At 70.7% G+C, this 115,343-nt stretch carries 95 protein-coding genes (2 of these 95 only partly in view); 61 read left to right on the top strand and 34 right to left on the bottom strand.

Annotation, left to right across the window (positions count from 1 at the left end; genetic code table 11):
- The 3 genes from ACYVGD_RS06890 to ACYVGD_RS06880 all read right to left on the bottom strand — a co-directional run.
- Window positions 1-1,289, bottom strand: the 5' portion of a protein-coding gene (locus ACYVGD_RS06890) for a maltokinase N-terminal cap-like domain-containing protein (RefSeq protein WP_460742343.1). The gene continues 157 nt to the left of window position 1, outside the view; the window shows 1,289 of its 1,446 coding nt (coding positions 1-1,289); the start codon lies at window positions 1,287-1,289; the stop codon falls past the left edge of the window.
- Window positions 1,289-3,019 (bottom strand): maltose alpha-D-glucosyltransferase, encoded by a 1,731-nt coding sequence (treS, locus tag ACYVGD_RS06885; RefSeq protein ID WP_460742483.1) that lies wholly within the window; start codon window positions 3,017-3,019, stop codon window positions 1,289-1,291. The genes ACYVGD_RS06890 and treS overlap by 1 nt, the downstream gene beginning before the upstream one ends.
- A 68-nt stretch (window positions 3,020-3,087) precedes the next feature.
- The gene (locus ACYVGD_RS06880; protein WP_460742481.1) at window positions 3,088-5,163 is read right to left on the bottom strand and encodes an alpha-1,4-glucan--maltose-1-phosphate maltosyltransferase; all 2,076 of its coding nucleotides are present in this window, start codon (window positions 5,161-5,163) and stop codon (window positions 3,088-3,090) included.
- 464 nt (window positions 5,164-5,627) lie between these two features.
- Here ACYVGD_RS06880 and glgP point away from each other — a divergent pair, with 464 nt between their 5' ends.
- Window positions 5,628-8,180 carry an alpha-glucan family phosphorylase gene (gene glgP, locus ACYVGD_RS06875; protein WP_460742342.1) on the top strand — a complete coding sequence of 851 codons (2,553 nt, stop codon included), beginning with the start codon at window positions 5,628-5,630 and terminating at the stop codon, window positions 8,178-8,180.
- Window positions 8,181-8,326: 146 nt separating this feature from the next.
- Window positions 8,327-9,247, top strand: coding sequence for an SDR family oxidoreductase (locus ACYVGD_RS06870; RefSeq protein WP_460742340.1), 921 nt, complete (start codon window positions 8,327-8,329; stop codon window positions 9,245-9,247).
- A gap of 95 nt (window positions 9,248-9,342) precedes the next feature.
- Here the strand turns inward: ACYVGD_RS06870 and arcC are convergent, their stop codons facing one another.
- The 5 genes from arcC to ACYVGD_RS06845 all read right to left on the bottom strand — a co-directional run bounded on the left by arcC (window position 9,343) and on the right by ACYVGD_RS06845 (window position 16,576).
- Window positions 9,343-10,278: a carbamate kinase gene (arcC, locus tag ACYVGD_RS06865; RefSeq protein ID WP_460742339.1), complete on the bottom strand. Its 936-nt coding sequence runs from the start codon at window positions 10,276-10,278 to the stop codon at window positions 9,343-9,345.
- A gap of 14 nt (window positions 10,279-10,292) precedes the next feature.
- Window positions 10,293-11,501: a CaiB/BaiF CoA transferase family protein gene (locus ACYVGD_RS06860; protein ID WP_460742338.1), complete on the bottom strand. Its 1,209-nt coding sequence runs from the start codon at window positions 11,499-11,501 to the stop codon at window positions 10,293-10,295.
- Window positions 11,498-12,334, bottom strand: a complete 837-nt coding sequence (locus ACYVGD_RS06855; RefSeq protein ID WP_460742337.1) for an SDR family oxidoreductase — start codon at window positions 12,332-12,334, stop codon at window positions 11,498-11,500. Before ACYVGD_RS06855 ends, ACYVGD_RS06860 begins: the two co-directional genes overlap by 4 nt.
- Before the next feature lie 103 nt (window positions 12,335-12,437).
- On the bottom strand, window positions 12,438-14,462 hold the full coding sequence (locus tag ACYVGD_RS06850) for a hydantoinase B/oxoprolinase family protein (RefSeq protein ID WP_460742336.1): 2,025 nt from the start codon (window positions 14,460-14,462) through the stop codon (window positions 12,438-12,440).
- The gene (locus ACYVGD_RS06845; RefSeq protein WP_460742334.1) at window positions 14,459-16,576 is read right to left on the bottom strand and encodes a hydantoinase/oxoprolinase family protein; all 2,118 of its coding nucleotides are present in this window, start codon (window positions 16,574-16,576) and stop codon (window positions 14,459-14,461) included. The genes ACYVGD_RS06850 and ACYVGD_RS06845 overlap by 4 nt, the downstream gene beginning before the upstream one ends.
- Window positions 16,577-16,754: 178 nt before the next feature.
- Between ACYVGD_RS06845 and ACYVGD_RS06840 the strand changes: the two genes are divergently transcribed.
- A complete protein-coding gene (locus ACYVGD_RS06840; protein ID WP_460742332.1) occupies window positions 16,755-17,087 on the top strand; it encodes a hypothetical protein in 333 nt (110 codons plus the stop codon).
- Between the two features lie 318 nt (window positions 17,088-17,405).
- On the opposite strand, the gene bar is transcribed toward ACYVGD_RS06840, so the two are convergent.
- From bar to ACYVGD_RS06780, 12 genes are all read right to left on the bottom strand, one after another.
- Window positions 17,406-18,539, bottom strand: a complete 1,134-nt coding sequence (bar, locus tag ACYVGD_RS06835; RefSeq protein ID WP_460742330.1) for a barbiturase — start codon at window positions 18,537-18,539, stop codon at window positions 17,406-17,408.
- A 146-nt stretch (window positions 18,540-18,685) separates the two neighbouring features.
- Entirely contained in the window at window positions 18,686-19,609 is a 924-nt protein-coding gene (locus ACYVGD_RS06830) for an ABC transporter permease (protein ID WP_460742328.1), read from the bottom strand.
- Entirely contained in the window at window positions 19,602-20,654 is a 1,053-nt protein-coding gene (locus ACYVGD_RS06825; RefSeq protein WP_460742326.1) for an ABC transporter permease, read from the bottom strand. The genes ACYVGD_RS06830 and ACYVGD_RS06825 overlap by 8 nt, the downstream gene beginning before the upstream one ends.
- Window positions 20,651-22,246: an ABC transporter ATP-binding protein gene (locus ACYVGD_RS06820; RefSeq protein WP_460742324.1), complete on the bottom strand. Its 1,596-nt coding sequence runs from the start codon at window positions 22,244-22,246 to the stop codon at window positions 20,651-20,653. Before ACYVGD_RS06820 ends, ACYVGD_RS06825 begins: the two co-directional genes overlap by 4 nt.
- Window positions 22,247-22,264: 18 nt before the next feature.
- Window positions 22,265-23,275, bottom strand: a complete 1,011-nt coding sequence (locus ACYVGD_RS06815) for a BMP family protein (protein WP_460742322.1) — start codon at window positions 23,273-23,275, stop codon at window positions 22,265-22,267.
- A 233-nt stretch (window positions 23,276-23,508) separates the two neighbouring features.
- The gene (locus ACYVGD_RS06810) at window positions 23,509-24,432 is read right to left on the bottom strand and encodes a carbon-nitrogen hydrolase family protein (protein WP_460742320.1); all 924 of its coding nucleotides are present in this window, start codon (window positions 24,430-24,432) and stop codon (window positions 23,509-23,511) included.
- The gene (locus ACYVGD_RS06805; RefSeq protein ID WP_460742318.1) at window positions 24,432-25,151 is read right to left on the bottom strand and encodes an SRPBCC family protein; all 720 of its coding nucleotides are present in this window, start codon (window positions 25,149-25,151) and stop codon (window positions 24,432-24,434) included. The genes ACYVGD_RS06810 and ACYVGD_RS06805 overlap by 1 nt, the downstream gene beginning before the upstream one ends.
- Window positions 25,151-27,706: an aerobic carbon-monoxide dehydrogenase large subunit gene (gene cutA / locus ACYVGD_RS06800; RefSeq protein WP_460742316.1), complete on the bottom strand. Its 2,556-nt coding sequence runs from the start codon at window positions 27,704-27,706 to the stop codon at window positions 25,151-25,153. The genes ACYVGD_RS06805 and cutA overlap by 1 nt, the downstream gene beginning before the upstream one ends.
- Complete coding sequence (locus tag ACYVGD_RS06795; RefSeq protein ID WP_460742314.1) at window positions 27,703-28,251, bottom strand: (2Fe-2S)-binding protein; 549 nt, start codon at window positions 28,249-28,251, stop codon at window positions 27,703-27,705. Before ACYVGD_RS06795 ends, cutA begins: the two co-directional genes overlap by 4 nt.
- On the bottom strand, window positions 28,248-29,135 hold the full coding sequence (locus tag ACYVGD_RS06790) for an FAD binding domain-containing protein (RefSeq protein WP_460742312.1): 888 nt from the start codon (window positions 29,133-29,135) through the stop codon (window positions 28,248-28,250). Before ACYVGD_RS06790 ends, ACYVGD_RS06795 begins: the two co-directional genes overlap by 4 nt.
- A 79-nt stretch (window positions 29,136-29,214) precedes the next feature.
- Window positions 29,215-30,690 carry a uracil-xanthine permease family protein gene (locus ACYVGD_RS06785; protein ID WP_460742310.1) on the bottom strand — a complete coding sequence of 492 codons (1,476 nt, stop codon included), beginning with the start codon at window positions 30,688-30,690 and terminating at the stop codon, window positions 29,215-29,217.
- A gap of 207 nt (window positions 30,691-30,897) precedes the next feature.
- Window positions 30,898-32,610, bottom strand: a complete 1,713-nt coding sequence (locus ACYVGD_RS06780; RefSeq protein ID WP_460742308.1) for a PucR family transcriptional regulator — start codon at window positions 32,608-32,610, stop codon at window positions 30,898-30,900.
- A gap of 36 nt (window positions 32,611-32,646) precedes the next feature.
- Between ACYVGD_RS06780 and ACYVGD_RS06775 the strand changes: the two genes are divergently transcribed.
- Genes ACYVGD_RS06775 through ACYVGD_RS06750 form a run of 6 tightly spaced genes read left to right on the top strand, consistent with a single transcriptional unit; the run spans window position 32,647 to window position 40,115 of the window.
- On the top strand, window positions 32,647-33,459 hold the full coding sequence (locus ACYVGD_RS06775) for an oxamate carbamoyltransferase subunit AllH family protein (protein WP_460742306.1): 813 nt from the start codon (window positions 32,647-32,649) through the stop codon (window positions 33,457-33,459).
- The gene (locus ACYVGD_RS06770) at window positions 33,459-34,967 is read left to right on the top strand and encodes an FdrA family protein (protein ID WP_460742304.1); all 1,509 of its coding nucleotides are present in this window, start codon (window positions 33,459-33,461) and stop codon (window positions 34,965-34,967) included. Before ACYVGD_RS06775 ends, ACYVGD_RS06770 begins: the two co-directional genes overlap by 1 nt.
- Entirely contained in the window at window positions 34,967-36,382 is a 1,416-nt protein-coding gene (locus ACYVGD_RS06765; RefSeq protein WP_460742302.1) for a YlbE family protein, read from the top strand. Before ACYVGD_RS06770 ends, ACYVGD_RS06765 begins: the two co-directional genes overlap by 1 nt.
- A 26-nt stretch (window positions 36,383-36,408) precedes the next feature.
- Window positions 36,409-37,899: an NTP transferase domain-containing protein gene (locus ACYVGD_RS06760; RefSeq protein ID WP_460742300.1), complete on the top strand. Its 1,491-nt coding sequence runs from the start codon at window positions 36,409-36,411 to the stop codon at window positions 37,897-37,899.
- A 1-nt stretch (window position 37,900) separates the two neighbouring features.
- Window positions 37,901-39,004, top strand: a complete 1,104-nt coding sequence (locus ACYVGD_RS06755; protein WP_460742298.1) for a vWA domain-containing protein — start codon at window positions 37,901-37,903, stop codon at window positions 39,002-39,004.
- The gene (locus ACYVGD_RS06750; protein ID WP_460742296.1) at window positions 38,997-40,115 is read left to right on the top strand and encodes an XdhC family protein; all 1,119 of its coding nucleotides are present in this window, start codon (window positions 38,997-38,999) and stop codon (window positions 40,113-40,115) included. The genes ACYVGD_RS06755 and ACYVGD_RS06750 overlap by 8 nt, the downstream gene beginning before the upstream one ends.
- Before the next feature lie 25 nt (window positions 40,116-40,140).
- Here the strand turns inward: ACYVGD_RS06750 and ACYVGD_RS06745 are convergent, their stop codons facing one another.
- Window positions 40,141-40,725 carry a winged helix-turn-helix domain-containing protein gene (locus ACYVGD_RS06745; RefSeq protein WP_460742294.1) on the bottom strand — a complete coding sequence of 195 codons (585 nt, stop codon included), beginning with the start codon at window positions 40,723-40,725 and terminating at the stop codon, window positions 40,141-40,143.
- An 81-nt stretch (window positions 40,726-40,806) separates the two neighbouring features.
- Here ACYVGD_RS06745 and ACYVGD_RS06740 point away from each other — a divergent pair, with 81 nt between their 5' ends.
- Both ACYVGD_RS06740 and ACYVGD_RS06735 read left to right on the top strand, forming a co-directional pair.
- On the top strand, window positions 40,807-42,180 hold the full coding sequence (locus ACYVGD_RS06740; protein ID WP_460742292.1) for an SLC13 family permease: 1,374 nt from the start codon (window positions 40,807-40,809) through the stop codon (window positions 42,178-42,180).
- A gap of 17 nt (window positions 42,181-42,197) precedes the next feature.
- Window positions 42,198-45,011, top strand: coding sequence for an arabinosyltransferase domain-containing protein (locus ACYVGD_RS06735; protein WP_460742290.1), 2,814 nt, complete (start codon window positions 42,198-42,200; stop codon window positions 45,009-45,011).
- A 147-nt stretch (window positions 45,012-45,158) separates the two neighbouring features.
- On the opposite strand, the gene glgX is transcribed toward ACYVGD_RS06735, so the two are convergent.
- Entirely contained in the window at window positions 45,159-47,417 is a 2,259-nt protein-coding gene (glgX, locus tag ACYVGD_RS06730) for a glycogen debranching protein GlgX (protein WP_460742288.1), read from the bottom strand.
- Window positions 47,418-47,552: 135 nt separating this feature from the next.
- Between glgX and ACYVGD_RS06725 the strand changes: the two genes are divergently transcribed.
- The 9 genes from ACYVGD_RS06725 to ACYVGD_RS06685 all read left to right on the top strand — a co-directional run bounded on the left by ACYVGD_RS06725 (window position 47,553) and on the right by ACYVGD_RS06685 (window position 56,922).
- Window positions 47,553-48,350 carry an enoyl-CoA hydratase/isomerase family protein gene (locus tag ACYVGD_RS06725; RefSeq protein WP_460742286.1) on the top strand — a complete coding sequence of 266 codons (798 nt, stop codon included), beginning with the start codon at window positions 47,553-47,555 and terminating at the stop codon, window positions 48,348-48,350.
- 106 nt (window positions 48,351-48,456) lie between these two features.
- Window positions 48,457-49,239: an electron transfer flavoprotein subunit beta/FixA family protein gene (locus ACYVGD_RS06720; RefSeq protein ID WP_460742284.1), complete on the top strand. Its 783-nt coding sequence runs from the start codon at window positions 48,457-48,459 to the stop codon at window positions 49,237-49,239.
- 26 nt (window positions 49,240-49,265) lie between these two features.
- On the top strand, window positions 49,266-50,198 hold the full coding sequence (locus ACYVGD_RS06715) for an electron transfer flavoprotein subunit alpha/FixB family protein (RefSeq protein WP_460742282.1): 933 nt from the start codon (window positions 49,266-49,268) through the stop codon (window positions 50,196-50,198).
- Window positions 50,199-50,382: 184 nt separating this feature from the next.
- Window positions 50,383-51,006 carry a pyridoxamine 5'-phosphate oxidase family protein gene (locus ACYVGD_RS06710; protein ID WP_460742281.1) on the top strand — a complete coding sequence of 208 codons (624 nt, stop codon included), beginning with the start codon at window positions 50,383-50,385 and terminating at the stop codon, window positions 51,004-51,006.
- Entirely contained in the window at window positions 51,006-52,154 is a 1,149-nt protein-coding gene (locus ACYVGD_RS06705; RefSeq protein ID WP_460742279.1) for a cysteine desulfurase family protein, read from the top strand. Before ACYVGD_RS06710 ends, ACYVGD_RS06705 begins: the two co-directional genes overlap by 1 nt.
- A 38-nt stretch (window positions 52,155-52,192) precedes the next feature.
- Complete coding sequence (gene mnmA / locus ACYVGD_RS06700; RefSeq protein WP_460742277.1) at window positions 52,193-53,284, top strand: tRNA 2-thiouridine(34) synthase MnmA; 1,092 nt, start codon at window positions 52,193-52,195, stop codon at window positions 53,282-53,284.
- On the top strand, window positions 53,281-54,270 hold the full coding sequence (locus ACYVGD_RS06695) for a uroporphyrinogen decarboxylase/cobalamine-independent methonine synthase family protein (protein WP_460742275.1): 990 nt from the start codon (window positions 53,281-53,283) through the stop codon (window positions 54,268-54,270). The genes mnmA and ACYVGD_RS06695 overlap by 4 nt, the downstream gene beginning before the upstream one ends.
- Before the next feature lie 31 nt (window positions 54,271-54,301).
- Window positions 54,302-56,473: an NAD-dependent DNA ligase LigA gene (gene ligA / locus ACYVGD_RS06690; protein WP_460742479.1), complete on the top strand. Its 2,172-nt coding sequence runs from the start codon at window positions 54,302-54,304 to the stop codon at window positions 56,471-56,473.
- On the top strand, window positions 56,470-56,922 hold the full coding sequence (locus ACYVGD_RS06685; RefSeq protein ID WP_460742273.1) for a hypothetical protein: 453 nt from the start codon (window positions 56,470-56,472) through the stop codon (window positions 56,920-56,922). Before ligA ends, ACYVGD_RS06685 begins: the two co-directional genes overlap by 4 nt.
- A gap of 6 nt (window positions 56,923-56,928) precedes the next feature.
- Here ACYVGD_RS06685 and ACYVGD_RS06680 read toward each other — a convergent pair whose 3' ends face one another.
- Window positions 56,929-57,558, bottom strand: coding sequence for an ACT domain-containing protein (locus tag ACYVGD_RS06680; protein WP_460742271.1), 630 nt, complete (start codon window positions 57,556-57,558; stop codon window positions 56,929-56,931).
- A 130-nt stretch (window positions 57,559-57,688) separates the two neighbouring features.
- On the opposite strand from ACYVGD_RS06680, the gene gatC reads away from it, so the two are divergent.
- Genes gatC through ACYVGD_RS06660 form a run of 4 tightly spaced genes read left to right on the top strand, consistent with a single transcriptional unit; the run spans window position 57,689 to window position 61,884 of the window.
- On the top strand, window positions 57,689-57,985 hold the full coding sequence (gene gatC, locus ACYVGD_RS06675) for an Asp-tRNA(Asn)/Glu-tRNA(Gln) amidotransferase subunit GatC (protein WP_460742269.1): 297 nt from the start codon (window positions 57,689-57,691) through the stop codon (window positions 57,983-57,985).
- Window positions 57,982-59,547: an Asp-tRNA(Asn)/Glu-tRNA(Gln) amidotransferase subunit GatA gene (gatA, locus tag ACYVGD_RS06670; RefSeq protein WP_460742267.1), complete on the top strand. Its 1,566-nt coding sequence runs from the start codon at window positions 57,982-57,984 to the stop codon at window positions 59,545-59,547. The genes gatC and gatA overlap by 4 nt, the downstream gene beginning before the upstream one ends.
- Window positions 59,544-61,040 carry an Asp-tRNA(Asn)/Glu-tRNA(Gln) amidotransferase subunit GatB gene (gatB, locus tag ACYVGD_RS06665; RefSeq protein WP_460742265.1) on the top strand — a complete coding sequence of 499 codons (1,497 nt, stop codon included), beginning with the start codon at window positions 59,544-59,546 and terminating at the stop codon, window positions 61,038-61,040. Before gatA ends, gatB begins: the two co-directional genes overlap by 4 nt.
- Before the next feature lies 1 nt (window position 61,041).
- Complete coding sequence (locus tag ACYVGD_RS06660) at window positions 61,042-61,884, top strand: hypothetical protein (RefSeq protein WP_460742263.1); 843 nt, start codon at window positions 61,042-61,044, stop codon at window positions 61,882-61,884.
- A 7-nt stretch (window positions 61,885-61,891) separates the two neighbouring features.
- On the opposite strand, the gene ACYVGD_RS06655 is transcribed toward ACYVGD_RS06660, so the two are convergent.
- Entirely contained in the window at window positions 61,892-62,551 is a 660-nt protein-coding gene (locus ACYVGD_RS06655) for a TIGR03085 family metal-binding protein (protein WP_460742261.1), read from the bottom strand.
- Between the two features lie 34 nt (window positions 62,552-62,585).
- Here ACYVGD_RS06655 and hisI point away from each other — a divergent pair, with 34 nt between their 5' ends.
- From hisI to ACYVGD_RS06600, 11 genes are all read left to right on the top strand, one after another.
- Window positions 62,586-62,999, top strand: coding sequence for a phosphoribosyl-AMP cyclohydrolase (hisI, locus tag ACYVGD_RS06650; RefSeq protein WP_460742259.1), 414 nt, complete (start codon window positions 62,586-62,588; stop codon window positions 62,997-62,999).
- Window positions 62,996-64,516, top strand: a complete 1,521-nt coding sequence (locus ACYVGD_RS06645; protein WP_460742257.1) for an anthranilate synthase component I — start codon at window positions 62,996-62,998, stop codon at window positions 64,514-64,516. Before hisI ends, ACYVGD_RS06645 begins: the two co-directional genes overlap by 4 nt.
- Window positions 64,509-65,144, top strand: a complete 636-nt coding sequence (locus tag ACYVGD_RS06640) for a Trp biosynthesis-associated membrane protein (RefSeq protein ID WP_460742255.1) — start codon at window positions 64,509-64,511, stop codon at window positions 65,142-65,144. Before ACYVGD_RS06645 ends, ACYVGD_RS06640 begins: the two co-directional genes overlap by 8 nt.
- Window positions 65,145-65,172: 28 nt before the next feature.
- Window positions 65,173-65,421, top strand: a complete 249-nt coding sequence (locus ACYVGD_RS06635) for an HGxxPAAW family protein (RefSeq protein WP_460742253.1) — start codon at window positions 65,173-65,175, stop codon at window positions 65,419-65,421.
- Complete coding sequence (gene trpC, locus ACYVGD_RS06630; RefSeq protein ID WP_460742251.1) at window positions 65,421-66,224, top strand: indole-3-glycerol phosphate synthase TrpC; 804 nt, start codon at window positions 65,421-65,423, stop codon at window positions 66,222-66,224. The genes ACYVGD_RS06635 and trpC overlap by 1 nt, the downstream gene beginning before the upstream one ends.
- A gap of 56 nt (window positions 66,225-66,280) precedes the next feature.
- On the top strand, window positions 66,281-67,600 hold the full coding sequence (gene trpB, locus ACYVGD_RS06625; RefSeq protein ID WP_460742249.1) for a tryptophan synthase subunit beta: 1,320 nt from the start codon (window positions 66,281-66,283) through the stop codon (window positions 67,598-67,600).
- Window positions 67,600-68,412, top strand: a complete 813-nt coding sequence (gene trpA / locus ACYVGD_RS06620) for a tryptophan synthase subunit alpha (protein ID WP_460742247.1) — start codon at window positions 67,600-67,602, stop codon at window positions 68,410-68,412. Before trpB ends, trpA begins: the two co-directional genes overlap by 1 nt.
- A gap of 27 nt (window positions 68,413-68,439) precedes the next feature.
- Entirely contained in the window at window positions 68,440-69,081 is a 642-nt protein-coding gene (locus ACYVGD_RS06615) for an SCO family protein (protein WP_460742245.1), read from the top strand.
- 50 nt (window positions 69,082-69,131) lie between these two features.
- Window positions 69,132-69,932 (top strand): hypothetical protein, encoded by an 801-nt coding sequence (locus ACYVGD_RS06610; RefSeq protein ID WP_460742243.1) that lies wholly within the window; start codon window positions 69,132-69,134, stop codon window positions 69,930-69,932.
- Between the two features lie 154 nt (window positions 69,933-70,086).
- Window positions 70,087-74,610, top strand: coding sequence for a glutamate synthase large subunit (gene gltB / locus ACYVGD_RS06605; RefSeq protein ID WP_460742241.1), 4,524 nt, complete (start codon window positions 70,087-70,089; stop codon window positions 74,608-74,610).
- A 65-nt stretch (window positions 74,611-74,675) separates the two neighbouring features.
- Window positions 74,676-76,145, top strand: a complete 1,470-nt coding sequence (locus ACYVGD_RS06600) for a glutamate synthase subunit beta (protein ID WP_460742239.1) — start codon at window positions 74,676-74,678, stop codon at window positions 76,143-76,145.
- A 166-nt stretch (window positions 76,146-76,311) separates the two neighbouring features.
- Here ACYVGD_RS06600 and ACYVGD_RS06595 read toward each other — a convergent pair whose 3' ends face one another.
- Together ACYVGD_RS06595 and ACYVGD_RS06590 are read right to left on the bottom strand one after the other, a co-directional pair.
- A complete protein-coding gene (locus tag ACYVGD_RS06595) occupies window positions 76,312-77,202 on the bottom strand; it encodes a hypothetical protein (RefSeq protein WP_460742237.1) in 891 nt (296 codons plus the stop codon).
- Window positions 77,199-77,945: a hypothetical protein gene (locus ACYVGD_RS06590; protein ID WP_460742235.1), complete on the bottom strand. Its 747-nt coding sequence runs from the start codon at window positions 77,943-77,945 to the stop codon at window positions 77,199-77,201. The genes ACYVGD_RS06595 and ACYVGD_RS06590 overlap by 4 nt, the downstream gene beginning before the upstream one ends.
- Before the next feature lie 254 nt (window positions 77,946-78,199).
- On the opposite strand from ACYVGD_RS06590, the gene dnaE reads away from it, so the two are divergent.
- Window positions 78,200-81,739 carry a DNA polymerase III subunit alpha gene (dnaE, locus tag ACYVGD_RS06585; RefSeq protein ID WP_460742233.1) on the top strand — a complete coding sequence of 1,180 codons (3,540 nt, stop codon included), beginning with the start codon at window positions 78,200-78,202 and terminating at the stop codon, window positions 81,737-81,739.
- A complete protein-coding gene (locus tag ACYVGD_RS06580; RefSeq protein WP_460742231.1) occupies window positions 81,727-82,401 on the top strand; it encodes a hypothetical protein in 675 nt (224 codons plus the stop codon). The genes dnaE and ACYVGD_RS06580 overlap by 13 nt, the downstream gene beginning before the upstream one ends.
- Window positions 82,402-82,407: 6 nt before the next feature.
- Here the strand turns inward: ACYVGD_RS06580 and ybaK are convergent, their stop codons facing one another.
- Window positions 82,408-82,902, bottom strand: a complete 495-nt coding sequence (ybaK, locus tag ACYVGD_RS06575; protein WP_460742229.1) for a Cys-tRNA(Pro) deacylase — start codon at window positions 82,900-82,902, stop codon at window positions 82,408-82,410.
- Window position 82,903: 1 nt separating this feature from the next.
- Window positions 82,904-83,707, bottom strand: coding sequence for a DUF554 domain-containing protein (locus tag ACYVGD_RS06570; RefSeq protein WP_460742227.1), 804 nt, complete (start codon window positions 83,705-83,707; stop codon window positions 82,904-82,906).
- Window positions 83,708-83,772: 65 nt separating this feature from the next.
- Between ACYVGD_RS06570 and hisD the strand changes: the two genes are divergently transcribed.
- The 6 genes from hisD to ACYVGD_RS06540 all read left to right on the top strand — a co-directional run bounded on the left by hisD (window position 83,773) and on the right by ACYVGD_RS06540 (window position 91,517).
- Window positions 83,773-85,104, top strand: coding sequence for a histidinol dehydrogenase (hisD, locus tag ACYVGD_RS06565; protein WP_460742225.1), 1,332 nt, complete (start codon window positions 83,773-83,775; stop codon window positions 85,102-85,104).
- Window positions 85,101-86,210: a histidinol-phosphate transaminase gene (locus tag ACYVGD_RS06560; protein ID WP_460742223.1), complete on the top strand. Its 1,110-nt coding sequence runs from the start codon at window positions 85,101-85,103 to the stop codon at window positions 86,208-86,210. Before hisD ends, ACYVGD_RS06560 begins: the two co-directional genes overlap by 4 nt.
- Before the next feature lie 2 nt (window positions 86,211-86,212).
- Entirely contained in the window at window positions 86,213-86,845 is a 633-nt protein-coding gene (gene hisB / locus ACYVGD_RS06555; protein WP_460742221.1) for an imidazoleglycerol-phosphate dehydratase HisB, read from the top strand.
- Window positions 86,842-87,465, top strand: a complete 624-nt coding sequence (hisH, locus tag ACYVGD_RS06550; protein ID WP_460742219.1) for an imidazole glycerol phosphate synthase subunit HisH — start codon at window positions 86,842-86,844, stop codon at window positions 87,463-87,465. The genes hisB and hisH overlap by 4 nt, the downstream gene beginning before the upstream one ends.
- 207 nt (window positions 87,466-87,672) lie before the next feature.
- Window positions 87,673-89,388: a hypothetical protein gene (locus tag ACYVGD_RS06545; protein ID WP_460742217.1), complete on the top strand. Its 1,716-nt coding sequence runs from the start codon at window positions 87,673-87,675 to the stop codon at window positions 89,386-89,388.
- Window positions 89,385-91,517, top strand: coding sequence for a hypothetical protein (locus ACYVGD_RS06540; protein ID WP_460742216.1), 2,133 nt, complete (start codon window positions 89,385-89,387; stop codon window positions 91,515-91,517). The genes ACYVGD_RS06545 and ACYVGD_RS06540 overlap by 4 nt, the downstream gene beginning before the upstream one ends.
- 20 nt (window positions 91,518-91,537) lie before the next feature.
- Here ACYVGD_RS06540 and ACYVGD_RS06535 read toward each other — a convergent pair whose 3' ends face one another.
- The 4 genes from ACYVGD_RS06535 to ACYVGD_RS06520 are packed head-to-tail and all read right to left on the bottom strand — an operon-like array spanning window position 91,538 to window position 95,479.
- Window positions 91,538-92,083 (bottom strand): hypothetical protein, encoded by a 546-nt coding sequence (locus ACYVGD_RS06535; protein WP_460742214.1) that lies wholly within the window; start codon window positions 92,081-92,083, stop codon window positions 91,538-91,540.
- Between the two features lie 23 nt (window positions 92,084-92,106).
- Complete coding sequence (locus ACYVGD_RS06530; RefSeq protein WP_460742212.1) at window positions 92,107-93,519, bottom strand: polysialyltransferase family glycosyltransferase; 1,413 nt, start codon at window positions 93,517-93,519, stop codon at window positions 92,107-92,109.
- Window positions 93,516-94,484 carry a glycosyltransferase family 2 protein gene (locus tag ACYVGD_RS06525; protein ID WP_460742210.1) on the bottom strand — a complete coding sequence of 323 codons (969 nt, stop codon included), beginning with the start codon at window positions 94,482-94,484 and terminating at the stop codon, window positions 93,516-93,518. Before ACYVGD_RS06525 ends, ACYVGD_RS06530 begins: the two co-directional genes overlap by 4 nt.
- Complete coding sequence (locus tag ACYVGD_RS06520; protein WP_460742209.1) at window positions 94,481-95,479, bottom strand: glycosyltransferase family 2 protein; 999 nt, start codon at window positions 95,477-95,479, stop codon at window positions 94,481-94,483. The genes ACYVGD_RS06525 and ACYVGD_RS06520 overlap by 4 nt, the downstream gene beginning before the upstream one ends.
- A gap of 90 nt (window positions 95,480-95,569) precedes the next feature.
- Between ACYVGD_RS06520 and ACYVGD_RS06515 the strand changes: the two genes are divergently transcribed.
- The 3 genes from ACYVGD_RS06515 (at window position 95,570) to ACYVGD_RS06505 (ending at window position 98,023) form a co-directional block, all read left to right on the top strand.
- Window positions 95,570-96,508: an N-acetylneuraminate synthase family protein gene (locus ACYVGD_RS06515; RefSeq protein ID WP_460742208.1), complete on the top strand. Its 939-nt coding sequence runs from the start codon at window positions 95,570-95,572 to the stop codon at window positions 96,506-96,508.
- A gap of 3 nt (window positions 96,509-96,511) precedes the next feature.
- Window positions 96,512-97,462 carry a hypothetical protein gene (locus ACYVGD_RS06510; RefSeq protein ID WP_460742207.1) on the top strand — a complete coding sequence of 317 codons (951 nt, stop codon included), beginning with the start codon at window positions 96,512-96,514 and terminating at the stop codon, window positions 97,460-97,462.
- An 81-nt stretch (window positions 97,463-97,543) separates the two neighbouring features.
- Complete coding sequence (locus ACYVGD_RS06505) at window positions 97,544-98,023, top strand: PaaI family thioesterase (RefSeq protein WP_460742206.1); 480 nt, start codon at window positions 97,544-97,546, stop codon at window positions 98,021-98,023.
- Between the two features lie 91 nt (window positions 98,024-98,114).
- On the opposite strand, the gene ACYVGD_RS06500 is transcribed toward ACYVGD_RS06505, so the two are convergent.
- On the bottom strand, window positions 98,115-98,297 hold the full coding sequence (locus ACYVGD_RS06500; protein WP_460742205.1) for a hypothetical protein: 183 nt from the start codon (window positions 98,295-98,297) through the stop codon (window positions 98,115-98,117).
- Between the two features lie 6 nt (window positions 98,298-98,303).
- Between ACYVGD_RS06500 and priA the strand changes: the two genes are divergently transcribed.
- The 13 genes from priA to ACYVGD_RS06435 all read left to right on the top strand — a co-directional run bounded on the left by priA (window position 98,304) and on the right by ACYVGD_RS06435 (window position 113,102).
- Entirely contained in the window at window positions 98,304-99,032 is a 729-nt protein-coding gene (priA, locus tag ACYVGD_RS06495; protein ID WP_460742204.1) for a bifunctional 1-(5-phosphoribosyl)-5-((5-phosphoribosylamino)methylideneamino)imidazole-4-carboxamide isomerase/phosphoribosylanthranilate isomerase PriA, read from the top strand.
- A gap of 65 nt (window positions 99,033-99,097) precedes the next feature.
- Window positions 99,098-101,374, top strand: coding sequence for an HAD-IB family hydrolase (locus ACYVGD_RS06490; protein WP_460742203.1), 2,277 nt, complete (start codon window positions 99,098-99,100; stop codon window positions 101,372-101,374).
- Window positions 101,375-101,415: 41 nt separating this feature from the next.
- Window positions 101,416-102,402 (top strand): GNAT family N-acetyltransferase, encoded by a 987-nt coding sequence (locus tag ACYVGD_RS06485; protein WP_460742202.1) that lies wholly within the window; start codon window positions 101,416-101,418, stop codon window positions 102,400-102,402.
- Between the two features lie 40 nt (window positions 102,403-102,442).
- Window positions 102,443-103,195: a YebC/PmpR family DNA-binding transcriptional regulator gene (locus ACYVGD_RS06480; protein WP_460742201.1), complete on the top strand. Its 753-nt coding sequence runs from the start codon at window positions 102,443-102,445 to the stop codon at window positions 103,193-103,195.
- 85 nt (window positions 103,196-103,280) lie between these two features.
- On the top strand, window positions 103,281-103,901 hold the full coding sequence (gene ruvC, locus ACYVGD_RS06475; RefSeq protein ID WP_460742200.1) for a crossover junction endodeoxyribonuclease RuvC: 621 nt from the start codon (window positions 103,281-103,283) through the stop codon (window positions 103,899-103,901).
- A complete protein-coding gene (gene ruvA, locus ACYVGD_RS06470; protein WP_460742199.1) occupies window positions 103,898-104,506 on the top strand; it encodes a Holliday junction branch migration protein RuvA in 609 nt (202 codons plus the stop codon). The genes ruvC and ruvA overlap by 4 nt, the downstream gene beginning before the upstream one ends.
- A 19-nt stretch (window positions 104,507-104,525) precedes the next feature.
- Window positions 104,526-105,569, top strand: a complete 1,044-nt coding sequence (ruvB, locus tag ACYVGD_RS06465) for a Holliday junction branch migration DNA helicase RuvB (protein ID WP_460742198.1) — start codon at window positions 104,526-104,528, stop codon at window positions 105,567-105,569.
- Between the two features lie 75 nt (window positions 105,570-105,644).
- Window positions 105,645-106,067: a preprotein translocase subunit YajC gene (yajC, locus tag ACYVGD_RS06460; protein ID WP_460742197.1), complete on the top strand. Its 423-nt coding sequence runs from the start codon at window positions 105,645-105,647 to the stop codon at window positions 106,065-106,067.
- Between the two features lie 14 nt (window positions 106,068-106,081).
- Window positions 106,082-107,776 (top strand): protein translocase subunit SecD, encoded by a 1,695-nt coding sequence (secD, locus tag ACYVGD_RS06455; RefSeq protein ID WP_460742196.1) that lies wholly within the window; start codon window positions 106,082-106,084, stop codon window positions 107,774-107,776.
- On the top strand, window positions 107,773-109,005 hold the full coding sequence (secF, locus tag ACYVGD_RS06450; protein ID WP_460742195.1) for a protein translocase subunit SecF: 1,233 nt from the start codon (window positions 107,773-107,775) through the stop codon (window positions 109,003-109,005). The genes secD and secF overlap by 4 nt, the downstream gene beginning before the upstream one ends.
- 4 nt (window positions 109,006-109,009) lie before the next feature.
- Window positions 109,010-109,564, top strand: coding sequence for an adenine phosphoribosyltransferase (locus ACYVGD_RS06445; protein WP_460742194.1), 555 nt, complete (start codon window positions 109,010-109,012; stop codon window positions 109,562-109,564).
- Window positions 109,561-110,700, top strand: a complete 1,140-nt coding sequence (locus ACYVGD_RS06440) for a potassium channel family protein (RefSeq protein WP_460742193.1) — start codon at window positions 109,561-109,563, stop codon at window positions 110,698-110,700. The genes ACYVGD_RS06445 and ACYVGD_RS06440 overlap by 4 nt, the downstream gene beginning before the upstream one ends.
- Window positions 110,701-110,798: 98 nt before the next feature.
- Window positions 110,799-113,102, top strand: a complete 2,304-nt coding sequence (locus ACYVGD_RS06435; RefSeq protein ID WP_460742192.1) for a RelA/SpoT family protein — start codon at window positions 110,799-110,801, stop codon at window positions 113,100-113,102.
- Window positions 113,103-113,190: 88 nt separating this feature from the next.
- On the opposite strand, the gene ACYVGD_RS06430 is transcribed toward ACYVGD_RS06435, so the two are convergent.
- Entirely contained in the window at window positions 113,191-114,435 is a 1,245-nt protein-coding gene (locus tag ACYVGD_RS06430) for a DUF349 domain-containing protein (protein WP_460742191.1), read from the bottom strand.
- A 156-nt stretch (window positions 114,436-114,591) separates the two neighbouring features.
- Between ACYVGD_RS06430 and ACYVGD_RS06425 the strand changes: the two genes are divergently transcribed.
- Window positions 114,592-115,284 carry an MBL fold metallo-hydrolase gene (locus ACYVGD_RS06425; protein WP_460742190.1) on the top strand — a complete coding sequence of 231 codons (693 nt, stop codon included), beginning with the start codon at window positions 114,592-114,594 and terminating at the stop codon, window positions 115,282-115,284.
- A protein-coding gene (gene hisS / locus ACYVGD_RS06420; protein ID WP_460742189.1) for a histidine--tRNA ligase crosses the window boundary here: on the top strand, window positions 115,281-115,343 show its beginning. Its footprint extends 1,314 nt past the window's final position; only the first 63 of its 1,377 coding nucleotides appear in the window; it begins with the start codon at window positions 115,281-115,283; its stop codon lies off the right edge, out of view. Before ACYVGD_RS06425 ends, hisS begins: the two co-directional genes overlap by 4 nt.

The raw sequence follows: 115,343 nt of genomic DNA, 5'->3' as shown, positions 1-115,343 counted from the left end.
ACGAGGGCGTCGTCGGCCGGGTCGGCCTGGCCTGTCTGGTTGGTCTGGTCGGCGGTGCCACGGCCGGCACGGTACGCCGACTCGAACGCCCGCGAGGTCGCCTCGACCCACGCGCTGGCGGCGCCGGCATCAGCCCCTGCGAGCGTCGCTGCGGCGCCCGCGTAGTCGAACGAGCGCAGCATGCCCGCCACGTCACGCCAGGCGGTGTCGAGAGCGCGACGCTCGTCGAGCGACTTGAGGGGCTCGCCCTCGAAGTCGATGATCTTCCAGCGCCGCTCACCGTCGGCGTCGGTCGCCAGCAGCGTCTGTCCCAGATGGAAGTCGCCGTGGACACGCTGGACGGTCAGATCGAGGCCGCCGAGTGAGGCGAACGTGGCGCGCAGGCCGTCGGCCAGCGACCCGAGCTCGGCCGACAGCGGGACCGTCGCGTCGAGCCGGCGACGCATCTCGGGCACGACATCGGCGCCCGGTCGCGTGCTGGTGCCGAACTCGCTCGCCAGCGCCCCGTGGACCTCGGCGAGGGCCGAGCCCAGAGCGGCGGCGTCGGTGGTGAAGTCGCGGCCCTCACGGCAGGCGGCCACGGCCAGCTCCCAGCCGTCGGCGGCCTCGCGGAACTGCTCCACCAACATGCCGAGGTCGGCCGACAGGCGCTCGCCGTTGCGCGTCCACGAACCCTCGATCCAGCCGTGGAGACGGGCGGCTCCCGCGACCTCGCCGCCGAAGGCGTCATGGACCTCGATGTCGAGGTTGCGGCCCAGCTCGAGGCGGCGGAACAGCTTCAGCATGGCCACGTCGGCGTACATGATCGACGAGTTCGACTGCTCCCCGCCGAACAGGCGAGGGGCCAGCGACGCCGTCAGGCCGGTGGCATCGGGCAGGTGGGCGGCGAGCGTGGCGCCGCCGGCCTCGTGGGAGGCCTCGCCCAGCATCATCGCCAGCAGCACCTCGAGCGAGTCGGGGTCGCGCAGCGCGTCGTGGACGTCGACCACGCCGTGCGGGTCGAGCTCGGCCGAGCCGATCAGCGACGAGGCCTCGCCGACGGAGTCGGCGTCGCGATAGGTCAGCGGCACCAGGTAGTGGTGGGTCTCGCGGTCGCCGTCGGCGTACGCCACCTCGGCGATCTCGAAACGCGTGAGCGGCAGCTCGTCGCCGGGGGTGAGCGCGGGTAGCGGGGTCAGCGCGACCATCCGGCCGTCACGCCCCTTGCCGCCGAACCAGCGGGCGCGCTGCATGTGGTCCCACACCAGCTTCTCGCGGTCGTGGCCCGAACCGAAGACTGCGTCGAGCATCAGGCGTCCTCCTCCTCGGTGATCAGCGGCAGGTCGGGGTCGTGGGCCATGATCCGCAGCCACAGGAAGCCGTGGCCGGCGACCTCGACCTCGTACGCCGACGCCGACTCCTCGTCGATGGGGTGGTGGTCCTGGTCGCGGAGCAGGTCGAACGGCACCAGCCCGCGGAACCGCTCCAGGTCGAGCGTGACCTTCTGGGCCTCCGACGACAGGTTGTTCACGCACAGCACCGACACGCGCGGCTCGCCGGGCCCGCCGCGGTGGCTGCGCAGGAACGAGAACACCTTCTCGTTGTCTCCACCGAGGTCTTCGAACGTGCCGAGACCGAACACGGGGTGGTTGCGCCGGATGACGAGCATGGCGCGCAGCCACAGCAGCAGCGAGCCGGGGTCCATCATCTGCGCCTCGACGTTGACCGCGCGCTGGTCGAACGCCGGGTCCTTGATCAGCGGCAGGTAGAAGTCCTCCTCGTCACCCTCGGAGAACCCGGCACCCTCGACGTCGGCCCACTGCATCGGGGTGCGTACGCCGTCGCGGTCGTTGAGCCAGATGTTGTCGCCCATGCCGATCTCGTCGCCGTAGTAGAGCACCGGCGAACCCGGCAGGGCGAGCAGCATCGCGTGGAGCAGGTGGATGCGCTTCATGTCGCCGTCGACCAGCGGCGCGAGGCGGCGGCGGATGCCGATGTTGCACTTCATGCGAGGGTCCGGCGCGTATTCCGACCACATGTATTCGCGGTCGGCGTCGTTGACCATCTCGAGCGTCAGCTCGTCGTGGTTGCGCAGGAACGTGCCCCACTGGCAGCCCGGCGGGATCTCCGGGGTGTCGGCGAGGATCTCGGAGATGCACGTACGCGACTCCTGGCGCAGGCCCATGTAGAGCCGAGGCATCACCGGGAAGTGGAACGCCATCTGGCACTCGTCGTCGTCGCCGAAGTATTCGACGACGTCGTGCGGCCACTGGTTGGCCTCGCACAGCAGGATGCGCCCGGGGTAGTCCTCGTCGACCATGCGCCGGACCTGCTTGAGGATGTCGTGGGTGCCCACGAGGTTCTCGCAGTTCGTGCCGTCCTCCTCGATCAGGTAGGGCACAGCGTCGAGGCGGAACCCGTCGATGCCCTTGTCGAGCCAGAACCGGATAGCGTCCAGCATCTCCTGGATGACCTTCGGGTTCTCGAAGTTCAGGTCGGGCTGGTGGTGGTAGAAGCGGTGCCAGAACCACTGTCCGCGCACCTCGTCGTACGCCCAGTTCGACGGCTGGTGGTCGACGAAGATGATGCGGGCGTCCTCGTAGACCGGCGGCGGCGTGCCCGCGGGGTCGTCGGGGTGGCCGTCGGCCCACACATAGTAGTCGCCGTAGGGGCCGTCGGGGTCGGTGCGCGACGCCTGGAACCACGGGTGCTGGTCGCTGGTGTGGTTCATGACGAAGTCGATGATGATGCGGATGCCGCGTTCGTGGGCGCCGTCGATGAAGCGTACGAACTCCTCCAGCGTGCCCAGCTCGGGCAGCACGTCGGTGTAGTCGGCTACGTCGTAGCCGCCGTCACCCAGCGGCGACGGGAAGAACGGCGGCAGCCAGATGCAGTCGACGCCCAGCCACTGCAGGTAGTCGAGCTTCTCATTCAGGCCGGCGAAGTCGCCGATGCCGTCGCCGTTGGAGTCACGGAAGCTGCGCACCATGACCTCGTAGAAGACGGCCTTCTTGAACCACTCGCCGTCGGTGGGGTCCATGCCCGCCGACGCCTCGATGATCGGTTCGTCGGTCGTGTCTCGATCGTTCACAGGTCCTCGCGGGAAGTTCAGGAGATGGTCAGCAGGTGCGCCGGGGTCGCCGGGGTGAGGCGTACGAAGTTTCGCGCGCCCCAGCGGAAGTCGGCGCCGGTGATGTGGTCGTGGACCTCGAACACCGCGTCCTGCGGCAGGCCGAGCGCGGCCATTTCGAGGTAGACCTCCGACTCCTGGGTGTTGTGGGGGTCGAGGCTGACGACCATGATCGCCACCGACTCCTGGCCCGTCGCCGGGTCGGTGTCGCGCTTGGAGTACGCGATGACCTGGCTGTTCGGCACGTGGTGGAAGGTGATGTCACGCAGCTGCTGCAGCGCAGGCACCTCTCGGCGCGTGCGGTTGAGGATCGCGATGAGCTCGTTGAGGTTGCCCTGCTCGCCGCCGGACCAGTCGCGGGGGCGGTACTCGTACTTCTCGGAGTTGAGGTATTCCTCGCCGCCGACACGCAGCGGCTCGGCCTCGAAGATCTCGTAGCCGGAATACATGCCCCACGTCGGCGACATCGTCGCCGCGAGGACGGCGCGGATGGTGAAGCCAGCAGGACCCGAGGTCTGCAGGTATGCCGGGTTGATGTCGGGGGTGTTGACGAAGAAGTTCGGGCGGTAGAAGGAGTCCATCTCCTTCGACAGCTCGCCCAGGTATTCCTCGAGCTCCCACTTCTCGTTGCGCCACGTGAAGTAGGTGTAGGACTGCTGGTAGCCGACCTTGCCGAGCATGTGCATCATCTCGGGCTTGGTGAAGGCCTCGGCGAGGAACAGCACGTCGGGATCGGTCCTGCGGACCTCGCCCAGCAGCCACGCCCAGAACTCGACGGGCTTGGTGTGGGGGTTGTCGACGCGGAAGATGCGTACGCCGTGGCTCATCCAGAACTTCAGGATACGCAGGCACTCGGCGTAGATGCCGGCGCGGTCGCGGTCGAAGTTGATGGGGTAGATGTCCTGGTATTTCTTCGGCGGGTTCTCCGCGTACGCGATGGTGCCGTCGGGACGTTCGGTGAACCACTCGGGGTGCTCGGTGACCCAGGGGTGGTCGGGCGAGGCCTGCAGCGCGAAGTCGAGCGCGACCTCCATGCCGAGCTCACGCGCCTTGGCGACGAAGCGGTCGAAGGCGTCGATGTCGCCGAGGTCGGGGTGGATGGCGTCGTGGCCGCCCTCGGTGTTGCCGATGGCCCACGGGGAGCCGGGGTCGTTCGGGCCGGGGGTCAGCGTGTTGTTCGGGCCCTTGCGGAACTGGGTGCCGATGGGGTGGATCGGCGGCAGGTAGATGACGTCGAAGCCCATCGCGGCGGCGGCCTCGAGGCGCTCGTGGGACGAGTCGAACGTGCCCGAGGTCCAGGCCTTGGTGTCGGGGTCGTAGGTCGCGCCCTGCGAGCGGGGGAAGAACTCGTACCACGAGCCGAAGAGGGCGCGGCGCCGGTCGCAGAACAGCGGGTAGTCCGGGGTGGGGGAGACCAGGCGGCGGGGGCGGTGGCGCTCCATGATGGCGCGCACGTCGCGGTGCAGCAGCTGGGCGGCGAGCATCTCGTTCGTGGGCCGTTCTCCGAGCGAGGCGCTGCTGTCTGTCCGCTCTCCGAGCGAGGCCGCTTGCGGCCGAGACGAGGAGCCCAGCAGCCCCTCCAGCTCGGCCAAGCGGGCGGCGGCCTGCGTGTCACCGGCGGCGCGGGCGGTCTCGGCGGCCTCGTGGAAGAGGGCGCGGCCCTCCATGCAGACGAGCTCGACGTCCATGCCGGCCGGCAGCTTGATCTCGGCGTGGTGGGCCCACGTCTCCCACGGGTCGTCCCAGGCCTCGACGCGGAACGTCCACGGGCCGACTTCGTCGAGGCGAACGTACGCCTCGTAGCGGTTCCAGCCCTTCGGCTCGCACGGCACCATGTCGATGCGGGACTCCTCGCCCGACGGCGACGTGAGGATCACCGACGCGGAGACGGAGTCGTGGCCCTCGCGGAACACGGTCGCGCGGATGGGCAGGCGCTCGCCCTCGGTGGCCTTCGCGGGGTACGCGCCACCCTCGATGACGGGACTGACCTTGGTCACCGGGATGCGGCCGATGACGACACCGAGGTCGGAGTGGACCGTGGTGTCGGCAGGCATGGACTTCGAGGACTGATGCTGGGCTGTCGTGTTCGCAGTCACGTGGGCCACGCTAGCGGGCTGTGGCCCTCCGCCGCCTGTCGGGGGTGGGAGGTCGGGGGGACGCGGCCCTGGCGTCAGAGGTTTTGGGTGGTGAGGTGGCCGCCTTGGAAGTTTTGGGTGTACCACTTGGTGGTGGGGGCACGGCGCGCCGCTCGGGACCACCCGTCAAGCAGTGTTCCAGCGCTTCGGGCGCTGACCTCTCGCATCTGCGCGAGGAGACGGGCAGCGCGCCTCGGTGAGTGAGCAGTTCCCAAAGAACGGTCCTGGGGTCGGCAATGTGTGGAGCGGTCATCGTGATGGTCCTTCGAGGGCTGTTGTGAGAGATGCCCTCGAGGATCACGCAGAGGGCCACCCCGACCGGTGTGACCACGCGTACACCTCTGGGTCGCATTCGCGTCATCCGCGACCGGTAGGTTAAGGGCGTGCGCGCTATTCGACGTTTCATTGTTCAGCCGGTCCTGCCGGAAGCCCTCAAACCCCTCGGCGACCTCGCCTCGAACCTCCGCTGGGCCTGGCACCAGCCGACCCAGGAGCTCTTCAAGGCCATCGACCCCACGATGTGGGAATCGACGGGGCGTGATCCCATCAAGCTGCTGTCGCAGGCCTCGCCCGAACGCCTGCAGAACCTGTCGCGGGACCCCAAGTTCGTCCGCAACCTCAACCTGGTCAAGGCCGACCTCGACGACTACCTGTCGGCCGACCTCTGGTTCCAGGGGTTCGCGCAGGAGAACGACGCGCCTCAGGCGATCGCGTACTTCTCGGCCGAGTTCGGCATCACCGAGGTGCTGCCGATCTACTCCGGCGGTCTCGGCATCCTCGCCGGTGACCACCTGAAGGCTGCCTCCGACATTGGCGCGCCGATCATCGGCCTGGGCCTGCTGTACCGCCACGGCTACTTCCGCCAGTCGCTCAACGCGCAGGGCTGGCAGCAGGAGCGCTACCCGACGCTCGACTCGTCCGAGCTGGCGATCAAGCCGCTGCTCGACGGCGACCAGCAGGTCACCATCACCGTCGACGTCCGCAACCGTCCGGTGAAGGCGGCCCTTTGGGTCGCCCAGGTCGGCCGCGTACCCCTGGTCCTCATGGACACCGACATCGACGGCAACGACGACGAGCAGCGCGCCTACACCGACCGCCTCTACGGCGGCGGCACCGACCACCGCCTCGCCCAGGAGGTCCTGCTCGGCATCGGCGGCGTACGCGCCGTCCGCGAGTTCACGCGCCTCACCGGCCATCCCGAGCCCGAGGTCTACCACTGCAACGAGGGCCACGCCGGCTTCCTCGGCCTCGAGCGCATCCGTGAATACCTCCACCAGGGCGTCGACTTCGACGCGGCCGTCGAGCTCACCCGCGCGGGCACGGTCTTCACGACCCACACGCCCGTGCCGGCCGGCATCGACCGCTTCCCGCGCGAGATGATCGTCGACCAGTTCCAGCACTTCGACGGCCTGCCGCTCGACCGCATCCTGGCCTTCGGCACCGAGGACTACGAGGGCGGCGACCCGTCGCGCTTCAACATGGCCGTCATGGGCTTCCGCCTGGGCCAGCGCGCCAACGGCGTCTCCGAACTCCACGGCGAGGTCTCCCGGGAGATGTTCCACGGCCTGTGGCCCGCGTTCGACGAGTCGGAGGTGCCGATCGGCTCGATCACCAACGGCGTCCACCACCGCACGTGGATCCACCCCGAGCTCCTCGAGCTGCTCGAGTCGCCGGTCTCCGACTCCGAGTCGGTCATCGACGGCTACGACTGGAAGGCCCTCGACCGCGTCGACGGCAACACCATCTGGGCGCTCAAGCGCCAGATGCGCGGCGACCTCATCACGATGGCCCGCGAGCGCCTCCTGCAGTCGTGCAAGACCCGCGGCATCAACGCCGACTGGGTGCAGAACGCGCTCGACCCCCACCACCTGACCCTCGGCTTCGCCCGCCGCGGCGCCTCCTACAAGCGGCTCACGCTGATGCTGCGCGACCCCGAGCGCCTCAAGTCGCTGCTCAACCACCCCGAGCGGCCCATCCAGATCGTCATCGCAGGCAAGGCCCACCCGGCCGACGAGATCGGCAAGTCGCTGATCCAGCAGATGGTCCAGTTCGCCGACCAGCCCGACGTGCGCGAGCGCATCGTGTTCCTGCCCGACTACGACATCGGCATGGCGCGCCCGCTCTACCCGGGCTGCGACGTGTGGATCAACAACCCGCTGCGCCCCTACGAGGCCTGCGGCACGTCCGGCATGAAGGCCTCGCTCAACGGTGCCGCCAACCTGTCGATCCGCGACGGCTGGTGGGACGAGTGGTACGAGCCGCGTGTCGGCTGGGAGATCCCGTCGGCCGAGGGCATCACCGACCCCGACGCCCGTGACGCCGCCGAGGCGAAGTTCCTCTACGACATCATCGAGAACGAGATCGCGCCGAAGTACTACAACAAGGACACCAACGGCCTGCCGCAGGAATGGATCCAGCATATGCGCGACACCATCTCGATCCTGGGCCCGAAGGTCCTGGCCTCGCGGATGGTGCAGGACTACGTGACCAAGCTGTACGCCCCGTCGGCCGTCTCGGCGCGCAAGGTCGCCCCCGAGGGCGTCGCCCAGGAGCTCGCCCAGTGGAAGCGTCGCGTACGCGCCGCCTGGCCGCAGGTGCGCGTCGAGCACGTGGAGGCCACCAACTCCGGCGCCGTCCAGGTCAACGAGATGATCGAGTTCTCGGCGAACGTCCGCCTCGGCGAGCTCTCGCCGTCGGACGTCGAGGTCCAGCTCGTCGCCGGTGATGTCAACAGCGACGACCAGCTCCACAACATCCGCATCTACACCGTCGACGAGTGCTCGGACGCCCACGACGGGTCTCGCCAGTACAAGGTGACGGTCCCGGCGAAGTACACCGGCTCGATCGGCTACACCATGCGTGTCGTGCCCAAGCACGACCTGATGGTGACGCCCGCCGAGCTCGGCATCGCCACGCTGCCCGCCGGCTCGCGCTGACGAACGAAGCCTGACGGACGGCCCCGGGGATCCTCCCCGGGGCCGTCCGCCGTTCCTGCACCGGGTGCCGGCCGCAGGGGGCGCCCGCGTACGGTGGGGAGGCGTGGCGTCGCACGACGCCGCTCCCCGAACCGAAGGAGGACATCATGGCTTCCCAGGACGCGAACACCACGACGACCGACCAGCTCACGCTGCAGGACCCCGTCACCCGCTACCCGAAGATCACGCCGCCGGCCGAGCCGCTGGACGGCACCGGTCTGGACGCGGAGATGACGCCGAAGGCCGACCTCGGCGAGAAGTCGTACCGGGGCACCGGCCGGCTCGAAGGTCGCCGTGCGCTCGTCACGGGTGGCGACTCCGGCATCGGCGCGGCCACGGCCATCGCGTTCGCGCGCGAGGGCGCCGACGTGGCGATCACCTACCTCCCCCAGGAGGAGCAGGACGCCCAGAACGTCCGGCGGATCATCGAGGCGGACGGCCGCACCTGCGCGACCATCCCCGGCGACCTGCGCGACAAGGAGTTCGCCGGTGACCTCGTCGCGAAGGCCGTCGACGCCCTCGGCGGCCTCGACATCCTCGTGAACAACGGCGGCAAGCAGGTCGCCGTCGAAGCCGTCACCGACATCGACGACGAGCAGCTCGAGGCCACGTTCGACATCAACATCCTGGCGATGTTCCGCCTGGTCAGGGCTGCGCTGCCGCACCTCGAGCCCGGCTCGACGATCATCAACACCACGTCGCTGGTCGCCTACACGCCGCCGGAGACGCTGCTCGACTACTCGGCCACCAAGGCGGCGATCAACAACTTCACCAAGGGTCTCGCCCAGCAGCTGGCGCCGAAGGGCATCCGCGTCAACGCCGTCGCACCCGGGCCGATCTGGACGCCCCTGCAGCCCTCGGGTGGTCAGCCCGCCGAGGAGCTGCCCGAGTTCGGCCACGCGACGCCGCTGGGGCGTGCGGGACAGCCGACGGAGCTGGCCCCGGCCTACGTCTTCCTGGCCTCGCCCGAGTCGTCCTACGTGCTCGGCGAGACGCTCAACGTGAACGGTGGCGCGCCCACGCCCTGACCCGCGTCCACCCGACGTGCGCCGAAGCGTACGCGCGTGCGGACAGGACGGCCCCCGGGAGCGATCCCGGGGGCCGTCGCCTCGTCGTGAGGGGGTCAGCCGGGCGTGACGACCGTGCCGACCTCGCCCTCGACGGCCTCGACGATCCGGTCGAGCGCCGTGACGACCGACTTCTTGCCGCCACCGCGCACGAAGCGCATCGCGGCCTCGATCTTCGGGCCCATCGAACCGGACGCAAAGTGGCCCTCTGCGGCGATCGCCTCCATCTCGGCCAGCGTCACCGTGCCGATGTCGCGGGCCTGCGGCGTACCCCAGCCGATGACGGCGTGCTCGACGTCGGTCGCGATGACCAGCACGTCGGCCTCGACCTGCGCGGCGAGGATCGCCGCGGTGAGGTCCTTGTCGATGACGGCCTCGATGCCGCGTACGCCACCGTCTGCGGCCGGGACCACCGGGATACCGCCGCCACCCGCGGCGACCACCACGAAGCCCGCGCCCAGCAGGGTCATCATGGCGGGGGAGTCGAGCACCTCGATCGGCCCGGGCGACGGGACGACCCGGCGCCAGCCCTTCTCGCCGCGGTCTTGCCAGGTCTGGCCCATCTCCATGAACCTGCGGGCCTCGTCCTCGGGGAGGTGGCGGCCCACCGGCTTGCTCGGCTCCTTGAACGCCGGGTCGTCGGGGTCGACACGCGTACGCGTCACGAGCGTCGCCACGGGACGGGCGGCCCCACGGTCGGCCAACCGCTTCTCGAGGGCGTTCATGATCGTGTAGCCGACGGTGCCTTGGGTCTGGGCGCCGCACCAGTCGAGCGGGACGGGCGGGACCACGTGGGCGGCGAGCTCGTTCTTCACCAGCAGGTTGCCGACCTGCGGGCCGTTGCCGTGGGTCAGCACGACCTCGTGCCCGGCGGCGATGAGGTCGGCGACCGACTCCATGGCCACCTCGATGGCGCGGCGCTGCTCGTCGTGGCGTGCCGACCCGTCGGGGGCCGTCATGGCGTTGCCGCCGAGGGCGATGAGAGCTCTCATGGGGGTCCTTCCTGTCAGCCCTGCGTGTCGCGGGGCGTGGCGTCGAGCCAGGCGCGGATCGACTCGTTGTGCTCGCCGAGCATGGGCGGGGCGAGGTGGGTGGAACGGCCGCCGGCGTGGTCGGATCCGTCGAAGCGCAGCGGCGGGCCGGGCAGCTCGATGTGGCCGAGCACGGGGTGTTCCACGTCGAGGACGAGACCCTGTGAGCGGGTCTGGTCCCAGGCGTACACCTCGTCGATGGTGCGGACCTTGCCCGCGGGGATGCCCGCGTCCGCGAGTGCCTGCAGCAGGTCGGCCGCCTTCCAACGCGAGCACAGGTCGTTGACGAAGTCGATGACCTCGTCGCGGTTGGCGACGCGCTCGGGGTTGGTCGCCATGCCCGCGCGGTCGGGGTCGACGCCGAACAGGTCGCACAGCTGACGCCACTGCCGCTCGGAGCCGCACGCGATCTGGACGGGCCCGTCGGAGCACTCGAACAGGCCGTACGGCGTGATGGACGGGTGGTGGTTCCCCTTGCCGCGCCCGACCTTGCCGCCGACGGTCCAGTCGGTGCCGCGGAAGGCGTGGACGCCGACGATCGAGCCGAGCAGCGAGGTGCGGACCACGCGGCCCCTTCCGGTGCGCTCGCGCTCGTAGAGCGCCGACACGACGCCGTACGCGCCGTACATGCCGGCGAGCAGGTCGCCGATCGGCACACCCACCTTGGTGGGGGACTCGGGGTCGGGGCCGGTGACCGACATCAGGCCGGCCTCGCCCTGGGCGATCTGGTCGTAGCCGGGGCGGCCGCCCTCGGGCCCGTCATGGCCGAAGCCGGTGATCGACAGGATGACCAGGCGCGGGTTGATCTCGTGGAGGCGCTCCATCGAGAACCCGAGCCGGTCGAGGACCCCGGTGCGGAAGTTCTCGAGCAGCACGTCGGCGCGCTCGACCAGGCGCGTCAGCACGTCGCGGCCGTCGTCGCTCTTGAGGTCGAGCTCGATCGACTCCTTGTTGCGGTTGCAGCCGAGGAAATAGGTGGAGATCGAGTCGTCCGGGCCGACGAAGGGCGGGCCCCACGATCGGGTGTCGTCACCGGTGCCCGGGTTCTCGACCTTGATGACGCGGGCGCCCATGTCGCCGAGCATCATGCCGGCGTGCGGTCCGGCCAGCGCGCGCGTGAGGTCGATGACGACGATGCCTCCCAGCGGGCCCTCGGCAGCGGGTGCGGTCTGGTTCTCGGTCATGGGGTCTCCTTCGACGGTCCGACGGTGGTTCCGAACGATTCTGCCCAGCGGGTCGGCGTACGCCCCAGCAGGGTGGCGAGCACCAGAGGCGAGCCGGTGAAGCCGTGCCGGTCGTAGTGGTCGAACATCGCCGCGAGCTCGCGCGTGGTCCGCCACGAGTCACCGGTGGGCGCCTCGCCGACCTCTGCGACCACCTCGTGCCCGAGGGCACGGGCGGCGCGGTCGGCCATGGTGGTGACATCCAGGGCCTCGGGTCCTGCGAGCTCGTAGGTGCCGTGGACGTGGGCGTCGTCGAGCAGCACGGTCGCCGTCGCCTCGGCGACGTCACGGAGGTCGACGTTGGTGAAGGTGCGGTCCAGCGCGTACGGGACGCTGATCCGGCCGGCGCGGGCTCCGGCGTGGAGGTTCTGGTGGTACGCCGCCGGCTGCAAGATCGTCCAGTCGAGCCCGGAGCGACGCAGCACGTCCTCGGCCTCGGCCTTGCGGACGTGGTGGGCCATGGACGGCGCGTACGGGTGCATGACGGAGTGGAAGACGATGCGGCGTACGCCGGCCTCGGTCGCGTGGTCGGTGACGGTGCGCATCATCAGCACCTCGTCGATCGAGAGGTTGGGGGCGCTGTGGTGCACGGCGCGCACGCCGGCCAGTGCCCGGTGCAGGCCGCGCCCTGTGGTCAGGTCGACCTCGACGGGTTCGACGCCGTCGGGGACACGTGGGGGGTCGGCGTCCCGGGTCGCGCCGCGGACGTGGAGACCACGAGCGAGCAGCGCGCCTGCGACGGCGGCGCCGGTCTTGCCGGTCACGCCCATCACCAGGACGGTGTCGTCGCTCATCGGAGCCTCCTGTCTTCGTCGACGGAACGGGGGAAGGGTGCGGGTCAGGGGTGACCCGGGGCCCCCGCCGGAGAGATGGCGGGGGCCACGGGAGCGTGGTGGCTCAGAGCCAGTCGACCTCGGGGGCCAGGCGGCCCTCGGGATCGAGCTGGGCGTAGCCGGGGCCGCGGTCGAAGAAGGCCTCATCGCCCGTTCGGGCGTCGCGCATCTCCTGGCGCAGCTTCTCCGTGGCGGCCTCGTCGACCTGCACGTCGTCCTTGGTGCCCGAGGCGACGACGCCGTAGTCGTTCTTGGCGCCCTCGAACGAGACCTTGCCCCAGGACAGGTCGCGGCGTACCTCGTCGACCGGACGATCCAGCGGGTCGCCCCACCCGCCGCCACCGGTGGTGCGGATGCGGACGACCTCGCCGGCCTTGATCGGCTCGGCGTCGGCCAGCGCGTCGATCTCGCGCTCGTTGGGGCCGCCCGGGTCGATGGTGACCTGGAAGGGCTTGCCGGCCTTGCCACCCTTGACGCCCCAGCAGGCGAGGATCGAGCGGTCGGCGATCGACATGAAGTGACCGTCCTTGAGCATGCGGATGTGCTTCTCGTAGCCCAGGCCGCCGCGGTAGCGACCGGCACCGCCGGAGTCGACGGCCAGGCCGAGGCGCTCGACGAGGAACGGGAAACGCGACTCGGTGAACTCGGTCGGCAGGTTGCGGGAGTCGGGCACGACGTGGATCGTGTCCTCACCGTCGGCGTAGTAACGCCCGCCCGCGCCGCCGCCGAGCACCTCACGCATGAGGTAGTCGTTGCCGTCGCGGTCCTTGCCGTAGACGCCGGTGTAGCGGATCGTCTCCTGGTCGGCCGGCATCTGCCCGTCGACGGCCTTCGCGACCACGCCGGCCAGCACGCCGAGGAGGCGGAGGATGACGAACGTACGCGCATTGGTCGGGCCGGGGTAGACCGGCGTCAGGAGGGTGCCCTTCTCGGGAAAGCGCATCTCGATCAGCGGCACGATGCCCTCGTTGACGTCGAGCTCGCCCATGCGCTCCGGGGTGTCCGCGAGGTTGCGGAGGATCGGCGCGAGCCACTTCTTGAGGAAGTTGCCGCCGACGTAGTCGCCGCAGTGGTTGATCGGGCCGGCGGCCTGGGCGGCGGTGCCGGTGAAATCGAGGATCAGGCGCGGACCGTTGCCCGGCCCACCGGTCGACGTCTTCGTCAGGGTGATGCGCTGCGTGTGGAGCATCGGGTCGGAGACGCCGTCGTGCTCGGCGTAGTCCTCCCAGACGTACTGGCCGTCGGGGATCTTCGACAGGATCTCGCGGCGGTAGATCTCCGTGGTGTTGTCGAGGATCGTGTCGAACGCGGCCTCGACGGTGTCGCGGCCGTAGCGGCCGAACAGCTCCGAGAGGCGACGCGCACCCATCAGGCACGCGGAGCACTCGGCGTCGAGGTCGGCGGCCAGCGAGTCGGGCATGCGCGAGTTGCGGGTCATGATGCGCAGCGCGGCCTTGTTCGGCACGCCGGCGTCCCACAGCTTGATCGGCGGGACCGACAGGCCCTCCTCATGGACCGACGTCGCGCCCGAGGGCATCGAGCCGGGGCACGCGCCGCCGATGTCGTCGTGGTGGCCGAAGGCCTGGACGAAGCAGACGACCTCGCCCTCGTGGAACACCGGCACGGTGACGCACAGGTCGGGCAGGTGGCCGATGCCGCCCTCCGACTCGTACACGTCGTTGTGGAAGAAGACGTCGCCCTCCTTCATCGTCTCGAGCGGGAAGTCACGCACGATCGGATGGACCAGCGCCGAGTAGGAACGGCCGGTCAGCTTGCGCAGCTGGCGGTCGTGGATTCCGGCGCGGAAGTCGTGGGCGTCACGGATCATGGGGGAGCGGGACGTACGCGCGATCGCGGTCTCGACCTCCATCTCGACCGAGGCCAGCGTGCCCTCCACGATCTCGACGACGATCGGGTCGATGGACGTGCCCTCGGGGGTGAGGCGGTTGCCGTGCTCGTAGCTCGTCGGCAGGCCCGCAGGGTTGATCGGTTCGGCGGCGATGTAGGCCTCCAGCGCCTCGCCCGTCAGGGGAGTGAGGGAGAGCATCGAGCCGGAGTCCTGCTTGTGGGTGGTGGTGTCGGCGCTCACTTCGCGGCCTCCTTGGTGATGATGAGGTTCCCGTGGTCGTCGACGCGGACGACGAAGCCGGGATGGACGGGGACGGTGGAGCCGAACTCCTCGATGATGGCCGGGCCGGTGATCTCGTCACCCGAGCGCAGGTCGGGACGCCAGTAGACGTTCGTGTCCACGGTTCCCTTGTCGGCGTCGAAGCAGACCGGACGGTTGGAACGCAGCGCGCGCTCGTCGAGGGCCGGGGCACCCTCGGCCGACTCGATCGTGGCCAGCTCGGGGCGCTTGATCGGGCCGATGCCCGACACGCGCAGGTTCACCCACTCGACCTGCTGCGAGTCGTCGCCGCGGAAGTCGTAGCCGTAGAGCTGCTTGTGCTCGGTGTGGAACAGGTCGGTGACCTGGTCGGCCCACTCGCGGGTGATCTCGCCCTCCGGGGCGGCGACGCGTACCTCGAAGGCCTGGCCGAAGTAGCGCAGGTCGGCGGTGCGCTGGAAGCGGTGCTGGTCGTCGGAGAAGCCCTCCGCCGCCAGCGCCTTCTTCGCAGACTCCTGGAGGTCGGCGTACACCGCGGAGATGGCGTCGAGGTCGAGGCCGATGTCCTTGGCGACGTGGGTCTGGACGTAGTCGTTCTTGACGTCGACGGTCAGCAGGCCGAAGGCGGAGACGTTGCCCGGGTTCTGCGGGACGACCACGCCGGCGAGGTCGAGGATGTCGACCAGGCGGCAGGCAAGCAGCGAGCCGGAGCCGCCGAACGTGGCGAGCATGAAGTCACGCACGTCGAGGCCGCGCTTGACCGAGATCTGACGCAGGGCATTGGCCTGGTTCCACGCGGAGATCTCGAGGATGCCGGTGGCGCAGTGCTCGGGTGACAGGCCGAGGCGGCCGGCGAGCTCGGTGATGCCATTCTTCGCGGCTTCGGCGTCGAGGGGGATCTCGCCACCCAGCAGGTGCGGGGGGATGCGACCGAGCATGACGTGGGCGTCGGTGATCGTGGGCTCGTTGCCGCCCTTGCCGTAGCAGAGGGGGCCGGGGTCGGCGCCGGCCGACTGCGGGCCGACCTTCAGCTGGCCCTCGGGCGTGGTCCAGGCGATGGAGCCGCCGCCGGCGCCGACGGTCACGACGTCGATCATCGGGATCTTCGACGGGTACGCGCCGACTGAGCCCTCGGTGGTGAGCGCGGGCTCGCCGTCCATGACGACGGTGACGTCGGTCGACGTGCCGCCTCCGTCACAGGTCAGGACCTTGCCGAAGCCGGCCTTCTGGGCGATGAGGCCCGCGCCGAGCGCACCGGCGGCGGGGCCGGACAGCACGGTGGTGATGGGCTGGTTGACGACTTCGTCGGCCGACAGCACGCCGCCGTTGGACTTCATGATGTAGAAGGGGATGGCCTCGCGGCCCCCCTGCTTCGCGCCGGTGAAGTCGTCGAGGCGCTCGTGGATGTTGGTCACGTAGCGCGAAACCTTCGGCTTGACCGCGGCATCGACGAGCGTGGTCATGGAGCGCTCGTACTCGCGGTATTCGCGCAGCACCTCCGAGCTCAGGGACACGACGGCATCCGGGTGCTCCTCGCGGAGGATCTCGCGCATGCGGATCTCGTGGTCGGGGTTGGCGTAGGCGTGGAGGAAGTTCACGCCGAGGGTGTTGATGCCACGGTTCTTGAACCAGCGGGCGACCTCGCGGGCGCCGTCCTCGTCGAACGGGCGGACCTCGTTGCCCTCGAAGTCGAAGCGACCCTCGACGGTCTTGACCAGGTCGGCCGGCACGATGCGCTCGGGCTTGACCCAGAAGTAGGAGTTGCCGTAGCCGTCCGGCACGGCCTGGCGGGCGATCTCGAGCACGAACTCGTAGCCCTCGGAGGTGATGAAGCCGAGCTCCTCGACCTTGCCCTCGAGCAGCTGGTTCGTGGCGACCGTGGTGCCGTGGCACACGGCGGTGACGTCGCCACCGTCGGCGCCGAGGATGTCGAGCACCTTCTGGACGCCGTTGATGAAGCCGTCCGCAGGGTTGGACGGCGTGGAGGGAGTCTTGGTGGTGGTGAGCGTTCCGGAGTCCTCATCGAAGGCGACCACGTCGGTGAACGTGCCACCGGTGTCGATGCCGATGCGGATGCGTCGAGGTGTGTTGGTCATGAGCGTCCTTCGTCAGCTTTGGCGATGGGTCGATTCAACTGCGGTGGGCGGCGAGGATCCCCGTCAACATGTGCCAAACAACGGCGCCGAATATTGGTCAGGTCATGCCCGGGGTGCGCGATCGTCGGCGGAATCCGCCGAACCATGGGATTCTCGGCGTCATGTGCACTCAGCAGGAGTGAGGGACAGGCTCGTCCACGAGTGCGACCGACTCACCGGGTTCTTGGCCCAGTTGCGGGAGGGCCGCGTCGACCCCACGGGCGCCGAACGCTTCCTGGGCCTGCTGTCGTCTCTCGACCTCGGCGATGGTCCGGTCGACAGGAAGCTCGTGCAGTTCCTCTGGTTCACCCCCGTGTTCCTGCAGTGGCAGGTGGACCGGCACAGGCTGACAGGGGATGGCTCCGACCACGTGTCGCAGTTGCTGGACAAGGTGGTCACCGCCCTGGAAGAGGTGGTGGGCCCCACCCCGAGCGAGTTCGACGCGCACGCCGGAGAACCGACGCGGTCCTGAGCTGCGGCAGTCCTGGTCCGCGTCCGTGGGCGCGTCCTTGCCGGTTGCTTGGACTTCCGCGTTGACCGATCCCGAGACGCGCCGCAGGCCCGGGAAGGTCAACACGAAACTCACTTACCGAGAGCCAGCATCGGTGTGCACCAGCCTGCCGACCCGCTCGATGGCTTCTGGCGAAGTGCTGTTAGGCGTCCTTGCAGGCAGTCAGGACTTGGTCGGCGGCCATTGGCTCCCGGCACGGGGCTGAACACTCCGCGCGTTTCTCGAACCGAACAGGGGGTACGCACCCTGCGGTGCGTACCCCCTGTTCGCCGTGTCGGTTCAGCCCTTGTACTGGTAGCCCGTCGGGTCGTCGCCCAGGTCGACGATCGCGGCGACGGGGCCGCCGCCCTCGGGACCCTGATGGGCGGCGGAGACGGACACGAAGACCGCCGGGTCGCCGGTGACGGCCGCAGTGACGCCGCCGACGCACGCCTTGATCTGGCGGTGCCAGTGGACGTCGGAGTCGTCGAGCATCGCGTTGCGGCGGCCGCGTACCTCGCCGCTCTGCGTGGCCTCGCACTTGAGGAACACGTTGACCAGGCGGCCCTTGAGGTCGCTGGTGTGGGGACGCTCCGGCAGGTCGAGGCCCGCGTCCTTGATCGCGTTCCAGATGCCGTCGGAGTCGAGCGCGTCGTTCATGACCGAGTGGCCGATGCGGTAGCGGCCACCGACGCCGGGGGCGTTGCCGACCACGACGACCTGCGCCTGGTCGAGCTCGACGCCCGAGGAGCACGAGGCGACCTTGGAGTACTTCTCGCGGTTGTGCATGACGTCGGCGTCGGTGATGTCGTGGGCCTCGCCCAGCGCCTTGGCGATGCCGAGCGCGGTGCAGCCGTTGGACAGGTCCATCGACTCGTGGGTGTGCTCGGTCCAGACCTTCTGGCCGCGCGACTTGGCGTCGCGGATCGTGTGGATCGTCAGCAGCGGCGTCTTGGTCTGCACGTAGTGCACGTCCGCCGGGTCGGTGATGCCGGCCTTCTCCATGGCCTCGGTGACCGCGGCGGCGACCTTGTCGACCATGCCCATGTAGCCGATCTCCTCGGGCAGGATCGCCTCGCTCATCGCGAAGCCCACCGTGAGGCGCGGCTCGTCGGTCTTCTCGGCCTTCGCCGGGTCCATCGACGCGAAGATCGTCGCGTGGGGGCTGATGACGCCGTCGGTGCCGCCCGACCAGACGATCGGGATGTTCTTCACCTTGTCCTTGTCGGCACCCTTCTCCACGAGGATCTCGCGGAAGGCCCGGTCGGCGATGATGCGCGTGTAGTCGTTCACGCCGCCGTTGCCCTCGGTCTTGCCGATGATGGCGATGACGCGGTCGGCGTCCATGACGCCTTCGTCGATGAGCTTGCCGAGCTCGGAGGCATCGCTGACGCTGTGCAGCGGAACCTTGCGTACCTCGATGGGATCTGGCATCTGACTGGCCTTCCTTCCTGGTGGACGACTCCGGTGTCGTCGCGGGTGACGGTCGTCGTCCCTGAGCCTAGGTGGGCTGCGGGGGCTGTGGGCATGGCATCCCTTGACGAGGTGGACGCCGGATTTCGTGTAGATCGGACAACGGGTCAGTGACGGCTCTCGCGGTCGTGGTTCTTGCCGAGGAACGCGGGGATGCGTACCCAGCGCATGGCGAACACCATGACCAGGAGCGTCGCGACGAACGGCAGCATCGAGATGAACTGGTGCGGGACGCCGAGTCCACCGACCTGGGCGCGCAGCGCGAGGACCTCCAGCCCGGCGAAGAACGCCGCGCCGGCCATGATGGTCGGGGGACGCCAGCCGCCGAAGAACGCCAGCGCGATGGCGAGCCAGCCGCGACCGCCCACGATGCCCTCGGTGTAGGTGCCGGTGAAGGCCATCGGCAGGTAGGCGCCCGCCATGCAGATCAGCGCACAACCGAGCGCCGTGCAGACCACGCGTACGCGCGGCACGTCGATGCCCAACGAGTCGGACGCCTTCGGGTTCTCACCGACCGAGCGCACCTTGAGGCCCAGGTTGGTGCGGTACAGCACCCAGTGGATGACCGCCGAGATGGCGAAGGCGAACCAGACCATCGCGTCCTGGGTGAGGATCGGTCCCAGCACCGGGATCGACGAGAGCAGCGGCAGCTCGATGCGGGGCAAGGTGTCCACCAGCGGCGGCTCCAGCGTGACGCCGACGGACACCTTGTACAGCAGCGTCGCCAGGCCGATGGCTGCGAAGAGCAGCGCCAGACCGATGACGAACTGGTCGAGCTTGAACCGGGTGGACACCCAACCGAGGACCAGGCCGAAGCACACACCCACCAGAGCCGCCACGGCGAGGCCGACGAGGGTCGAGCGGGTGGCCCAGGCGACGACGAAGCCCACCGAGGCCCCGAGCGTCATGAGGCCCTCCTGCGAGACCACGAAGATGCCCGCGCGCCCCGCGAGTGCGGTGCCCTGTGCGGCGAGGACGAACGGCACCATCGCCGTCAGCATGAGCTGGAGGAACGAGACGACCTCATTCATGGCGGCCTCCCAGGCGCGAGGCGACGATGTCGCTGAAGAGAAGGAACAGCAGGATGAGCGCCTCGACGATGAGGACCATCTCCAGCGGTACGCCGGCCACGCGCTGCATGGCGCTGGCCCCGACCTCCAGGACGGCGATGCCGAAGGCGACGAAGGGGACGACCATGACCTTGCCGCGCGAGATCAGGCCGATGATGATGCCGAGCAGCAGGTAGTTGGCCTGCATGCCCTCGATGAGCTTGCCGTGGACACCGGCGACCTCGATGGCACCGGCCAGGCCGCCGAGCGCACCACCGACCACGAGCGAGCCGACGGCGATGCGGGAGATGCGTACGCCGTGGACCTGGGCGGCGCGGGGGTTGGATCCGACCGCGCGGAGCTCGTAGCCGGGCAGGGACCGCAGCACGCCGTGGATGCAGAAGAAGCAGGCGATGACGGCGATGAGCACGCCGAGGTGGAGGCCTCCGATGTCGGGCAGCCGGCCTCCCGGCCCGATGGGCCAGGTTGTCGGGTGGCCGGCGGCCGGGTCGCTGTAGACCTCGCCCGCGACGTAGTCGACGACGAAGAACGATACGAAGTTCAGCAGCACCGTCGACAGGATCTCGTTGACGCCGAAGCGGTCCATGAGCCAGGCGGCGATCAGTGCGTAGACCGCGCCGGCGAACACCCCGACGAGGAGGACGAGCGGCAGCAGGACTGGCCACGGCGCCCCCTTCAGCAGGATGCCCGTGATGGCGCTGGCGGTCGCACCGATGAGCAGCTGGCCCTCACCGCCCATGTTGTTGCGCCCGGCGGCGAGCGGGATGACGAAGCCCATCGCGATGAGCACGAGCGGCACCCACTTGTGGATGGTCTCGATCAGGCCCCACTGGCTCTTGAACGAGGTCGTGAGGATCGCCTGGAACGCCAGGAACGGGTTCTGTCCCATGGCGGCGATCATGATGCCGGCGACGACGAAGGCGCCGGCGACAGCGATGACGTAGGGGAGCACCCGTCGGGCGAGGCTGCTGCCCTTCGGCGGGGCGACGGTGGCCATGGCGGTCATGCGGACACCTCCAGGCCGGCCATCATGCGGCCGAGCTCGTATTGGTCGTAGCTGCCGCGGGCACGCTCGCCGACGACGGACCCGGCGTACAGGACGGAGATCCGGTCGGACAGGACCGACAGCTCGTCGAGGTCCTCGGACAGGAGGAGGACGGCGGTGCCGTTGGCGGTGGCCTCGCGCACCTGGTCGTACACGAACTGGGTCGAGGCGATGTCCAGGCCGCGCGTGGGGTTGTGCAGGATCAGCAGGCGCGGCTCGTGGCCGAAGGCGCGGGCGAGGATGACGCGCTGGATGTTGCCGCCGGACAGCGTCGCCGCGAGGGCCTTGGGGCCGTTGGCCTTGACTTTGTACTTGTCGATGATCGCGCGGGTGTCCTCCTCGGCGAGCGCCCAGTTCACGAGCCCGTGTTTGCGGTAGCGCTGCGAGTGGTGGGCACCGAGCAGGACGTTCTCGGTCAGGGTGTTCGCGGGCATGATCCCGTCGCGGTGCCGGTCCTCGGGGACGTACGCCACGCCGCCGATCAGCCACTCGCGCGTCGGCCGGCCGGCGAGGTTCTCGCCGTCGACCTCGACGGAGCCGGCGGTGAGCGGGCGTACGCCGGCCACGGCCTCGGCGAGCTCGACCTGCCCGTTGCCGGCGACCCCGGCCACGCCGAGGACCTCGCCGCGGCCGATGGTCAGGGTGACGTCGTGCAGCGCGTCCACGCCGACGTCGTTGTGGGCGCGGACGCCGCGTACCTCGACCCGGGACTCGAAGGTCGTCTCCTGGGTCTGGGTGGAGGTGAGGTCACGCGAGACCATGCCCTCCTGCACGATCGCGGCGACACGGTCGTGGCCGTCGGAGTCGCCGACCATCATCGCGGCGAGCTCCTTGGCGTCGGTGTCGGCGCGCGCGACGGTGCCGATGCGGCGGCCCTCGCGCATGACGGTGAGCCGGTCGCAGACCGCCATCGTCTCCTTGATCTTGTGGGTGATGAACACCACCGACATGCCTTCGTCGACGATGGCGCGCAGCGACGCGAAGAGGGCGTCGACCTCCTGCGGGGTGAGGTTGGTCGTGGGCTCGTCGAGGGCGAGGATGCGGGCCCCGCGGTAGAGGGCCTTGAGGATCTCGACGCGCTGGCGGATGCCGACGGGCAGTCCTCCGACGACCGCGCGAGGGTCGACCTCGAGCCCGAAGTGCTGCGACAGGTCGGTGACCTTCTTCTCGGCCTCGCGCAGGTCGAGCCGTGGCCAGGTGGGCTGGTCGGTGCCGAGCACGATGTTCTCGACGACGGTATAGGTCTCAACCTGCAGGAAGTTCTGGTGGACCATGCCGATGCCGTGGCCGATGGCGTCGCGTGGCCCGTTCATGGTGACGGTCTGGCCGTCGACGCGGACGGTCCCCTCGTCGGGTCGGTAGAGCCCGTAGACGATGTTCATCAGCGTGGTCTTGCCGGCGCCGTTGCCGCCGAGCAGGCCGTGGACCTCGCTCGGGTGGAGCGTGAGGTCGATGCCGTCGAGCGCGGTGACCGGTCCGAAGCGCTTGACGATGTCGGTGAGCTCGAGCCTGGGTGTGGTGGTCGCCGGGGGCGTGGTGGTGGGGTCTGTCATGGTTCCTCCTCTCGGGAGTCACTTGGTGGGTGAGGTGTCCTTCTTGACGACGACGCGACCTGTGGTCACGTCGTCGATGGCCTTCTCTGTGGCAGCGCGGGCCTCGGCGGGTACGCGTTCGGGCATGGCGATGCGTACGCCGGTGTCGTAGCCCAGCGGCAGGTAGCCCGTACGGGTCCCAGCCAGGGTGGCGTCGATGATCTTGTTGAGCGGACCGACGAAGTCGTAGATGACCGACGCCCCGGCGTCGGCGGGGGAGTAGCGCGACTTGTCGGTGTACTTCCCAACGACCCACTGGGCTCGGGTGTCGGCCTTCGCGGCCTGGAAGACGCCGACCATGCCCATGTTCATCGAGCCGACGATGACGTCGTTGCCCTGGTCCGACAGCTGGCGTGTGACCTGCTGGGCTTTGGTCGGGTCGTTGAAGTCGCCCGTCCACACCGCCGTCAACTTCGCGTTCGAACCGGAGTCGACCAGTCCCTGACGCAGGGCGTGCACCTCGGAGTAGGAGAACGGCAGGGAAAGGCCGCCGAGATATCCGATCTGGCCGTGGGACGTGAGCTTTCCGGCGAGCACCCCCACGGGATAGAACGCATTGTGGAAATTGCGGTCGATGACCCACAGGTTCGGCGGGAGATCCTTCGGCTGCGCATCGAACTCGCCGATGAACGTGACGTGGGGGAATTCCTTCGCCAGCTTCAGTGTCTGCTGGTAGAACTGGCTGCCGTGCGACCACACGATCGTGTATCGATCGGCGACGTATTCCCGCATGACGCGTTCCACGTCGGGGACGGCCACGTTCTCGGAGAACGAGGTGTGGGCCTGGTACTTCTTGCCCGCCTCGTCGAGGGCCACCCAGCCCAGCGAGTTGTAGTCGGCGTCGGTGACCGCGCCGGAGAAGACCCCGGCGATGCGGATGGGGGAGCCGGGGTTGCCCGAGGGCGCGGAGCCGGAGCACCCCGTCACTGCCACCATCACGAAGATGGCGAGCATGACGCAGAGCCGGCGCAGCTGGGGATGCGGGGCCATGTCCGTCCTTTCTGGCTGTGACCCGGGTCACTGTCGATCGGGTTGCCCCATTAGGTCACGGGCGGGTGGGCCCCGCCTTCATCAACTCTTGTCGAAGAGCCAAGGGACGGGAAGTGAATCGTCGTTACTGACGCGTAGTTGTCACGCGGGTGAAACGAGAGCGTGACGCGAACCTCTCCCCGAACGCGAGGGACCGCCCCCGGCCGTGCTGGGGGCGGTCCGTCGCGCGTGGGTCAGCAGCTGGGCGTGGCGGGCCCCCCGGAGTGCGGGAACGACGTGCGGGCCTCGCCCTCGAGCTCGGCGCGGTGACCGCGGATCAGGTCGAGGTTGCGGTCGCGCAGGTGGTCGAAGCCCTGCCCGATGTTGCTGCCGGGCGTCAGCGAGGCGAGCGCCTCGTCGGGGTCGAGGCGGGCGCTGACCCAGCCCTCATGCGAGGCGGCGCGGGCCAGCACGTGCGCGTTCGGCGTCACGATGTGGGAGTTGCCGAAGTAGAGCACGCCCGCCGGGTCGATGCCCGTGGCGTTGGCGCCGACGACGAACACGTGGTTGTCGTACGCCCGGGCCCGCGAGGTGAGCTCCCAGATGTCGACGCTGCGCAGCAGCGCCGACGGGCGGCAGATGACCTCGGCCCCCTGCACGGCCTGGATGCGCGACAGCTCGGGATAGTCGCCGTCGAAGCAGATGATCATGCCGATCCGGCCGAGGTCGGTGTCCATGACGCACACCTCGTTGCCGGGCGTTACCCAGCCCCCGCCCGAGCTGGCCTCGGAGAAGAACGGGTGGGTCTTGTCATAGACACCGATCACTTCCCCGGCGGGTCCGACCATCGCGGCGGCGTTGTAGATGGTGCCCCGCTCGGGACCGCGACGGTAGGTGCCCACGCACAGGTAAATGCCCAGCTCGGCTGCGGCGGCCGTGTAGGGGTCCATGATCGGGCCCGGCACGTCGGTGACGAGGTCCCACAGCTCCTCGGGCGGGACGCCCGGGGTGAAGCCGGTGGTCACAGACTCGGGCAGCACGACAAGCTCCGCGCCCGTTGCGGCGACGCAGTCGCGCACCATGGCGACGGCGTTCTGGGCGTTGCGCTCGATGGACTCGGCCGTCAGCGGCCCCTGGTGGGGGTTGAGCTGGATTGCGGCGGCGGTGAAGGCGCGCATCATCGGCGTCCTGCCGCGATGCCGATCGCCACGCCGACCAGCGCGATGGTCGCGCCGAGCACGGCGCCCAGCGCGAGGTCGCGGGGAGACGACCCGCCCGTGGCGGCCGGGGCGGCGGGCTTCGACCAGACCTGGCCGGTCTGGCCCGCCGCGGCGGGCTCGCCGGACGTCTGCTCCGTGGGCCTCTGCTGCACGGACGCCTGCTCCCCGGTCTCGCCGGCGGCGGCCGATGGGGCCTGGCCCTTGCCGCCGGTGGCCGACGGGGCCTGGCCCTTGCCGCCGGTGGCGATGTCCCCGTCGATGGCGGCGAAGAACTGGGTGGCCATCTTGCGGGCGACACCCTGCAGCATGCGCTGACCGACGCCGCCGATGGCGCCGCCGACCGAGGCGTCGGCCCCCCAGGTGATGTCACTGCCGCCGTCATCGGCCTCGGTGAGGCGTACGCGGACGTCGGCCGAGATCGTGCCGGGGCCGCCCTGGCCGGACGCCTTGAGCAGGAACGACTCGTGCTCGACCTGCTCGGTCAGAGCGACGTTGCCGACGTAGGTGCCCTTGATCGACGCCACGCCGGCGCTGACCGACGCCTTGTATGCGTCTTCGCCCGTCTGCTCGAGGCTCTGCAGGCCGGGGATCGTGCGCGAGAGCACCCCCGGGTCGTGGAACGCCGCCCAGGCCTCGGGGATGGGGGCGTTCATGTGCGCGGTACCGGTGATCTGCATCAGTCGTCCTTCTTCGGTTCGTCGGAACGGATCTCTTCGGCCGTCTCCCTGGGGATCACGACGGCGTCGTAGTGGTCGGGGGTCTCGGACTTCTCCGGCACGTCGTCGCCAGTGCGGTCGGTGACACCGGAATCGCCGGACGTCGGCGTACCCCCGACGCGGCGCAGCGAGGGGATCTCGCCCGCGGCGTGGCGACGGCGCAGCTCCCACAGGTCGTGTGGCGAGATGGGCATCTTCGTGATCGGGAAGCCCTCCGCGTCCTCGATGGCGCTGGCGATGACCGCGGACGCGGGGATGGTGCCGGCCTCGCCGGCTCCCTTGATGCCGAGCGGGTTCATCGGCGACGGCGTCTCGAGGTGGTCGGTCTCGACGCGGGGGACCTCGGTCGCGAACGGCATGAGGAAGTCCATGAACGACGCGTTGAGCAGCTGGCCCGAGTCGTCGTACGCCATCTTCTCGTACAGCGCGCCGCCGACGCCCTGCGCGACGCCGCCGTGGACCTGACCCTCGACGATCATCGGGTTGATCATGTTGCCGCAGTCGTGGATGACGCAATAGCGCAGGATCTTGATGTCGGCGGTCTCGGGATCGGTCTCGACGATCGCGGCGTGCATGCCGTTGGCGAACGTCGCACCGGTGGGCGAGTAGTAGTCCTTGCCCTCCAGGCCCGGCTCCTCGCCGTCCGGGACTGGCGGCTTCGACAGGTCGATGGTCGGCGAGAACTGTGTGGCCGCGCGCGCGGTCTCGTCGAACGCGTACCGCAGCGGGTTCGACAGCACCGAGACCATGCCGAGCGACATCTTGTCCTCGGGATCGCCCTTGATGCGGATGAACCCGTCTACGATCTCGAGGTCAGCGGGGTCGGCCTCAAGCGCGTCGCCGGCCAGGCGGAGCGCCTTCTCCTTGACCTTCTTCGCGGCGAGGTGGACCGCCGAACCGCTGGTCACGGCGGCGCGGGAGGCGAAGGTGCCGACCGAGTAGCCGAAGCGGCGCGTGTCGCCTGTGGTCACGTGGACGTCCTCGATCGGTACGCCGAGCTCCTCGGCGACGATCTGTGCGAACGACGTCGCGTGGCCCTGGCCCTGGGTCGTCACACCGGTCGCGACGTTGACGCGTCCGTTGGTCTCGATCTGGATGTGGCCCCCCTCGTAGGGGCCGATGCCGGTGCCCTCGACGTAGCAGCCGATCCCCAGCCCGACGCGGCGTCCCTCGGCCTCGGCCTGCCGGCGGTATTCCTCGAAGTCGTCCCAGCCGACGAGCTGGCGCAGCTTCTCCAGGCTCGCGGGGAAGTCGCCCGAGTCGTACACGGTCGGCCGGCCGTCCTGGAACATCAGGCCGATGTCGTAGGGCATCTCCTCGGGCATGATGAAGTTCCGCTCGCGGACCACGTCGCGGGGCAGCCCCAGGTGGTCGGCGATGGCGTCCATCGTGCGCTCCATGATGAACACGCCCTGCGGGCGCCCGGCGCCGCGGTAGGGGGTGACGATGACGGTGTTGGTGTAGAGCGAGAAGTATTCGACCCGGTAGTTCTTCAGCTTGTAGGGGCCGACGAGCTGCACCGACGTGTTCAGCGGGACGATCACGCCGTACGGCAGGTAGGCGCCGTGGTCGTGCCAGAACGTCACGTCGAGGCCGAGCACGCGACCCTCGTCGTCGAAGCCGACGCGCGCCTTCTGCAGCTGGCCGCGTTCGTGGGCCGACGAGACGAAGTGCTCACGGCGGTCCTCGACCCACTTCACCGGGCGGCCCAGGCGAATCGCCGCGGAGGCGACGCACACCTCCTCGGGCCACGGGTGGTTGATCTTGACGCCGAAGCCGCCTCCGACGTCGGGGGTGATGACGTCGACCTTGGCCAGCGGCAGCCCGAGCTTGGCGGCGAGCGCGGCGCGCAGACCTGTCGAGGTCTGGGTGGACGAGTGGACGCGCAGCTTCTCGTCGGTCGGATCCCAGGACGCGAGGACGCCCTTGCCCTCCATCGGCATGCACGCGCTGCGCTCGAAATCGAGGTCGAGCTCAAGCACGTTCGGTGCCGACTCGATGGCCGCCGGCGCGTCGCCGACCTCTTGGACGAGGTGGGCGCCGACGTTGCCGGGGGCGGCGTCGTGGACGAGGTGCGTGGCCTCGCGGGCGGCGGCCACGCCGACGACGGGCTTGAGGACCTCGTAGGTCACGTCGATCAGCTGGGCGGCGTCCTCGGCGACGTAGCGGTCGGTGGCGACGACGAACGCGATGGCCTCCCCGACGTGGTTGACCTCGTCCTTCGCCAGCGCGTACGCCGTTACCGGGTGCTCGATGCTCGGGTGGGGCAGCAGCATGGGCAGCGGCTCGCCTGCCGGGCCGGTGAGGTCCTCGTGGGTCCACACCGCGATCACGCCGGGCACGTGGACCGCGGCGTCGACGTCGATGTGGGTGATCCGCGCGTGGGCGTGCGGGGAGCGGACGAACGCCGCGGCGAGCGCGTCGCGGCCGAGGTCGTCGACGTAGCGGCCGTGGCCGCTGACCAGGCGCGGGTCCTCGCGGCGCTGCACCTTCGCGCCCATCATCTTGCCACTCATGCGTGTCCCCCCTCAACGGCGGCGCGCTCGCGCCGGATCTCGGCGGCGCGGCACACGCTCTTCTCGATGTTCTGGTAGCCGGTGCAGCGGCACAGGTTGCCCGAGATCGCCTCGCGCGCCTCGTCGGGAGTCGGGTCGGGGTTCTCCTCGAGGAAGGCCGTCACCGTCGTCACGAAGCCCGGGGTGCAGAACCCGCACTGCAGGCCGTGGCACTCGACGAACGCCTGCTGGACCGGGCCGAGGTCGTCCGGCCCGTTGCCGCAGCCCTCGACGGTGGTGATTTCCATGCCCTGCGCGCTGACGGCGAACATCAGGCAGGAGCGCATCGGCTGGCCGTCGACCAGCACCGTGCACGCTCCGCAGACGCCGTGCTCGCAGCCGACGTGGGTGCCGGTGAGCCCCAGGTCGTGGCGCAGCGCGTCCGACAGCAGGCGACGGGCGGGGACCTCTACGTGGTGTCGGTTGCCGTTGACGACAAGCACCACTTCGGTGAGCGTCTCCGGCTCCGATCCCTCGAGCCCAAATGCGGGTGCGACCTCGGTCATCGTGCGTCCTCCTTCGTCTGCTGCGCCCGATCGAGGGCGGTGGTCACCACGCGGCGGCACAGGACCCCGCTGAGGTGGCGCCGGTAGTCGGCGCTGGCGTGGATGTCGTCGACCGGCTCGACGTGGTCGTGGGCGGCCCGCTCGACGGCCTCGAGCGCCTCGGTGGCCTCGTCGAGGCGTACTCCGGCCAGAGCGGGGGACAGGTCGAGCACGTCGGGGACCTCGGTCACCGACACGAACGAGGCCTTCGCCTCGGCGACCTGGCCACCGTCGGCGCGCAGCACGACCGCGACTCCGGCCAGCGCGTAGTCACCGCTGCGGCGCGCCATCTCGTGGTACTCGGTGACCGTGCCCGGCGCGAAGAGCGGGAAGTCGCAGCCGACGACGAGCTCGTGCGGCTCGATCGCCGGTTCCATGGGGCCGAGGAAGAAGTCCTTCGCCGCGATCTCACGCGTACCGTCACCCGATACGACGCGGACGGTGCCGCCGGTGATCGCGAGGATCGCCGGCATCTCGCCGGATGGGTCGGCGTGGACGATCGAGCCCACGGTGGTGCCGCGGTTGCGGATCGCCGGATGGGCCACCCACCGCAGCGCCTGACGCAGCAGCGGCAGGGCTGCGTAAGCGTCCTCGTGGCGCTCCAGCTCCGCGTGCCGCACGATCGCGCCCACACGCACCTTCGACCCGTCGACCTCGACCTGCGCCAGGTCGGCGATTCGGTTGATGTCGACCAGGTGCCCCGGGGAGGCCAGGCGCATGTTCATCACTGGGATGAGGCTCTGGCCGCCCGCGAGGACCTTGGCGTCGGCGCCCAGCTCGGTGAGCAGGGACACCGCCTCGTCGATGGTCGTCGGTGCGTGATGCGTGAATGGTGGTGGTTTCACGATGACCCTTCGTCGATGTGCAGTGGTGCTGTGGATGTCCGGCTGCTCCGGCGGTTCCCGGCTGCCGGGTCGCCCCCGACTACTGCGGCGGGATGTCCTCGTCGTGGCGACGACGTCCCAGCGCGCCGTGGTCGTGCTCGAGGCCCAGGCGTTCGAGGTCGTCGATGCCGGTGGTGTTGGCGACGATCGCCGTGCCGTCGGCCCGTTCGACGAGGTCGCGCGGGGCGACCAGACGGGCCAGGTGGTACATGCCGACGGTGACGATGGTGCCCAGCGAGATGCCCGAGAGCGAGAACTCGTCGCTGAACTGGAGCTTGGTGTCGCCGATCGCGATGATGATGCCGGCGGCGACGGGGACGAGGTTGACCGGGTTGGCGAAGTCGACCCGGTTCTCCTTCCAGATCTTCGCGCCGAGCAGGCCGATCATGCCGTAGAGCACGACGGTGATGCCGCCGAGGACTCCACCGGGGGTGGCGGAGATGACAGCGCCGAACTTCGGAGAGAAGCCGAACAGGATGGCCACGATCGCGGCCACGTAGTAGGCAGCGGTCGAGTAGACACGCGTCGAGGCCATGACGCCGATGTTCTCGGCGTACGTGGTGGTGGGGGAGCCGCCGAACAGGGTGGCCACGCCGGTGCCGATGCCGTCGGCGGCGATGGCGGAGCCCATCTTGTCGTCAAGATCCTGGCCGGTCATCTCGGCGACGGCCTTCACGTGGCCGACGTTCTCGGCGATGAGGGCGATCACGGCTGGCAGCACGAGGAGCACGAATGCCAGCTTGATGTCGGGCAGGTGCCAGCCGACGATGCCGGCGGCGTTGTCGGTCTGGGGCGGGAAACCGATCCAGTCGGCTTTCTGCACGTTGGTCCAGTCGACGCGCCAGTGGGTGTCGACCTTCTCGGTGGTGGCGTTGTACGCGGTGATCTGGCCGGTGGTGCGGTCGAGGATCCACGACAGCACGTAGCCGAAGATGAGGCCGAGGAAGACCGAGATGCGCCCGATGAAGCCGCGCAGGCCGACGCTCATGAGGATGACCGCGACCATCACGATGAATGCGACCCACTGGTCCTGCGGCCAGTAGATGGTCGCGACGACCGGGGCGAGGTTGAAGCCGATGAGCATGACGACGGCGCCGGTGACCACGGGCGGGAGCACCTTGGTCAGCACGGATGCGCCGACGAAGTGGATGAAGACGCCGACCGCGATGAGCACGAGCGCAGAGATGAAGATGGCGCCGGTGACCTGCTGCGGCGTACCGCCGTGGGCCTGGATGTTGACGATGCCGCCGACGAACGCTGCCGACGTGCCGAGGTAGGAGGGGATCTTCCCCTTCACGATCAGCAGGAACAGGATCGTCGCGATGCCGCTCATCATGATGGCGAGCTGCGGGTTGAGACCCATGATCAGCGGGAACACGAACGTCGCACCGAACATGGCGACGACGTGCTGGGCGCCCAGGCCGACGGTGCGGCCCCAGCTCAGGCGCTCGTCGGGCGCCACGACATCGTCGGGACCGAGCGTCTTCCCGTCTCCATGGAGTTTCCAGATGGCCATGTGTGCTCCTTCGGTGTCCAGCGTCGGCGTCGACGCGTTTGCTGAACGCTAGGCGAACCTGACGAATTGGAGGATTGGCGAATGTCACCGACAACCGACGGCCGCCGCTGGCAAGACTTGCTGACAGTTTTGGTCAATAACGCGATGACTAGGGGCTTTGTGGCCCAAGGCGCAGATGGTCGTTTGTTTCGGGCATGTGACGATTCCTCAGATTCCGCGCATCTGGACCACGTGCAGCGCCAGCGCGATGGAGAACCGCCGGTGGGGATCGGAGGTGAACGGGCCGAGCATTTGCTCGAGCTTGGTGATGCGGTAGCGCAGCGTGTTGTAGTGGAAGTGCAGCGCGCGAGAGGTCTCGGCGACGTTCAGGTTGTGGTCGAGCAGGGCGGTGAGGGTGCGTCGAAGATCCTCGGCCTCGGCGTTGTCGCGGGCGAGCGGCCCCAGCGTCTCGGCCGCGAAGTCGCGCAGCTCCTCGGGTGCGACGAGGGACAGCAGGCGGAACACGCCGAGCGACTCGAAGTGGGTCACCGCGCCGGGGCCGTGCAGGCGACGTCCGACAGCCACGGCCTTGCACGCCTCCGAGTACGCCCTGGGCAGCTCGTCGACGCTCGTCACCACGCTCGAGACACCCGTGGTGAACGGGCGACGGCCGCCCCCGCCGTCGCCGCGCACGGACCGGGCGTGGCCGGCCACCACGCGCTGCGCGTCCGCGGTGGCGATGTCGGCGTCGAGACCGACGACGGCCACGACCTCCTGCGAGTAGCCCGCCACGGGCGCCTGCGGGTCGGCCGCCAGGACGGTCTGCTGCCAGGCGCGCGCGAACCGTTCCTGAAGCGAGCGCTCCTCGTCGGTGTCGACCCGTCCGGAGGCGCCCTCGTCGATGTGCGCCACGACCACCGCCACGGGCCGGTCGAGGTCCCAGCCCAGCGAGCGTGCATGGCTGAGGACCCGCTCGGCGGGACCGGCGCGGCCGGCCAGCGCGTCGCGCAGGAAGTCGGCCCGGTACTTGTTCTCGACACCTGCGATGGCCTGCTCCTTGGCCATCACGAGCGCGGCCGAGGCCGCCGCCTGCTCGACGATGTGGACCTCGCCCGCCGTCAGGGGTGCGGCGCGGAAGACCACGAGCCGTCCCTCGTGGCGACCCCGGGCGCGTACGGGCACGGCGAGCCGGTGCAAGCCCTCGGCGTCGGTCGTGACGCGCCCCGTCGCCTCGGCCTCGACCCGGAAGCGGCCCGTGCGGTCGAAGCACTCGAGCCCCAGCAGGGACTCCGGCGTGCGCCCGGGGCCGGTCGCTGCGGCCAGGACGCGGCCGTCCATGGTCGTCACGACGGCGGCGTCTGTGACCGGGCCCACCAGACCGTGGCAGACCTGGTCGAGGTCACCGCCAGACAGCACGATGTCGACGAGGTGGGCGAGCATCTGCTCGCTGCGGGCGAGGTCCTCGGCGCGCCGGTCGAGCAGACGCGTCATGGCCTGGTTGAGGATCTCGTCGAAGCCGACGCCGTCGGGCAGCGACACCAGGGGGATGCCGAGCTCGTCGGCGACGGCCAGCGCCTCGCCCGGGACCTCGTCGAGGTAGCGGTTCAGCTTGATGCACAGACCGGCCAACCCGCGGTCGTCGAGCTCGCGGATGAACCGACCCAGCTCGTCGGCGTGACGGCGCAGGGGATAGCCGGTGGTCAGCAGGAGCTGGTCGGCCTGCACCCAGGGGAGGACGTCGGGGACCTCCATCACGTTGACCCGGCGGACGAGCCGGTCGAGGCCGAGCCCGCCGGCGAGGACATGAGCCCGTGAGAGCGCCGGGATCTCGAGCACCTTGGCGACGGACAGGCCGCTGGCTTCGGCGGACACCGGCCACGGGGTCGCGCCGTTTGTCAGGTCCTGACGGAGATCGCGCGTGACGTTGGCATCTTTACCCATGAACGAAGACTAGTGCGACGGCCTAGCGTCGCTGCCATGGTCTCAGTACGCAATCGTGCAGGGCGCCGTGTGGCCGGCCGCCCCGCCTCGGCGTGCGCCCGTGAGCTCGACGGGACCGTACGCCCCGCCCGCGTGCTGGCGGCGTTCCCGATGGCGGCGTACGTCGCGGTCGGCGACCGCCACGACGGCGTGGTCGCCCTGGTGCGCCCCGACGCACTGCGCCTGCCCAACGCCGTACGCCTGCCCGCGACGCTGCCCGACCTGCGCTCGCTCGTGCAGCCCGGTGACGTGGGGGAGACCGGACCGGGGTCGCTGCGCGTGGGCGACCTGGACGTCATCCTCGGCGATGCGTGGCAGCCCCTCAGCGTACGTCGGTGCCCCGACCCGGCGCCGACCCCCGGAGAGCTGTCGCTCCTGCGGGCCGAGCCGGCGCTGCGTACGCGTGCCCGCGACCTCGCCGCGGCCCTGGTGGCCGGCGACCGAGGGCCACTGCGCGACATCGTCGGCTCGGGCCCGGGCCTGACGCCCACCGGTGACGACGTGGTCTGCGGCGTCGCACTCGTGCTCCGCGCGGTCGGGGCCGTCGACCCCGACGACCTGACCGAGGCGCTGGTCGAGGCGGGGACCCGCACCACGAGCCTCTCGGCGAGCCTCCTGCGCTGCGCCGCGCAGGGGCTGGGCGTACCCCAGATCGTGTCGCTCGTCGACGAGCTGCTCGACCCCACCCGGGGGCTGGCGCCCGACACCGTCTCCGGTGTCCATGCGATCGGCCACAGCTCGGGACGTGACCACTGCGCCGGCATCGCCGGGGCGGCCGACCTGATATCTCCAACCGGAAGGGAACGATGATGACCGACCACGTCGAGGTGCGCCGCGGGGCGTACTACGACTCGGTGAGCCTCATGCAGGTCTCGCGCGAGGTGAAGGCCGCACCGGGCCTCACCGACGCCCAGATCGGCATGGCGACCGAGCTCAACGTCGCGCTGCTGAGGCAGTACGGGTTCGAGGTGCCCGCCGACGCCACGCCGAACGACGTCGTCGTGGCGCTGCGTGGCGACTCGGACGAGGCGATCGCCGCCGGGCTCGCCGAGCTCGACCGCTCGCTCGCCGCGCTGAAGGCCGCTTCGCGCAACGCCGGGACGGCCGCCGACCAGGTCGAACCGCGCACCACCGCGTCGGCCGCGGAGAACGCGCCGGACGCCCGCATGGTCGTCATCTCCGTGCCGGGCGACCGGGCCTTTGTCGAGGCGATGGACGCCATCGATCAGGGGCTGTCGGTCGTGCTGTTCTCCGACAACGTGCCGGTCGACCAGGAGATCGCCCTCAAGGACGCCGCCGCCCGCCGCGGTGTGCTCGTGATGGGGCCGGACTGCGGTACCGCGGTCGTCAACGGTGTCGCCCTCGGCTTCGCCAACCGCGTACGGCGCGGCCCCGTCGGCATGATCGCCGCCTCCGGCACCGGCGCGCAGCAGGTCATGTGCCTGCTGGACGCCGCCGGTGTCGGCATCTCCCACTGCTTGGGCCTGGGCGGCCGCGACCTCAGGGCGGAGGTCGGCGGGCGTTCGGCCAGCCAGGCGCTCGCCGCGCTCGCCGGTGACGAGGAGACCCAGCAGATCGTCCTCGTCTCGAAGCCCGCCGCGCCCGAGGTCGTCGAGCGGCTCGAGGACGAGGCGGCCGGCCTCGGCAAGACCGTGACGTGGGCGACCCTCGGCCAGGGCCTGCCTGACCTGACCGCCTCGGTGGAGGACGCGCTGCGCGCCGGCGGCCACGACGTGCCGCAGTGGCCGCACTGGCCGGGTGAGGACCCGGAGCAGCCCGTCGACGGCAGCCTGCGCGGCCTGTTCTGCGGTGGCACCCTGGCCGACGAAGCCATGTTCGTGGCCGGGGAGGCGCTGGGTGACATCCGCTCCAACATCCCGCTGCGCGACGACCTCGGTATCGACGCCCACGGCGCCTGGGAGGGCCACGTCGTCGTCGACTTCGGTGACGACGAGATGACCCAGGGCCGTCCCCACCCGATGATCGACCCCTCGCTGCGCCTCGAGCGCATCGTCGACCAGGGCTCCGACGCTGGCTGTGGCGTCCTGCTGCTCGATCTGGTGCTGGGCTACGCCGCCCATCCCGACCCGGCGGCCGAGCACGCCGAGGCCATCACGAAGGCTCGCGAGGCCGCCCGCGCGGCCGGACGCGAGCTGCCGGTCGTGGTCTCGCTCATCGGCACCGACGACGACCCGCAGGGCATGACCCGCACCGCCGAGGCACTCGCCGCGGCTGGCGCGTCGGTGTTCTGCTCCAACGCCCAGGCCACCCGCCACGCCATCGGCCTGCTGGCCGCCGCCGCAGAGAGGAAGAACTGATGACCGACACCACGCTGAACGGGTTGCTCGACGCGTCGCCCGCCGTGATCACCGCGGGCGTCGGGCTGTTCGCCGACGCGCTGCGCGAGCAGGACGTCACCGTCACCGAGGTCGACTGGCGGCCGCCGATGGACGGCGTCGACGCCGCCGCGCTGGCGGCCGTCATGGCCGACCCGCGCCGTGAGGCAGCCAACCGGCTGGCCGTGGAGCGCATCCAGGCCGCCGGTGCGGAGCTCGTCCGCATCCGCCCCGCCAGCGAGGTGCTCGGGCTCGAGAAGGGCCGGTTCCTCCATGCGGGTCCGCCGCTGGAGTGGGAGCGCGCCTCCGGCCCGATGAAGGGCGCGCTCATCGGCGCGATGATCTTCGAGGGCCTCGCGGAGACGCCGGAGGAGGCCGAGGAGTCGCTCGCCGCCGGACGGGCGACGTTCGAGCCGTGCCACCACCACGACGCGGTCGGTCCCATGGCCGGTGTCGTGTCGCCGTCGATGTGGATGTTCGAGCTCAAGGACCCCGTCCACGGCAACACGGCGTACTGCTCGCTGAACGAGGGCCTCGGCAAGGTGCTGCGCTACGGCGCGTACAACGACGAGGTGCAGAAGCGCCTGCGCTGGATGGCCGACGTGCTCGGCCCGGCGCTATCGAAGGCCGTCGACGCCCACGGGCCCATCGACACCAAGGCGTACGTGGCGCAGATGCTGCAGATGGGCGATGAGGGCCACAACCGCAACCGCTCGGGCACCCTGATGTTCCTGCGCGACATCATGCCCGAGCTGGTGACCGCCGACATCCCGCCTGCCGATCTCGCTGAGGTCATCCGCTTCGTGGGCGCCAACGACCACTTCGCGCTGAACCTCGTCATGCCGACGTGCAAGCTCGCCATGGCGGCCGCGAAGGACATCCCGGGCTCGACGGCCGTGGTCACGATGGCCCGCAACGGCACCGACTTCGGCATCCAGGTCTCGGGCACCGGCGATCAGTGGTTCACCGGGCCGGCCAACAAGCCGGAGGGCCTGTTCCTCGGCTCGTACGGTCCCGAGGACGCCAACCCCGACATCGGCGACTCGGCCATCACCGAGACCGCCGGTATCGGCGGCCTGGCCATGGCGACCGCCCCGGCGATCGTGAAGCTCGTCGGCGGCGACGTGCCGTTCGCACTGACGGCCAGCCGCACCATGTACGAGATCGCGCTCGACGAACACCCGATGTGGCAGATCCCGATTCTGGAGTTCCGCGGCGTGCCGAACCCGATCGACGTGACCAGAGTGGCCCGCACCGGCATCTTGCCGCAGATCAACACCGGTATGGCCGGCGCGGTCGCCGGCACCGGACAGGTCGGCGCCGGCCTGGTCAACCCGCCGGAGCGGTGCTTCACCGAGGCGCTGAAGGCGCTCGCGGAGCGGGCGGAGAAGCCCTGAGCGCGGCTGCGCAGCACAATGGAGCGATGAGGACGCACGGGATCCTGCTCGCCGCCGGGGCCGGCCGTCGCCTGGGTTCGCCCAAGGCCCTGGTGGCCGCCCCCGACGGCACCCCCTGGGTGGTCATCGGCGTCAGAAGGCTCCTTGCCGCCGGCTGTGCGCGGGTCACGGTCGTCGTCGGCGCCGAGGCCGAGCAGGTACGCCGCGTCCTCGCCGAAGGCATCGGCGACGACAGCCGGGTGTGGGTGCGCGTCGCCACCGACTGGGCCGAGGGGATGGGGCGGTCCCTCGGGTGGGGGCTGACCGCCATCGATCCGGCCGCAGATGCCGTCCTCATCACTCTCGTGGACCTGCCCGACGTCCCACATCTCGTCCACGAGCGGGTGCTCGATCGCGTCCGGTCCAGCAGCGCGCCGCGGCGCGCGATCGTGCGGGCGACCTACGAGGGAAGGCAGGGGCATCCGGTGGTCATCGGGGCCGACCACATCGGGCCGCTCCTGCAGCACCTCGCAACCCAGACCGACGCCGATCGCGGTGCGCGCGATTGGCTGGCGACCCAGGTCGTGGACCTCGTCGAGTGCGGGATGTGGGCGGACGGGGACGACATCGACGACGAGCGTGAGCTGCGCGCCCGCGGAGGCAGGAGGATGACAGTGCGTACCCCCGACGAGCTCAAGGGCGCCCTCGGTGATCACGGTTATCTCGCTGACACCCCGCTGGCGACCACCGCATGGCTGGCGCTCGCGATGGACAGACCGCTGTTCTGCGAGGGCGTACCCGGGGTCGGCAAGACCGCCCTGGCGTCGGCGATGGCCCAGGTGCTGGGTGGGCCGCTTGTCCGGCTGCAGTGCTATGAGGGCATCGAGGCCCATCAGGCGCTGTACGACTGGGACTTCCCCCGCCAGCTGCTCCACGTGCGCGCCCGCGAGGGCGATGCGGCGGCCGAGCGTGACCTGTGGGGCGAGGACTACCTGGTGGAGCGCCCCGTCCTGAAGGCGCTGAGGGCGTCGCGGCCCGGCGCGCGCGCCGTGCTGCTGATCGACGAGATCGACCGCGCCGACGACGAGTTCGAGGCGTTGCTGCTGGAGGTGCTGGCCGACTGGGCCATCACGATCCCCGAGTTCGGCCGCGTCGTCGCCGAGACCCCGCCGCTGGTCGTCATCACGTCCAACCGCACGCGCGACGTCCACGACGCGCTGAAGCGGCGTTGTCTCTATCACTTCGTCGACCTGCCCGACCGCGAGCGCGAGCGCGCCATCGTGCGCACCCACGTTCCCGAGGCCTCCGACGGGCTGACCGCACAGGTGCTCGACGCCGTCGCCCGCCTGCGGGAGATGACGCTGCTGAAGCCCCCGGGTGTCGCAGAGTCGATCGACTGGGTGCGGGCGCTCGCGCTGCTGGGCGTCGACGGGCTCGACGGCCACGTCGCTGTTGCGACGCTCGGCGCTGCCGTCAAGCACGCCGACGACCTCGCTGCTGCGCGTGAGCTGATCGTGGGCCCCGGCGGGGTGCTGTGACGTGACGACCTGGCGCGACGTGCTGGTGGGCTTCGCGGCCGAGCTCCGCGACGCCGGGCTCGCGCTTCCCCCCGACCGCGTCGTCACGATGGTGTCCGCCGCGGCGGCGGTCGACCTGCTCGACCGCGACCAGGTGTGCGCCGCGACCCGGGCCACCACCTGTGCGAGCCCGGAGGACGTGGCCGTCCACGACGCGGTGTTCGCCCGCTACTTCGGCCGGCGGGCGACGCCCTCGCACCTGCCGATGCAGGTCGAGGCCGAGACCCCGCGGGACGGCGACGGCGGCGGGGGAGCAGAGCCCGGTACGCCGCTGGAGGTCGCGCACGACGACGAGGCCCTGCGTACGCGACCGCTCGTCTCGCTGGCTCCTGACGAGCGTGCCGAGGCCCGGCGCCTGGTCGCCGCGCTGCGCCTCGACCCGCCCCGCCGGCGTACGCGCCGCCGCGAGATCGGTGGGCGCCGGCTCGACGCGCGCGCCACCAGCCGCGCCGCCCTCCGGCACGGGGGAGAGCCCACCCGGTTGGTACGCCGCGACCCCGCCGTCCGCCCGCGCCGCGTCGTCGCCGTCGTCGACGTGTCGGGCTCGATGCGGCCGTGGGCCGACGACTACCTGCGCTTCGCGTACGCCCTGCGGCACGCGCAGGACGCCGAGGTGTTCACCGTGGCGACCAGGCTGACGCGCGTGACCGCCGAGCTGGCGCTCCCCGACGTCGACCGGGCCGTCGCCGCCTGCTCGCGGACGATGCCCGACTGGACGAGCGGCACCCGGCTCGCCGACGGGATCGACGAGCTCGTGCTCGGCTGGGGACGCCGCGGACCGTTGCGCGGCTCGGTCGTCGTGCTCATGTCCGACGGGCTCGAACGCGGCGAGCCCGACGCGCTCGTCACGGCCGTCACCAGACTGTCGCGATTGGCCCGACGCGTGGTGTGGGTCCACCCGCGCGCCGGCGTTGACGGCTGGACCCCGGCCACCCGGTCGCTGGCGGCCTGCGTACCACTCGTCGACGAGCTCGTCCCCGGCGGGACCGTCGACGACCTAGCGGCGGTCGGCGCCGCCATCTCCCGCACCACACCACGCACAGGAAGGAGCCTGCAGCATGCGTGACATCGCCCATGAGGTGAGAGGGCTGCTCGACGGCGACCAGCCGTTCGCCCTCGCCGTCATCGCCCGCACGTGGCGCTCGTCGCCGCGTCCCATCGGCACCCACATGGCCGTGACCGCCGACGGGCGCGCCATCGGCTCCCTGTCGGGCGGCTGCATCGAGGGGGCGGTCTACGAGGCCGCGCTCGAGGTCATCGCCACCGGCCGACCGTCCTCGCACCACTACGGCGTGAGCGGCGAGGACGCGCTGCGCCTCGGCCTGACCTGCGGCGGTGAGATCGACGTGACCATCGGCCGCGTCGACCCGACCGACCCCCAGCAGGCCGAACCGCTGCGGCGTGCGCTCGCCGCGCTGGCCACCGACGAGCCGGTCGTGCTCGTCGAGGGCGTACGCGCGGATCCCGACCCGGACCCCGATCCCGCGGCACCGGTCGTGCCCGGGCTGGGGCGGCGGATGCTCGTGAGCGCGACCGAGGTCCTCGGGACGCTCGGTGACCCGGTGCGCGACGAGGAGGCCGTCGCCCGGGCGCGCGATGCCCTCGGCCTGGAGGCTGCCACGCTCACCCACGACGACCTGCAGTGCGCCTGGGCCCCGCCGTCACGCGTCGTCGTGTTCGGCGCGATCGACTTCGCCCGCGCGGTCGCCCGCCTGGCGAAGATGCTGGGCCACCGGGTGACCGTCTGCGACGCGCGGCCGGTGTTCGCCACGCCCGAGCGGTTCCCCGAGGCCGACGAGCTCGCCGTCGAGTGGCCGCACCGCTGGCTCGAACGTGAGACCGCCGCCGGGCGGATCACCCCGACCACGACGCTGCTGGTGCTCACCCACGACCCGAAGTTCGACGTGCCGCTGCTGGAGGTCGCCCTGCGCGGACCGGCCGGCTACATCGGCGCGATGGGCTCGCGGAAGACGACCCGCGACCGGGAGGCGGAGCTCCGGGCGCGAGGACTGTCCGACTCCGAGCTGGGCCGCCTGTGCGCGCCGATCGGGCTGGACCTGAACGCGCGTACGCCCGAGGAGACCGCCGTGTCGATCATGGCCGAGGTCATCGCCCTGCGCGAGGGCGGCACCGGCCGGAGGCTCAGTGCCATCGGGGACGCGATCCACCACGACTGAGCGAGCTGCGCGTCGAACCGCGGTGTCACGACCACAGCGTCCGCGCGGCCTCGGCCGCCTCCGCGGTGGCACCCCGGCGTACGGCGCCCAGCAGGTCCGCCAACCGTCCGGGCTCCGGCTCGGGCACTGGGCCCAGCGCGTCGAGCGTCGCGGTGAGCGCCGAGTCGCCCGCGAGGCGGCGTACGCGCGGCCACGCCCGTGCCCAGGTCTCGCGGATCCCGTCGGGGGCCAGCAGGGCGTCTCGCGTGGGTGCTGAGGAACGGCAGGCACGGTCGACGACCGCGGCGAGGATGGCCGCCGCGAGCTCGACCACCTCGGCGGCGGGGGAGCCGACCCACGGCAGGGGACCGACCGCTGCGGCTCCGGGATCGAGGACCACGGCACCGTTGCCGTGCTGGACATCGACGCGGCCGCGCACCTCCAAAGCGACCAGGGCGCGGCTCAGCGTGGTGCGGCTGACGCCGAGCTCGGCCGCGAGGGCACGCTCGGGCGGGAGCCGGTCTCCCGGACCGAGCCCCTGGGCCTCGATGAAGTCGGTGATGTGGTCGGCCAGCTGTTCGTAGAGCCGTGGGCGATGGAAGGCAGCAGGCGTCCCCTGGACGGACGACATGGGTCAAGCCTATTGACAGACGGGCAATTGGACTAGAGGCTGGGCCAATCCATCACCCGATCCCGAGGAGCATCGTCGCCCATGGGTCCCCAAGTCCTCTCCCTGCTCGTCCTCGTCGCGGTCTTCCTGATCGCGACCGTCCGGTCGGTCAACATGGGTGCCCTCGCGCTCGTGGCGGCCGCCCTCGTCGGCACGAACGTGTTCCACATGACGATCTCGAAGGTGCTCGGTCAGTTCCCGGCATCGCTGTTCGTCATCCTCGTCGGCGTGACCTACCTGTTCGCGCTGGCCAAGAACAACGGCACGGTCGACTGGATCGTCCACGCCGCGGTGCGGGCCGTACGCGGACGTGTCGTCCTCATCCCGTGGGCGATGTTCGTCGTGTGTGCGGTGATCACCGCGTTCGGCGCCGTCAGCCCCGCCGCCGTCGCCATCGTGGCGCCGATCGCGCTGGGCTTCGCGGTCCGCTATCAGATCCATCCCGTGCTCATGGGGATGATGGTCGTCCAGGGCGCCACCGCCGGCAGCTTCTCGCCGATGGGCATCTTCGGCTCCATCACCAACGGCGTCGTCGCGAAGTCGCACCTACCCGGCAACCCCACGATCCTGTTCGTCGTCACGTTCCTCGGCTCGCTGCTGTGCGCGTTCGTCGTGTTCCTCGCGTTCGGCGGTCTGCGCCTGGCCAAGGCCGGCCCCGCCAGCGAGGCCGACCTCGACGCGGGTGTCGAGCCCGCCGGGTCGTACACCCGGGCGGCGGTCAGCGGCACCGTCGAGTCGGTGGTGGAGGGCGTGGAGCGCACGCGGTCACCCGGGCACTGGACCGGCGGCTCCCACGCCGAGGCCGACGACACCCACCGCCTCAACCTCGAGCGGATCCTGACCCTCGTCGGACTCGTGGGGCTCGCCCTCGGCGCGCTGGTGCTCAAGCTCGACGTCGGGATCACAGCCCTGGCCATCGCGGTCGCGCTCACGCTCGTCTTCCCCGCGAGCGCGAAGGGTGCTGTCGACAAGATCGCGTGGGGGACCGTGCTGCTCATCGGCGGCATCGTCACCTATGTCGGAGTGCTCGAGACCAACGGCGTCGTGAAGTGGATGGGCGACGAGGTCGCCCACCTGTCCACGCCGCTCGTGGTGGCGCTGCTGATCTGCCTCATCGGTGCCGTCGTCTCGGCGTTCGCGTCGACCACCGGAATCCTCGGTGCACTCATCCCCCTCGCCGTGCCGTTCCTGTCCACGGGGCAGGTCGGAGCCGTCGGCCTGATCTGCGCGCTCGCGTTGTCTTCATCGGTGGTCGACTGCTCCCCGTTCTCGACAAACGGCGCGCTCGTCGTCGCCAACTCCGAGGCCAGCGAGCGTGACATCACCTTCAAGCGGCTCATGCAGTGGGGCATGGGCATCATGGTCGTCGCGCCCATCGTCTGCTGGGCCGCGCTCGTCCTTCCCGGCTGGCTCTGACCTCTAGGATCGGGGGCGTGCCGCGCCCCGTCCCCGATACGTCCCGTCGCGGGGTGTGGGGTGTGCGTGTCGCGGGGCTGCTGGCGCTGCTCGCGGGGCTGGTGATGCTGGCGTACCCGCTGCTGCCCGTGCGCGAGCACACCGCCACCTATCGCTGGGACTCCGCCGATCCCCACATGGCGCTGCCGCTGAACCCCTACCGGCCGGCGGCGATGCACGTCGAGCTCGACTGCCACCAGCGCGCAGCGACGATGCTGTGGACCGGGAACGGCCTGGACGAACAGCTGGCCTACCGCGAACTGAGGATCAACTTCTTCGGCTCAGACCTGCGGGTGGGGTCGAACCTGCACACCGTGCTGGTGCCGTTCCCCGCCGACTGCACCACCATCACCGTCGACCTCACCGGCGCGGGGATCCGCGCGGCCGCCGATGGGAGACCCCTCACGGAGCACGGAGGCGACTGGCGGCCCGTGGTGGACTCGTTGCACTCCGACACGGCCCACGGCGCGGTGCGCGTCACCGTGGTGCCGGACACGCAATGGGATTCCTCGCCGACGGGCCTGAAGACGGCTGCGGCGTGGGCGGCGGCCGTGCTCCTGATCGCGGCCTGGGTGCTGCTGTGGCGGGTGGATCGGCCGCGCAGTCCCGCCCGGCTCGGGTTCCGGGCCGTGACCGAGGACGCCGTCGTTCTGGCCGTCACCGCCTTCGGTGTGGTCGCGTCGGCGGGCACCGACGACGACGGGTTCATCGCCCAGATCGTGCGCGGGTCGTGGACCAACGGGTTCGTCGGCAACTATGTGCGCTGGAACAACGCACCCGAGGCGCCGTTCGGCTGGTTCTACGTCCTGTATGCCGCGTGGGCCCGGTTCTCCACCGAGCCGGTGTGGCTGCGACTCCTGCCGTGGGTGCTGTCGGTGAGCGCGTGGCTCGTGCTCCGGCACGCCCTGCTCCCGCGGCTGATGACCCGGCCGGGCGTCGGCGTACGGGTCGCCGTGACGGCCTGGTTCTTGGCGTTGTGGCAGGTGTACGCGAACTCCTTGCGCCCCGAGGTGTGGTTCGCGCTCGGCCTGGGCGTGGTGACCTGGCTCGTCGCCGACGCGCTCGAACGGCGGTCGGTGAGGCCGCTGCTGATCGCCGCCCTCGTGGCCGGCTGGACCGCCGGCACCGGGCCCACCGGCATCGTCGCCGTGGCACCGTTCATCGTGCGTGGGCCGTCGATCTGGCGGTTCCTGGGGGAGCGCGCGATCAGGCTGCCCGCAGGTGCCGCACTGCTTGCCACGTTCGGCTCGGTCGTGCTTGCGATGTTCAGTGACCAGACGCTGGCCTCGGTGATGGCCGCCAACGAGGCACGGAACGCCTACGGGCCCGTGTTCCCGTTCTGGTCGGACCCCCTGCGCTACGTGCGGCTTGTCGAATCGTTCCAGGACAAGCAGCTGGTCACCTATGTCGCCTTCGTCGCCGTCGTGTTCGCCGGAGCGGTGCTTGTACGTGGCACTCGGGGGCGGCTCAAGGGGCCAGCGCTGGTCGATCTCGTCGGTTCGGCGGCCGTCCTCGCCGTGGCCCTGATGCTCAGCCCCACGAAGCTCGCCCACCACTTCGGCGCCCTGCTGCTGCTCGGCCCGCTGGCTCTGGCCGTCGTGGTCGAGGGGGTACGCCGGTTTGCGGGGGCGGTTTCGTCGGCCGTGGTGGTGGGGACGATCGTCGCTGCGTACGGGCTGTCGCTGCGCGTGCCCGACAACTGGTGGGCGCTGGGGACCGTGGGCGTGTACTTCGATGGAACGCGCCTGAGTGTCGGTGGTGTTCCGGTCGCCTGGCTGGTGTGCGGGTTCGCGGTGGCCGTCGCCGTGGCTGTCGGGGTGGGCGTACGGACCGGACGGCGCCAGATGATCGCGACAGGGATGGCTGGGGTCCTCGCGATCGTCACCGCGGCCTCGTTCGCGGACTTCGCTGCTGCGCCGATGCGGCGTGCCCCCGGATACTCGCTGGCCGCGGCGAGCTGGGACGCAATTCAGGGCCGTGGTTGCTTCCTGGAAAGGACGCTCCTTGCCGAGGTCGACCCGTTGGCCGGGGCGCTCCGACCGGCCGCCGGTGACGAGGAGCAGTTCGGTCCCGGCGGTCCGTTCGGGCTGGGCATGTGGATCGCTCGTGAGCAGCGGTCGCTGATCACACCCTGGTATGACCTCCCCGAGCCTGCACGGGCCGGCGAGCTGCCGGTCGTGGTCGCCGTCCAGGGGATCGACGCGCGGCATCGCGTACGGGTCGAGTTCTCCGATGGCGGGAGCGTCGAGCCGCAGGCGACGGACAAGACCGTGGACGGGAGCGCGTTCGTCGACGTGCGGGCCTGGAACCTCCGTGGCGCCCAGCAGGTCCGCGTCGTCGCCGAAGGGGATGGTCGGGACGGCACCGACCTGTATGGCCGACCCGTCGAGTTCGCGGTCAGCCGGCCTCGGGTGCCGACGGGGACCGTCCCTGTGCAGGAGCTCGTCGGGTCGGGGCGCATGGCAGTCGCCTGGAACCTGGCGTACTTCTTCCCGTGCTGGGGGCAGCCCACGCTCGTCGACGGGCGCGCCCAGCCGGCGGACTGGGTGGTCTCCAACAGCGCCGACACGGGCAACGTCGGGTATCGGCCGCGGCACGGCGGTCCCTTCTCCGGCGTGCTCGACAACGCCGCGCGTCGCCGCGTACCGATCTATTCTCCGTACGGTGCCGGCGAGCTGGAGCTCGATCTGCTCGACCTCGTGCGGCTCGAGCACCACATGCCACAGCTTCCCGATCCCGAGCGCAGCGATCGCGTCCGCTGGGGCTGGGAAGCCACTCCTGCCGTTCCCTGATGGCTTGGCTCGTCGGGCGCGGGGTGTGCCGCGTGAAGGCGTACGCCACCGCATGCGCGCGAGGCTGCCCGCGGCCGTGGCGAGGAGCGTGCTGACCACGTCCACCACCCCGGGCAAGACTCCCCGCCGGGCGTCGCCCGTGGTCGATCAGCCCTCGAGCTGCTGGGTCTCCATTTCTGCGGCGACCTGGGCGTCGTGGTCCTCGTCGACGGGACGTACGCCACCTTGGGCGCGCGCCGCCTCGTCGAGGTCGAGCTCGGCGGTGGTCGCCAGGTTCGGGCTGCCGGCGGGAGGCTCCGTGACACCGGTCTCGACCTCGGCCTGCAGCAGGACGACGGTGCGGCCGGGGATGTGGAGCATCGAGCCGGCCTCGAGGACCTGGTCGGCCGGCGGGAACTCACCGTCGAAGCCGGAGTGGACGACGACGCGCCACGACTTCGCCCAGGGGGCGGACGGGAGCTCGGCCTCGATCGGGTAGTCGCCGGCGTGGAACCAGGCCAGGAAGGCGGTGGTCGCGTCGGAGGAATACATGCCGAGGGTGCGGCGGCCGCCGTCGTGCCAGTCGTCCTCGCCCATCTCGCCACCGGTGTGGTCGAACCAGGTGAGGTCGACACGGCCGAGGCCGTTGCCGGCGGCGTCAGTGACCTCCTGGTGGTAGCGGAACCTCTCCGAGCGCAGCACGGGGAACTCGCCACGCAGGCGGAGGATCTCTCTGGTCATGCCCATCAGGTCGCCCCAGGTCTCCTGCGTGTCCCAGTGGACCCAGGAGATCGGCGTGTCCTGACAGTAGGCGTTGTTGTTGCCGCCCTGCGTACGCCCCATCTCGTCACCCGCGGTGATCATGGGGACGCCGGTCGACAGCAGCAGCGTCGCCATCATGTTCTTGACCTGGCGGTGGCGCAGCGCGTTGATGCCGGGGTCGTCCGTCTCACCCTCGACGCCGCAGTTCCAGGAGCGGTTGTCGTCGGCGCCGTCGCGGTTGTCCTCGCCGTTGGCCTCGTTGTGCTTGCCGTTGTAGGTGACGAGGTCGCGCAGCGTGAAGCCGTCGTGGGCGGTGATGAAGTTGACCGAGCTCGTCAGCGGGCGGCCGTCGTGGTCGAAGATGTCGGGCGAGCCGGCGAGGCGGGCGGCGAGCTCCTGGACGCCGCTGACCTGGCCGCGCCAGAAGTCGCGCATGAAGTTGCGGAACCGGTCGTTCCACTCGCTCCAGCCGTGGCCCCAGTTGCCGACCTGGTAGCCATAGGGGCCCATGTCCCAGGGCTCGGCGATCATCTTGATGCCCTCGAAGGCGGGGTCGGCGGCGACGCGACGCTTGAACTCATGGTTCTGGTCGACGTGGTGGAGCTCGTCGCGGATGAGCTCGGAGGCGAGGTCGAAACGGAAGCCGTCGACGCCCATCTCGGTCACCCAGTAGCGCATCGAGTCGAGGATCATGTCGAGGACCCCGGCGCGGGAGGTGTCGACCGAGTTTCCACAGCCAGTGACGTCGTAGTCGTTGCGCAGGTCTTCGGTGAGGCGGTAGTAACCGCCGTGGTCGATGCCGCGGAACGACAGCGTCGGGCCTTCGTGGCCGCCCTCGCCGGTGTGGTTGTAGACGACGTCGAGGATGACCTCGATGCCGGCCTCGTGCAGCGCGGAGACCATCTCCTTCCACTCGGCGACCTGCTGGCCAAGCGTGCCGACCGAGCAGTACGCCGCGTGCGGCGCGAAGAAGCCGAGCGAGTTGTAGCCCCAGTAGTTCGACAGGCCGCGGCCCACGATGAACGGCTCGGAGACGAAGTGATGGCAGGGGAGCAGCTCGACGGCGGTCACGCCGATCGACTTCAGGTGTTCGATCACGGCGGGGTACGCCATGCCCGCGTACGTGCCGCGCAGGTGCTCGGGGACCGACGGGTGGAGCTGCGTGTAGCCCTTGAGGTGGGTCTCGTAGATGACCGATTGGGCCATCGGGGTGCGGTGGGCGATCGGCGTCGGCGGGGGAGTGTCGGCGACGACGACCGACAGCGGCACAGCCTCGAACGAGTCGGTCGGGTCGAGCTCGTAGTAGTCGTCGGCGGGGTGGTCGAGGATCGGGCCGTTGTAGTCGACCCCGGCGGTGATGGCTCGGGCGTAGGGGTCGAGGAGGAGGCGGGCCGGGTTGAAGCGGGCACCGTTGGTGGGGTCCCACTCGCCGTGGACGCGGAAGCCGTAGCGCTGCTCGGCCTCGACGCCCTCCACGAAGACGGTCCACACGCCGTCGGCGTCGGAGCGGACCATGTCCACGTTGTGCTGGGAGCGGTCCTCGGCGACGAGCGCGAGCTCGACGCGGTTCGCGCGGGGTGCCCACAGGGCGAAGCGGCATCCGCCTTCCTCGAGACGTGCCCCCAGTACGGTCGAATCGATCGGTGCGGGCAGGGCCTGCGTCATGTGTCTCCTCCAGTGTGGGGTCCTTGTTGCCGGACGTACCCATCGGCGTCGTCGGGCAGCGCTCCATTGTGCCCCACGCCCGGACAATCCACGACTCGCCCGGCGCGTCGTGGCGTAGGCCGCTAGAGTCGGCTCATGGCTGAGAACACCATCGAGTCCGGGTCCGACCACGTCCTCGTGGAGGTGGCCGACGGCGTCGGCACCATCCGCATCGACAAGCCGAAGATGAACCCCCTGAACACCGAGATCCAGCTGGCCATCGGCCACGCGGCCCGGTGGCTCGCCCAGAACGACGAGGTGGCCGCCGTCGTCGTGACCGGTGGCGAGAAGGTCTTCGCCGCCGGCGCCGACATCAAGGAGATGATCGACTACAGCGGTGCCGACATGGCCCGGATCGGCCGAGAGATCCATGCGGCGTTCGAAGACCTCGCCCATCTGCCCAAGCCTGTCGTCGCCGCCATCAACGGGTACGCGCTGGGCGGCGGCTTCGAGCTCGCCATGTGCGCCGACTGGCGCATCTGTGCCGACGACGCGAAGGTCGGTCAGCCCGAGACGACGCTCGGGGTCGTGCCCGGCCTCGGTGGCTCGCAGCGCCTCCCGCGTCTGGTGGGCCCGTCCCGCGCCAAGGAGCTGCTGTTCACTGGCCGAATGGTCGGCGCCGAGGAGGCACTGCGCATCGGCATGGTCGACCAGGTCGTCCCCGCGGCCGAGGTCCAGGATGCGGCGAAGAACTGGGCTGCCCAGTTCGTCGGCGGGCCGGCGCGCGCGATCGCCGCGTGCAAGGAACTGGTCGACGCCGGTCTCGACGGCAGCCTCGAGTCGGGTCTCGCGCTCGAGCGCTCATACTTCGCCGGGCTGTTCGACTCCGAGGACAAGGACCGCGGCATGCGTGCCTTCGCCAACAAGGAGAAGCCGACTTTCACCGGTCGCTGAACAGCGCCCCGAACCACGCGCCCAGCGTCTAGGCTGGGCGGGTAGACACCCTGCTGTTACTCGTGGGTAATATTGGTTTCCCGCGCCCCCTTCAGAGTGGAGAGAGATGAAGATCGCAGCCCTGGTCAAGCACGTGCCCGATGCAACGGGCGACCGCGGATTCAGCGACGACGGCACCGTTGACCGCGACGCGGCCGACGGCATCCTGTCGGAACTGGACGAGTACGCCGTCGAGCAGGCCCTGCAGGTCGCCGAGGCGGGCTCGGACGTCGAGGTCGTCGCCGTGACGATGGGCCCCGACGACGCCGCCGGAGCGCTGAAGAAGGCGCTCCAGATGGGCGCCTCGTCGGCCATCCACATCAACGACGAGGCCATCGCCGGTTCCGACGCGCTGGCGTCCTCCAAGGTCCTCGCCGCCGCCATCGAGAAGATCGCGCCCGACCTCGTGCTCTGCGGCATGGCGTCGACCGACGGCGCCATGGGCGTCCTCCCGGCGATGCTTGCCGAGCGTCTCGGCTGGCCGGGCGTCACCTTCGGTGTCGACCTCAAGGTCACCGACGGCTCGGTCTCCATCCGCCGTGACGGGGACGTCGCGTCCCAGACGATCGAGGCCTCGCTGCCCGCCGTCGTCTCGGTGACCGACCAGTCCGGCGAGGCCCGCTACCCGACGATGAAGGGCATCGTCGCGGCCAAGAAGAAGCCGGTCGAGACCTGGTCGCTCGCCGACCTGGGCGTCGACGCCTCCGAGGTCGGCCTCGGTGCCGCGGCGACCAAGGTCGTCGACACGACGCCGCGTCCGCCCAAGGAGGCCGGCAAGGTCGTCACGGACGAGGACGGCTCGGGCGCCGACGCGCTGGTCGAGTTCCTCACCGCCGGCAAGTACATCTGATCGCGACGGACCCAGGAGGAACTGACATGTCGAACGTTGTTGTAGTCGCTGAGGTCGTCGACGGCGAGGTCACCAAGCCCACGCTGGAGGTCATGACCCTCGCCCGCCGTCTGGGTGACCCGATGGCCGTCGTCTTCGGCCCCGCCGCCGAGGTCGGCCCGGTGCTGGGTGAGTACGGCGCAGCCATGGTCATCGAGCTGCAGGACCCGGCCTTCGACGAATATCTCGTGGCGCCCAAGGCCGAGGCCGTCGCCCAGGTCGCCCAGGCCCTTGAGGCCACGGCCGTCCTGTTCGCCTCGAACATGGAGTCGAAGGAGGTCGCGGCCCGGGTCGCGGTCAAGCTCGACTCCGGCCTGATCACCGATGCCGTCGACGTCACCGCCGAGGGCACCGTCCAGTCGGTGTTCGCCGGCAACTGGACCGTCGGGGCCCAGGTCACCCGTGGCATCCCCGTCGTCACGGTGAAGCCGAACTCGTGCGCCCCCGAGGCAGCCCCCGCAGGCGGTGCCGTCCAGCCGGTCGAGATCGAGGTCTCGGACGCGGCCAAGAACGCGCGCGTCGCCGAGTCGAAGGAGAAGCAGGCCTCGGGTCGCCCCGAGCTCACCGAGGCGGCCATCGTCGTCTCCGGTGGCCGTGGCACCAACGGCGACTTCTCCGCCGTCGAGAACCTGGCCGATGCGCTCGGGGGTGCCGTGGGCGCCTCGCGCGCGGCGGTCGACTCGGGCTGGTACCCGCACGCCTACCAGGTGGGCCAGACCGGCAAGACCGTCTCGCCGCAGCTCTACATCGCCGCCGGCATCTCCGGTGCCATCCAGCACCGCGCCGGCATGCAGACCTCGAAGGCCATCGTCGCGGTCAACAAGGACGACGAGGCGCCGATCTTCGAGCTGGTTGACCTCGGCGTGGTGGGCGACCTCCACACCGTGCTCCCGGCCGTCACGGAGCAGGTCAAGAAATAACGCAGGACCGCGTACGCCGGCCCCGTCCCCGCCTCAGCGCGGAGGCGGGGCCGTCGTCGTCCCTTCGACGACGACGGTGGGCTGGACCCGGTCGGCGACCGGTGCGCCGCCGTGGGCTGCGGCCTTGTGGTCTTCGGTGGCCGGGAGTAGGTTGCGCAGCACATCCGTCGATCAGGAGAGCGCGATGACCGACCACCTCGTGACCACCCTCGATCAGCTCCTCGAGGCTTACCCGACGCGCCCGGCCGGTGCTTCGCTGGCCAAGGAGGCCGACCGCCTCACCCCCGCGTACGCGGAGCTGATCGGCGCCTCGCCCTTCTGTGTCGTGTCGACCACCCACGAGGGCTCCATCGACTGCTCCCCGCGCGGTGACGAGCCGGGCTTCGTGCGCGTACGCGACGAGCACACCCTCGAGATGGCTGACCGGCGCGGCAACAACCGCATCGACACACTGCGCAACCTGCTCGTCGACCCGCGCATCGGCCTGATCTTCCTCATCCCGGGCGTCGGCGAGTGCATCCGGGTGCGCGGCACCGCCGAGATCTCCGTCGATCCCGAGCTGCTCGCGGCCCACGCGGTCAAGGGCAAGCAGCCGGCGGCCGTGCTCGTCATCCACGTCGAGCGCGTGTTCTTCCAGTGCTCGCGGGCGATCCTGCGCTCCCACCTGTGGGACCCGGCCGCCCAGGTCGATCGTGCGTCCCTGCCGAAGCCCGGCCAGATCGTGGCCGAGCTCGACGGGTTCACCGCCGAGGAGGGCCGCGCCTATGACGAGGCCCTGCCGGGGCGGCTGGCCGCGTCGCTGTACTGATGCGCTGCTACCTCGACCACGCGGCATCCTCGCCGATGGTCCCCGAGGCCGTCGAGGCGATGGCGGCCGAACTGGGGCTGCCCGGCAACGCCTCGTCGCTGCACGCCTCCGGTCGCCGGGCCCGCGCCGTGGTCGAGGACGCGCGCGAGTCGCTGGCCGCCGACCTGGGCTGCGACCCGGTCGAGGTGGTGATGACCTCCGGCGGCACGGAGGCCGACAACCTCGCGCTGCAGGGCGCGTGGCTGGCCCGTCCCCGCGGCGTGATCGGACAGCGTGACCGCGTCGTCACGTCCGCGGTGGAACACCCGGCCGTCGCCGAGACCGTCGTTGCGCTCGGCCGTCGGGGGGCCGACGCGCACGTGGTCGGCGTCGATGCCGACGGCGTGCTCGACCTGGACGCGCTCGACGAGGCCCTGCGTACGCCGACCATGATCGTGTCGGTCATGGGGGTCAACAACGAGACGGGCACGGCCCAGGACATCGCCACGATCGTCGACCGGGCACGCGCGGCCGGCGCCTGGGCCCACTCCGACGCCGTGCAGGCTCTCGGCCACGTGCCGCTGTCGTTCCGCGACCTCGCCCTCGACCTGATGGGCGTGTCGGCCCACAAGGTCGGGGGACCGGTCGGCATCGGCGCGCTTGTCGTACGCCGGGGGCTGCCGCTGCGCGCGTTCGCGTACGGCGGGGGACAGGAGCGTGACCTCCGCTCGGGCACGGTCGCGCCCGCGCTGGCGGCCGGGTTCGCCGCCGCCGTACGCCGCGCCGTGCGCGACCGGGAGGCCGAGGCCGGCCGCCTGGGTGCCCTGCGTGCGCGCATCGTCGAGGCCGCCGGGCGGGTCGACGGGACGCGCGTGAACGGCGCGCCCGGGAGCCCTGGGATCGTGAACATCGGCATCGACCGCACCCGCGCCGACGACGTGCTCATGCTGCTCGACGCGGCGGGCATCGACTGCTCGACGGGCTCGGCCTGCACCGCGGGCGTCCACCAGCCCAGCGAGGTGCTGCTCGCGATGGGACGCACCGAGGCCGAGGCGTCGCAGGCGATCCGCCTGTCGCTCGGCTGGTCGACGACCGACGCCGACATCGACCGCCTCGTCGCGGCCCTGCCCGACGCCGTCGCGCGGGCGCGCACCGCCTACGGCGCCTAGACTGGGCCAGCGACCACCGACCGTCCTGAAGGAGCACCGTGCGCGTACTCGCAGCCATGTCCGGCGGCGTCGACTCCGCCGTCGCCGCGGCGCGGATGGTCGACGCCGGCCACGACGTCACCGGCGTCCACCTCGCGCTGTCGAAGAACCCGCAGTCGTTCCGTTCGGGTGCCCGCGGCTGCTGCTCCAAGGAGGACGCCCACGACGCGCGCCGCGCCGCCGACCGGCTGGGCATCCCGTTCTATGTCTGGGACCTGTCCGACCGCTTCGTCGAGGACGTCATCGACGACTTCGTCACCGAGTACGCGGCCGGCCGCACACCCAACCCCTGCCTGCGCTGCAACGAGAAGATCAAGTTCGCCGCCGTCCTCGAGCGCGGCATGGCGCTGGGCTTCGACCTCGTCGCCACGGGTCACTACGCGCAGCTGACGACCACCGCCGATGGCACGGTCGAGCTGCGCCGTGCGGTCGACCCGGCCAAGGATCAGTCCTACGTGCTGGGCGTGCTCGACCACGACCAGCTCCGCCACAGCGCTTTCCCGTTGGGCGACACGACCAAGCCCGACGTCCGCGTCGAGGCCAACCGCCGCGGTCTGGCGGTCGCCGCCAAGCCCGACTCCCACGACATCTGCTTCATCCCCGACGGCGACACCGCTGGGTTCCTCGATCGTCGGCTGGGCCGGCGTCCGGGCGCGATCGTCGACGAGTCCGGCGCCGAGGTCGGTGCCCACGAAGGCACCCACCACTTCACGGTCGGGCAGCGCCGCGGGCTGCGCCTGGGCACGCCCGCCGCGGACGGACGCCCCCGCTTCGTCCTCTCCGTCGAGCCCGTCACCAACCGCGTCACCGTCGGCCCCAAGGAGTCGCTGCGCGTCGCCACCCTCACCGCGATCCGGCCCACGTGGGCGGGTGTGCGCGTCGACGGCACGTGGGAGGCGTACGCCCAGGTCCGCGCCCACGGCGCCCCGATGCCCGCACGCGTCACCACGACCGACGAGGGGGTCGTCGTCGAGCTGGACGAGCCCGCGAGCGGCATCGCGCCCGGGCAGGCGGTCGTCCTGTACGACGGCGACCGCGTCGTCGGCTCGGCGACCATCTCCGTCACCACCCCCGCGAGGGCGACCGCGTGAGCGGCGTACGCGTCACCGGGCTGGGCTCCATGCCGGGCACCGAATTCGCCGCCACCCAGCGCATGGTGCTGGGGGAGGGGTTCGACCTGCCGTGGCTCGTCGAGCTGCCCGCCCGCGGCGTCGGCTCCCAGCTCGTTGGCCGCACCGGGGCGCTGCTCGAAGGCGTGTCCCTCGACCTGCAGCCCGCCGGCTGGCGGCTCACCGACGCCCCTGGCGCCGACGCCCGCCGCGCCCGCACCGACCTGCGCCGCGACCTCGACCTGCTCGAGGAGGAGGGCCACGCGTACGCCGGGCCTCTGAAGCTGCAGCTCGCCGGCCCCTGGACCCTGGCCGCGCTCGTCGAGAAGCCCAGGGGCGACAAGGTGGTCAGCGACCACGGCGCTCGCCGCGACCTCGCCGAGGCACTGGCCGCCGGAACTGCCGACCTCGTCGCCGAGGTGGGTCGTCGCCTGCCCACAGCCGAGGTCGTCGTGCAGGTCGACGAGCCGCTGCTTCCCGCGGTGCTCGACGGCCGGGTCCGCACCGCCAGCGGGTTCTCCCGGCACCGCCGCGTCGACGTGCCCGAGGCAAGCGAGACGCTGCGCCGTGTGGTCGAGGCCGCCGGCGTGCCCGTCGCCCTGCACTGCTGCGCCCCGGGGCTCGACCCGCGCCTCCCGGCCGGCGCGGGCTTTGGCGGCGTCGCCCTCGACGCACGCCACCTCGGGCGCCGCGAGCTCGACGCGCTTGGCCCGCTGGTCGAGGGCGGCCTCGACCTGTGGCTCGGCATCGCCCCCACCCACGTCCCCGACGTGGTGCCGCGCCCCGATCGCCTCGCCGATGCCGCACTGGCCCGCGTACGCCCCCTCGAGCTCGGCGCCGCGTTGACCGAACGGCTGTGGCTGACCCCGGCGTGCGGGCTCGTGGGCTGGTCGCCACGGTCAACCGTGGCGCTGCTGCGCACCCTGCGCGAGGCCGCGGGGCTCATGACGGAGTCCCTCACCGGGTGAGCGTTCGGGCGCTGTCGGAGACGCTCGCTAGATTTGTTCTGTGACCGACCAGGACCTGCCCACCGACACCTCCGCCGCCCAGGCCGAGCCCACCAAGGAGGCGCGCGAGCGCCACGCCGAGCTCAGCGAGGTCCTCAACGAGGCGCGCTGGCGCTATCACGTGCTCGACGCGCCGACCATGAGCGACGGTGAGTTCGACCGGCTCCTGCGCGAGGTCAACGACCTCGAGGACGCCTTTCCAGGGCTGCGTACGCCCGACTCGCCGACCCAGCAGGTCGGTGGCCCCCCGTCGGCGACGTTCGCGGCGGTCGAACACCTGCAGCCGATGCAGTCGCTCGACAACGCGTTCTCCCACGACGAGCTGCTCAAGTGGGGCGACCGCGTCCTCAAGGGGGTCGACGACCTCGGGGGGTTCCTGTGCGAGCTGAAGATCGACGGGCTGGCGGTCGACCTCGTCTATGAGCAGGGACGCCTCGCGCGCGCCGCCACGCGCGGCGACGGGCGCGTCGGCGAAGACGTCACGGCCAACGTGCGCACCATCCGCGGCATCCCGAACCAGCTCACCTCCGACGACGCCGCGGGCGACGTGCCGGCGCTGCTCGAGGTCCGCGGCGAGGTCTTCCTCGGCATCGAGCGCTTCCGCGAGCTGAACGAGTCGCTCGTCGAGCAGGGCAAGGCCCCCTTCGCCAACCCGCGCAACGCCGCGGCGGGCTCCCTGCGCCAGAAGGACCCGCGCATCACCGCGACGCGTCCGCTCGCGTTCATCGCCCACGGCATCGGCGCGACCGAGGGCATCGAGCTCGACCGGCTCAGCCGCGCGTACGACCTGCTCGAGGGGTTCGGCATCCCGACGACGGCCCATGCGCGCGTGGTCGACGACATGGCCGGGGTGTGGGCGTTCGTCGAGGAGGTCGCGGCCCGCCGCCACGACTACGAGCACGAGATCGACGGCGTCGTCGTCAAGGTCGACCGCCGCGACCAGCAGCAGCGCCTGGGCTCGACCAGCCGCGCCCCACGCTGGGCGATCGCCTATAAATACCCGCCCGAGGAGGTCACGACCAAGCTCCTCGACATCCGCGTCAACGTCGGCCGCACCGGCCGTGTGACGCCGTACGCGGTGATGGAGCCAGTGCTCGTGGCCGGATCGACCGTCGCGATGGCGACGCTCCACAACTCCTACGAGGTCGTGCGCAAGGGCGTGCTCATCGGGGACACCGTCGTGCTCCGCAAGGCGGGCGACGTCATCCCCGAGGTGCTTGGCCCGGTCGTCGACCTGCGCGACGGCACCGAGACCGAGTTCGTCATGCCGACCACGTGCCCGGCGTGCGGCACCGAGCTGCGCCCCGAGAAGGAGGGCGAGAAGGACATCCGCTGCCCCAACCAGCGCTCGTGCCCGAGCCAGCTGCGCGAGCGGCTGTTCCACCTGGCGTCGCGCCAGGGGCTCGACATCGAGGTGCTGGGCTGGCAGGCCGCCGACGCCATCCTCGCCGCCGGGTTGATCACCGACGAGGGCGACCTGTTCGACCTCACCGAGGACGACCTGCTCAGGACCGAGCTGTTCACGCGTACGGCGAAGAAGGCCGAGCTGGCCGCCGGCAGCGGGCCGCGCGTGCTCACGGCCAACGGCACGAAACTGCTGAAGAACCTCGACGAGGCCAAGACACGCCCGTTCGCGAAGTTCCTCGTCGCCCTGTCGATCCGCCACGTCGGCAAGGGCGTCGCCCCCGACGTTGCCGCGGCGTTCCCCGACATCGACAAGCTCGCGGCCGCCACCTTCGAGGAGCTGTCCGCGGTCGAGGGCATCGGCCCCACGATCGCCACGTCCATCCGCGAGTGGTTCGACACCGACTGGCGCCGTGACATCGTCACCCGCTGGAAGGCCGCCGGTTGCCGGATGGCCGACGAGCCGGGGGAGACCACCGCCGACGTGCCGCAGACGCTGACCGGGCTGTCGATCGTCGTCACGGGTTCGATCGAGGGCTACACGCGCGACGGTGTCTCCGAGGCCATCGTGTCGCGCGGCGGGAAGGTCGCCTCGTCGGTGTCGAAGAAGACAGACTTCGTCGTGGTGGGTGACTCGCCCGGCTCGAAATACGACAAGGCCGTCGCCCTCCGGCGACCCATCCTCGACGCCGAGGGCTTCGCCGTCCTCCTCGACGAGGGGCCGGAGGCCGCGGTCGCGCTGGCTAGGGTAAAGGAGTGACCTCCCAACCCGACGAATCCGCCGACACCACCCCGCGCAAGCGCGCGTGGGGTCAGGCATCGGCGTCCGCGCCCGATCAGGGCACCGTCCACCTGCCGCGGCGCGGCCTTCCGGAGACGGGAGGTGCGAGCCCGCCGCCGTACGCGGGGGCCACCGCGCTGGCCCCGCGGGACCGCGGGCCCGTGCCGGCCACGCTGCCTCCGCAGCCGCCCGCCCCGCCGGCGCCCGCGGTGCCGGTCGAGGAGCCGAGGAAGGGGATGGTCTCCGACCTCGATCTCAACGGCACGGTGCCGCCCCGCGCGGTCCCGGTGCTCGGCGACTGGGGCCCCGACGAGGTCGTCTCGACGCGGGCCAAGCGGCGTCAGCGGTGGGTAGTCCCGGTGCTGTTCGTGGTGGCACTGGTCGTAGTCGGCGTGGCCTGGCGCTACTTCTGGTTGCGGCTGGGCTGAGCGGGGTCAGCCGACGGGCACGAGCGCCGCCAGGTGACGCAGGCGTGCGACCTCCGAGGCGAGGAACGTGGGCCCACCGTTTCGGCCCAGCAGGAGGGCGCGGCCGCCGCGTACGGGTGTGGCGACGAGGATGGTCTCGGGCCACTCCGGCACCCAGCCCTTCTCGAGCTCGGCCGTGCGCGTGAAGTCGAATGGGCCGATCGCGTCGATCTCCTCAGGGGACAGGTCGGGCGCGAGCGGGGTCGCGTGCAGCGTACGCCGCTCCTTCTTGTTGAGCAGCACGGCCCAGTGGCAGTGGAAGACCGATGGCGCCGACTGGCACAGGATCTCGGCGGCGTTCTCGGGTTCGGCGAGCATGCGCTCCAGCACCTCGATATCGAGATCGAGGCTGCCGCCGCCCGGGTAGCGCGCGCACCACATGACGTTGACCCCGTCGACCTGGGTGCAGGCGCTGACGGCGTTGTCGGGCATCACCCCGTCGGGGAGGGTGAACATGAAGTCGTCGACGACCCGGCCGTCCTCGAGACGGCCCACGATCTCGACGGCACGGATGTCCGCGCCGACCTCGCCCATGGCCGCCGCCACGCCCCCCAGCGAGCCGGGGCGGTCGGGCAGGGCCACTCGAATCAGGAACACGTCGACATCTTTGCGCACCAGGCGGCGACATTCCAGCGGCCCAGGTCGCGGACACCCCTAGGATGGGCACGATGCGGGGACCTTGCCCCGAGACACGAACCGACCGAGAATCGCGAACGAGGAGTCATCCGTGGCGCTGAGCGTGGAGGATGTGGCCCGCCTGGGAAGGCTGGCGCGCATCGACCTGACCGACGAGGAGCTCACGAGGCTCGCCCCCCAGCTCGAGGTGATCCTCGAGTCGGTGGCGCGGGTCTCCGAGCTCGACACCGCCGACGTGCGGCCGACCTCCCACGCCCTGCCGCTGACCAACGTGTTCCGCCCCGACGCGGTCCACGAGTCGCTGCCGGCGGAGAAGGCCCTCGACCAGGCCCCGGCGGCCGAGGACGAGCGCTTCCGCGTCCCACGCATCCTGGGGGAGTCCGCATGAGCGACCGCACCGCCACCATCCTGCGCTCGGCCGCCCACGAGATCGCGGCCAACATCGCCGACGGCACCTGGACGGCCGTCGAGGTCACTCAGGCCTTTCTCGACCAGATCGCCGCTGTCGACGGCGCGGTCCACGCGTTCCTCCACGTCGACGCCGAGCGTGCGCTGGAGACTGCCCGCTGCGTCGACGCCAAGCGCGAGGCCGGCGAGGAGCTCGGCCCGCTCGCCGGCGTACCCCTGGCGCTCAAGGACGTCTTCACCATGCAGGGCGCGCCCACGACGGCCGGCTCGAAGATGCTCGAGGGCTGGCACCCGCCCTACGACGCGACGGTGACGAAGCGGCTCATGGAAGCCGACATCGTCATCCTCGGCAAGACCAACATGGACGAGTTCGCCATGGGCAGCTCGACCGAGAACTCGGCGTACGGCCCCACCCACAACCCATGGGACCTCGACCGCATCCCGGGCGGCTCCGGCGGCGGCTCGGCCGCGGCCGTCGCCGCCTTCGAGGCACCGCTGGCCATCGGCACCGACACCGGAGGCTCGATCCGCCAGCCGGGCGCCGTCACCGGCACCGTGGGGGTCAAGCCCACCTACGGCGGCACATCGCGCTTCGGCATGATCGCGCTGGCCTCGTCGCTCGACCAGCCGGGCCCGGTCACCCGCAACGTCCTCGATGCGGCACTGCTCCACGAGGTCATCGGCGGCCACGACCCGGCCGACTCGACGTCGATCGACGCGCCCGTCCCGCCGGTGGTCGAGGCGGCGTGCCACGGTGACGTGCGGGGCATGCGGATCGGCGTGGTCCGCGAGCTCGGCGGCGAGGGGTACGCGCCCGGCGTCGAGCAACGGTTCCACGAGACCGTCGAGCTCCTCACCGAGCTCGGCGCAGAAGTCGTGGAGGTCTCGTGCCCCCACTTCGAATACGCGCTGGCCGCCTATTACCTGATCCTGCCCGCCGAGTGCTCATCGAACCTCGCCCGCATGGATGCGATGCGCTTCGGCCTGCGCGTCGGTGACGACGGCACGCGCTCGACCGAGGAAGTCATGGCGATGACGCGCGGCCAAGGCTTCGGCGACGAGGTCAAGCGCCGCATCATCATCGGTACGTACGCCCTGTCGTCGGGCTACTACGACGCCTACTACGGCTCGGCCCAAAAGGTCCGCACGCTCATCAAGCAGGACTTCGACGCCGCGTTCGAGAAGGCCGACGTCCTCGTGTCGCCGACGACGCCGACCACCGCGTTCCGCCTCGGTGAGCGCGTCGACGACCCGCTCGCGATGTACAAGAACGACCTGTGCACCATCCCGTCGAACCTCGCCGGCAACGCGTCGGCGTCGTTCCCGGTCGGCCTGTCGCCCGACGACGACCAGCCTGTCGGCTTCCACGTCATGGCTCCGCCAATGGCCGACGACCGGCTCTACCGCGTCGGTGCGGCGCTCGAGAAGGCGTACGCCGAGCGCGTCGGCGGCACGTTGCTCGACCGCATCCCCGACCTGCCGGGAACCCTGGCGCCGTCGGCGTCCGTGCCGACTGCGTCCGTGAAGGAGGCCCAGCGATGAGCGAACCCGTCGTCGACTACGACCAGGCGATCGCGACCTATGACCCCGTGATGGGCCTCGAGGTCCACGTGGAGCTCAACACCGCCTCGAAGATGTTCTGCGGCTGCTCGACCGCGTTCGGGGCCGCGCCGAACACCCAGACGTGCCCCGTCTGCCTCGGCCTGCCCGGGGCCATGCCGACGGTCAACGGCACGGCCATCGAGTCGGCCATCCGCATCGGCCTCGCGTTGGGCTGCTCGATCGCACCCGAGTGCCGCTTCGCCCGGAAGAACTACTTCTACCCGGACATGCCGAAGAACTACCAGATCTCGCAGTACGACGAGCCGATCGCGTTCGACGGCCACCTCGACGTGGAGCTCGACGACGGCACGATCTTCCGCGTCGACATCGAGCGCGCGCACATGGAGGAGGACACGGGCAAGTCGAACCACGTCGGCGGTGCGACGGGCCGCATCCAGGGCGCCGACTACACGCTGATGGACTTCAACCGCTGCGGCGTCCCGCTCATCGAGATCGTCACCAGGCCCATCACTGGCGCCGGCCAGCGGGCGCCGGAGGTGGCGCGGGCGTACGTGAAGGCGCTGCGGGAGATCGTCAAGGCGCTGGGCGTCTCGGAGGCCCGGATGGAGCAGGGCAACCTGCGCTGCGACGCGAACGTGTCGCTGCGCCCCTCGCCCGACGCGCCTCTGGGCACCCGCACCGAGACGAAGAACGTGAACTCGCTGCGTTCGGTCGAGAACGCCGTCCGCTACGAGATCACCCGCCAGGCGGCGATCCTCGGCGCCGGTGACAAGGTCCACCAGGAGACCCGCATGTGGCACGAGGACTCCGGCATCACGACGCCGGGGCGCTCGAAGGAGACCGCGGAGGACTACCGCTACTTCCCCGAGCCCGACCTCGTGCCTGTCGTCGCCGACGCCGAGTGGGTCGAGGGCCTGCGCGCCACGCTCCCCGAGCCGCCCGCCGAGCGCCTGCGCCGCGTGACCGCCGAGTGGGGCTTCTCCGAGGCCGAGATGCGTGACGTGCTCAACGCCGACGCGCTCGACGTCATCGAGCAGACCGTACGCGCGGGGGCGAACCCGGCGAGCGCCCGCAAGTGGTGGCTGGGCGAGCTGGCCCGGCGCGCCAAAGAGCAGGGTGTCGAGCTGGCCGGCCTCGCGATCTCTCCGGCCCAGGTCGCTGGCGTCCAGGAGCTGGTCGACGCCGGCACCGTCAACGACAAGCTCGCCCGCCAGGTCATCGAGGGCGTCCTCGCCGGCGAGGGCGAGCCGGCCGAGGTGGTCGAGTCCCGGGGCCTGGCCGTGGTGTCCGACGACGGCGCGCTGTCGGCCGCCGTCGACAAGGCAATCGAGGCCAACCCCGACGTCGCCGACAAGATCCGCGCGGGCAAGGTCCAGGCCGCCGGCGCCCTCATCGGTGCAGTCATGAAAGAGATGCGGGGCCAGGCCGACGCGGGTCGCGTACGCGAGCTGATCCTGGAGAAGCTGGGCTGACGTGACCAACGACCCGGACGAGACTTTGCTGCGCCCGCGCGGGGGAGAGCCCGCGCGGCCCGGCCCGGTCGTGCCCGCGGACGCATGGAACAACATCGACGCGTGGAACAACACCGCCGCCTGGCGGGGTCCGGACACCGCGCCGCACCAGCCGTCCCAGCCCTCACCGCCGGCCGAGGGCGACGTCCGCCCGCCCTCGGCCGATGACCAGCCCCGCCCGCGGACGACCGTCGTGGAGGCCGAAGACAGGGTGCACCGCCCCCACGCCGCCCAAGGGCCGCTGCGGCGCACCGCGCCCGAGCGGCCGGCGCCCATCGTCCCCGTCGAGGAGGAGCCCTCGAAGACCCAACGGGTCGGTCTGGCGCTGCTGACCACCACGCTGCTGTCGGTCGTCGCGATGGTGATCCCCACCCTGCTGGTGCCGACCGAGGCGTCGACGAGCCGGGCCGTGAGCGTGGCCCACGGCCCCCTGCCGCGCAAGGCCGAGATCGCGAAGCTGCCCGACGCCGTGGGTGACCTGCGCCGTGACGCGAGGGCCAACACGTCCCCGCTGCCGTACAACCACGTCGATCGCGGGGTGTATGCCGACTCCCAGGGCGCGCGTGCCCTCGTGCTCCACACCCAGAAGGCGAAGGTCGACGACCTCGAGGACCTCGACCGCCGGATGGGCCTGCAGGCGGCGCGGTTCGGGCGCATCTCGTGCGGGCGCCGCTACGACGGGCTGCAGTGCACGATGCTGCTCGATGGCGGGACGCTCACGGCGAGCACCAACGACCGGGCGTGGGAGCCCGAGACGCTGGCCGCGGTGGTGCGTCAGGCGTACGCGTCGCTGCCGCAGGACTGAGGCGGGCTCAGATCCCGAGGTCGGCGGTGCTGATACGGCTGACGGCTTCGTCTGGACCGACGAGGCGGACGTCGGCGGCCGCCTGGCGGCCGTAACCGAACAGGAACAGCTCCGACGGGCGGCCGATGACGGTGACGATCTCGCTGCCGGTCATGACGCGCACCGACTCGGGCTCGCCGACGGCACCCTCGGCGGGCTGGGCGCGCTCGAGGACCAGTCCGACGGGGGAGCGCCGGAACATGGCGCGACCCATCAGCTTCATGCGCCGCCACAGCCAGTCCTCGAACTCGCCGGGCAGGTCGCGCGGGCCGAACGGGCCGCCTCCGGCGCGGCGCACGTCCTCGTGGTGGACGAAGTATTCGACGGTGTTGGCCTCCTCGTCGACGCCCGGGAAGGCGAAGACCGACAGGCGCGCGGGGCCGCGGCGTACGCGGTCGACGAGCTCGGCGTACGGGTAGCGGCCTTTCGCCTCGGCGAGGCGGCGCTCGGTGAGGCCGGCAAGCGGACGCGCCACGAGGCCGGGCGCGGCCAGGGGGTCGGTCTCCCGGATCCACAGGTGGGCGGCGAGGTCGTGGGTCTTCCACCCCTCGCAGAGCGTGGGCGCATCGGGGCCGACGCGGTCGAGGAGGTCGCACAGCTCGGCACGTTCTGTCTTGGCCTGGTTCACGCGTCCAGCCTAGTCGTCGTGCCACGGGGCGTCGATGGCGTCCCCGGGCCCGCACGTGGGCCAGAATGGTCCGGTGACCGATGCGACCACCCTCGATCCCGCCGTCGCGGCCCTGCTGCGCCGCAACGCCGACGGACTCGTCCCCGCCGTCGTTCAGGACGCCACCAGCGGCCGCGTGCTGATGATGGCCTGGATGAACGACGAGGCCCTCCACCTCACGCTGACCACGGGGCGGGGGACCTACTGGTCGCGCAGCCGCCGGCAACTGTGGGTCAAGGGTGAGGAGTCGGGCCACGTGCAGTGGGTGCGCCGGGTCGAGCTCGACTGCGACGGCGACACGCTGCTGGTGCAGGTCGACCAGCTCGGGGCGGCCTGCCACCTCAACACCACGAGCTGCTTCGACACCCACACGCTGGAATCCCGCACCGTCCCCGAGGACCTCCGATGAGCCTCGCCGTCACCCCGTCGCTGGAGGAGTTCCGGGAGCTTGCCCGCGACCGGCGGGTCGTCACGGTCGCTGCGCGCCTGGTCAGCGACGCCGACAACCCGGTGAGCCTCTACCAACGCCTGGCGCAGGCGCGGCCCGGCACTTTCCTGCTGGAGTCGGTCGAGCAGGGGGTGCGGTCGCGCTGGTCGTTCGTGGGCGTACGCACGGCCGCGACGCTGACGACGATCGACGGGCAGGCCGCGTGGACGGGCACGGTGCCCGTCGGCCTCCCCGACGGCGGCGACCCCCTGCAGGTCCTGCGCGAGACGCTCCAGCTGTTGGCCTGCGACCGGCAGGAAGGCCTTCCGCCGCTCGCTTCGGGTTTCGTCGGCTACCTGGGCTACGACGTCGTACGCCGCCTCGAGCGGCTGCCGCGCACCACCGACGACGACCTCGGCATCCCCGAGCTGGGCATGATGCTCGTCACCGACATCGCCGCGCTCGACCACCGAACCGGCGAGGTGTGGCTGCTCGCCAACGCGGTGAACTTCGACGCGTCCGACGAGCGGGTGGACGAGGCGTACGCCGACGCGGTCTCCCGCGTGCAGGAGATGGCCCGCGACCTCGCCGCGCCCCGCGAGCCGCTGGTACGCGTTGCCTCGCCCGCTGCCGTGGACCCGCAGGTCGAGCGGGGCACGACCGACGAGGAGTTCGAGGCGCTCGTGCGCGAGGCCATCGAGGAGATCCGCGCCGGTGAGATCTTCCAGGTCGTTCCGTCGCAGCGGTTCGAGGTCGCCACGAGCGCCGACGCGTTCGAGATCTACCGGCGGCTGCGGCTGATCAACCCGAGCCCGTACCTCTTCCTGCTCCGCATGCCCGATCCACGGGGCGGGCACGCGTTCGACATCGTCGGCGGGTCGCCGGAGGCGCTGGTCACCGTCGGCGACGGCCGTGCCGTCACTCACCCGATCGCCGGCACGCGCCCGCGTGGGGCCGACGAGGAGGCCGACCTGGTGCTGGAGCGCGAGCTTGTCGCCGACGAGAAGGAGCGGGCCGAGCACGTCATGCTCGTCGACCTGGGCCGCAACGACCTGGGGCGGGTCTGCACCCCCGGGACCGTCGAGGTGCTGGAGTTCCTGCAGGTCCACCGCTACTCCCACGTGATGCACCTGGAGGCGATGGTGGCCGGCGAGCTGGCGCCCGGGCGTACAGCGCTCGACACGACGCTGTCGTGCTTTCCCGCCGGCACGTTGTCGGGGGCGCCGAAGGTGCGGGCCATGGAGATCATCGAGCGGCTCGAGAAGACCTCCCGGGGCATCTACGGGGGAGTGGTCGGCTGGTTCGACCTCGCCGGGAGCTCCGACTGCGCCATCGCGATCCGCACGGCGCTGGTGAAGGACGGGCGCGCGTACGTGCAGGCGGGTGCGGGCATCGTGGCCGACTCAGACCCGGCCGCCGAGAACCAGGAGACCAAGAACAAGGCTGCGGCGGTCCTGCGGGCGATCGCGGCCGCAGAGAGGCTGAGCGAGCTTGACTGAGCCCCGACCCGAGATTCCCCAGACCCTCGATGACCACGACCACACCGCCATGGAGCGTTTCCGCGAGGCGGTGGCGCTGGCGAACCTGAGCGCGCGCAGGGCGCGGGCCACCGCGTACTCACTGCTGGTGGCGGGGACGCTCGGTGGGGTCGCCGCGGCGAACGCCCGCTGGCGACGCACCACCGGCGACCTCGGCCAGGAGATCACGCGTACGGGCGTCGAGGCCACCGGCACGCTCGCGCTGGTGCTGGTCGGGGTGCTCGCGGCCGGGACGCTGCTGATGCTGACGCTGCGCACCCGCGGCCGCCGGCTCATGACGCTGCCGCTGGCGATCGTGACCATCTCGATGGTCATGACGGGAATCGCCCAGGTCGGCGAGCCGGGCGGCACGAAGGTCCCCATCGCGTACGCCCTTGTGGGCCTGGTCGGTCTGGGTGGCGTGGTCGTCACCGCGCTGACCGTGCACCGCTGGCCGACGGGTGCCGACAGGTACGCTCGGCGCGGCGACAGGTCCGAGACCGACGCCGCCGACGACCCCGCCGAGGTCTGGAAGGCCATGGACGACGGATACGACCCGACCGATCCTTCGGGTTCGGCTGGCACCCCGGCCGAGGATCGGCCAGAATGACCCCGAGCAACCGACCGGAAGAGGACTGATGAACGCCACCGCCACGAGCCGTCGCCGCCCGATGGGCAAGGAGATCCACCACGGCCGCACGCCCGCCGCCTGGGCCGGTTCGATGATCGCTCTGGTGGGCTTCGTCGTCGGCGCCCTTGGCATGGTTCTGGGTCCCGACGGGATACCGTCGATCAACCTCACGCTCGTGGTCGCCGGCGGTGTGCTGCTGCTGCTCGCGCCGATCGTCGGCGGCGTCATGAACAAGATCGGGATGGGCCAGGACTGATGACCCCCGGCCCCGAACCGACGGTCCTGGACGGCATCGTCGCCGGGGCCCGCGAGGACCTCGAGTCCCGGCGTGCGCGCATGCCGCTCGCCGAGCTGCGTGAGCGGCTGGCCGACGCCCCCGCCGCGCTCGACCCGCGGCCCGCGTTCCGGGCGCCCGGGATCGCGGTCATCGCCGAGGTGAAGCGCTCCAGCCCGTCGAAGGGTGCGCTCGCCGACATCCCCGACCCCGCCGCCCTCGCAGCGCTCTACGAGGCCGGTGGCGCGGCGGCGGTGTCGGTGCTGACCGAGCCGCGGCGTTTCGGCGGTTCGATGGCCGACCTCGAAGCCGTCCGGGCCCGAGTCGACATCCCGGTGCTCCGCAAGGACTTCGTCGTCGACGAATACCAGCTGGTCGAGGCCCGCGTCGCCGGCGCCGACCTCGCCCTGCTGATCGTCGCCGCGCTCGACGACGCCCAGCTCGCCGACCTCCACGCCACCGCGCTCGAGCTGGGCCTCACCCCGCTGGTCGAGACCCACGACGAGGCCGAGGTCGAGCGCGCGCTGGCCGTCGACGCCGAGGTGATCGGTGTGAACAACCGCAACCTCAAGACCCTCGAGGTCGACATCCACCGCTTCGCGCGCATCGCCGCGTCCGTCCCCGACGACCGCATCAAGGTCGCCGAGTCGGGCATCACGGGCCCCGTCGACGTCCCCGGCCTGGTCGAGGCCGGTGCCGACGTCGTCCTGGTCGGCGAGGCGCTCGTGCGCGGTTCCGATCCGCGCGGCGCCGTCGCCGCGATGATCGCCGCCGCCCAGCACTGACCCGGGTCCCGGCGGCGTACGCTGGCCCACGGCCCACGAACGAAAGGGGAAGCCGCGTGCCCGAGAACACGTCTCCCGAGAACACCTCGTCCGAGAACCTGCCCGACGCCTCGGGTCACTTCGAGCGTTTCGGCGGCAAGTTCGTGCCCGAAGCGCTGTTCGCCGCGCTGGCCCAGCTCGAGGAGGCGTTCGAGTCCGCGCTCGCCGACGACGAGTTCATCGCCGAGCTCGACGACCTGCGCCGCCACTACACCGGGCGGCCCAGCCCGCTGACGGAGGTGGCGCGGTTCTCCGCCCACGCCGGACGCGCGCGCATCGTCCTCAAGCGGGAGGACCTCAACCACACCGGCTCTCACAAGATCAACAACGTGCTCGGCCAGGCGATGCTCGCCCGCAGCATGGGCAAGACCCGCCTCATCGCCGAGACCGGCGCCGGCCAGCACGGCGTCGCCACCGCCACCGCCGCCGCCCTGTTCGGCATGGAGTGCCGCGTCTACATGGGCAAGGTCGACACCGACCGCCAGGCCCTCAACGTGGCCCGCATGCAGATGCTGGGAGCGGAGGTCGTGGCCGTCCAGTCCGGCTCCCAGACGCTGAAGGACGCGATGAACGAGGCGCTGCGCGACTGGGTGGCCAGCGTCGACCAGACCCACTACCTGATCGGCTCGGTTGGCGGGCCCCACCCGTTCCCGAAGATCGTCCGGGAATACCAGCGCATCATCTCCACCGAGGCCCGCGCCCAGAGCCTGGAGCGCTTCGGGCGGTTGCCGGACGCCGTGGCCGCGTGCGTCGGCGGTGGCTCGAACGCGATGGGCATCTTCGCCGACTTCTTGCCCGACACCGAGGTCGCCCTGTACGGCTTCGAGGCCGGAGGCGACGGCGTCGAGACCGGCCGCCACGCCGCAACCATCACCGCCGGCAAGCTGGGCGTCCTGCACGGCATGCGTACCTTCGTGCTCCAGGACGAGGACGGCCAGACCATCGAGTCACACTCCATCTCGGCGGGCCTCGACTACCCGGGGGTCGGACCTGAGCACGCCTGGCTGGCCGATACCGGCCGCGCCGTCTACGAGCCCGTCACCGACTCCGAGGCCATGGAGGCGCTGCGTCTGCTCACCCAGACCGAGGGCATCATGCCGGCCATCGAGTCGGCCCACGCCCTCGCTGGCGCGCTGCGCCTGGGCCAGCGGTGGGCGAGCGAGCGTCCCGACGACGAGCCGATCATCCTGGTCAACCTCTCGGGACGTGGCGACAAGGACGTCGAGACGGCCATCGCCTGGTTCGGCCTCGACGGATCGGTCGACGCGACCACCGGTGGTGTACCCGACCACGCGCCGGCCGAGCCCGCCGACCCCACCGGAAGCAAGGAGCTGTGATGGCCTACGAGACCGGGATCACCGGACAGATCCTCCAGCGGTCTGCGGCCGAAGGGCGCAAGGCGCTCGTCGGCTACCTGCCCGTCGGCTACCCGACCGTCGACGGGTCGCTGGACGCGCTGCGCGTCCTCGCCGAGGGCTGCGACCTCGTGGAGGTCGGCATGCCCTACAGCGATCCCGTCATGGACGGCCCGACCGTCGAGCTGGCGGGCACGCGCGCGCTGCAGCGTGGCGTACGCACCCGGGACCTGTTCCGCGCCACCCAGGCCGTGGCCGACGCCGGTGGGCACGCGGTCGTCATGACCTACTGGAACATCGTCGAGCGCTACGGTGTCGACGCGTTCGCCCGCGACCTCGCCGCCGCCGGTGGCGCGGGGCTCATCACCCCCGACCTGACGCCCGACGAGGCCGACGAGTGGGTCGCCGCGTCCGACGCGCACGGGCTCGACCGCATCTTCCTCGTGTCGCCCAGCTCGACCGACGACCGCATCCGGTCCACGGTGGCGGCCTGCCGCGGCTGGCTGTACGCGACCGCGGTCATGGGCGTGACGGGCGTACGCTCGACCACGTCGGCCGCCGCCCCCGTCCTCGTGGACCGCATCCGTACTCTGTGCCCCGACGTGCTCGTCGGGATCGGCCTGGGCGTCTCCAACGGCGACCAGGCCCGCGAGACCGCTGGGTTCGCCGATGCGGTGATCGTCGGCAGCGCGCTGGTCCGCACGCTGCTCGACGCCGACGACGCCGGCCGGCCCGACGACCTGTCGGCGCTGCGGGCGCTCGTCGACGAGCTCGCCGCCGGCGTACGCGCCTGAGAGGTCCGGTCCGAGGAGGGGAGTGACGTGCGACGCCTCGTGGTGGCGCTGGTCGCGGCGGCGACGCTGCTGACCGCCTGCGGTGCGCAGTCGTCGTCCGGCGGGGTCGTCGTGCCCCGCTCCGACGCCCGGGCGGACGAGCCCGGGTTGCGCGGCGGAGTGCTGCCGCAGCCCTTCGACGTGCCCGACGTGACGCTGGTCGACACGGCGGGGCAGCGTTACAACCTGCGTACGTCGCCGTCGCGGCCGGTCACGCTGGTCTTCTTCGGCTACACGCACTGCCCCGACGTGTGCATCGCCCAGCTGTCCGACGTCGCGAGCGCGTTGACGAAGGTTCCCGACCCCGAGCGGGCCGACATCCAGGTTGTCTTCGTCTCGACCGACCCGGCGCGGGACACGCCGACGGTGGTGCGGGACTACCTGGCGCGCTTCGACCCGTCGTTCCTGGGGCTCACCGGGGAGCCGGCCGACATCCGCCGCGCCGCCGAGGGGTTGGGCGTCTCCATCGAGCACGCGACCCCGTTGCCCGGGGGAGGGTACGAGGTCGGCCACGGGGCGCAGGTCATAGGTGTCGGTCGCGGTGCCCGGGCCTTCGTGGTGTGGACCCCCGGCACGTCGATCAACGACCTGGCCCACGACTTCACCCTGTTCGCGAGGCAGCAGCGATGAACGGGGTCGCCGGGTCACGGTCGCGATGGGCCACCGTGGTGGTCTTCTGCGTGGCCACCCTCGTGGTCGCCGCGCCCCTGTCGCTGCTCCAGGAGCGCCTCGGCGTCGAGTGGTGGGTCGTCGACCTGCCCGCGCTGGCCCCCGCGGTGGCCGCCGCGGTCACGCTGGCGCTCTGCCGGCCGCTGCGGCTGACGGTCGACTGGCGCCCCGGCGTACGCCCGACCCCGCAGGCGCTGGGCCGGACGCTGGTCCTGGCGGCGCTCGGCGCCGGTGTCGTGCTCGGCTGCGTGCAGTTCTCGGCGACGATGCGGTGGCCGCGCGAGGCCGTCGACCTGGGCACGCTGGCCTATCCGTTGGCGATGCCGGGGGACAGGTCGACGATCCTGTGCATGATGGCGCTGACCCTCCTCATCACCTGCACGGCCCAGGAGCTCGGCTGGCGTTCGCTCGTACAGCCGACGCTGGGGGAGGCGTACGCCCCGGTGGTGAGCGGCACGGTGACGGGTGCGGCCTGGGCGCTGACCCAGCCGCTGCTGGCCGCGCGCGTGCTCGAGCGCTGGGGCGTACGCCACTCGGCGGCCGAGGTGGTGCTGTACGTCGCGGCGTTCGTCGTGGCCCACGTCGCGATGTCGGTGCTGCTGGCGTGCGTGCAGCAGGACATGGAGCAGGGGCGACTGCTCTCGGCGGTCGCGTTCCGCTGGGTGGTCGCGATGGGGCTGTTCCTGATGCTCGACGAGGAGGCCGGGCGCTGGCAGCCGATGGGGGCGATCGCCCTGGTCACGATGGTGTTCGCCGCCTCGACCATGGCCTACCGCTGGTATACGGGAAGGGTGCTCCGATCGACCCGGTAGACCCGACCCCGAGTCGGGGTGAGACATGTATCACAGTCCAGATCCGTGGACAGTGCTGTTTGTCACGGTTGTCTCGCGCCATCCTTCGAACCAGATGGAAAGTCCGTTTGGCCCTATTTTGGGGCTCGCCAGTAACCAACAGGCAGGAGACACCATGGTTCAGCAGCGCCGCGTCGAGGGGCTCTACGACCCCGCCTTCGAGCACGACGCCTGCGGTGTGGCCTTCGTGGCCACCCTCTCCGGCGAGCCCAACCACGACATCGTCGAGAAGGGCCTCGAGGCCCTGCGCAACCTCGACCACCGCGGCGCCACGGGCGCCGACACCGCGGCCGGCGACGGCGCCGGCATCCTGATCCAGGTCCCCGACGCGTTCCTGCGCGAAGCCTGCGACTTCGACCTGCCGGCCAAGGGGGCGTACGCCGTGGGTGCGGCCTTCCTCGACCGCGAGGACGGGGCCGCCGCGCGCGAGAAGATCGCGAAGATCGCTGCCGAGGAGGGCCTGACCGTCCTCGGCTGGCGTGACATCCCGACCGATCCCGCGACGCTCAGCCACGTGTCGGCCGAGGTCATGCCCGACTTCGCCCACCTGGTCGTCGCGGGCGCGAACGGCGAGACCGATCTGGAGCTCGAGCGGCGCGCGTTCTGCCTGCGCCGGCGCGCCGAGCGGGAGGCCGGCACCTACTTCGGTTCCCTGTCCTGCCGCACGCTGGTCTACAAGGGGATGCTCACCACCGACCAGCTCGAGGAGGTTTTTCCCGAGCTGCACGACGAGCGGATGGCTTCGGCGCTCGCCCTGGTCCACTCGCGGTTCTCGACCAATACCTTCCCGAGCTGGGAGCTGGCCCACCCGTTCCGCCTGATCGCGCACAACGGCGAGATCAACACGGTCAAGGGCAACCGCAACTGGATGCGCGCCCGCGAGGAGCTGCTCGTCAGCGACGCCTTCGGCGGCAACCTCGACCGGCTGTTCCCGATCTGTACGCCCGGCCACTCCGACTCGGCGTCGTTCGACGAGGTGCTCGAGCTGCTTCACCTCGGTGGTCGCTCCCTGCCGCACGCGGTGCTGATGATGATCCCCGAGGCGTGGGAGAACAACCCCCACATGGATCCGAGGCGGCGGGACTTCTACCGCTTCCACTCGTGCCTGATGGAGCCGTGGGACGGACCGGCGGCGGTCTGCTTCACCGACGGTACGCAGATCGGCGCCGTCCTCGACCGCAACGGCCTGCGCCCGGGGCGCTACTGGATCACCGACGACGGCCTCGTCGTCCTGGCCTCGGAGTCGGGCGTGCTCGACATCCCGCAGGAGAAGGTCGTCCAGAAAGGCCGCATGCAGCCCGGCCAGATGTTCCTCGCCGACCTCGCCGAGCACCGCATCGTGCCCGACGACGAGATCAAGGACCAGCTGGCCGCCGAGCAGCCGTACGGCGAGTGGCTCGCCGGCGGCCTCATCGAGCTCGACGACCTGCCCGAGCGGGAGCACACCGTCCACGGCCACTCGTCGGTGACGCGCCGCCAGCAGGTGTTCGGCTACACCGAGGAGGAGCTGCGTCTCATCCTCACGCCGATGGCCAACTCAGGGGCCGAGTCGATCGGGTCGATGGGCACCGACACCCCGATCGCCGCGATCTCCGAGCGCCCGCGCCTGCTGTTCGACTACTTCACCCAGCTCTTCGCCCAGGTGACGAACCCGCCGCTGGACGCCATCCGCGAGGAGCTCGTCACGTCGCTGGCCGGATCGATCGGCCCCGAGCACAACCTGCTCGAGCCCGGGCCCGCGTCGTGCCGTCAGATCAACATCCCGTTCCCGATCCTCGACAACGACCAGCTGGCGAAGATCGTGGCGCTGAACCGGCGCGGCGACATGCCCGGGTTCAAGCCCCACGTCGTCCGCGGGCTCTACCGCGTCGAGGAGGGCGGCATGGGCCTGCGCCACGCGCTCGACCGCGCCTGTGCCGAGGTGTCGAAGGCCATCAAGGACGGAGCACGGACCATCATCCTGTCCGACCGCCACTCCAACGCCGAGCTCGCGCCCATCCCGTCGCTGCTGCTGACCGCGGCCATCCACCACCACCTGGTGCGTGAGAAGTCGCGTACGAAGGCCGGCCTGATCGTGGAGGCCGGCGACGTGCGCGAGGTCCACCACGTGGCGACGCTCATCGGTTTCGGCGCGGCCGCCGTGAACCCCTACCTGGCGTTCGAGGGCGCCGAGGACCTGGCCCGCGAGGAGGTCTACGTCACCGTCGAGCCCGAGCAGGCCGTCAAGAACGTCAAGAAGGCGCTCGGCAAGGGCGTGCTCAAGGTCATGTCGAAGATGGGCGTGTCCACGGTGGCGTCCTACACCGGTGCGCAGATTTTCGAGTGCCTCGGCCTGTCGCAGGAGGTCGTCGACCAGTACTTCACCGGTACGCCGTCGCGGCTGGGCGGGCTCGGCCTCGACGAGATCGCCGAGGAGATCCGCCGCCGCCACCAGATGGCCTACCCGGCCGACGGCATCCCGCTGCCGCACCGCGAGCTCGAGGTCGGCGGCGAGTACCAGTGGCGCCGCGAGGGGGAGCCCCACCTGTTCGACCCCGAGACGGTCTTCCGCCTCCAGCACTCCACGCGGTCGGGTCGCTACGACATCTTCAAGCAGTACACCGCGCACGTGGACGACCAGTCCAAGCGCCTGATGACGCTGCGCGGCCTGCTGGAGCTGAGGAGCGACCGCGAGCCGATCGACATCGACGAGGTTGAGCCCGTCTCCGAGATCGTCAAGCGCTTCTCGACCGGCGCCATGTCGTACGGATCGATCAGCCGCGAGGCCCACGAGACCCTGGCGGTCGCGATGAACCGCCTCGGTGGCAAGTCGAACACCGGCGAGGGTGGCGAGGACGCCGAGCGCCTCTACGACCCGACGCGTCGCTCCGCGATCAAGCAGGTCGCATCGGGCCGCTTCGGGGTCACGTCGGACTACCTGTCGAACGCCGACGACATCCAGATCAAGATGGCCCAGGGCGCCAAGCCCGGCGAGGGCGGCCAGCTGCCCGGCCAGAAGGTCTACCCGTGGGTGGCGAAGACCCGTCACTCGACGCCGGGCGTGGGCCTCATCTCGCCGCCGCCGCACCACGACATCTATTCGATCGAGGACCTCAAGCAGCTCATTCACGACCTCAAGTGCGCCAACCCGTCGGCGCGCGTCCACGTCAAGCTCGTGGGGGAGGTTGGCGTGGGTACGGTTGCCGCGGGCGTGTCGAAGGCCAAGGCCGACGTCGTGCTCATCTCGGGGCACGACGGCGGCACGGGTGCCGCGCCCCTGACCTCGCTCAAGCACGCCGGCGGACCCTGGGAGCTCGGCCTGGCCGAGGCCCAGCAGACGCTGATCGTCAATGGCCTGCGCGACCGGATCGTCGTGCAGGTCGACGGCCAGCTCAAGACCGGCCGCGACGTCGTCATCGGCGCCCTGCTCGGCGCCGAGGAGTACGGGTTCGCGACCGCTCCGCTGGTCGTCTCGGGCTGCGTGATGATGCGCGTGTGCCACCTCGACACCTGCCCGGTCGGCATCGCGACCCAGAACCCCGTCCTGCGCGAGCGCTACACGGGCAAGGCGGAGTACGTGGTGAACTTCTTCGAGTTCATCGCGCAGGAGGTCAGGGAATACCTGGCCCAGCTGGGCTTCCGCAGCCTCGACGAGGCGATCGGCCACGTGGAGTGCCTCGACGTCCGCAGCGCCGAGGCGTACTGGAAGGCCCACGGCCTCGACCTCAGCCCGATCCTGCACCGCCCCGAGGGCGGGTTCTCGGAGACCTCGCCTCTGAAGTCGGTCACGACCCAGGACCACGGGCTCGACGACAGCCTCGACCGCACCGTGCTCATCCCGCGGGCCCGGGCCGCGCTCGAGTCGGGCGAGAAGGTCGCGTTCGACGTGGAGGTGCGCAACATCCACCGGACCGTCGGCACCATCCTCGGTCACGAGGTCACGCGCGCGACCCGCGGCAAGGGCTTCGACGACGACACGATCGACATCAGCCTGACCGGCACCGGCGGCCAGAGCTTCGGGGCTTTCCTTCCCCGCGGCGTCACGCTGCGCCTCACGGGCGACTCGAACGACTACCTCGGCAAGGGCCTGTCGGGTGGGCGCATCGTCGTCCGCCCCGCCATCGACGCCGGGTTCGAGGCCCGCGAGCAGATCATCGCCGGCAACGTCATCGGCTACGGCGCCACCTCCGGTGAGATCTTCCTCCGCGGTCAGGTCGGCGAGCGCTTCTGCGTCCGCAACTCCGGCGCCACCGCCGTCGTGGAGGGAGTCGGCGACCACGCCTGCGAATACATGACCGGCGGCCGTGTCCTCGTCATCGGCGGGACCGGACGCAACTTCGCAGCGGGCATGTCGGGCGGCGTCGCGTACGTGACGGACCTGGTCGAGGACAACCTGAACCGCGAGCTGGTCGACGTCGTCGAGATGACCGACGACGACATCGCCCAGGTCTCGGACCTGCTGCGGCGCCACCACGAGGAGACCGGATCCGCCTCGGCGAAGCGGCTCCTCGACTCCGGCGCCGAGGGCCTGCGTACGCAGGTCACCAAGGTGCTCCCGCGCGACTACGCGCGGGTGCTCGCCGCCCGTGCCGAGGCCGAGGCCGAGGGCCTCGACGAGGCCACGACCACTGCCCGCATGATGGAGGCCGCCCATGCGTGAGACCTCGATCCTGCCCCGGACCACCACGACCGCGAACCACACCAGCCTGGAAGGGAACGACTGACATGGCCGACCCCCGCGGATTCCTCAAGCACGGACGCGAGGTGGCCCCGCGCCGCCCGGTCACCGAGCGCATCAACGACTGGGAGGAGGTGTACGAGGGCAACCCGGCACGACCGCTGCTCCCGATCATCTCCACCCAGGCCGGCCGCTGCATGGACTGCGGCATCCCGTTCTGTCACTCGGGCTGCCCCCTGGGCAACCTGATCCCCGAGTGGAACGACCTCGCCTACCGGGACGACTGGATGGACGCGCTCGACCGCCTCCACGCCACGAACAACTTCCCTGAGTTCACCGGCCGGCTGTGCCCGGCCCCGTGCGAGACGGCCTGCGTCGTCGGCATCTCCGGCGAACCCGTGACCATCAAGAACGTCGAGGTCTCGATCATCGAGCGCGGCTTCGCCAACCGCGCCGTCAAGCCCCAGCTGCCGCAGTGGCACACCAGCAAGACCGTCGCTGTCATCGGCTCGGGCCCGGCCGGTCTGGCGGTCGCCCAGCAGCTGACGCGCGAGGGCCACACGGTCGCCGTCTACGAGCGCGCCGACGCGCCCGGCGGCCTCCTGCGCTACGGCATCCCCGAGTTCAAGATGGAGAAGTCGGTGCTCGACCGGCGCATCCGCCAGATGCGCAACGAGGGCACGATCTTCCGCTCGGGCGTCGACGTCGGCACCGACATCACGGCCGACGAGCTGCTGGACCGCTACGACGCCGTCGTGATCGCCACGGGCTCGACCGTCGCGCGCGACCTGCCGATCCCCGGGCGCGAGCTGGGCGGCATCCACCAAGCCATGGAGTTCCTGCCCCAGGCCAACCGCGTCGCCCTCGGCCAGGAGGTCGACGACCAGATCCTCGCCACCGACAAGGACGTCGTCATCATCGGCGGCGGCGACACCGGCGCCGACTGCCTGGGCACCTCGATCCGCCAGAAGGCGCGGTCGATCACCCAGCTGGAGATCCTGCCGCGCCCCACCGAGGCGCGTCCCGACAACCAGCCGTGGCCGACCTACCCGATGCTCTACCGCGTGTCGTCGGCCCACGAGGAGGGCGGCGACCGCGTGTACGCCGTCTCCACCTCGGAGTTCGTCGGCGACGACGAGGGCAACGTGAAGGCGCTCAAGCTGTCGGAGGTCGAGATGGTCGACGGCCGCTTCCAGCCGGTGGAGGGCACCGAGCGGGAGATCCCCGCCCAGCTGGTGCTGCTGGCCATGGGCTTCACAGGTCCCGAGCGCACCGGCCTGGTCGAGCAGCTCGGACTCGAGCTCGACGAGCGGGGCAACATCGCCCGTTCGGAGACCTTCGAAACCTCGCGACCGGGCGTGTTCGTCTGCGGCGATGCCGGGCGCGGCCAGTCGCTCATCGTGTGGGCGATCGCCGAGGGGCGGTCCTGCGCCCACGGCGTGGACGCCTATCTGGGCGCGGGGCAGAGCAAGCTGCCGCGGCCCATCGAGCCGACCGATCGCCCGCTGATGGTCTGACCGGCCCGACCACCCACGCGGCCGCTTGCGGTGGCCCGGCCGGGGCGTGACCTTCGGGGCGACCACGGCCGGCGCTCCCGCATGCCCGAGGTGGCCGTCGGCGAGTTCATGGAGATGCCCGAGGCGGGCCAGACGCGCTGTGCTCGACGGCCCGACCGCCGGGTTGTCAGCAGTGTCCGGCCATGCCCTGCGCGTGGGACCCCAGCCAGCGCGCAGCGGCATCGAGCTCGGCCTGCCCGGCTTCGTCCGACGGCGCCTCAGCAGCGATGGCCACGGCCACCGGCCCATGCCCGAGGTCGACCACACCCATCTGGCGGTGGAGGTAGCCGCCGCCCTCGAGCGGACCCCAGCCACCCTTGAACCGGGCGCCCTGGAGCCGACCCAGCCCCCAGCGCTGGTCGTCGACGACCTGGCCCATCAGCGCCAGCGTGGGCCGGGCCGACGGGTCGCAGGTCATCCCCGCCATGAACCGGGCCTGGGCGATGGTGGACCACTCGGTCTGGCCGAATGGCGTGAAACCGGCGCGGACCGTGCGGGCCTGCGTGTGCAGGTCGACCGAGTACGCACGGGCGACGCGGTCGACCTGTGCGGCGGCGGACTGCGGCTGACCGAGCGCGGACCACATCCGGGTCGCCGCCGCGTTGTCGGAGTAGGTGAGTGCTGCCATTTCGAGGGAGGCCGCGGCGGGTCTGTCTGCGCGGCGATGGGCCAGCACCAGGGGAACCTTGATGGTCGACCACGCGACGCCGGTGGTCCACGGGCCCGCCGCGACCGGCTCGCCCCCGACCGGCTGGACGACGATGCCGACCGGCACGGGGCGGCTCTCGGCGTACTCCTTCATGGCGGCGGCCAGCCCGCCGTCCGGAGTCGGTGCCGGCCGCGGTGACGGCGTCGCGAGCGGGGGAGCGGGGGTTCCCGGCTTCGTCGTCCGGGAGGCCGTACGCGGCCCCGTCGGCGGGGTGGAGGTCACCGCGACCGGTGCGGGCGCGACCGGGGCAGGAGCGCACGCGGTGGCGAGCACGGCTACGGCCGCGAGGGATGCCGGCAGCGTCCTCACAGCAGATACACCACGGCGTTGTTGCCGCCGGTGCACATCACCACCGGGCCGGCGGAGCACGACATCGCGTACGTCCTGCCCGTGACGGGTGAGCGCGCCTCCACCGTCACGGACGCATCGCGCACCGGTTGGGCGGCGTACGCGGCCCTGACCTCCTCCGCGAACGGGCACGAGGTGACGCCGTTGCCGACGCCGGACCGCGCCGGGTTGGCGGCCGACCCGCTCGCGGGGCAGGGGGCGACCCCGGCCGGGAAGGCCGCGGGCGGCGGGCTGGGCGTCGGTGTCGCTTCTGGAGTCGGCGAGGCGCTCGGCGTGGGGGTCGCCTCGGGCGTGGGAGTCGCTTCCGGGGTGGGGGTGGCCCCGGCCGGCGTCTCGGTCACCGGTGGCGGCTGGGTGGCCGGCTGGGGCGCCACGGACTCGCCGCCGCTCAGCATCGTGTACGCGACCCCGGCTCCTGCCGCCACGATCAGGACCGCCAGCAGCATCATCAGGACCGGTACGAGTCCGCCCCGGGGCTCGAGCCGGGGCGGGACGGGCTGCACCGGAGGCTGGTGGTGGGGCGCGGGGCCCTGGACGGGGCCGCGGGGCTGCTGCGGGTACGCCGCGGTCGGCTCGGGATCGCGAGCGGACGGGCCGAAGGGCTGGGTCGACCCGTTCGTGGGAGCGCCGGACGTCGGCGGGGGTGCCCCGAATGTCGGCGGCGGGGGCTGGGGCCGCCCGCCGTGGGGGCCGCCGGTGATCATCGTGGGCCCCCGTCACCCAGGCCCGGCGGGGGTGCGGGCGGGCGCGGCTCGCCGTCGTGTCGGTTCATCGCATCTCCCTCATTGCCCGATCATAAAGGCGGCCGTGGCGGGGTCTTCGGGGGCGTGGATCCTGCTGCGCCGTCACCCGGTGTCGGTGGACCGTTCCGCTTGGGCCGTGGCGGGATCGAACACGTTGGCATTCCGGGTTAGGGTGGGGGCTCTCAAGAGTCGGACGGCGGAGGTGCGTTGGCGGAATGACGGGTTCGTCGTCGGATGGTTTCGTCCACCTCCACGTCCACTCCGAGTACTCGATGCTCGACGGTGCGGCGCGTGTGGGTGACCTGTTCTCGGGCTGCGAGCAGATGGGCATGCCCGCCATCGCGATGACCGACCACGGCAACCTGTTCGGCGCCTACGAGTTCTACAAGAAGGCCAAGGGCACCGGCGTGAAGCCGATCATCGGCCTCGAGGCCTACCTGACGCCCAAGACCCACCGCTCCGAGCGCAAGCGCGTCCGCTTCGGCGACGGCACCGGCGACGACGTCGCCGCCTCGGGCGCGTACACCCACATGACGATGTGGGCCGAGAACACCGCCGGCATGCACAACCTGTTCCGCCTGTCGACGCGGTCGTCGCTCGAGGGTTTCTTCTACAAGCCGCGCGCCGACCGCGAGCTCCTGAACACATACGCCGAAGGGCTGCTCGCCACGACCGGCTGCCCCTCGGGTGAGGTGCAGACCCACCTGCGCCTGGGGCAGTACAAGGAGGCGCTGGAGTCGGCGGCGCAGTTCCGTGACATCTTCGGCAAGGACAACTTCTTCGTCGAGCTGATGGACCACGGGCTCGACATCGAGACGTCCGTACGCCAGGGCCTGCTCGACATCGCGAAGGACCTGAACCTTCCGCTGGTGGCGACCAACGACCTCCATTACGTGCACAAGGAGGACGCGGACGCCCACGACGACCTCCTGTGCGTGTCGGCCGGGTCGACCAAGATGAACCCGAACCGGTTCCGGTTCAACGGCGACGGCTACTACCTGAAGTCTCCGCAGGAGATGCGACACCTCTTCCGTGAGCTGCCGGAGGCGTGCGACACGACGCTCGACATCGCCGAGCGCTGCCAGATCGAGTTCACCGAGGGCGAGGGCCGGTTCATGCCGCGCTTCCCGTGCCCCGAGGGCGAGAACGAGGAGTCGTGGTTCGTCAAGGAGGTCGAGCGAGGCCTCCAGGAGCGGTTCCCCGACGGCGTGCCCGAATACGCCCACAAGCAGGCGAAGTACGAGACCGAGGTCATCCTCGGCAAGGGGTACGCGGGCTACTTCCTCGTCGTGTCCGACTTCATCAAGTGGGCCAAGGCCAACGGCATCCACGTGGGCCCCGGCCGCGGCTCGGGCGCGGGGTCGATGTGCGCGTACGCGATGCGCATCACCGACCTCGACCCCATCCCGCACGGCCTGATCTTCGAGCGCTTCCTCAACCCGGAGCGCAAGTCGATGCCCGACTTCGACGTCGACTTCGACGACCGCCGCCGGCCCGAGGTGATCCGCTACGTCACCGAGAAATACGGCGCCGACAAGGTCGCCATGATCGTCACCTACGGCACCATCAAGGCCAAGCAGGCCGTGAAGGACGCCGCACGCCTGCTCGACAAGCCGTTCTCGATGGGCGACCGCATCACCAAGGCGATGCCGCCGGCGATCATGGGCAAGGACGTCCCGCTGAAGGACCTGTTCGACTCCAACCACAAGCGTTATTCGGAGGGCAACGAGTTCCGTGAGCTCTACGAGCAGGAGCCCGAGGTCAAGCAGGTCGTGGACACGGGCATCGGCATCGAGGGGCTGAAGCGCCAGTGGGGCGTCCACGCCGCCGGCGTCATCATGTCGAGCGAGCCGCTGATCGACATCATCCCGCTCATGAAGCGCGAGGCCGACGGCGCGATCATCACCCAGTTCGACTATCCGACGTGCGAGACGCTGGGCCTGGTCAAGATGGACTTCCTGGGCCTGCGCAACCTGACGATCATGGGCGACGCGCTGGAGAACATCAAGCTCAACCAAGGCATCGACGTCGACCTCGACGAGCTCGCGAAGGACCTGACCGACCGCAAGACCTACGAGCTGCTGTCGAGGGGCGACACCCTGGGCGTGTTCCAGCTCGACGGCGGCGGCATGCGCGAGCTCCTACGGCTGATGCAACCGGACAACTTCGAGGACATCTCGGCCGCCCTCGCGCTCTACCGTCCCGGCCCGATGGGCGCCAACGCCCACACGAACTTCGCACTGCGCAAGAACGGCAAGCAGGAGATCTCGCCGATCCATCCGGAGCTCGAAGAGGCGCTCGACCCGATCCTCAACACCACCTACGGCCTGATCATCTACCAGGAGCAGGTGATGGCCATCGCCCAGCAGCTGGCGGGTTACACCCTCGGCAACGCCGACCTGCTTCGCCGCGCCATGGGCAAGAAGAAGCGCGAGGTCCTCGACGCCGAGTTCGTGAACTTCGAGCAGGGCATGCTCGACAACGGCTTCTCGAAAGAGTCGGTCAAGGCGCTGTGGGACGTGCTCCTGCCGTTCTCCGACTACGCCTTCAACAAGGCCCACACGGCCGCGTACGGGCTGGTGTCCTACTGGACGGGCTACCTGAAGGCCCACTATCCCACCGAATACATGGCCGCCCTCCTCACCTCGGTGAAGGACGACAAGGACAAGATGGCGGTCTACCTCGGCGAGTGCCGTCACATGGGCATCAAGGTGCTGCCGCCCGACGTCAACGAGTCGGAGATGAACTTCACCCCGGTGGGCAAGGACATCCGCTTCGGGCTGTCGGCCGTACGCAACGTCGGCGCGGCGGTCGTCGGGCTGATGTCGGCCGAACGCGAGGAGCGGGGCAAGGCCACCTCGTTCAACGACTTCCTTGACAAGGCCCCGCTGCAGGCCTGCAACAAGCGTCTGGTCGAGTCGCTGATCAAGGCCGGCGCGTTCGACTCGCTGGGCCATCCGCGCCGCGCGCTGATGGAGATCTTCGAGAACAACATCGACCAGGTCATCGACGTCAAGCGCAACCAGGCCAACGGCCAGGACGACCTCTTCGCCGGCTTCGGCGACGAGGGCAGCAGCAGCTCTGCGCTGTCGACGCTCGCGCCGGTCCCCGACATCGGCGACTGGGACAAGCGGACGAAGCTGGCGTTCGAGCGCGAGATGCTCGGCCTCTACGTCTCCGACCACCCGCTGCAGGGTCTGGAGCACATCCTCGACAACGAGCGTGACATCTCCATCGGCCGCCTCATGGCCGAGGACGGGCCGCGCGACACCCAGGTCGCGGTGGCGGGCATGATCACCTCGATCGTCCGCAAGACGACCAAGACCGGCGACTACATGGCGATCGTGACGCTGGAGGACCTCGAGGCGTCGATGGAGGTCGTGCTGTTCCCGAAGGTCTACAACCTCGTCTCGACGTCGCTGGCGACCGACGTCGTCGTCCGCATCCGAGGCACCGTGCGTGCTCGCGAGGACTCCGTGTCGATGATGGCCCAGGAGGTCACGGTCCCCGACGTGACCGAGGGCCCGTCGAAGCCCGTGGTGATCACGCTGCCGGCCACGCGGTGCACGCCGCCGGTCGTCGAGGAGCTTCGCCACGTCCTCAAGGCCCATCCCGGCATGACCGAGGTCCAGCTGCGGCTGCAGACCCAGAACAAGGTGTCGGTCTGGCGGGTCGACCAGGCCCTGCGGGTGACGCCCTCACCGCCGCTCATGGCCGACCTCAAGGCGCTGCTGGGGCCGTCATGTCTCAGCTGATCCCGCCTCAGGAGCCGCAGGGCACCACGTCCCCGCCGGCCCACGACCCCGCCCAGCCCTCGATCCAGCACGTGGGCGACTCGGTGACCACCGGCACGCTGCCGATCGTCGTCCTCACGAGCCAGTCGCCGCAGGCCAACCGTCGCCCCGTGAAGGAGCCCGTGGGGCTGTGGATGGGCGTGCTCGGGGTCATCTCCGTTCTCGGCGGCGTTCCTGCCGGCTTCGTGTGGAAGCTTCTGGTGCCGCTCACCCAGTACGTGGTGACGCCCGACTCGTGGGTCGAGACCAGCGAGCGCGGGCTGGCCACTTACGTCGCAGGCGACGCCTGGTTCACCGCGATCGGCGTGGTCGTGGGGCTGGGGATCGGCTACCTGGTGTGGAGATGGTTCGCCGGCCTGGGCTGGCCGGTGGTCTTCATCGCGGCGTTCGCGGCGCTGGTCATGGCGCTGGCGACGTGGCAGTTCGGCTGGTGGCTGGGGCCCAACGGGTTCAACGAGCGCATGGGTCAGGCTCCACCGGGTGCCCACGTGCCCATCGACCTCACCCTGCGCGCCCACGTCGCCCTGCTGGCCTGGCCGCTCGGCGCGGTCCTGCCCATCATGCTGTCCAGCTCGCTGCTGCGCGACCCCGAGGAGGGCACGGCCCGCGTGCCGGTGCAGTGAGCCCTGTCAGCGGCGACCGATGGGGGCGACGAGCGCCGAGGTGACGGCGACGAGGTCGGCCGGCGCGAGCTCGACCTGAAGACCGCGGCGGCCCGCCGACACGTGGATCGTGGCGTGGTCGAGCGCGGAGGCGTCGACCACGGTGCGGTGGCGGGTGCGCTGCCCGATGGGGGAGATCCCGCCCACGACCATGCCGGTCACCCGTTCGGCGACGGCGGGGTCGGCCATGATGGCCCGCTTGGCCCCCACGGCGGCCGCGAGTGCCTTGAGGTGGAGCTGGCCCGAGACCGGGACCACGGCGACGACCAGCTCGCCGCCGGCATCGGCCAGCAACGTCTTGAAGATCCGGTCGTGGGGGAGGCCCAGCGCGTCGGCGGCCTCCTCGCCGAAGTTCACGGCGGAGGGGTCGTGGGCATAGGGGTGGAGCGTGTACGCGACCTTGGCCCGGCCCAGCGCGACGGTGGCCGGCGTACCGGCCGATGCCTTGTCCTTCTTCGCCATGTCAGCCCAGGGAGATGACGAGCTGCACGAGCAGCGGGGCGACGACGAGGGCGGGCAGCATGTTGCCGACCGGCACCTGGCGGATGTTGAGCAGGCGCAGCGCGACACCGAGCAGGAGCAGGCCGCCGGTGGCGGTGAGCGCGAGCAGGTGGGGCTCGGGCAGGAAGGTGCCGAACAGGGCCCCAAGCACGGTCAGGCCGCCCTGGACGACGGCGACCACGATCGCCGAGGCCATCACGCCGACGCCGAGGGAGGCGGCGAACGCGATGGAGGCGAAGCCGTCGAGCACGGCCTTCAGAAGGAGCTGGTCGGCGCCGCGGCCCAGTCCCTCGTTGAGCGAGCCGAGGATGGTCAGCGGGCCGATGCAGAACAGCAGGGAGGTTGAGACGAACGCCTGGATGAACCGTTCGCGGGCCGACAGGTGGGCCGCGCCGGTCTCGGGGTCGATCCCGGTGTCGCTCGCATCGGCTGCGGCCGCGTCGGACGTGCGCATGAGGCGTCGGCGCAGCCAACCGCCGAGCCCCTCGAGTCGGGCCTCGAGGTCGATCAGAGAGCCGATGATGCCGCCGACGAGCATCGAGCCGAGGACGATCAGCACGGGGGCGTTGTTTCCGACGGCGTCGCTGAGCACCTTGCTGGTCACGTCCATCGTGGTGAGGGCGCCGATGAGCAGGGTGACCAGACCGAGCGCGTCGGTCACGGTGTCTCGCGTACGCACCGGCAGCCGGTGCCCGAGGAGGAGGCCGATCGCCGCCCCGACCACGACGGTCAGGACGTTGACGACGGTGCCGAAGCCGATGAACATGGCGGCGATTCTTGCACGCCGAGAAGGGGCGGCCCCACAGTCCGTGAGACGACTAGGATCGGTCCGTGCTTCGAACCATCGACCTTCGTGGCCGGCTCGCCGCCGGTGAGACCCTCGACTACGCGCGACTCGTGCCGCGCGCGGCGTTCGACGTGGACTCCGCCCTCGCGGCCGTGCGTCCCGTGTGTGACGACGTCGCCGCCCGTGGCGCCGACGCGCTGCGCGACCTGTCGCAGCGGTTCGACGGCGTGGTGCCGGAACACCTGCGGGTGCCCGCCGACGTGCTCGCGCGCTGCGAGCGCGAGCTCGAGGCCGACGTGCGCGCCGCGTTCGAGGTGGCCATCGAGCGCCGCCGTGCGGTCAGCAGCGCCGAGCTCGGCGGGCAGTCGGTGGACGTCCAGGTCGCGCCCGGCGCCGTCGTCACCCAGAAGATGATCCCGGTCAACCGCGTCGGCCTGTACGTGCCGGGCGGCCTGGCGCCCCTGGCGTCCTCGGTCATCATGAACGTCGTCCCGGCCCAGGTCGCCGGCGTACGCTCCCTCGCCGTCACGTCACCGCCCCAGAAGGAGTTCGGTGGCCTGCCCCACCCGAACATCCTGGCGCTGTGCCACATGCTCGGCATCGACGAGGTGTACGCGGTGGGTGGCGCGCAGGCGGTCGCGATGTTCGCGTACGGCGTGGACGACCTGTGCGCGAAGGTCGACCTGGTGACCGGGCCGGGCAACATCTACGTCGTGGCCGCCAAGCGCCTGCTGAGGGGACACGTCGGCATCGACTCAGAGGCCGGCCCCACCGAGATCGCGATCCTCGCCGACGACTCGGCCGATCCCGTCCATGTCGCGGCCGACCTGATCTCCCAGGCCGAGCACGACCCGCTGGCCGGCTCCGTGCTCGTCACCGACTCGGAAGACCTGGCCCGTGCCGTCGACGCCGCGCTGGAGCCCCAGATCGCCGTGACGCGGCACGCCGACCGCATCCGCAGCGCGCTCGGGGGCGAGCAGTCGGGCATCGTGCTGGTCGACGACGTGGAGCAGGGCATCGAGGTGGTGGACGCGTACGCCGCGGAGCACCTGGAGATCCACACGCGAGAGTCGGCCGAGGTCGCCCAGCGCATCACCAACGCGGGCGCGATCTTCGTGGGCACGTGGTCGCCGGTGTCGCTGGGCGACTACTGCGCCGGCTCGACGCACGTGCTGCCGACCGCCGGTTGCGCCTGCCACAGCTCGGGGTTGAACGTGAAGTCGTTCCTGAAGGCCGTCCACGTCATCCACTACGACGAGCAGGCGCTCGACGAGGTCCGGCGCACCGTGGAGGTGTTCGCCGAGGCGGAGAACCTGCCGGCCCACGGTGCCGCGGTGACGCTGCGCTTCGACACGTCGTCGATCGAGGGCCGATGACGGGGCTGGCCGATCTGCCGCTGCGTCCGGAGCTGGTGGGGGAGGAGCCCTACGGCGCGCCCCAGCTCGACGTGCCGGTGATGCTCAACGTCAACGAGAACCCGTACGCGCCGTCGGCCGCGGTCGCCGACCAGGTCGCGCGCGCGGCGGCTGAGGCGGCGACGGGCTTGAACCGCTACCCTGACCGCGAGGCGACGGTGCTGCGGACGAAGCTGGCCGCCTATCTGGGCCACGGGCTCGGTCCCGACCAGGTGTGGGCGGCGAACGGGTCGAACGAGGTGATGACCCAGGTGCTCCAGGCGTTCGGCGGGCCGGGGCGCACGATGATGACGTTCACCCCGACCTATTCCATGTATCCGGAGTATGCGCGCAACACCCACACCGCGCTGCTGCCGGTGCCGCGGGCGGCCGATCACACCATCGACGTCGACGCCGCTGTGGCCGCCATCACCGAGCGTCGTCCCGACGTGGTCGTGGTGACCACGCCCAACAACCCGACGGGCACCGCGACCGACCTCGACACCCTCCGCGCGATCTGCGCGACGGCGACGGGTGTGGTCGTCGTCGACGAGGCCTACCAGGAGTTCGCGCGCCCGGGCACCCCGAGCGCGCTCGAGCTGCTGCCGCAGTTCCCGCGACTGGTGGTCAGCCGCACGATGTCGAAGGCGTTCGCGTTCGCCGGCGGCCGCCTCGGCTACTGCGCCGCTTCGGCCGCGCTGGTCGATGCCCTGCGCATCGTGCGCCTGCCCTACCACCTGTCGGCGGTGACGCAGGCCGTGGCGTGCGTCGCCCTCGACAATGCCGCCGAGATGATGGGTCATGTCGACCAGCTGCGCGCCGAGCGCGACGCGCTGGTGGGGTGGCTGCGCGAGCACGACCTGGAGGTCGTCGACTCCGACGCCAACTTCGTGCTGTTCGGCCGCTTCGCCGACCGCCACGCGCTCTGGCAGGGTCTGCTCGACCGGGGGGTCCTGATCCGCGAGACGGGTCCAGCGGGCATGCTGCGCGTGTCGGTCGGCGCGCCCGAAGAGAACGCCGCCTTCCGCGACGCGCTGCTGCGTACGCTCGACGATCTGGGCGCCGACGCCCGCACGACCAAGGAGTGACCATGACCGGACGCACCGCCACCATCGAACGCACGACGTCGGAGTCGTCGGTCCGCGTGACCGTCGACCTCGACGGCACGGGCACCTCGGAGGTCTCCACCGGGGTGGGGTTCTACGACCACATGCTCACGGCGCTGTCGCGCCACTCGCTGATCGACCTGACGGTCGAGACGACCGGTGACGTGTGGATCGACGGTCACCACACGGTCGAGGACACGGCGATCGCCCTGGGCGACGCGCTGCGCGAGGCGCTGGGCGACAAGAGGGGCATCCGCCGCTTCGGCGACGCGATCGTGCCGCTCGACGAGGCGTTGGCTCAGTGTGTGGTCGACGTGTCAGGCAGGCCTTACGCGGTGGTCACCGGCGAGCCGGACGCCCAGGCGTACGCGCTGATCGGTGGGGGTCCGATGCTCGACGGGCGCCCGGGCACCCCGTATGCCGGTTCGATGACCCAGCACGTCGTCGAGACGCTGGCCCACCACGCGGGGATCTGCGTCCACCTGACGCTGGTGTCCGGGCGCGACCCCCACCACATCGTCGAGGCGCAGTTCAAGGCGTTGGCGCGCGCGCTGCGCACGGCCGTCGAGCCCGATCCGCGCGTGGACGGCGTCCCTTCGACCAAGGGCGCCCTGTGAGCCCGAGGGTCGCCCTGCTCGACTACGGCTCGGGCAACCTGCGGTCGGCGTTCCGCGCGCTGGTGCGCACGGGCGCGGACGTCACGCTCACCTCCGACGTCGACGAGGCGTACGCGGCCGACGGCCTGGTGGTCCCGGGCGTGGGCGCGTTCGCCGCGTGCATGGACGGGCTTGCCGCGGTCGGCGGTGTCGAGCTCGTACGCAGCCGCGTGGCCGATGGGCGTCCGGTGCTGGGCATCTGCGTGGGGCACCAGGTGTTGTTCGAGCATGGCATCGAGCACGGTGTGGACGCGCCCGGCATCGGGGTTCTCCCGGGTGTGGTCGAGCGGCTGGCTGCCCGCCGGCTCCCGCACATGGGCTGGAACACCGTCCAAGCGGCGCCGGGCTCGACGCTGTTCGCCGACGCGGGGGAGGAGCGGTTCTATTTCGTCCACTCCTACGGCGTGCGGTCGTTGGAGGAGTCCGATGACGTACGCGTGACCTGGACCGAGCACGAAGGTGAACGTTTCGTGGCGGCGGTGGAGCGCGGCGCCCTGTCGTCCACGCAGTTCCACCCGGAGAAGTCGGGGGAGGCGGGCGCCCGCCTGCTGGGCGGATGGGTCGCCTCGCTCACGTCCTGACCGCCCTGTCGTGACCGCGCCGTGACAAGGAGTTCACCGTCTGTTCACGTCTAGACGACGAATCCGGAGACATCCGGTGACAACTCGCTCAAACACCCCTCGTTCCGGTGTGGCGTGCGGCCCTTCGTCGGTTACAGTACGGGCGTTTGGGGCGGTCGATCGACAGCTCCGGGGATCGAGCGCGAGGGGACCATCGCAATGTCCGAGATGACTGAAGTTCCGGGTGATCCGAACGATGAGGACCGGAAGCGCCGGGGCCTCGCCCTGTGGACGCTGTCGGGCACCACTGCCCTGATCCTGCTGGTGGGTGGCACGGTCGCCTTCACCGGTTCCCAGAAGACCGAGTCGGGCAATCCCCAGGCCCAGCAGTCGATCAAGCCGTCGACGAGCAAGAACAGCTCGAACCAGCCCTCCGGCCAGCCCTCCGCCTCGGTGCCCCCCGGCGCGCCCGCACCGCAGACCGAGCCGACGTCCGACCCGGGGTCCTCCGGTGACGACACTGGCATCGAGTCCGGCAACAACGTCCCCGGCACCAGCGAGCAGCCCGGCGCCAACCCCGGCCAGACCCCCGGCGCCGATGCGACCGACTCCACCACGACCGTGACCGAGCCCGGCCGTAACCCGGGCGACCCCACCGCCTCGACGCAGCCCGGCACAAACGGCACGCCCGCGCCCGAGGGGACCCTGCCCGCGCCGGTCGAGTCGCCCGCGCCGGGCAACGCCAGCAACACCGGCGGGAACCAGACGACCGAACCCGGCGTTGCGACCACCCCGGTGCCCACGGCCACTGGGGGGACCGGGACCTCGCCCCAGCCGGATGGGACCGGTACGCCCGGACCGACGCCCCCGCCCGGACCGACGCCCCCGCCCGGACCGACGCCCCCGCCCGGACCGACGCCCCCGCCTGACAAGGACGGTTCCGACGAGAACGCCGAGCCCCGGTTCACGGTTTCCGACCCCCCTGTGTGGGCGCCGATCTACAACGACAAGGGTGAACTCGTCGAGTATGCGCTGCGCTTCGAGTACGAGGTCCCCAAGGTGCCCGGCGAGTACACGGTCGCGGTGAAAACCCTCCGGGGAACGCGTGAGTTCAAGGTGATCGTCAAGGAGGACGGCAACGCGCATCTTGAAGGGGAAGACTTCGCCGCCTACCCCAATGGCCTCCCGGCCGTCGTGAATGGGAAGGTCTCATTCGACTACTACCGCGGCGACTTCCCGGTCTGGATTTTCGACGACCCCAAGTCGTGGGACATTGATCCGCAAGGATTTGTCGACGGCGACAAGAAGGGCTACAAGCCGAAGGATCCGGTCCCGACAATCCCGGATCCGACTCCCACGCCGGATCCGAGTCCTACGCCGGATCCGAGTCCTACGCCGGATCCGAGTCCGACGCCGGATGCGACTCCGACGCCGGATGCGACTCCGACGCCGGATGCGACTCCGACGCCGGATGCGACTCCGACGGCGACTCCGACGCCGACGGCGACTGCCACACCGACGGCGACTGCCACACCGACGCTCGTGGATGAGGCACCGGAGGCGAAGAAGCAAGCGGCCAGCCCCAGGACCATCGTCGCTCCCACGGTGTCTCCCTCGCAGACCTCGACCCCCACCAAGGCCGCGAACAGCCCCACCACGGTTTCGACAGAGAAGGCTGGCCCGGTGACCACTGCGGGCTCGACCACGGCCTCGACCACACGTGCCGTAGCGGCGCCCAAGGCGACGACCCAGGCCACCACCAGGTCGGCCACGCCGAAGCAGGCCGCGACCACGACGAAGAAGGCCACGACGACCGACCCGACGTCGACCACGTCCGACCAGAAGGCGCCCGCCGCGCCGTCGGTCTCGCAGCAGCGTCCGCTGGCCGTCCAGGGACCGCGTCGCGTCGCCGTCCGCAACACGCGGGTGCAGACCCGTTCGTGACCCACAACCACGGAGCTGAAGGCTGGCATCAGCAGGAACCGGGGCTGGGTGGGGGATACCCCTCCCAGCCCCCGCACCCGTCGGACGATGTCAGCCCCCGCGTCGACCAGGTCCCCCAGCTCGACCCCCCGCGCGACATCGATGTGACACGCCCCGCCTCCGTGTGGTCCGCTCATCCCCACTGGCACCACGGCGACGACGAGACGGCTGCCTGGGCCCCGGGCGCCGACGGCGAGAAACCGACCCGGACCCACGACATCTCGTCCCTCCTGCCCGGCCAAGACGGCTCGGCCCCGGCCGACGACCGCAGCAACACCGATCCCGGCATCAGCCAGCACCACGCCCACGCCTACGGGGCCGACCACGCCTACGGGGCCGACCACGCCCACGGGAATGCGCATTCCTACGTCGCCGGCCACTCCTATGAGGCGTACGGGGCCGAGCAGTCGTACGCGACCGGTCAGGACGACACCGGCCGCCGTCCCCGCACCGACAACGGCCAGCACGCCCCGCACGGGTACGGCCATGACCAGCGGGGGTACGGGCAGCACGGATACGACCAGCAAGGCCACGGGCAGCACGGCTACGACCAGGGCTATGGTCACGCCGCCGGCCAGCCGGGCGGCTACGGCCCCGACGCGGGCCAGCACGGCTTCGCGCAGGACCCCCAGGCCCAGCAGGCCGCCTACCCCCACCAGCAGGGGTGGGGAGAGCCCGCCATGCCCCAGTCGGCCAACGTCCCCGCGGCACCCGTGCTTCCGGCGAGTGCGGCACAGTACCCGGGCTCGGCCGGCCACCCGCTGTCGACCTCCAGCGCCGGCTACCCGGTCTCGGCCCAGAGCGCCGGCTACCCGCCGTCGGTGACCTACCCGATGTCGCAGTCGAGCGCGTCCCACCCGGTGTCGCAGACGTCCGCGCCGTTCCCGGTCTCGCAGGCGTCCGCCGGCTACCCGGTGTCCCAGGCGTCGGCGTACGAGACCGACCAGCGCCGCAACCAGAAGACGTTCCCGCTCAAGTGGCTCGCCGCCGGAGCGATCGTCCTCGCGCTGATCACCGGCATCGCCCTCATCGCCGTCAGCGAATACCGCAGCTCGACCGCCGCGGTCGCCCAGGCGCCGAAGACGCTGACCCAGCGTGACGCCCCGCCGTCGTGGAGCCGTGACTACGAATGGTCCAACCTGATCAGCCAGACCGCCACGGTCGTGGTCGGCGAGAATCGCGTCGCCTACGTCGACAACAAGGGCGCGCTGAACGTCCTCAACGCCGACACCGGCAAGCCAGTGTTCACCTCGACCGGTGCGCGCCTGTCCGGCGCCGCCCGCACGGTCCTCGCTCAGGTCCAGGGCGCGAACATGGTCGCCGTCGTCGACGGGCAGAGCCTGTTCCTGTGGCCGCTCGACGGCGCCCAGAACAACGAGCCCAAGGTGATCGTGCTGCCGACCGGCGCGAAGGTCTTCGCCCAGGGAGGCGGCCTCATGGTCATGGCCGGCAAGGAGCAGTGGACCGTCACCGGATCCGCCACGCTCGCGCCCGTTGCGCTGCCGGGCGACCACATCGCCCTCGGCGTCGCGCCGGACGGCTTCCTCGTCTCGGCCCCCCAGCGGGGCAAGTGGGTCTACAACCCCTCCGACGCCGGCCAGGCATCCCGCGAAGTACGCCCCCAGCGGACCCCCGACGGCACCGTCGGCGAGATGCAGCCCGGCCGTTTCTCCCGCGGCGTCATCGCCGCGTGGGGCGACACCGCCGACCCCACCAAGAAGACGATCGGCCTCTACAAGGCGGCCGACGGCGCGCTGCTGGCCTCCGCCACCGTCGCCGACGATCTCGTCAAGGACGTCACCCTCACGGTCTCGCCCAACATGGAGCTGGCCTCGGCCGGCCCCGTCCTCGCCCGCCTCACCGACGGCCGCACCGAGCTGATGGAGCGATGGTCGTCGCAGATGTCCGACGCCAAGCACCTCTACGGCTCGCGCGATGGCACGAAGTATGTGTGGAACGGCCAGGGTGCCCCGCAGCCGCTCGACGCGCGCGTCACCACCCCGTGGGGAACCTCGGGATCGGGCCTGGCGATCGTCATGGAACCCGCCGAGAACGGTCAGTTCGTGCTCGGGGGCCTGCGGCCCCTCTGAGGGGCGCGCGGCGGCGTACGTCAGCTCAGGCGCACGCCGCGCGCGTCGACGCTGAAGTCGTGCGCCAGCTCGGTCTCGCCCGTCCACGTCGTCGCCAGACGACCGGTCCAGCGCAGGTCGAACAGGTTGGCGCCCGTACGCGTCAGCTCGATCGTGTGGTCGCCGACGACGCTCGTGCCGATGACGAACGCGCCGAACGCGCGCTCCTCGAGCGGGACCGACGGGTCGTAGTCGCCCTCGTCGACCCGGTAGGTGCCGGTGAGGTCGATCTCGTCGAAGCCGAGCCGGTCGTCGACGTCGACCTGCACGCCACGGTTGTCCCAGGCCGTCGACGAGATGATCGACGAACCGCTGCCGATCCAGTCGGCGGGATCGTCCCAGCCGTGCCGGCTGCCGCCGGTCGCCGGACGTCCCGGCCCCTCCGCGTCGTACGCCGCGGACTCCACGTGGAGGTGCAGGCGCACGCCCGAACCGTCCTCGTCACCCCGCAGGGTCATCGTGAGGTCGCTGATGGCGTGGCCCAGCGGCCAGGGGTTGCCGGTGAACGTGATGCGTCCGCTCGTCATGTACCCGATCGTAACGAGGGCGTTCACTGCATCCGGATGGACCCCATGAACCGCTCCTCGAGGCGCCGCTCCGTCGCGTACGCCTGCCGCGCGACCCGCCGCAGCGTCGGCGCCACCCGCGTACGCAGGGTCTTGCGACCGCCCGGCAGGTCGAGCTGGCCCAGCCGCTCGGCGGGGAAGTAGCGCGACTCGTCGGCCCCGTGGCGCTCGAGCCACGCTGTCACCCGGCCGCGCCGGTCGGCCAGGATCTCGGGCTGCATCACGAAGCCCACCGCCTCCACGAGCTCGCGCAGCTCGGGCACGTCGAGCCGGGCGGGGGAGTCGGGGCCGTCGACGTGGGTGTCGACGACGACCAGCGGCACACGGTTGCTGTTCGGGTAGGGCTTCAGCGTCTTCAGCACGGCCTCCGTGCCCACCCGGACGGCGTCGATGCCGTAGAGCGCGCTCGCGGTCATCAGGCCGGTGGAGAAGCAGCTGACCACCAGCCGCACGTCGAGCCGCTCGAACAACGTCTCGGCCAGCACGGGCTCGGCGTAGACTGTCACCACGGCGCCCAGTTCGGCCGCCCGCTCCAGCAGGCGCGACGTCAGCGACGCCGGAGCCGACGGGTGGGGCTTGAACACAATGGTGCGTACGCCGCGGGCGACCGCGGCCGACACCATGTCGGCGTGGAGCCGCTCCTCGTCCTCGACCGAGATGAGCTTCAGCGCCGACAAATACTGCCCCAGCAAGACCGCGCACGGGCCCTCGACGTCGGGCAGCGTCGACGTGGGCGCGACTCGGCGCAGGACCGCGCGCATGCGCTCGGAGTCGATGACGTGGCCGCGCACGCCGAACTCCGACAGCAGCAGCGGCTCCAGCCCCGGCACCAGGTCGAGGTGCAGCACCCGGTCGATGCGGATGCCGACGTCGGACACGATGCGGTTGCGGGTCGGGGAGTAGGTCATCAGGCCGTCGGCGTACACGTCGATGGAGGCCTGCGCGAAGATCGCCGCCAGCGTCGCCGACGGCGGCGTCTGGATCGACTCCATCACCAGATGGACGGGCTCGTCGCCCAGCCCCCACTGGCCGCGCAGGTAGCGCTCCCACAGCGGCAGCTCCGCCTCGCCGGGCGTGAACTGGCGCGGGTGCAGCGGATGGAGGGCCTCGTTGTAGGACACCACGCCGTGGAACGGTGCGCACAGGTCGGCGAACGCCGGGCTCGAGCGCAGCGCGTCCCCGGTCTCGGGGTTGTCGACGTTGTTCGACGTCACGAGCACGCGACGCGGCGCGTCACCGAGCAGGCCCTGGTCGATGATCGCGTTCAACGTCGCCAGCCCGTACAGGGTCGAGACCTCGAAGACCTGCGTACGCCGGGCCACGTCGGGATGGACGGGCGCATCGGGCTGGACGGGCGCATCGGGCTGGACGGGTGCGGGGCGGGGCTGGTCGCTCATGGGCGCTCCTTCGGCATGATCCGCAGCAGGCGGCCGCGGCGGTCGGGGGTCAGGTCGGCCAGCACGGCATCGCGCTCGGCGGCGGGCAGGTCGGCCAGCGCCTGTCCCAGCAGGCGCGTGAACGTGGTGCGTACGCCGGGCTCGAACCGGTCCATGAGCCCCAGGTGGTGCAGCGTCAGCTCGCACTGGCGGCGGATGGCCTTCGGCAGGAACCGGTCGGCCTCCGGGTCGGCCCGCACGATGTCGATGACCCGCGCCATCGCGGGCACGAAGTCGAGCTGGGTCGACGTCGCGCGCTGCGACAGCGAACCGGCCACGCCACGCCGATAGCCCAGCCCGAGCAGGTCGGGCACGGTGAAGCGCCCGCCGGCGAGGTGGAGCCGCCAGATCCACGGGCGGTCCTCAGCGGTTCGCAACGACTCGTCGAACTCCAGCAGGCCGTCGGCGGCGAGCTCACGGCGATAGGCGCCGGCCCACGCGTACGGGTGGTCGACCGACGTGCGCTGCCCGGCGGGCAGGATCGCGTCCCGGCCGTCGACGAGCCGCCCCTGACGGGCGCGCGAGGGGACCCGGACGGCGGTGCGCTCGATGCCGCGGACGTCGACGTGGTCGGTCCGCACGAAGTCGGCGCCGGACGCCTCGCACGCGGCCAGCAGCGCCGGGAAGTAGCCAGGCTCGACCAGGTCGTCGCCGTCGAAGAACGTGACCCAGTCGGCGCCCTCGGCGGCGACCACGCCCCGGTTGCGTGCGCCGGACAGCCCGGTGTTGCTCGGCAGGCGCAGCAGCTCGGCGTCGCCGAGCGTGGGAAGCGCAGCCTGCAGGAGGTCGGGCGTCGCGTCGGTGGACGCGTCGTCGACCAGCACCAGGCGTACGCCGGGGCCGGTCGCGGCGGCCAGAGAGCGGAGCGTCACCGGGGCGAGCGCGGCCAGGTCGAAGAACGGGACCACCACGGCGAGGGTGCTCATCGGACGGCCTCCCACAGGTACCCGGTGCGCAGGAGATCCTCCAGCGCCTGTCGGCGGGACTCGATCATGGTGTCGAGGTTGGCCTGCAGCATCGCCGGGTCGACGGTGTCGAGCAGGTGCAGCGCCTCGACGGCGAAACGGCGCCGCAGCGCCGGCGTGAGCCGGGACCGCAGCATCCAGTGGGCGGCCAGCAGGCCGCACCACGTGCGGACGACCTTCGGCATGAACCGATCGGCCTCGCGGTCGGCCAGCACCTCCTCGCGCATGAGCCGCAGCGACTCGATGATCGCGAGCTGGCGTACGTCACCGGTCTGGGTCAGCGAGCCGGCGACGCCGCGGCGGTAGAACAACCCCATCGTTCGGGCGATGGTGAACCGGTCCACGTTGAGGTGGAGACGCCAGATGCCCGGCCGGTCCTCGGCGGTGCGCAGCTGCTCCGGATAGAACACGAGCCCCTCGTCGCGCAGACGCCGGTGGTAGACACCCGACCAGGCGTGTGCGAAGTCGACCGACGTCGTGCGGGCGGCGAGGATCGACTCGCGGGGGCTGCCGATGCGCTTGGCACGGTTGCGGTCGGGGATGCGGATCGGCGTACGCGTCGTGCCGACGACCTCGATGTGATCGGTGCGCACCCACTCGCACCCCGACGCGAGGACCTCGTCGAACAGGGTGGGGTAGTAGCCGGGCTCGACCCAGTCGTCACCGTCGAGGAAGGTGAACCAGTCGGTCTCGACCCGTTCCATGCCGCGGTGGCGGGCCGCGGCCAGGCCCTGGTTGTGGTCGAGGTGGAGCACGTCGGCGCCCGGGATGGACCGTGCGGCGTCCTCGAGCAGGTTCGGTGTGTCGTCGGTCGACGCGTCGTCGACGAGCAGGAAGCGTACGCCGGGGGAGGCGGAGCCACGCAGGGACGCGAGGGCCTGGGGGGCCAGGCGCTGCAGGTTGTAGAAGTTCACCACCACGGTGAGCTCGGGGTGGGTGCGGCGCGCGGGCGTCATGGCCACCACCCTAGCCGGGGCACACCGGTGTAGCCTGCTTGTGCTTTCTGTCGCGAGCCCCCGCCCGCGTCGCCCAGGTGAAAGGACGTCATGACCACTCCGACCGCGAACACCCCCGTGCGGCTGATCGGCACCCGGCCCGTCGGCCTCGGCAACCCGGTCTACGTCACCGGCGAGATCGGCATCAACCACAACGGTGACGTCGACAACGCGCTGCGGCTGATCGACGCCGCGGTCCAGGCCGGCTGCGACGGAGTGAAGTTCCAGAAGCGCACGCCCGAGGTGTGCACCCCGCGCGACCAGTGGGACCTCGAGCGCGACACGCCGTGGGGCCGCATGAAATACATCGACTACCGCCACCGCGTCGAGTTCGGTGAGCAGGAGTACGCGCAGATCGACGCGTACTGCAAGGAGAAGGGCATCGACTGGTTCGCCTCCCCGTGGGACACCGGCTCGGTCGACTTCCTCGAGAAGTTCGACGTCCCCGCCCACAAGGTGGCCTCCGCGTCGTTGACCGACGACGAGCTGCTGCGCCGCATGCGCGAGACCGGCAAGACGATCATCTTGTCGACCGGCATGTCCACGCCCGCCCAGATCCGCCACGCCGTCGAGGTCCTCGGCAGCGAGAACACGATCATGTGCCACGCCACGTCGACCTACCCGGCCAAGGCCGAGGAGCTCAACCTGCGCATGATCCACACGCTGCAGCGCGAGTTCCCGAACGTGCCGATCGGCTACTCGGGCCACGAGACCGGGCTGCAGACCACGCTCGCCGCGGTCGCGCTCGGCGCCGTGTTCATCGAGCGCCACATCACGCTCGACCGCGCCATGTGGGGCTCCGACCAGGCCGCGTCGGTCGAGCCGGGCGGGCTGGAGCGCCTCGTGCGCGACATCCGCGTCATCGAGACCGCGCTGGGTGACGGCGTCAAGAAGGTCTACGAGGGCGAGCTCGCCGCGATGAAGAAGCTCCGTCGCGTCCCCGGCGTCGTTGCCGAGTTCGATGACGTTTCGGGCGGGCCGGTCGCCTGACCCGTGGCTGACGCCGTCGCGCTGGTCGACTCGCCCGCGCAGACCCTGAACGCGGTCGAGTGGGCGTACGCGACCGGCACGCCGACGCGCATCGTCCAGCTGGCGCCCACCGACCTGCGCACGCGGCTGCAGATGCACCGTGTCGCCGAGCTGGCGCGTGCCCACGGCTTCACCGTCGACTGGGTGGAGGCACGGTTGTCGCCCCGTCACCAGGCCGCGGCCGTCGCCCGGCTCGCGCCGGTGGTGCGCGCGGCCGACACGGTCGTCCTCGGCGACCCGTACGCGGGTCTCGCCCACCTCCTGCTCGCCACGACGCGCAACCCCCGCGTCGTCGTCGTCGACGACGGCACGGCCACGATCCGTTACGCGGAGCAGTGGGCCTCCGGCGCCCCGCTGGTCCGGTGGCACGAGGCCGCCCCGCCGCGGCTCAACCGGATGGTCGCCGGGCCGGCGTACAGGGTCCTGGGCGGCGGCTCCCCGGCCGTCTCGCTGTTCACCGCCATGCCGCTCACGGTCGACATGCCGCACGAGACCAACGCGTACGCCTGGGCTCGCTCGCTGTGGGGAGAGCCCGAGCGTCTGCCCGCCTCCGACCTGATGGGCACCTCGCTCGTCGAGACAGGGGTCGTCGACGAGAACGCCTACCTGGCGGGCGTACGCCGCCTCGTCGCCGGGCGTGCGGTGGGCCGCTACCTGCCCCACCGGCACGAGTCGGGGGCCAAGCTGCAGGCGATCGAGGACATGGGCGTACGCATCGTCCGGCCCGACCTGCCGATGGAGCTGTGGGCGCGTCGCGGCCCGATCGGGGGTCACGTGCTGAGCTTCCCGTCGACGGTGCTGCACACGCTGCCGCTGGTGCTCGGCGGCGTCGCGGTCGAGTCGCTGTCGGTCGAGGACGCCTGGTTCACCGAGAACACCGACGAGGGCTCGCGCAGCTTCGTACGCGGCATCTAGGCGCCACACCCGAACGGGGGACTTCCCGCCGCGCCCGACCAGTGGTTCGATGCGTCCAACGACTCGATGAGGAGCACGACCGTGAACGACAACCCCGCCGTCCAGGACCACTACGACTCCGCCTTCGCCGCCTGCTACGGCTGTGGCGCCGAGAACGAGGCCGGCCACCAGCTGAAAACCCGCTGGGACGGCGACTCGCATACCGACACCATCACCCGCTTCACGCCGAAGCCGGAACACACGGCGCTGCCCGGGTTCGTGTACGGCGGCCTGGTCGCCTCGGTCATCGACTGCTCCGGCACCGGCTCCGCCGCGCTGGCCGGCAACCACGCCGCCGGCCGGGACTTCGAGGCCGAGGGCTCGCTCCGCTTCGTCACCGGCACGCTGGAGGTGCGCTACCTCAAGCCCACGCCCATGGGCGTCGAGCTGGTGTGCCGCGGGCACATCGACGAGGTGAAGGGCCGCAAGATCACCGTCTCGCTGACCCTGTCCGCCGACGGCGTCGACGTCGCCACCGGCAAGGTCATCGCCCTCGAGGCGCCCGACTCGATGAGCGCCTGACCTCTCCCCACAACAGGCCGAAGACTCCACAACGGGTGAAGCAACGCCTGTTGTGGAGTTTTCGGCCTGTTGCGTGGGTGGTGAGGTGGCGTCAGTCGGTCACGTGGTGTCGCTCGGCGAGGGCCAGGGTGGTCGGGCCGGCGTGGTCGAGGATGCCGGCGTCGAGGTCGAGGGCGGTACGCAGGCTCGTCACCGCCGCGTCCTCTTCCCCGGGCCTCACCAGCGCCTCGGCGAGCCGCAGGGGTGGGTAGGGGTTCTCCGGATTCTGTAGCATCGAGGGGTGCACTCACTCACGCTTCTTCCCGCTGTCGACGTCAAGGACGGCCAGGCCGTCCAGCTCGTGCAGGGGGTGGACGGCACGGAGAAGACCTTCGGTGATCCGCTGGCCGCGGCCCGGCGGTGGCAGGACGCCGGCGCCGAGTGGCTCCATCTCGTCGACCTCGACGCGGCCTTCGGCAAGGGCTCGAACGCCGAGGTCATCGCCGAGGTAGTGTCGGCAATGAAGCTCGACGTCGAGCTGTCCGGCGGCATCCGCGACGACGCCTCGCTCGAGCGGGCGGTGGCCACCGGCTGCCGCCGGGTCAACATAGGGACTGCCGCCCTCGAGAGCCCCGAGTGGTGCGAGGAGATCATCGCCGAGCACGGTGACCGCATCGCCATCGGCCTCGACGTCAAGGGGGACAAGCTCGCTGCGCGCGGCTGGACCCGCGAGGGCGGAAACGTCTTCGAGACCCTCGAACGCCTCGACGCCGCCGGCTGCTCGCGCTACGTCGTCACCGACGTCGCCTCCGACGGCATGCTGTCGGGCCCCAACTTCGAGCTGCTGGGCGCCATCTGCGCCCGCACCGAGGCCCCCGTCATCGCCTCGGGCGGTGTCTCGTCGCTGGAAGACCTACGCCAGCTCCGCGGGCTGGTCCCGATCGGCGTGGAGGGCGCGATCATCGGCACCGCCCTCTATGTCGGCAATTTCACGCTCGAGGAGGCCCTCGAAGTCTCCCGCACAGCCTGAGCAGCGTCGCTGGTTGTAGGGTTCGGCCAATGCAGTCCGTCGGACGATTCCGATAGCCTGCCCGGGTGCTGAACACGGTCGACGTCCCCGCCCTCGACGGGCCCCTCGCAGAACTCCTCGACGGAAAGTTCGTCGTGATGACCGGCGTCACCGGTTTCATCGGCGAGCAGCTGCTCTGGAAGATCCTCTCCGAGCTCCCCACGACCAGGGTCGGCGTGCTCGTGCGTCGCAAGGGGGACGCGTCGGCGTACGACCGCATGGTCAAGGTCGTCAAGAAGCGCATCTTCGCCGACCTGCGCGAGGCCGCCGGTGGGGCCGAGGCCCTGCTGGACGCCCGCGTCACCGTCATCGAGGGTGACCTGCCGAACGTGCCCGACCTGCCAAGCGACATGGATGTGCTCGTCCACTGCGCCGGTGACGTGTCGTTCGACCCGCCGATCGATCAGGCGTTCAAGACCAACGTGCTCGGCACGCGGGCACTCATGGAGAAGATGCTCGAGGCGGTGCCGCCGGCCGAGGGCCGTGTACCCCACTACGTCCACATCTCCACCGCCTACACCGCCGGTCGCCGCCGCGGCCCGATCACCGAGTCCGCCCACGAGCACGACGTCGACTACGCCGTCGAGACCGAGTGGGCGCTCAAGCTCGCCGAGCAGATCGAGATCGAGTCGCGTACGCCGGAGCGCCTGGCCGTCCTGCGCCGCCAGGCCGAGCGCGAGCACAACCGCGCCGGACACCTGACCACGGCCGCCGACACCGAGCGTCGCCGCCAGGAGTGGGTCGCCGAGGCGCTGGTCACCGCCGGCACCGAGCGTGCCCGCAGCCTGGGCTGGACCGACGCGTACACCTTCGCCAAAGCGATGGGTGAGCGGATCGTCGCCGACCTCGGCCGCGACATCCGCGTGTCGATCGTGCGGCCAGCCATCGTCGAGTCGTCCCTGAAGCACCCCTACCCGGGCTGGATCGAAGGCTACAAGATGGCCGAGCCGCTGATCATGGCCTACGGCAAGGGCGCGCTGCCCGAGCTGCCCGCCACGCCCGACTCGGTCATCGACATCGTGCCGTGCGACCACGTCGTGAACGCGATCGTCGCCGTGTGCGCGACCGAGCCCGCGATCGGCCGGCCGGAGTTCTACCACGTGAGCTCGGGCACCCGTAACCCGCTGACGTTCCGCGATCTCTACCTGCACGTGCGCCAGTACTTCACCGACCACCCGTTCGACCCCGATGCGCCGAAGAAGCTCCCGAGCTGGAGCTTCCCCGGCGCCGGGCGGATCGAGCGCGTGCTGGCCGCGACCGAGCTCGGCTACGACCTCGCCGGCCGGGCCCTGTCGGTGGCGCCGCGCTCGGACCGGACGCGCCGCGCGGCGAAGAGGCTCGACCGCAGCAAGGACCAGATGGGCGGGCTGAAGCGCTACCTCGCCCTCTACGGCGAGTACCTGCGCTCCGAGCTCTATTTCGTCGACGACCGCACGCTTGCGCTCCACAACAGCCTCGCCGAGCAGGACAGGGAGTCGTTCGGGTTCGACACCGCGGCGGTGGACTGGACCGAATACATCGAGCGCATCCACTGCCCGTCGGTGACGCAGTCGACGCGCGACCGCATCGCGATCCGCAAGCGCCGCGGGTCGCGCCCGGCGCCGGCGGTGCTGCCGGCCATCGAGAAGGCCGCCGCGCCCGACGTCGTGGCGGTCTTCGATCTCCACGGCACCGTCGTGGGCGCCAACGTGATCGAGACCTACGTGTGGGCACAGCTGCGCGACCGCTCCGTACGCCACCGCGCCGGCGAGCTCGTCTCGCTGACCTCCGCGCTGCCCGACCTGATCCGCACCGAGCGCGATGACCGCAGCTCGTTCCTGCGTGCGTCCTACCGTCGCTACTCCGGCACCGAGCTCGCCGAGCTGGAGCGCGCGGTCGACGAAGGGCTGGGGGAGCGCATCACGTCGCGTCTCATCCCCGACGCCGTGCGCCGCATCGAGGAGCATCGCGCCGCGGGTCACCGCACCATCTTGATGACCGGCGCGATCCGTCCCTTCACCCGCCCGGTCGCCCACCTGTTCGACGAGGTCGTGGCCGCCGACCTGGCCACCGACGCCAACGGTCGCTGCAACGGCTTCCTGACGGGCCCGCCGATGGTGGGGGAGTGGCGTTCGTCGTGGCTGCGTCGCTGGGCCGAGGTCCAGGGCGTCGACCTGTCCCGCTCCTTCGCGTACGCCGACTCGCTGGCAGACCTGCCGCTGCTGTCCGCCGTGGGCCACCCGGTGGTCGTCAACGCCGATCTCGACCTGAGCAGGGTCGCCACGGCGCGCCACTGGTCGGCGGTGGAGTGGCCCAGGGGCTAGAATGAACGGTCGGCAACCTGCCCACCGAGAGGGGATCTGAGATGGGGCATACCCTCGACGACACGACCTCGCTCACGTGGCGCGTGGCCCAGATGAGCGAGATCGACCACGTCACGCGGTTGATCGACGCCATCAACTACTTCGACGACCCGGCCGAGACCTACCTGCCCGAGACGATCCGCGACTACTGCGCGAACGACCCGACGGCGCTCACGAGGCTCCTGCTGGGCTGGGAGGCCGACTCGGTCGTCGCGTTCGCCTGGAACATCGACGTGCCCGGTGATCCCGACCCACGCCAGGTCCGCCTGGGTGGCGGCGTCCACCCGGCCTACCGCCACCAGGGCATCGGCCGCCAGCTGCTGCGTTGGCAGTGGGACGCCGCCGTCGAGCGCAACATCCTCGAGTTCGACGGCCGTCCGTTGGAGCTGCTCGCGTACGCCGACGCGCGCCTGGCCGCCAAGGGTGACCTCTACGTGAAGTCGGGCATGCACGAGAAGCGTCGCTTCGTCGACATGCGCTGCCCCATCTTTGACGTGGAGGCCCTCCACCGCCGCATCGCCGAGACATCGCCCGAGGGCATCACATTCGTCCCGTTCACGTGGGACCTGTGCGGTGCGGCGCGAGACGCCCACAACGAGGCGTTCGCCCAGGAGTGGAACGCGGCGCCGGTCTCGGCCGACGAGTGGCACGCCCAGGTCCGCCGTCCGGCCGCCCGGCCGGAGTGGTCGTGGCTCGCGCTGGACGACACCACCGGCGAGGTCGTGGGCTATGCCATGAACTCCGACCCCATCCCCGACGACGACGTCGTCGACGGCTGGACCGACCGGCTGGGCGTACGCCCGTCCCACCGCGGCCGCGGGATCGCACGCGGTCTGCTGGTCAGGTCGCTGGCGACGTTCGCCGACGCGGGTGCCGACGCCGGCGGTCTCGGCATCGACTCGCGCGGTGAGCTGAACGACGAGCTGTATCGTTCGGTCGGCTACGAACCCACCGACACCATCGTGCAGTACGCGGCCGACGCCGCCTGACTGCAGGACGCACCTTGCACCGACGAGAAAGGGGCTGCGCATGAGCGGTCACTCCAAATGGGCCACCACGAAGCACAAGAAGGCCGTCATCGACGCCAAGCGCGGCAAGCTGTTCGCCAAGCTGATCAAGAACGTCGAGGTCGCGGCACGGCTCGGCGGTGGCGACCCCGCGGGCAACCCGACGCTGTACGACGCCATCCAGAAGGCGAAGAAGTCGTCGGTGCCCAACGACAACATCGACCGCGCCGTCAAGCGCGGCTCGGGTGAGGGCGCCGACGCCGTCAGCTACGAGACGCTGTTCTACGAGGCCATGGCGCCCGGCGGCGTGGGCCTGCTGATCGAGTGCCTCACCGACAACCGCAACCGTTCGGCCTCCGAGGTGCGCGTCGCGGTGACGCGCAACGGCGGCTCGATGGCCGACGCCGGCTCGGTGTCGCGCATCTACCAGCGCAAGGGTGTCGTGGAGGTGGCCAAGGCCCAGGGCGGCCGCGAGGTCACCGAGGACGACCTGCTCGAGGTGACCCTCGACGCGGGGGCCGAGGAGGTCATCGACCAGGGCGAGGGCTTCACCATCCAGTGCGACCCGTCCGACGTGGTCGAGGTGCGCAAGGCCGTCCAGGGAGCCGGGCTCGACTACGAGTCGGCCGAGGTCTCGTTCGTGCCCGACTACGACACCCAGGTCGACGCCGAGGTGGCCGAGAAGGTCGAGCGCATCATCGACGCCCTCGAAGACTGCGACGACGTCCAGAACGTGTACGCCAACTACGAGGGCCCCGAGTCCGACGAGGCGTGAGCGTCGCCCGGACCGGCGTTTCGGCGCCGGCCCGGCGACCGCCCGCGATACCATCCGAACGTCTGTTCGACGTGAGGAGGGGTGCATGCGTGTGCTCGGGATCGACCCCGGCCTGACCCGCTGCGGGTACGGCGTGGTCGAGGGCCTTCCCGGCCGACCGCCCCAGCTGCTCGCCGTGGGCGTGATCCGCACCGACTCGGCACTCGATGCGCCACGTCGGCTCGTGACGATCGAGGTCGAGATCCAGGCCCTTCTCGAGACGTGGCTGCCCGACGTGCTGGCTGTAGAGCGCGTGTTCGCCCAGAACAACCTCAACACCGTCATGGGCACCGCTCAGGCGTCGGGCGTCGCCATGCTGGTCGGTGCCCGCAACGGCATCCCCGTCGCCGAGCACACCCCGAGCGAGGTGAAGGCCGCCATCTCGGGCTCGGGCCGGGCCGACAAGAAGCAGGTCGGCACCATGGTCGCCCGCGTGCTCAGGCTCGACGAGCCCCCGAAGCCGGCCGACGCGGCCGACGCCGTCGCGCTGGCGATCTGCCACGTGTGGCGCGGCGGCACGCGCAACCGCCTCACCGAGGCCACCGCGCGCCACTCGCGCACCGCCCACGGCGAGTCGATGGAGCGTGCGCGAGAGATCGCCGCACGCCAGACCGAACGCATCCGTGCGGCCCAGCTGAAGGTCCAGTCCACAGGAGGAACCCGATGATCGCCCATCTCAAGGGCACCGTCACCGCGGTCGGCGCCACGTCGGTCGTCGTCGACCTGGCCGGGTTCGGCGTCCGCTGCTTGGTCACGCCCGCCACCGCGACGTCCGTACGCCTCGGCCAGCCCACCGAGCTGCAGACCAGCATGGTCGTGCGCGAGGACTCGATGACCCTCTACGGGTTCGCGACCGCCGACGAGCGCGACTGCTTCGAGCTGGCCATGTCGGCTTCGGGCATCGGCCCCAAGATCGCTCTGGCAATGATGTCGGTGCTGAGCCCCGGCGAGTTCCGCGTCGCCGTCGCCTCGGGCGACCACAAGACCCTGACGCGTACGCCGGGGCTGGGCCCGAAGGGTGCCCAGAAGGTCGTGCTCGAGCTCAAGGACAAGGTCAACGCCCTCGGCCCGGTCACCGCTCCCGACGGCACGCCGGCGGCACCCTCGGCCAACGAGCCGTGGCGCGAACAGGTCGCCACCGGCCTGCAGGGGCTGGGCTGGTCGGCCAAGGACGCCGAGGCGGCCTGTGAGCGCGTGGCACCGCTCGCCGAGACCGAGACGAACGTGGCCGTGCTGATGCGGGCGGCGCTGCAGTCGCTCGCCAAGCGCTGAGCCTGAGAGGATCGACCGCGTGAGCGACTCGCCCCTCGACCCCCACGCCCTGACCGACGAGAAGGCCGCCGAGGCCGCGCTGCGGCCGGCGTCCCTGACCGAGTTCCGGGGCCAGCCGCGCGTCGCCGACCAGCTTGGCCTCGTCCTCGAGGCGGCGCGACACCGCGGCGCGGTGGCCGACCACGTGCTGCTGTCGGGGCCGCCCGGCCTGGGCAAGACGACGCTCGCCATGATCATCGCTGCCGAGATGAACGCGCCGATCCGAATCTCGTCGGGTCCGGCGATCCAGCACGCCGGCGACCTGGCGGCCATCCTGTCGGGCTTGGTCGAGGGGGAGGTGTTCTTCCTCGACGAGATCCACCGCATGTCGAAGCCCGCCGAGGAGATGCTCTATCTGGCGATGGAGGACTTCCGCGTCGACGTCGTCGTCGGCAAGGGGCCCGGCGCCACTGCGATCCCGCTGGAGATCCCGCCGTTCACCATGGTCGGCGCCACGACGCGTGCGGGCCTGCTGCCCGGGCCGCTGCGCGACCGCTTCGGGTTCACCGCCCAGCTCGACTTCTACGAGCCCTTCGATCTCGAGCGGATCATCGCACGCTCGGCCGGCGTGCTGGGCGTACGCATCGACCCGCAGGCGTCCGCCGAGATCGCGCGCCGCTCCCGAGGCACCCCGCGCATCGCGAACCGTCTGCTGCGCCGCGTGCGCGACTACGCGCAGGTGCGTTCCGACGGCCGCATCACCGTCGAGCTGGCGAAGGCGGCGCTCGAGCTCTACGAGGTGGACGAGCAGGGTCTCGACCGGCTCGACCGCGGCGTGCTCGACGCGCTGTGCCGCAAGTTCGGTGGCGGCCCGGTCGGCCTGTCGACACTGGCGATCTCGGTGGGGGAGGAGGCCGAGACCGTCGAGGAGGTCGCCGAGCCCTTCCTCGTGCGTCAGGGCTTCCTGATGCGTACGCAGCGCGGCCGCGTCGCCACGGCCGCCGGGTGGTCGCACCTGGGCCTGAGGCCCCCTGCTGGTGCGGCCGGTCCCGACCTGTTCGGGATTTCACCCGATCGCGGATAGACTCCCGCAGTCGGCCCGTCCTGCGGGACGTGTCGGCATGCCTGTAGCCGTCCGATCACACACGAAACGGGAGCCATGGAGTCCGTCATCGTCATCGCCCTCATGCTGGCGGGACTGGTGTTCCTGGTGTTCCTTCCCCAACGACGTGCCCAGAAGCAGCACGAACAGCTCGTCGCCTCGCTGCGGCCCGGCGCCCGCGTCATGCTGACCAGCGGCATTCACGGGACGGTCGTCTCCCTCGGTGAGACCACGATGCAGCTCGAGGTCGCCCCGGGCACCCACCTCGAGGTCGCCACCCGTGCGGTCGCCCAAGTCGTGGAGGCCCCGACGGCCACGCCCGTCGCCGAGCACGACGTCCACGAGACGGACGAGGCCCTCGAGGCAGACCACGAGACGGAGCCCGACGGTTCCGTCGACCCAGACCCGATCGACCCACCCGCGGGCAACGGCCCCGCGCGGGTCGAGGCTCCCGACACCCAGAAGCCCTCCGAGGCTTGACGAGAAGGTACGAAGTGGCAACCAAACACGGAAAACCGCTGCGCACGCTCGTGGCGACCTTCCTCGCACTCGCCGCGTGCATCGGTGTGATGGCGATGGCGAAGGCCTGGACCCCGAAGCTGGGTCTCGACCTGCGAGGTGGCACGACGATCACGCTGACGGCGACGAACACCACCGGTGGCGGCGCGCCGACGCGTGAGAGCCTCGAGCAGGCCCGCACGATCATCCAGCAGCGCGTCGACAGCCTCGGCGTCGGTGAGACCGAGGTCACGACTTCGGGCGAGCGACAGATCGTGGTCACCGTGCCCAACGTCCAGCAGGACGAGCTCGTCCGCCTCGTCGGCCAGACCGCCGTCCTGACCTTCCGCGCCGTCGCGATGGTCGACAACGCGGCGCCGGTGCCCGACCCGACAGCGACGGGTACGCCCCAGGCCACCGGCAGCCCGGCCCCGAACGCCACGCCGGGTGCCGAGGCGACCCCGGGTGCGGCGACCCCGCAGGCCGCTCCGAGCGGCAACCCGCGTCCGGCCCCCCAGCTGCCGACCGCACCGCCCGCGCCCAAGACCCCGCGTCCCACGGCGCCCGGCACGGGCCTGACCCCCGAGAAGGCGCTCACCTGGCAGCCGTCGGAGCAGGACCTCGCCGAGTTCCAGGAGTTCACCTGCGACCAGAAGTTCGTCGAGGTCTCCGACCAGCCGCTCATCGCGTGCGACCGCAGCGGCACCCAGAAGCTCCTGCTCGGCCCTGCCCTCGTCAAGGGCGACATGCTGACCAACGCGACCGCCGGCGTGCCCCAGAACCAGCTCAACTGGGTCGTCAACCTGGAATTCAACAACGAGGGAGCCGCGGCGTTCGAGAAGGCCACCGGCCAACTCGCCTCCCAGCAGGACCCGATGAACCGCTTCGCCATCGTCCTCGACGGCAAGTCGATCTCAGCACCCTCGGTCAGCCAGGCGATCCCCGGCGGCCGCGCCGAGATCTCCGGCGGCTTCGACGAGAAATCGGCCACCGAGCTCGCCAACGTCCTGAAGTACGGCGCGCTGCCGCTGGCCTTCGAGGTGTCCTCGGTCGACAACGTGTCCGCCACCCTCGGCGGCGAGCAACTGCGCGCCGGCATCATCGCCGGCCTGATCGGCCTCGGCCTGGTCGTCCTCTATTCGTTCCTGTACTACCGCGGCCTCGGCATCGTGGTCGTCGCCTCGCTCGCGGTCGCCGCCGCGTTCACCTACGCGATGATGGTGCTGCTCGGCAAGTCCGTCGGGTTCGCGCTGAACCTGCCCGGCATCGCCGGCGCCATCGTGGCGATCGGCACGACGGCCGACTCGTTCATCATCTATTTCGAACGCATCCGTGACGAGGTCCGCGATGGCCGCTCGCTGCGCTCCGCGGTCGAGACCGGTTGGCAGAAGGCCAGGTCCACGATCCTCGTGGCCGACGCGGTGTCGCTGCTGTCGGCCGTCGTACTGTTCATCCTCGCGATCGGCGCGGTCAAGGGCTTCGCGTTCACGCTCGGCCTGACCACCCTCATCGACATCGCGATGGTCTTCTGGTTCACCAAGCCCCTGATGAGCCTGCTGGTGCGTACGAAGTTCTTCGGTCAGGGCCACAAGCTGTCGGGCCTCGACGCCGAGCACTTCGGCGTGAAGTCGATCCAGGGCCGCACCGGACGCCGCACCACCCGGCCCACCATCGAGGAGTCGAAGGCATGACAACCCAGACCACCGACAAGACGTCCGCGAAGGCGTCGGGGCCCAAGGACAGCCTGACCCACCGCCTCTACACCGGTCAGATCGCCTACGACTTCGTGGGCCGCCGCAAGCGCTGGTATGCGATCTCAGCAGCCCTGATCGCCCTGAGCCTCCTCGCCCTGCTGGTGCGCGGCCTCGACCTCGGCATCGAGTTCAAAGGCGGCGCCGACTTCCAGGCGCCGACGAAGGTCACGGCGACGACGGTCGACGACATGAAGGCCGCCGTCGCGAAGGTCGGCCTGCCAGACATGGGTGACACGTCGGTCACGACCATCGGCGACAGGACCGTCCGCGTCCAGACGCGTACGCTCGACGCCGAGACCGAGGTGCCGAAGATGCGTACGGCGATCGCCGAGCACGTCGGGACCGCGCCGGACAAGGTGGCCTACAACCTCATCGGTGCCTCCTGGGGCCAGCAGATCACACAGAAGGGCGCGATCGCCCTCGTGGTGTTCCTCGTGCTGGTCATGCTGATGATCTGGGCCTATTTCAGAGACCTCAAGATGTCTTTCGCGGCGATCGCGGCGCTCCTGCACGACCTGGTGCTGACCATCGGCATCTATGCGCTCGTGGGGTTCACGTTCACCCCGACCACCCTCATCGGCCTGCTGACGATCCTCGGCTACTCGCTGTACGACACGGTCGTCGTGTTCGACAAGGTGCGTGAGAACGTCGTCGACCTCAAATCGTCGCGCAAGACGTACACCGAGGCCGCCAACCACGCCGTCAACCAGGTGCTCGTGCGCTCGCTGAACACCACCGTGATCGGCGTCCTGCCCGTGGCCGCGCTGCTCATCGCGGGTGCGTTCATCCTCGGCACCGGCCCACTGAAGGACCTCGGCCTCGCGCTGTTCGTCGGCATGATCGCCGGCGCCTACTCCTCGGTGTTCATCGCCACCCCACTCCTGGTCGACATGAAGGAGCGCGAGCCGGAGATGGTCAGCCACCGCGAGCGCCTCGAGCGCAAGCAGACCCGTCGCCATCGCCCCGCCGCGTCCGACGAGGACACGTCGGAGCCGTCGAACGACGACCTCGCCGGCGAGACCGCCGAGAACGAGGAGGCCAAGGGCACGACGACGCGTACCGGAGCGCGGGTGACGACCACCACCGTGCGTCCGCACCGCATCGCCAATACAGACACCGACCGGCGCCAGCCGCGCAACCAGTCGCGCAGCCAGCGAAAGAAGTGACGACATGCCCCCCAAGACACACTCCGAGGTCAACCGCGAGCTCGTCGCGGGCCTCATCCGTGACGTCCCCGACTTCCCGAAGCCGGGTGTGGTCTTCAAGGACATCACGCCGCTGCTGTCTGACGCGCGGGGCTTCCAGGCGGCGATCGCCGAGCTCTCCCGCGTCTCGCCGGAGGAGATCGACGTCGTCGTCGGCATGGAAGCGCGCGGATTCATTGTCGCCGCGCCGATCGCGCTGGCGTTGCACGCCGGCTTCGTGCCGGTGCGCAAGCCGGGCAAGCTGCCCGGCAGGGTCCACGAGGAGACCTTCGCGCTCGAGTACGGTCAGGAGACGCTGGCCGTCCACACCGATGCGCTGATGCCGGGCGCGGAGGTGCTCGTGGTCGACGACGTGCTCGCCACAGGCGGCACCGTCGCCGCCACGGCGGGCCTGCTGAAGAAGCTCGGTGCCGAGCTGGTCCACGTCTCGGTGTTGCTGGAGCTCGAGTTCTTGGGCGCCCGCAAGATGCTGCACGAGCAGGGCATCGACTCGGTCTCGTCGGTCCTCCAGGTGCCGTGAGCTCGCTGATCCCCCAGACGACGCCGAAACCGGACGACGCCAGCCATGTGCTGGTGTCGCTGCCGCGCCGGCGCTCGTCGGCGCCGCGCGAGCTGCTGGTGCGCGCTCTGGTGGGGGTCCTGCTGCTCGTCATCACCACACTGATCGTCTACATCGACCGCGACTCCTACTCCGACAACGTCAACAACGACGGCATCTCGCTGATCGACGCGCTGTACTACTCGACGGTGACGGTCACCACCACCGGCTACGGCGACATCACGCCCAGCGCCACCCATGCGCGACTCATCAACGCGCTCGTCATCACCCCGCTGCGCATCGTGTTCCTCGTGCTCCTCGTCGGCACCACCCTCGAGGTGCTGGCCAACGAGGGACGCCGCGCCCTGCTCGACAACCGCTGGAGGAAACGGATGCGCAACCACGTCGTCGTCGTCGGCTACGGCACCAAGGGGCGCAGCGCGGTCCAGACCCTGCGACGCCACGAGATGGACATGGAGAAGCTCGTCGTCATCGACGACCGGGCCACCGCGATCGCCGACGCCAACACCCACGGGGTCGCCGCCATCAAGGGTGACGCGACCCGCCGCGACGTCCTGCGCCGGGCAGAGATCTCGAAGGCACGCGAGGTCATCATCACCCTCGACCGCGACGACTCGGCGATCCTTGCCACGCTCACCGTCCGCCAGCTCAACCCGTCGGCCCATGTGGTCGTCGCGGTCCGCGAGCACGACAACGCGCCCCTGCTGCGCCAGTCGGGTGCGGACTCGGTCGTCACGTCGTCCGACGCCGTGGGCCGCCTGCTCGGCCTGTCGGCGGTCTCGCCGAACATCGGCACGGCCATCGAGGACCTGCTGACCTCGGGCGAGGGCCTCGAGGTCGCCGAGCGCCAGGTGCGCCCCGAGGAGGTCGGCCAGGGTCCGGGCGACATCGTGGGCGAGCGGGTCATCGCGGTCGTGCGCAACAAGACCATGCGGCGCTACTTCGACCCGACGGTCGCCCGGCTCGAGACCGGGGACGACCTGGTCGTCGTGCGGCGCAGCGAGATGGAGGGCACCCGCGACGTCGTGGGGGAGCGTACGCACCCGACCATCTCCACGCGGGCCTCCCGGGGCGTTCGTCTCGACGACGGTGACTGACGTCCTGCGGCCAGGCACGAGCTGGCGTACGGAACCGCGGTGACCGGCCGCGGCGAACTGGATAGACTGGGCCATCCCTCCAGTGCGAAAGGCGGCGCATGAGCGACACGCGACAGTCCGGGCAGGTCGACAACGTCGACCGGTTCGGATCGGGTCCCGAGCAGCCCCGCATGTCGATGCGCCACCGATTGGCGCGCCTCGGAGCCCCGCGTACGCCCCAGGTCGCCGTCCTCGACCCGCTGTTCAAGGTCGTCCGCGCCAACCACCCGAAGGCCGACACCGCGCTCATAGAGCGGGCCTACCGCACCGCTGAGCACTACCACCGCGGCCAGCTGCGCAAGTCGGGCGACCCCTACATCACCCACCCGCTGGCGGTGACCACGATCCTCGCCGAGCTGGGCATGACGGAGCCGACGCTGTGCGCGGCGCTGCTCCACGACACCGTCGAGGACACCAGCTACACCCTCGAACAGCTCACCGCCGACTTCGGTCCCGAGGTCGCCGGCATGGTCGACGGCGTGACCAAGCTCGACAAGCTGACCTACGGCGCGTCGGCCCAGGCCGAAACCATCCGCAAGATGGTCATCGCCATGTCGCGCGACATCCGCGTACTGGTCATCAAGCTCGCCGACCGGCTCCACAACATGCGTACGCTGCACTTCCTGCGGCCAGACAAGCAGAGCCGCATCGCGCGGGAGACGCTGGACATCTTCGCGCCGTTGGCCCACCGCCTCGGCATGAACGCCGTCAAGTGGGAGCTGGAGGACCTGTCCTTCTCGATCCTCGAGCCCAAGATCTACGACGAGATCGTCCAGCTCGTCGCCGAGCGTGCGCCGTCGCGTGAGGCGTTCCTGCGCACCGTCACCGAGCAGGTCAACGCCGACCTCAAGGACGCCCGCATCCGCGCGACCGTCCACGGCCGGCCGAAGCACTACTATTCGATCTACCAGAAGATGGTCGTGCGCGGCCGCGACTTTTCCGACATCTACGACCTGGTTGCGCTGCGCATCCTCGTCGACACCCCCCGCGACTGCTATGCCGCCCTCGGCGTGATGCACGTCCGCTGGAACCCGCTCCCGGGCCGGTTCAAGGACTACATCGCGATGCCGAAGTTCAACATGTACCAGTCGCTGCACACCACGGTGATCGGCCCGCAGGGCAAGCCGGTCGAGCTGCAGATCCGCACCTACGACATGCACCGCCGCGCCGAGTACGGTGTCGCCGCCCACTGGAAATACAAGGAGCAACAGAAGGGCAGCGGCGCCGCCGACGCGCCCGTCAACCCCGACGGCTCCGACCTGTCGTGGGTGCGCTCGCTCACCGAGTGGCAGAAGGAGACCGAGGACCCCGGCGAGTTCCTCGACTCGCTGCGCTATGAGATCAACTCCGGCGAGGTCTACGTGTTCACGCCGAAGGGCGACGTCGTGGCGCTGCCGCAGGGCTCGACACCGGTCGATTTCGCGTACGCGATCCACACGGAGGTCGGCCAGCGATGTATCGGCGCCCGCGTCAACGGGCGCCTGGTGCCGTTGGAGTCGCCGCTGAGCAACGGCGACATGGTCGACGTGCTCACGTCGAAGGCGGAGGGTGCCGGGCCGTCGCGCGATTGGCTGAACTTCGTGAAGTCGCCGCGCGCACGCAACAAGATCAAACATCACTTCACGCGGGAGCGTCGCGAGGAGTCGATCGAGCACGGCAAGGACCAGCTCGCCAAGCACGTGCGCAAGGCTGGCCTGCCGATGCAGCGGATCCTGACCCTGGAGAACCTGACGGCGGTCGCCAACCACTTCCGCGCCGCCGACGTCTCCGCGCTGTACGCCGCCATCGGCGAGGGGTCCGTCGGCGCGCAGGCCGTCGTGACGCGGCTCATCGCCACCGCGGGCGGTGACGAGGAGGTCGTCGAGACCGTCGCCGAGGACCGTCCGCTGCGACGTCACCGCACGACCGGAGCGAACGGCACCGGCGTCGCCGTGCACGGCGACACCGACATGTGGGTCAAACTCGCCCGCTGCTGCACTCCCGTCCCCGGCGACGACATCATCGGCTTCATCACCCGCGGCCAGGGCGTCTCGGTCCACCGCAGGGACTGCACCAACGCGGCGTCCCTCGAGGCCACACCCGAGCGGCTCGTCGAGGTGTCCTGGGCGCCCACGTCGACGTCCACGTTCCTGGTCAACATCCAGGTCGAGGGGCTCGACCGTCAGGGTCTGCTCTCCGACGTGACGCGGGCGGTGTCCGACCACCACGTCAACATCCTCTCGGCCAGCGTGCAGGCCGACCGTCAGCGTGTGTTCAAGGCCAAGCTGACCTTCGAGACGCCCGACCCGAAACACCTCGACGCGCTGCTTCGCGCGGTCCGCCGCGTACCCGGCGTCTACGACGCGTACCGCCTGAAGTCCTGACCTGCTCGTGGGCATCTTCGCCGCAACGACCAGGTGAGGGACACAACGACCGCCCGTGGACTGGGCCAGGGGCGGTCGGTGTCAGGGGTCAGCGGTTGAAGTCGGCGGCGGTGCGCTCGGCGGACTCCAGCAACATCTGGTAGGAGGCGAGAGAGTCGCGGTGCTTCTTCGCGTCGCGCTCCTTGCCGGCGGCCTCGGCCCTCGCGGCCTTCGCCTCCAGCGTCTCGATCTGGGCGCGGAGCTTGGAGACCATGTCGTTGGCGCGCTCGCGGGCCTGGGGGTCGGTGCGCTTCCACTCGGCGTCCTCGGCGTCGCGGACGGCGGACTCCATCTTCTTCACGCGGGAGTCGAGCGGGCGGATGGCGTCGCGGGGGACCTTGCCGATCTCGTTGTACTTCTCGAGGAACTCGCGGAAGGCTTTCTTGGACGTCTCGAGATCCTGCACCGGGAGGACTTTCGGCTCGTACTCGGCGAGCAGCGCCTCCTTGGCGTCCTGGTTGCCCTTGAACTCGGCGTCCATCTGGTTCATGGCCTCGGAGCGGGCGTTGAAGAACTCGTCCTGGATGCCGCGGAACCTCTGCCACAGCTTCTCGTCGACGTCGCGAGGCGCGGGGCCAGCGGCCTTCCAGCGCGCCATCAGGTCGCGGTACGCGCCCGCGGTGGGACCCCAGTCGGTCGAGGTCTTGAGCTCCTCGGCCTGGGCGATGATCTGCTCCTTGACGGCCTTCGAGCCCTCGCGGGCGTTGGCCTGCTCGGCGAATTGGGCCTTGCGTCGGCGCGTGTACTGCGTACGCGCCGACGAGAAACGGTGCCACAGCGCGTCGTCGGTCGTGCGGTCGATGCGGGGGAGCGCCTTCCACTCCTCGAGCAGCGTGCGGAACCGGTTGACGCCACCGCGCCAGTCGTTGCCGGCGGCGAGCTTCTCAGCCTCGGCGACCATCTTCTCCTTGGTCGCGCGGGTCTCCTCGTTCTGGGCGGCGCGGGCGGCCTTGCGCGCCTCGACCTGCTCGGCGATGACCGGCGAGAGGGCTTCCAGGCGCGTCTCGAGCGAGGCGAGGTCGCCGACGGCGTTGGCCTCGGGGATGGAGCCCTTGAGCTGGTTGACGGCCTTGCGCGCGTCGTCGGGCGAGGCGGTGCCGGCCTTGATGCGGGCCTCCAGCAGGGTCACCTCCGTCTCGAGGTTCTCGAAGCGTCGGACGTAGAAGGCGAGCGCCTCCTCCGGGGTGGCGTCGGGCACCTGGCCCACCGCGCGCTCGGAGTCAGCCGTCTTCACGTAGACGGTGCCGTCTTCTGCGACCCGCCCGAAGGATGCGGGACCTGCTGCGTCAGTCATGCGGCCCATCTTGCCGCATGAGGGGCCGGGTGTCTCATCACCCGCGGCAATGGCCAGCTCTGCACGCGTACAGGTGTTGGGTGGGGAGCATCGTGCGCCGACTGGTCAGGCTTCTCGTGGGTGTCTCGATTCGACCCACGGGTAGAGTGATCGACCGTGTTCATCGCTTCCTTCGCCGCAGGCCCCTGGCAGACGAACTGCTACGTCGTCGCCTCTTCCGGGGACGGGGGACAGTGCGTCGTCATCGACCCCGGGGTGGGTGCCGCCGAGGGCGTCCACAGCCTCCTGTCCGACCACGACCTGACGCTCGCGGGCGTGGTCGCCACCCATGGCCACATCGACCACGTGTACGCGGTGAGCGAGCTGTGCGCCGAATATCAGGTGCCGGTGTGGATCCACGAGGCCGACCGCCACCTGCTGACCGAGCCGCTGGCCGGTGTCGGCCCCATGGCGAAGGACATCCTCATGCAGCTCCACGGCTCGACGACGCTCGACGAGCCCGCCGACGTGCGCGAGCTGGTCGACGGCGAGACCCTCGACCTCGCAGGCATGGCGATGAAGCTGACCCTCGCGCCCGGTCACACCCAGGGTTGCGTCCTGCTCGAGACGCCGTACGCGACCGAGGGCAGCGACGTCGACCGCCTCGTGTTCACCGGCGACGTGCTGTTCCAGGGCTCGATCGGGCGCACCGACCTGCCCGGCGGCGACCACGACCAGATGTTGGAGAGCCTTCGCACGAAGGTGCTCCCCATCGCCGACACGGCTGCGCTGCTGCCCGGCCACGGCGGCCAGACCTCCATGGCCCGGGAGCGGGCCACCAACCCCTACCTCCAGAAGGACATGCTGTGAGTCGACCCAAGCCCATCTCGGGCTATCCCGAGTTCCTGCCGTCGGGGCGCATCATCGAG

It is taken from the genome of Mariniluteicoccus endophyticus, assembly GCF_054780035.1.
This window is presented reverse-complemented; position numbering and strand designations above follow the sequence as displayed.

Bases quoted from the DNA above. Each gene is read 5' to 3' on its own strand.
- treS (WP_460742483.1), bottom strand. From the start codon at position 3,019: ATGGACCCCACCGACGGCGAGTGGTTCAAGAAGGCCGTCTTCTACGAG.
- ACYVGD_RS06880 (WP_460742481.1), bottom strand. From the start codon at position 5,163: ATGCCTGCCGACACCACGGTCCACTCCGACCTCGGTGTCGTCATCGGC.
- ACYVGD_RS06870 (WP_460742340.1), top strand. From the start codon at position 8,327: ATGGCTTCCCAGGACGCGAACACCACGACGACCGACCAGCTCACGCTG.
- arcC (WP_460742339.1), bottom strand. From the start codon at position 10,278: ATGAGAGCTCTCATCGCCCTCGGCGGCAACGCCATGACGGCCCCCGAC.
- ACYVGD_RS06860 (WP_460742338.1), bottom strand. From the start codon at position 11,501: ATGACCGAGAACCAGACCGCACCCGCTGCCGAGGGCCCGCTGGGAGGC.
- ACYVGD_RS06855 (WP_460742337.1), bottom strand. From the start codon at position 12,334: ATGAGCGACGACACCGTCCTGGTGATGGGCGTGACCGGCAAGACCGGC.
- ACYVGD_RS06845 (WP_460742334.1), bottom strand. From the start codon at position 16,576: ATGACCAACACACCTCGACGCATCCGCATCGGCATCGACACCGGTGGC.
- bar (WP_460742330.1), bottom strand. From the start codon at position 18,539: ATGCCAGATCCCATCGAGGTACGCAAGGTTCCGCTGCACAGCGTCAGC.
- ACYVGD_RS06830 (WP_460742328.1), bottom strand. From the start codon at position 19,609: ATGAATGAGGTCGTCTCGTTCCTCCAGCTCATGCTGACGGCGATGGTG.
- ACYVGD_RS06825 (WP_460742326.1), bottom strand. From the start codon at position 20,654: ATGACCGCCATGGCCACCGTCGCCCCGCCGAAGGGCAGCAGCCTCGCC.
- ACYVGD_RS06820 (WP_460742324.1), bottom strand. From the start codon at position 22,246: ATGACAGACCCCACCACCACGCCCCCGGCGACCACCACACCCAGGCTC.
- ACYVGD_RS06815 (WP_460742322.1), bottom strand. From the start codon at position 23,275: ATGGCCCCGCATCCCCAGCTGCGCCGGCTCTGCGTCATGCTCGCCATC.
- ACYVGD_RS06810 (WP_460742320.1), bottom strand. From the start codon at position 24,432: ATGCGCGCCTTCACCGCCGCCGCAATCCAGCTCAACCCCCACCAGGGG.
- ACYVGD_RS06805 (WP_460742318.1), bottom strand. From the start codon at position 25,151: ATGCAGATCACCGGTACCGCGCACATGAACGCCCCCATCCCCGAGGCC.
- cutA (WP_460742316.1), bottom strand. From the start codon at position 27,706: ATGAGTGGCAAGATGATGGGCGCGAAGGTGCAGCGCCGCGAGGACCCG.
- ACYVGD_RS06795 (WP_460742314.1), bottom strand. From the start codon at position 28,251: ATGACCGAGGTCGCACCCGCATTTGGGCTCGAGGGATCGGAGCCGGAG.
- ACYVGD_RS06785 (WP_460742310.1), bottom strand. From the start codon at position 30,690: ATGGCCATCTGGAAACTCCATGGAGACGGGAAGACGCTCGGTCCCGAC.
- ACYVGD_RS06780 (WP_460742308.1), bottom strand. From the start codon at position 32,610: ATGGGTAAAGATGCCAACGTCACGCGCGATCTCCGTCAGGACCTGACA.
- ACYVGD_RS06775 (WP_460742306.1), top strand. From the start codon at position 32,647: ATGGTCTCAGTACGCAATCGTGCAGGGCGCCGTGTGGCCGGCCGCCCC.
- ACYVGD_RS06770 (WP_460742304.1), top strand. From the start codon at position 33,459: ATGACCGACCACGTCGAGGTGCGCCGCGGGGCGTACTACGACTCGGTG.
- ACYVGD_RS06765 (WP_460742302.1), top strand. From the start codon at position 34,967: ATGACCGACACCACGCTGAACGGGTTGCTCGACGCGTCGCCCGCCGTG.
- ACYVGD_RS06760 (WP_460742300.1), top strand. From the start codon at position 36,409: ATGAGGACGCACGGGATCCTGCTCGCCGCCGGGGCCGGCCGTCGCCTG.
- ACYVGD_RS06750 (WP_460742296.1), top strand. From the start codon at position 38,997: ATGCGTGACATCGCCCATGAGGTGAGAGGGCTGCTCGACGGCGACCAG.
- ACYVGD_RS06745 (WP_460742294.1), bottom strand. From the start codon at position 40,725: ATGTCGTCCGTCCAGGGGACGCCTGCTGCCTTCCATCGCCCACGGCTC.
- ACYVGD_RS06740 (WP_460742292.1), top strand. From the start codon at position 40,807: ATGGGTCCCCAAGTCCTCTCCCTGCTCGTCCTCGTCGCGGTCTTCCTG.
- glgX (WP_460742288.1), bottom strand. From the start codon at position 47,417: ATGACGCAGGCCCTGCCCGCACCGATCGATTCGACCGTACTGGGGGCA.
- ACYVGD_RS06725 (WP_460742286.1), top strand. From the start codon at position 47,553: ATGGCTGAGAACACCATCGAGTCCGGGTCCGACCACGTCCTCGTGGAG.
- ACYVGD_RS06720 (WP_460742284.1), top strand. From the start codon at position 48,457: ATGAAGATCGCAGCCCTGGTCAAGCACGTGCCCGATGCAACGGGCGAC.
- ACYVGD_RS06715 (WP_460742282.1), top strand. From the start codon at position 49,266: ATGTCGAACGTTGTTGTAGTCGCTGAGGTCGTCGACGGCGAGGTCACC.
- ACYVGD_RS06710 (WP_460742281.1), top strand. From the start codon at position 50,383: ATGACCGACCACCTCGTGACCACCCTCGATCAGCTCCTCGAGGCTTAC.
- ACYVGD_RS06705 (WP_460742279.1), top strand. From the start codon at position 51,006: ATGCGCTGCTACCTCGACCACGCGGCATCCTCGCCGATGGTCCCCGAG.
- gatA (WP_460742267.1), top strand. From the start codon at position 57,982: ATGAGCGACCGCACCGCCACCATCCTGCGCTCGGCCGCCCACGAGATC.
- gatB (WP_460742265.1), top strand. From the start codon at position 59,544: ATGAGCGAACCCGTCGTCGACTACGACCAGGCGATCGCGACCTATGAC.
- hisI (WP_460742259.1), top strand. From the start codon at position 62,586: ATGGCGTCCCCGGGCCCGCACGTGGGCCAGAATGGTCCGGTGACCGAT.
- ACYVGD_RS06645 (WP_460742257.1), top strand. From the start codon at position 62,996: ATGAGCCTCGCCGTCACCCCGTCGCTGGAGGAGTTCCGGGAGCTTGCC.
- ACYVGD_RS06635 (WP_460742253.1), top strand. From the start codon at position 65,173: ATGAACGCCACCGCCACGAGCCGTCGCCGCCCGATGGGCAAGGAGATC.
- trpC (WP_460742251.1), top strand. From the start codon at position 65,421: ATGACCCCCGGCCCCGAACCGACGGTCCTGGACGGCATCGTCGCCGGG.
- trpA (WP_460742247.1), top strand. From the start codon at position 67,600: ATGGCCTACGAGACCGGGATCACCGGACAGATCCTCCAGCGGTCTGCG.
- gltB (WP_460742241.1), top strand. From the start codon at position 70,087: ATGGTTCAGCAGCGCCGCGTCGAGGGGCTCTACGACCCCGCCTTCGAG.
- ACYVGD_RS06600 (WP_460742239.1), top strand. From the start codon at position 74,676: ATGGCCGACCCCCGCGGATTCCTCAAGCACGGACGCGAGGTGGCCCCG.
- ACYVGD_RS06590 (WP_460742235.1), bottom strand. From the start codon at position 77,945: ATGATCACCGGCGGCCCCCACGGCGGGCGGCCCCAGCCCCCGCCGCCG.
- dnaE (WP_460742233.1), top strand. From the start codon at position 78,200: ATGACGGGTTCGTCGTCGGATGGTTTCGTCCACCTCCACGTCCACTCC.
- ACYVGD_RS06580 (WP_460742231.1), top strand. From the start codon at position 81,727: ATGTCTCAGCTGATCCCGCCTCAGGAGCCGCAGGGCACCACGTCCCCG.
- ybaK (WP_460742229.1), bottom strand. From the start codon at position 82,902: ATGGCGAAGAAGGACAAGGCATCGGCCGGTACGCCGGCCACCGTCGCG.
- ACYVGD_RS06570 (WP_460742227.1), bottom strand. From the start codon at position 83,707: ATGTTCATCGGCTTCGGCACCGTCGTCAACGTCCTGACCGTCGTGGTC.
- ACYVGD_RS06560 (WP_460742223.1), top strand. From the start codon at position 85,101: ATGACGGGGCTGGCCGATCTGCCGCTGCGTCCGGAGCTGGTGGGGGAG.
- hisB (WP_460742221.1), top strand. From the start codon at position 86,213: ATGACCGGACGCACCGCCACCATCGAACGCACGACGTCGGAGTCGTCG.
- ACYVGD_RS06545 (WP_460742217.1), top strand. From the start codon at position 87,673: ATGACTGAAGTTCCGGGTGATCCGAACGATGAGGACCGGAAGCGCCGG.
- ACYVGD_RS06535 (WP_460742214.1), bottom strand. From the start codon at position 92,083: ATGACGAGCGGACGCATCACGTTCACCGGCAACCCCTGGCCGCTGGGC.
- ACYVGD_RS06530 (WP_460742212.1), bottom strand. From the start codon at position 93,519: ATGAGCGACCAGCCCCGCCCCGCACCCGTCCAGCCCGATGCGCCCGTC.
- ACYVGD_RS06525 (WP_460742210.1), bottom strand. From the start codon at position 94,484: ATGAGCACCCTCGCCGTGGTGGTCCCGTTCTTCGACCTGGCCGCGCTC.
- ACYVGD_RS06520 (WP_460742209.1), bottom strand. From the start codon at position 95,479: ATGACGCCCGCGCGCCGCACCCACCCCGAGCTCACCGTGGTGGTGAAC.
- ACYVGD_RS06515 (WP_460742208.1), top strand. From the start codon at position 95,570: ATGACCACTCCGACCGCGAACACCCCCGTGCGGCTGATCGGCACCCGG.
- ACYVGD_RS06500 (WP_460742205.1), bottom strand. From the start codon at position 98,297: ATGCTACAGAATCCGGAGAACCCCTACCCACCCCTGCGGCTCGCCGAG.
- ACYVGD_RS06485 (WP_460742202.1), top strand. From the start codon at position 101,416: ATGGGGCATACCCTCGACGACACGACCTCGCTCACGTGGCGCGTGGCC.
- ACYVGD_RS06480 (WP_460742201.1), top strand. From the start codon at position 102,443: ATGAGCGGTCACTCCAAATGGGCCACCACGAAGCACAAGAAGGCCGTC.
- ruvC (WP_460742200.1), top strand. From the start codon at position 103,281: ATGCGTGTGCTCGGGATCGACCCCGGCCTGACCCGCTGCGGGTACGGC.
- ruvA (WP_460742199.1), top strand. From the start codon at position 103,898: ATGATCGCCCATCTCAAGGGCACCGTCACCGCGGTCGGCGCCACGTCG.
- yajC (WP_460742197.1), top strand. From the start codon at position 105,645: ATGGAGTCCGTCATCGTCATCGCCCTCATGCTGGCGGGACTGGTGTTC.
- secF (WP_460742195.1), top strand. From the start codon at position 107,773: ATGACAACCCAGACCACCGACAAGACGTCCGCGAAGGCGTCGGGGCCC.
- ACYVGD_RS06445 (WP_460742194.1), top strand. From the start codon at position 109,010: ATGCCCCCCAAGACACACTCCGAGGTCAACCGCGAGCTCGTCGCGGGC.
- ACYVGD_RS06435 (WP_460742192.1), top strand. From the start codon at position 110,799: ATGAGCGACACGCGACAGTCCGGGCAGGTCGACAACGTCGACCGGTTC.
- ACYVGD_RS06430 (WP_460742191.1), bottom strand. From the start codon at position 114,435: ATGACTGACGCAGCAGGTCCCGCATCCTTCGGGCGGGTCGCAGAAGAC.